67 protein-coding genes are annotated in these 89,894 nt (G+C 69.1%); 50 read left to right on the top strand and 17 right to left on the bottom strand.

The features are described from left to right. Window positions 1-46: 46 nt before the first annotated feature. The 4 genes from AC1U7O_RS04315 to AC1U7O_RS04300 all read right to left on the bottom strand — a co-directional run bounded on the left by AC1U7O_RS04315 (window position 47) and on the right by AC1U7O_RS04300 (window position 3,713). Entirely contained in the window at window positions 47-514 is a 468-nt protein-coding gene (locus tag AC1U7O_RS04315) for a hypothetical protein (protein WP_479893345.1), read from the bottom strand. A gap of 62 nt (window positions 515-576) precedes the next feature. Next, the gene (locus AC1U7O_RS04310) at window positions 577-1,167 is read right to left on the bottom strand and encodes an excalibur calcium-binding domain-containing protein (protein ID WP_479893344.1); all 591 of its coding nucleotides are present in this window, start codon (window positions 1,165-1,167) and stop codon (window positions 577-579) included. Next, window positions 1,164-1,775 (bottom strand): phospholipase D family nuclease, encoded by a 612-nt coding sequence (locus tag AC1U7O_RS04305; protein ID WP_479893343.1) that lies wholly within the window; start codon window positions 1,773-1,775, stop codon window positions 1,164-1,166. Before AC1U7O_RS04305 ends, AC1U7O_RS04310 begins: the two co-directional genes overlap by 4 nt. A gap of 210 nt (window positions 1,776-1,985) precedes the next feature. Next, a complete protein-coding gene (locus tag AC1U7O_RS04300) occupies window positions 1,986-3,713 on the bottom strand; it encodes a hypothetical protein (protein WP_479893342.1) in 1,728 nt (575 codons plus the stop codon). 347 nt (window positions 3,714-4,060) lie between these two features. Here AC1U7O_RS04300 and AC1U7O_RS04295 point away from each other — a divergent pair, with 347 nt between their 5' ends. Both AC1U7O_RS04295 and AC1U7O_RS04290 read left to right on the top strand, forming a co-directional pair. Next, window positions 4,061-6,532, top strand: a complete 2,472-nt coding sequence (locus tag AC1U7O_RS04295; protein ID WP_479893341.1) for a heavy metal translocating P-type ATPase — start codon at window positions 4,061-4,063, stop codon at window positions 6,530-6,532. A gap of 45 nt (window positions 6,533-6,577) precedes the next feature. Then, window positions 6,578-6,928: a metal-sensitive transcriptional regulator gene (locus AC1U7O_RS04290; protein WP_479893340.1), complete on the top strand. Its 351-nt coding sequence runs from the start codon at window positions 6,578-6,580 to the stop codon at window positions 6,926-6,928. An 11-nt stretch (window positions 6,929-6,939) separates the two neighbouring features. Here the strand turns inward: AC1U7O_RS04290 and AC1U7O_RS04285 are convergent, their stop codons facing one another. The 4 genes from AC1U7O_RS04285 to AC1U7O_RS04270 form a co-directional block, all read right to left on the bottom strand. Further along, the gene (locus AC1U7O_RS04285) at window positions 6,940-8,340 is read right to left on the bottom strand and encodes a sigma-54-dependent transcriptional regulator (RefSeq protein ID WP_479893339.1); all 1,401 of its coding nucleotides are present in this window, start codon (window positions 8,338-8,340) and stop codon (window positions 6,940-6,942) included. A 155-nt stretch (window positions 8,341-8,495) separates the two neighbouring features. Further along, entirely contained in the window at window positions 8,496-9,815 is a 1,320-nt protein-coding gene (locus AC1U7O_RS04280) for a DUF1015 domain-containing protein (protein ID WP_479893338.1), read from the bottom strand. 27 nt (window positions 9,816-9,842) lie between these two features. Continuing rightward, window positions 9,843-10,364: an AmmeMemoRadiSam system protein A gene (amrA, locus tag AC1U7O_RS04275; protein WP_479893337.1), complete on the bottom strand. Its 522-nt coding sequence runs from the start codon at window positions 10,362-10,364 to the stop codon at window positions 9,843-9,845. A gap of 46 nt (window positions 10,365-10,410) precedes the next feature. Beyond that, window positions 10,411-11,379: a polyprenyl synthetase family protein gene (locus AC1U7O_RS04270; RefSeq protein WP_479893336.1), complete on the bottom strand. Its 969-nt coding sequence runs from the start codon at window positions 11,377-11,379 to the stop codon at window positions 10,411-10,413. Window positions 11,380-11,718: 339 nt separating this feature from the next. Here AC1U7O_RS04270 and gltB point away from each other — a divergent pair, with 339 nt between their 5' ends. From gltB to AC1U7O_RS04235, 7 genes are all read left to right on the top strand, one after another. Continuing rightward, window positions 11,719-16,263: a glutamate synthase large subunit gene (gene gltB, locus AC1U7O_RS04265; protein WP_479893335.1), complete on the top strand. Its 4,545-nt coding sequence runs from the start codon at window positions 11,719-11,721 to the stop codon at window positions 16,261-16,263. Then, window positions 16,256-17,683 (top strand): glutamate synthase subunit beta, encoded by a 1,428-nt coding sequence (locus AC1U7O_RS04260; protein ID WP_479893334.1) that lies wholly within the window; start codon window positions 16,256-16,258, stop codon window positions 17,681-17,683. The genes gltB and AC1U7O_RS04260 overlap by 8 nt, the downstream gene beginning before the upstream one ends. 1,260 nt (window positions 17,684-18,943) lie before the next feature. Beyond that, a complete protein-coding gene (locus tag AC1U7O_RS04255) occupies window positions 18,944-21,697 on the top strand; it encodes an ATP-dependent helicase (RefSeq protein ID WP_479893333.1) in 2,754 nt (917 codons plus the stop codon). Further along, on the top strand, window positions 21,694-24,840 hold the full coding sequence (locus tag AC1U7O_RS04250; protein ID WP_479893332.1) for an AAA domain-containing protein: 3,147 nt from the start codon (window positions 21,694-21,696) through the stop codon (window positions 24,838-24,840). The genes AC1U7O_RS04255 and AC1U7O_RS04250 overlap by 4 nt, the downstream gene beginning before the upstream one ends. After that, a complete protein-coding gene (locus AC1U7O_RS04245; RefSeq protein ID WP_479893331.1) occupies window positions 24,840-27,380 on the top strand; it encodes a site-specific DNA-methyltransferase in 2,541 nt (846 codons plus the stop codon). The genes AC1U7O_RS04250 and AC1U7O_RS04245 overlap by 1 nt, the downstream gene beginning before the upstream one ends. 48 nt (window positions 27,381-27,428) lie before the next feature. Further along, the gene (locus AC1U7O_RS04240) at window positions 27,429-29,126 is read left to right on the top strand and encodes an ATP-binding protein (protein WP_479893330.1); all 1,698 of its coding nucleotides are present in this window, start codon (window positions 27,429-27,431) and stop codon (window positions 29,124-29,126) included. A 308-nt stretch (window positions 29,127-29,434) separates the two neighbouring features. Next, window positions 29,435-32,755, top strand: coding sequence for a DEAD/DEAH box helicase family protein (locus tag AC1U7O_RS04235; protein ID WP_479893329.1), 3,321 nt, complete (start codon window positions 29,435-29,437; stop codon window positions 32,753-32,755). A gap of 86 nt (window positions 32,756-32,841) precedes the next feature. Here AC1U7O_RS04235 and AC1U7O_RS04230 read toward each other — a convergent pair whose 3' ends face one another. Then, window positions 32,842-33,036, bottom strand: a complete 195-nt coding sequence (locus AC1U7O_RS04230; RefSeq protein ID WP_479893328.1) for a hypothetical protein — start codon at window positions 33,034-33,036, stop codon at window positions 32,842-32,844. Between the two features lie 125 nt (window positions 33,037-33,161). After that, window positions 33,162-33,692 carry a CHRD domain-containing protein gene (locus AC1U7O_RS04225; RefSeq protein WP_479893327.1) on the bottom strand — a complete coding sequence of 177 codons (531 nt, stop codon included), beginning with the start codon at window positions 33,690-33,692 and terminating at the stop codon, window positions 33,162-33,164. Between the two features lie 703 nt (window positions 33,693-34,395). Here AC1U7O_RS04225 and AC1U7O_RS04220 point away from each other — a divergent pair. From AC1U7O_RS04220 to AC1U7O_RS04195, 6 genes are all read left to right on the top strand, one after another. After that, entirely contained in the window at window positions 34,396-34,968 is a 573-nt protein-coding gene (locus tag AC1U7O_RS04220) for a hypothetical protein (protein ID WP_479893326.1), read from the top strand. A gap of 148 nt (window positions 34,969-35,116) precedes the next feature. After that, window positions 35,117-36,016 carry a hypothetical protein gene (locus AC1U7O_RS04215; protein WP_479893325.1) on the top strand — a complete coding sequence of 300 codons (900 nt, stop codon included), beginning with the start codon at window positions 35,117-35,119 and terminating at the stop codon, window positions 36,014-36,016. 6 nt (window positions 36,017-36,022) lie between these two features. Further along, complete coding sequence (locus AC1U7O_RS04210) at window positions 36,023-36,988, top strand: hypothetical protein (RefSeq protein ID WP_479893324.1); 966 nt, start codon at window positions 36,023-36,025, stop codon at window positions 36,986-36,988. A gap of 58 nt (window positions 36,989-37,046) precedes the next feature. Next, window positions 37,047-37,598 carry a hypothetical protein gene (locus tag AC1U7O_RS04205; protein WP_479893323.1) on the top strand — a complete coding sequence of 184 codons (552 nt, stop codon included), beginning with the start codon at window positions 37,047-37,049 and terminating at the stop codon, window positions 37,596-37,598. A 184-nt stretch (window positions 37,599-37,782) separates the two neighbouring features. Continuing rightward, window positions 37,783-39,120: a hypothetical protein gene (locus AC1U7O_RS04200; RefSeq protein WP_479893322.1), complete on the top strand. Its 1,338-nt coding sequence runs from the start codon at window positions 37,783-37,785 to the stop codon at window positions 39,118-39,120. Then, a complete protein-coding gene (locus AC1U7O_RS04195) occupies window positions 39,117-40,190 on the top strand; it encodes a cytochrome-c peroxidase (RefSeq protein ID WP_479893321.1) in 1,074 nt (357 codons plus the stop codon). The genes AC1U7O_RS04200 and AC1U7O_RS04195 overlap by 4 nt, the downstream gene beginning before the upstream one ends. Window positions 40,191-40,228: 38 nt before the next feature. Here the strand turns inward: AC1U7O_RS04195 and AC1U7O_RS04190 are convergent, their stop codons facing one another. After that, complete coding sequence (locus AC1U7O_RS04190) at window positions 40,229-40,987, bottom strand: hypothetical protein (protein ID WP_479893320.1); 759 nt, start codon at window positions 40,985-40,987, stop codon at window positions 40,229-40,231. A gap of 54 nt (window positions 40,988-41,041) precedes the next feature. On the opposite strand from AC1U7O_RS04190, the gene AC1U7O_RS04185 reads away from it, so the two are divergent. From AC1U7O_RS04185 to AC1U7O_RS04090, 20 genes are all read left to right on the top strand, one after another. Beyond that, entirely contained in the window at window positions 41,042-41,761 is a 720-nt protein-coding gene (locus AC1U7O_RS04185; RefSeq protein WP_479893319.1) for a hypothetical protein, read from the top strand. 103 nt (window positions 41,762-41,864) lie between these two features. Next, window positions 41,865-42,311 carry a protein-tyrosine phosphatase family protein gene (locus tag AC1U7O_RS04180; RefSeq protein WP_479893318.1) on the top strand — a complete coding sequence of 149 codons (447 nt, stop codon included), beginning with the start codon at window positions 41,865-41,867 and terminating at the stop codon, window positions 42,309-42,311. A 122-nt stretch (window positions 42,312-42,433) separates the two neighbouring features. Further along, window positions 42,434-43,276 (top strand): bifunctional DNA-formamidopyrimidine glycosylase/DNA-(apurinic or apyrimidinic site) lyase, encoded by an 843-nt coding sequence (gene mutM, locus AC1U7O_RS04175; protein ID WP_479893317.1) that lies wholly within the window; start codon window positions 42,434-42,436, stop codon window positions 43,274-43,276. Further along, on the top strand, window positions 43,273-43,986 hold the full coding sequence (locus AC1U7O_RS04170) for a hypothetical protein (RefSeq protein WP_479893316.1): 714 nt from the start codon (window positions 43,273-43,275) through the stop codon (window positions 43,984-43,986). Before mutM ends, AC1U7O_RS04170 begins: the two co-directional genes overlap by 4 nt. A 247-nt stretch (window positions 43,987-44,233) precedes the next feature. Continuing rightward, a complete protein-coding gene (locus tag AC1U7O_RS04165) occupies window positions 44,234-45,550 on the top strand; it encodes a sigma 54-interacting transcriptional regulator (protein WP_479893315.1) in 1,317 nt (438 codons plus the stop codon). Beyond that, window positions 45,547-46,362, top strand: a complete 816-nt coding sequence (locus AC1U7O_RS04160; protein WP_479893314.1) for a Hint domain-containing protein — start codon at window positions 45,547-45,549, stop codon at window positions 46,360-46,362. Before AC1U7O_RS04165 ends, AC1U7O_RS04160 begins: the two co-directional genes overlap by 4 nt. A 137-nt stretch (window positions 46,363-46,499) precedes the next feature. Beyond that, window positions 46,500-46,994, top strand: a complete 495-nt coding sequence (locus AC1U7O_RS04155) for a hypothetical protein (protein ID WP_479893313.1) — start codon at window positions 46,500-46,502, stop codon at window positions 46,992-46,994. Further along, entirely contained in the window at window positions 46,978-47,250 is a 273-nt protein-coding gene (locus AC1U7O_RS04150) for a hypothetical protein (RefSeq protein WP_479893312.1), read from the top strand. The genes AC1U7O_RS04155 and AC1U7O_RS04150 overlap by 17 nt, the downstream gene beginning before the upstream one ends. Before the next feature lie 38 nt (window positions 47,251-47,288). After that, window positions 47,289-48,044, top strand: coding sequence for a hypothetical protein (locus AC1U7O_RS04145; protein ID WP_479893311.1), 756 nt, complete (start codon window positions 47,289-47,291; stop codon window positions 48,042-48,044). Window positions 48,045-48,118: 74 nt separating this feature from the next. Continuing rightward, a complete protein-coding gene (locus AC1U7O_RS04140) occupies window positions 48,119-49,147 on the top strand; it encodes a peptidoglycan-binding domain-containing protein (RefSeq protein ID WP_479893310.1) in 1,029 nt (342 codons plus the stop codon). A gap of 209 nt (window positions 49,148-49,356) precedes the next feature. Further along, window positions 49,357-50,556: an ATP citrate lyase citrate-binding domain-containing protein gene (locus AC1U7O_RS04135; protein ID WP_479893309.1), complete on the top strand. Its 1,200-nt coding sequence runs from the start codon at window positions 49,357-49,359 to the stop codon at window positions 50,554-50,556. 113 nt (window positions 50,557-50,669) lie between these two features. Continuing rightward, window positions 50,670-52,496: a citrate/2-methylcitrate synthase gene (locus AC1U7O_RS04130; protein ID WP_479893308.1), complete on the top strand. Its 1,827-nt coding sequence runs from the start codon at window positions 50,670-50,672 to the stop codon at window positions 52,494-52,496. A 61-nt stretch (window positions 52,497-52,557) separates the two neighbouring features. After that, window positions 52,558-54,804 (top strand): aconitate hydratase, encoded by a 2,247-nt coding sequence (locus AC1U7O_RS04125; protein WP_479893307.1) that lies wholly within the window; start codon window positions 52,558-52,560, stop codon window positions 54,802-54,804. A 26-nt stretch (window positions 54,805-54,830) separates the two neighbouring features. After that, window positions 54,831-57,062 carry an NADP-dependent isocitrate dehydrogenase gene (locus AC1U7O_RS04120; protein ID WP_479893306.1) on the top strand — a complete coding sequence of 744 codons (2,232 nt, stop codon included), beginning with the start codon at window positions 54,831-54,833 and terminating at the stop codon, window positions 57,060-57,062. A gap of 90 nt (window positions 57,063-57,152) precedes the next feature. After that, entirely contained in the window at window positions 57,153-57,866 is a 714-nt protein-coding gene (locus tag AC1U7O_RS04115; protein ID WP_479893305.1) for a 2Fe-2S iron-sulfur cluster-binding protein, read from the top strand. Window positions 57,867-57,960: 94 nt separating this feature from the next. Then, window positions 57,961-59,541 (top strand): FAD-dependent oxidoreductase, encoded by a 1,581-nt coding sequence (locus tag AC1U7O_RS04110; RefSeq protein WP_479893304.1) that lies wholly within the window; start codon window positions 57,961-57,963, stop codon window positions 59,539-59,541. A 76-nt stretch (window positions 59,542-59,617) separates the two neighbouring features. Next, on the top strand, window positions 59,618-60,817 hold the full coding sequence (sucC, locus tag AC1U7O_RS04105; protein ID WP_479893303.1) for an ADP-forming succinate--CoA ligase subunit beta: 1,200 nt from the start codon (window positions 59,618-59,620) through the stop codon (window positions 60,815-60,817). A 39-nt stretch (window positions 60,818-60,856) separates the two neighbouring features. After that, window positions 60,857-61,063 (top strand): hypothetical protein, encoded by a 207-nt coding sequence (locus tag AC1U7O_RS04100; RefSeq protein WP_479893302.1) that lies wholly within the window; start codon window positions 60,857-60,859, stop codon window positions 61,061-61,063. A gap of 276 nt (window positions 61,064-61,339) precedes the next feature. Continuing rightward, window positions 61,340-62,212, top strand: coding sequence for a succinate--CoA ligase subunit alpha (gene sucD / locus AC1U7O_RS04095; protein ID WP_479893301.1), 873 nt, complete (start codon window positions 61,340-61,342; stop codon window positions 62,210-62,212). 323 nt (window positions 62,213-62,535) lie between these two features. Next, on the top strand, window positions 62,536-64,170 hold the full coding sequence (locus AC1U7O_RS04090) for a B12-binding domain-containing radical SAM protein (protein WP_479893300.1): 1,635 nt from the start codon (window positions 62,536-62,538) through the stop codon (window positions 64,168-64,170). A gap of 81 nt (window positions 64,171-64,251) precedes the next feature. Here AC1U7O_RS04090 and AC1U7O_RS04085 read toward each other — a convergent pair whose 3' ends face one another. Beyond that, complete coding sequence (locus AC1U7O_RS04085; RefSeq protein ID WP_479893346.1) at window positions 64,252-65,478, bottom strand: FAD-dependent oxidoreductase; 1,227 nt, start codon at window positions 65,476-65,478, stop codon at window positions 64,252-64,254. Window positions 65,479-65,616: 138 nt separating this feature from the next. On the opposite strand from AC1U7O_RS04085, the gene AC1U7O_RS04080 reads away from it, so the two are divergent. The 6 genes from AC1U7O_RS04080 to AC1U7O_RS04055 all read left to right on the top strand — a co-directional run bounded on the left by AC1U7O_RS04080 (window position 65,617) and on the right by AC1U7O_RS04055 (window position 74,133). Further along, window positions 65,617-65,835 carry a hypothetical protein gene (locus AC1U7O_RS04080; RefSeq protein WP_479893299.1) on the top strand — a complete coding sequence of 73 codons (219 nt, stop codon included), beginning with the start codon at window positions 65,617-65,619 and terminating at the stop codon, window positions 65,833-65,835. Further along, window positions 65,832-67,511, top strand: a complete 1,680-nt coding sequence (locus tag AC1U7O_RS04075) for a PAS domain-containing sensor histidine kinase (RefSeq protein WP_479893298.1) — start codon at window positions 65,832-65,834, stop codon at window positions 67,509-67,511. The genes AC1U7O_RS04080 and AC1U7O_RS04075 overlap by 4 nt, the downstream gene beginning before the upstream one ends. Continuing rightward, window positions 67,508-68,944: a sigma-54-dependent transcriptional regulator gene (locus AC1U7O_RS04070; protein ID WP_479893297.1), complete on the top strand. Its 1,437-nt coding sequence runs from the start codon at window positions 67,508-67,510 to the stop codon at window positions 68,942-68,944. Before AC1U7O_RS04075 ends, AC1U7O_RS04070 begins: the two co-directional genes overlap by 4 nt. 368 nt (window positions 68,945-69,312) lie before the next feature. Beyond that, the gene (locus AC1U7O_RS04065) at window positions 69,313-70,140 is read left to right on the top strand and encodes a sigma-54-dependent transcriptional regulator (RefSeq protein WP_479893296.1); all 828 of its coding nucleotides are present in this window, start codon (window positions 69,313-69,315) and stop codon (window positions 70,138-70,140) included. Next, the gene (locus AC1U7O_RS04060) at window positions 70,137-73,217 is read left to right on the top strand and encodes an ATP-binding protein (protein WP_479893295.1); all 3,081 of its coding nucleotides are present in this window, start codon (window positions 70,137-70,139) and stop codon (window positions 73,215-73,217) included. The genes AC1U7O_RS04065 and AC1U7O_RS04060 overlap by 4 nt, the downstream gene beginning before the upstream one ends. A gap of 127 nt (window positions 73,218-73,344) precedes the next feature. Then, window positions 73,345-74,133 carry a response regulator gene (locus tag AC1U7O_RS04055; RefSeq protein WP_479893294.1) on the top strand — a complete coding sequence of 263 codons (789 nt, stop codon included), beginning with the start codon at window positions 73,345-73,347 and terminating at the stop codon, window positions 74,131-74,133. A gap of 123 nt (window positions 74,134-74,256) precedes the next feature. Here AC1U7O_RS04055 and ahcY read toward each other — a convergent pair whose 3' ends face one another. Together ahcY and metK are read right to left on the bottom strand one after the other, a co-directional pair. Then, entirely contained in the window at window positions 74,257-75,513 is a 1,257-nt protein-coding gene (gene ahcY, locus AC1U7O_RS04050) for an adenosylhomocysteinase (RefSeq protein ID WP_479893293.1), read from the bottom strand. A gap of 104 nt (window positions 75,514-75,617) precedes the next feature. Then, window positions 75,618-76,766 (bottom strand): methionine adenosyltransferase, encoded by a 1,149-nt coding sequence (gene metK / locus AC1U7O_RS04045; protein WP_479893292.1) that lies wholly within the window; start codon window positions 76,764-76,766, stop codon window positions 75,618-75,620. A gap of 420 nt (window positions 76,767-77,186) precedes the next feature. Between metK and resB the strand changes: the two genes are divergently transcribed. The 6 genes from resB to AC1U7O_RS04015 all read left to right on the top strand — a co-directional run bounded on the left by resB (window position 77,187) and on the right by AC1U7O_RS04015 (window position 82,743). Next, window positions 77,187-78,620, top strand: a complete 1,434-nt coding sequence (resB, locus tag AC1U7O_RS04040; protein ID WP_479893291.1) for a cytochrome c biogenesis protein ResB — start codon at window positions 77,187-77,189, stop codon at window positions 78,618-78,620. Between the two features lie 81 nt (window positions 78,621-78,701). After that, window positions 78,702-79,613 carry a c-type cytochrome biogenesis protein CcsB gene (gene ccsB / locus AC1U7O_RS04035; protein ID WP_479893290.1) on the top strand — a complete coding sequence of 304 codons (912 nt, stop codon included), beginning with the start codon at window positions 78,702-78,704 and terminating at the stop codon, window positions 79,611-79,613. Window positions 79,614-79,643: 30 nt separating this feature from the next. Beyond that, a complete protein-coding gene (locus AC1U7O_RS04030; protein ID WP_479893289.1) occupies window positions 79,644-80,255 on the top strand; it encodes a TlpA disulfide reductase family protein in 612 nt (203 codons plus the stop codon). Between the two features lie 9 nt (window positions 80,256-80,264). Further along, window positions 80,265-80,825: a peroxiredoxin family protein gene (locus AC1U7O_RS04025; protein WP_479893288.1), complete on the top strand. Its 561-nt coding sequence runs from the start codon at window positions 80,265-80,267 to the stop codon at window positions 80,823-80,825. A gap of 2 nt (window positions 80,826-80,827) precedes the next feature. Beyond that, complete coding sequence (locus tag AC1U7O_RS04020; protein WP_479893287.1) at window positions 80,828-81,574, top strand: cytochrome c biogenesis CcdA family protein; 747 nt, start codon at window positions 80,828-80,830, stop codon at window positions 81,572-81,574. Window positions 81,575-81,672: 98 nt separating this feature from the next. After that, on the top strand, window positions 81,673-82,743 hold the full coding sequence (locus tag AC1U7O_RS04015; RefSeq protein ID WP_479893286.1) for an NAD(P)/FAD-dependent oxidoreductase: 1,071 nt from the start codon (window positions 81,673-81,675) through the stop codon (window positions 82,741-82,743). 76 nt (window positions 82,744-82,819) lie between these two features. On the opposite strand, the gene AC1U7O_RS04010 is transcribed toward AC1U7O_RS04015, so the two are convergent. Next, the gene (locus AC1U7O_RS04010; RefSeq protein WP_479893285.1) at window positions 82,820-84,235 is read right to left on the bottom strand and encodes an outer membrane protein assembly factor BamD; all 1,416 of its coding nucleotides are present in this window, start codon (window positions 84,233-84,235) and stop codon (window positions 82,820-82,822) included. 217 nt (window positions 84,236-84,452) lie between these two features. Between AC1U7O_RS04010 and AC1U7O_RS04005 the strand changes: the two genes are divergently transcribed. From AC1U7O_RS04005 to AC1U7O_RS03995, 3 genes are all read left to right on the top strand, one after another. Then, complete coding sequence (locus AC1U7O_RS04005; protein WP_479893284.1) at window positions 84,453-85,445, top strand: 3-oxoacyl-ACP synthase III family protein; 993 nt, start codon at window positions 84,453-84,455, stop codon at window positions 85,443-85,445. A 33-nt stretch (window positions 85,446-85,478) separates the two neighbouring features. After that, on the top strand, window positions 85,479-86,096 hold the full coding sequence (locus AC1U7O_RS04000; protein WP_479893283.1) for a DUF47 domain-containing protein: 618 nt from the start codon (window positions 85,479-85,481) through the stop codon (window positions 86,094-86,096). A 116-nt stretch (window positions 86,097-86,212) separates the two neighbouring features. Next, window positions 86,213-87,208 (top strand): inorganic phosphate transporter, encoded by a 996-nt coding sequence (locus AC1U7O_RS03995; protein WP_479893282.1) that lies wholly within the window; start codon window positions 86,213-86,215, stop codon window positions 87,206-87,208. On the opposite strand, the gene pnpS is transcribed toward AC1U7O_RS03995, so the two are convergent. Together pnpS and AC1U7O_RS03985 are read right to left on the bottom strand one after the other, a co-directional pair. Beyond that, window positions 87,205-89,031 carry a two-component system histidine kinase PnpS gene (pnpS, locus tag AC1U7O_RS03990; protein ID WP_479893281.1) on the bottom strand — a complete coding sequence of 609 codons (1,827 nt, stop codon included), beginning with the start codon at window positions 89,029-89,031 and terminating at the stop codon, window positions 87,205-87,207. The two genes, AC1U7O_RS03995 and pnpS, sit on opposite strands and share 4 nt — an antisense overlap. A 67-nt stretch (window positions 89,032-89,098) precedes the next feature. Continuing rightward, a complete protein-coding gene (locus tag AC1U7O_RS03985; protein ID WP_479893280.1) occupies window positions 89,099-89,797 on the bottom strand; it encodes a response regulator transcription factor in 699 nt (232 codons plus the stop codon). Window positions 89,798-89,894: the final 97 nt, after the last annotated feature.

Genomic DNA, 89,894 nt, shown 5'->3' with positions numbered 1-89,894 from the left:
GGAGAGGGGTCAATTTCACATGATGACAGGGGTCAATTTGGCATGATTACTGACACGCGCCAGCGCGCACCGAGTTGTTGACGAAGGTGCTGAGCATTTCCGCCAGGGCTTCTTCGTTCGCGGCCGTGGCGATCGTATTGTCGATGTAGACGAATTCCACGCCGAGAAAGTTTTTGACCTCCGTGGCGAGCTCCTTGTTGCAGCCCTCCGGGACCAGCGAGTCGGCCCAGTCGCTCCAGTCCAGCGAGCCGACGAGGACGCTGCCGAACACGCCGAAGCGCTCGCCCTTGACCGTCCGGGCTTCCATGGAGCTCAGGACCACGAAGAAGCCGTCCCTGGTCCCGCTCTTGACCTGGTAGCCCTCCGCGCGCAGGTGCCGCTTGAGGGCGGCTTCCACCAGCAGGGAGGTGTTGTCATTGCCCTGGTTGTAGATGGAGACCAGTTGAGCTTCCGCCACGGGGGCCGCCCCGAGCAGGACCGCAATGAGCGTCAGGGACTGGATCCACACCATCATGGGAGCACCCCCTCGTTCAGGATGAACCGCCACAGCCTCGCCCCGCTCCACCCTGCGTGGTCCTACCGTCCGCTTCTTCTGGGGGCCGGCGCCCGGTCGTAGGGGCCCGGCAGGCTCTCGCAGGCGATCCCGTTGCGGTCCCGGTCCAGCCGGTTCGGGTCCGACGGGTCCTTGCGCAGCTCGGCCTGGGCGGCGGCCTGGCTGGGAAAGTCCTTGCAGTCCAGGTCGCCTGGCGTGCCGTCCCGTCTCACGGAAGAATCCCGCTGCAGTCTCCGCTGCTCCGCGAGTGCTTGGATCTCCCTCGGGATCACGTAGCCCGTCACCCTGACTCGGATCCTGTGCCCGTCCACCTGCTCCGTGAACTTTGGCTGGTGGAGGAGGCCGCCGGCGACCGTCCGCACGACGTCGTCGGTGAGCAGAAAATTCCGGACCGTCGAGGCGGTGCTCAGCGTGAGCTGGTAGGACTCCAGCGCCTGGCGGACCGCCAGGCTCCTCGCCGTCTCCTTGGCGGCGACGAGGCTCTCGCCGTCGCCGTAGGTGTAGTCGTACTCGCCGATCACCTCCACGCGATCGGGGCCGGGCCCGGCCCAGGCCCAGGCGGCGAGCGCCCAGGCGAGCAGCGCCGGCGCCGGCATGAGGCGCCCGCGGCTCACGGGATTGCGCCCTTTGCGACGTAAGGCTCGGAATGGTCCGCGTGGGCCTGCCAGTGCTCGACGTACCGGTCCGCCAGCGCTTTGTCTCGGATGACCAGCAGGTTCTCCGCGTTCGAGTCCTCGGCGGCCTTGGTGAAATTGAAGGAGCCGGTGATGACGGTCAGCCCGTCCACGACCATGATCTTGTTGTGGGCCTTGCCGTGCGCGGCGTCGATGTAGGTGGGCACGCCGGCGTGGGCGAGGAAGTCGGCCACGGTGTACTGGTCCCGCCGCTGGCTCTTGTCCAGCAGGACCTCGACGGCGACGCCGCGCGTGTGGGCGTCCACGAGGGCCTTGGCGATGGGGGCCGAGGTGAAGGAGTAGGCCTGGACGAGGACGCTGTCCCGCGCCGCGTCGAGCGCGGCGACGATGGCTTTTGTGCAGTCTTCGGGCGGGGTGAAGCAGACCGTCCAGCGCGGGCCGGTGGGCTCGATGCCGTTCGTCTGGGCGTAGAGCGGGGCGGGGACGGCGGCCAGGCAGAGGCCGGCGAGGAGCGGGCTGAGGGCGGCCGCCGCGCGGCGGACCAGGGTCGGGATGGGTCGTCGCGTCGCAGTGGACGGGCGTCGCATGCCGCCTCCCGGTCGGGGAGCGCACTCCTCAAGGCGCCGGCAAACCTAGCAAATGACTCTAATATAAAAGTGGGGGTGACACAAGGGGGGCGACGCGTAAGCTGCGCCGGGGGCCGGCGACGCCGAGCGTGGGCGGGGAGGACGATGAAGCGGCAGGGGGCGGGGGAGCGGGACGGCCCGCTCCCCCCGGATCGGTCGGCGCGGGAAAACTTAGTCGTCGCTGTGGGCCTGGTGGTTGCCGCCCTTGAGGCTGCCTGACACGGAGAGGACGACGGTGTTGCTCGCGTCCTTCACCTCGATCGTCGCCGTGTCGTTCTTGCCCGGCTCGCCGGCGTCGGTGAAGGTCCACTTGGCCGTCGCGCCCGAGATGCCGTTGTACCGGCCCGTGCCCTCGCCCTTGTGGGTGTCCAGCGGCGCGGCCGGCGGGGTGGGCGTGATGGCCGGATCGTCGCTGCAGGAGGCCGTGGTCAGGCTCTCCAGGTGGAACTTGTTGCCCTTCCCCCAGTTAATTTGCAGGTTGTTGGGGCCCTTGGTCGCGTCGCAGTGCAGCTCGAACCCGTGGGTGACCCGGCCGGCGGCGGCGTCCATGAGGTTCCCGCCACCGGTCATGCGGCCCTTCGCCTCGCCGGGCGGCGGCGCCACGATCACCTCGCTCTTGAACTCGAAGAGGGTGTGGCTGCCGTGCATCGAGCCGTACACGGTGTTCGGGAAGGCGACCCGTGTCATGCCGGTCGGGTCCACGGTGCCCGGTGGGATGGGGAAGCGGTCGATGCCGCTCGGGTCGGTGCTGCTGACCGGCGTGACGACCGGCGTCACCGTGGCCTCGATGACCGTCGGCGTGAAGTCCACGGGCGACGCGGTCGTCGTGGTAGGCGTCACCGTCTCCGTGGTCGGAGGCACGGTGGCGCTGATCGGGCTCGCCGCGCTGACCGTCAGCACGCTCACCTTGTCCGCCATGGCCTCCGTGAAGTAGCTCTGCAGGGTCGGGCCGGAGCCCGAGGTCGCGATGGCGTGGGGTTTGTCGATCCCCGCCTTCGAGAACTCGTCGATCACATCGTCGGCCGTCCCCAGCGTCCCGTCCGCGCCGGCCCGCAGGCGGCCGACGAGGTTCGCCATGGTCACGGTGAACCAGATGCTGCCCGCCGCGTCCTTGGCGATGCTGTTGGGCATGCCGAAGCCGCCCGTCGCGAAGCCGGGCGTCGGGAGCGTCCAGCGCTTCAGCTCGCCCGTCGCGGTGTTGAGGCGGAGAATCTGGTCCGGCTTGCCGCCCCCGGTGAACGCGGTGGCGAACACCACGCCCCCCTCCACGACGAGGAAATAGGGGTTGTTCATGACATCCCATTTCCTCACCGTCCCGCTCACCGGGTCGAGCTCGATGATCTGGCCGGGGAAGGTGTTCCCGAAGTACACCTTGCCGCTGGATTGATCCACCCGGATGCCGGTCGCCTGGAAGGCCCCGACGTCCCACCGGCGGAAACTCCCGCTCCCGGCGAAGTTCATGTAGGGGCTGAAGGCCGGGTTGCCCTGGACCGTGGCCCAGGCGTCGCCCCCGCCGAAGGTCAGGGGAGCCCCGGAGGCGGCCCGGCGGTCGATATCGAGCGAGAACTGAAAGCCGCCGGTCACGCAGTAGGTCTTGAACGCGTTCGTCACCGGGTTCCAGAACATCAGGCCGCAGAAGCCCCCGCAGGTGTTCTCCATGGACGTGACCATCGCCGGGGCGCCCACGTGCGCGGTCAGGCCGGTCACATCATCCGTGGTTTCATGGGGGTCGAAGCCGTTCAGCGGGGGAACGCCGACGGCCCAGGTCTTGAACGTGCCGGAGTGTGGTCCTCCGTCGAAACCGTAGGCCGGCTCCCAGGCCGATCCCGTCAACAGGAGGGTCAGGACAGCCGCTCCGCGGACCATCCCGGCTAAGCCTTGCACTGCCGTGCTGCGCATGGTGGCCTCCTTCCGTGGTGAGGGCGGATCCGTCGCCGGCCCGTCAGCGATGCGGAGAATCCCGCAAGGTCAAGGGCGGCGGCGTACTCCTACTCCTACGTACGAAGGGCGGGTAGTGTCATTTGTCCCGAACCGGCTCGGTTTTTTGTCCCGGTTCAATAGTGGGCCCTGGTCGCGTGGCGTTGGTGTGATGGGGGCGACCGGCTCGCGGGGGCGCGCTCGGCCGACGGGCCGACGTTCGCGGACAGGCTTGACATAGGGGGAGGGGGTATTATAGGGTTCGCATGAATACCGGGGATGGGTATCAGGCATTTTCCCCGGAGCTTGGCGCAAACGGAGGTGTGGTCATGAGCAAGAGGGCGATTCCCATGCTTCAGGTGAGCCCCCCTCCGCCGCCCGCCGGGGCGGCGTTGGATCCGGTCTGCGGGATGACCGTGGACCCGCGGCGGGCCGCGGGCTCCCACGTGCACGCGGGGACGACCTACTACTTCTGCAGCGAGCACTGCGTCCACGCGTTCAAGGCCGACCCGGCCCGGTTCCTCGGCCCAAGGCCCGCCCGCCAGCCCATGGCGGCGGCCGCTCCCGCCGACAAGGAGCGGGACTACACCTGTCCGATGGACCCCGAGGTGCGGCAGAAGGGCCCCGGCGCCTGCCCCAAGTGCGGGATGGCATTGGAGCCGGCCGAGGTGACAGCGCCGGCCACCCGCACCGACTACGTCTGCCCGATGCACCCGGAGGTCGTCCGGTCCGAGCCCAGCGTCTGCCCGATCTGCGGGATGGCGCTCGAACCGCGCACCGTGACGGTCGAGGAGACGAACCCGGAGCTGGCGGACATGAACCGCCGCTTCCGGGTCGGCCTCGCGCTCAGCGCGCCGATCGTCGCGTTCATGGTGTCGGAGATGCTGCCTGGCCGCCCGCTGCAGCAACTCCTCTCCGGCGGCGCGCTCGCCCGGCTGCAGTTCCTGCTGGCGACGCCGGTGGTCCTGTGGGCGGGCCGGCCGCTGTTCGAGCGGGCCTGGGCCTCGGTGGTGAACCGCCACCTCAACATGTTCACCTTGATCGGGCTCGGCACGGGGGCGGCCTACCTCTATAGCGTGGCCGCGACCCTGTTCCCCGGCCTGTTCCCCGAGTCGTTCCGCGGCCGCGGCGGCGAGATCGCGGTCTACTTCGAGCCGGCGGCCGTCATCGTCACCCTGGTGCTGCTCGGGCAGGTGCTGGAGCTGCGGGCCAGGAGCAAGACGAGCGGCGCGATCAAGGCGCTGCTGGGGCTCGCGCCGCCGACGGCGCGGCTGGTCCGGGACGACGGCCGCGAGGAGGACGTGCCGCTGGAACGGGTGCAGGTGGGGGACCGCCTGCGCGTGCGGCCGGGCGAAAAGGTGCCCGTGGACGGCGTCGTGCTGGAGGGCGCCAGTGCGGTGGACGAGTCCATGATCACGGGCGAGGCGACCCCGGTGGAGAAGCGGGCCGGCGACCGGGTCGTGGGGGCGACGATCAACGGCACGGGGAGCCTGGTGATCCGGGCCGAGCGGGTGGGGCGCGACACCCTGCTGGCCCACATCGTCCGCATGGTCGGCGAGGCCCAGCGGACGCGGGCGCCGATCCAGCGCGTCGCGGACGCGGCCGCCGCCTGGTTCGTGCCGCTCGTCATCCTGGTGGCCGGCGTCACCTTCGCGGTCTGGGCCCTGGTCGGGCCGGAGCCGCGCATGGCCTACGCGCTGCTCAACGCGGTGGCGGTCCTGATCATCGCCTGCCCCTGCGCGCTGGGATTGGCGACGCCCATGTCCATCATGGTGGGCACGGGACGGGGCGCGACGGCCGGCGTCCTCGTGCGGGACGCCGAGGCGCTGGAGGTGCTGGGCAAGGTGGACACGCTGGTCGTGGACAAGACCGGCACGCTGACGGAGGGCAAGCCCCGGCTCGTGACGATCCTGCCGGTTGCGGGGCAGGGCGAGGCCGACCTGCTCAGGCTGGCGGCGAGCCTCGAGCGGGGGAGCGAGCATCCCCTGGCGGCCTCCATCGTGGCCGGGGCGCGGGAGCGGGGGATCGCGCCGGTCGAGGCGCAGGAGTTCCGGTCCGCGACCGGCCAGGGCGTGGCGGGGCGGGTCGACGGCCGCACGGTGGCGATCGGGACGGCTCGTTTTCTTAAAGAGCAGGGCGCGGACCCGTCGCCGCTCGCGGAGGAAGCCGAGCGGCTGCGGCGGGACGGGCAGACCGCCCTCTTCGTCGCGATCGACGGGAAGGCCGCGGGGCTGCTGGGCGTGGCCGACCCGATCAAGCCCTCGGCGATGGAGGCGATCGAGGCGCTGCGCCGGGAGGGAGTCCGCGTCGTGATGGTCACCGGCGACAACCGGACCACGGCGGAGCAGGTGGCGCGCCGCGTCGGCATCGAGGAGGTCCGGGCGGAGGTGCTGCCGGACCGGAAGGCGGCGATCGTCGCGGAGTTGCAGGCCCAGGGCCGCGTGGTCGCGATGGCCGGCGACGGCATCAACGACGCGCCGGCGCTGGCGCAGGCCCAGGTGGGGATCGCGATGGGCAGCGGGACCGACGTGGCGATGGAGAGCGCGGGCGTGACGCTGCTCAAGGGCGACCTGCGCGGGATCGTGCGGGCGCGACGGCTGAGCCGGGGCACGATGCGAAACATCCGGCAGAACCTCTTCTTCGCCTTCGTCTACAACCTGCTCGGGGTGCCGATCGCGGCCGGCGTGCTCTACCCCGTCTTCGGCGTGCTGCTGAGCCCGATGATCGCGAGCGCCGCCATGACCTTCAGCTCGGTGTCCGTCATCGTCAACGCGCTGCGCCTCCGCAAGCTGCCGCTGTAGCGACGGCGGGCGCACTGCAGTCATCGAGACGTGGAGGGACGAACCATGGCGAAACGGATGGAGACCCGGCTCGGCGCCTGCGGCTGCGACGCCCAGGGTAACGGCCGCCGGGCCGCGGCGGTGGACCCCGAGATCAAGGCGTCCAACCTCAGGCGGCTGCGGCGGATCGAGGGACAGGTCCGCGGGCTGCAGAAGATGGTGGAGGAGGACCGCTACTGCGCGGACATCATGGTCCAGATCGCGTCGGTGCAGGAGGCGCTGCGGGCGGTCGGCCGCGCGTTGTTGCGCAACCATCTGCGGCATTGCGCCGCGGAGGCCATCGGCAAGGGGTCGCCGGAAGAGGCGGAGGCGATGTACGACGAGCTGCTGGAGCTGATCTACCGGCATTCGCGGTAGGCCGTGTCGCGTCAGCCGTCCCGCCGGTCCCCCTCTCCGCGGATCTGCTTCTGCCGGATCAGCCGCGCCAGGTAGGTGCGCTGCAGCTTGAGCAGCGCGGCCGCCTTCGTCTGACTGCCCCGGCTCTGCTCCAGCGCGTGCTGGATGAGGCGCCGGCTGTGCCGCTCCAGGGACTCGTGGTAGGGGAGGGCGAGGAGCGGGTCGGCCGCGCTCGCGGCCCGGTCCCGGCCGGCGTCTCCGGTGAGGCCCAGTTCCTCCGGCCCGATCGCGTCGGTCGGGCTCAGCACCACGGCGCGGGCGATGGCGTTGTCCAGCTCCCGGATGTTGCCCGGCCAGGGATAGGCCTGGAGCGCGGCCAGCGCCGCCCGCGTGAGATGGGTCTGGGGGCGTTTCGCGTCGCGCGCGTGGCGGCGCAGGAAGTGCTCCGCCAGGGGGATGATGTCCTCGATCCGCTCGCGCAGCGGCGGGAGCGTCAGCGTCACCACGTGGAGCCGGAAGAACAGGTCCTCGCGGAACGTCCCCGCCCGGACCGCCTGCTTGAGGTCCTTGTTCGTCGCCGCGATCACCCGGATGTTGACCCGGATGAGCCGGCTTCCGCCCACCCGCTGGAACTCGTGGTCCTGGAGCACCCGCAGCAGCTTGGCCTGCAGGGGCGGCGGCATGTCGCCGATCTCGTCGAGGAAGACCGTGCCCCCGTCGGCCAGCTCGATCTTGCCCTTCTGCAGCCGATCGGCGCCCGTGAAGGCGCCCTTCTCGTGGCCGAACAGCTCGTTCTCCAGCAGCGAGTCGGACAGGGCCACGCAGTTGATGACGACGAAGGGCAGGGCGCGGCGCGGGCTCCACCGGTGGAGGGAGCGGGCGAACAGCTCCTTGCCGGTGCCGCTCTCCCCGAGCAGCAGCACGCTCGCGTCGGAAGCGGCGGCCCGCTTGGCCAGGGCGAGGACCGACTGCAGGGTCGGGCTGTCGCCGACGATGTCCGCGTAGCGGGCGGCGACCTCGGAGCGGAGGCAGTCCACCTGGCGCCGGAGCGCCTCGCGCTCCATGGCCTTGCGGACCACGATCGCGAGGTGGTCCACGTCGAAGGGCTTGGTGACGAAGTCGTAGGCGCCCTCCTTCATCGCCTCGACGGCCCGCGAGATGGTCCCGTAGGCGGTCATGACGATGACGGGCAGGTCGTGGCCGTCGAGGCCCGCCGCGCGGCCCGCTGCGAGCCGCTTGAGCAGCTCCAGGCCGGTGAGCTTGGGCATCTCCAGGTCGAGCAGGAGCAGGCTCGGCTGGTGCTCCTCGATCAGCTCCAGGGCGCGGGCGCCATCGCCCGCCGCGAGGGTGGCGTAGCCGAGGGCGTCGAGGCGGTCGCGCAGGACCGTCACGATGTCGGGATCGTCGTCGGCGACGAGGATGGTGCCCTTCATCACGCTCGCCCCGCGGGCCGGGGGGATCGGACCGGGCCGGCCGTGCGCCGCGGGCCGGGCCGCGTGCGGCGTACGATAGGCCAACGGCCGCGGGATTCTCAGTCCCTAAATGGAGGGGGCAAAGGCGAAGGGAGCGGGGCGAGCCCGCCTGCGGGCTATTCCATTACATTGAGCACGAGGCCCGTGAGCGGCTTCGGGAAGAAGTAGGTGGACTTGTGCGGCATCCGGTCCCCGGCCGCCGCGACCTCGCGGACCTCGGCGACCTTGGTCGGGTTGAGGAGGACGGCGGCCCCGACCTCCCCGCGCCGCACGAGGTCGAGCGCTTCCTGCTCGCTCTTGGTGTAGACGACGTCCGCCTCCTCGATCGCCTTCACGCCGAGCGCCGGCAACGCGAGGCCGTGGAGGACGGAGACGTCCAGCCGATCCTTCGCCGAGGCGCCGGCCGGCTGCGCACCGGGCTTGAGCGTCAGCAGCGCGTAGGCGCCGGCGCCCTCCAGCGCGAGGCCGAAGGCCCGGCCGGTCTCGCCCGCCAGACGCAGGGCGCCGAGGAACCGCTCGCGCACGGCGGCCTCCGTGGCCGGCGTGAACGGCAGGAGCTCGACGGCGAAGGAATGCTCCAGCCGCGCCAGACAGTCCGGGAGCGCGGGAAGGCGGAGCCGGAGCGCGCGGTGCGTCGGCAGGACGGTGAGCCCCGGGTCTTCCAGGCAGGCGCAGAGCATCAGCACGTGGTCGTAGGGCCGATCGGCCCCCTCCGGCGGCAGCCCCTCCGCCCGCCGCCGCTGCCGGCGGTAGGCGAGCGCCGTCTCGTAGCGATGGTGGCCGTCCGCGATGAACAGCGGCTTCGGCTGGAGCAGCGCCGAGACCTCGCGCAGGACGGTGCGGTCGGAGACGGCCCAGAGCCGCTGCCGGAAGCCCTCGTCGTCCCGGAAGTCCGCGCGCGGCCGGTCCGCGTCGACGGACTTGTCGATCAGCCGCAGGACGTCGCCCTCGGGGTCGGAGAACAGGGAGAAGATCGGGCTGAAGTTCGCCCGGCAGGCCTCCATCAGCCGGAGCCGGTCCGCCTTGGCCGCCGACCTCGTGTTCTCGTGGGGGTAGATCCGGCCCTCGCCGAATTCCTCAAGCGCCACGGTGGCGAGGAAGCCCTTGAGCAGCCGCGTCTCGCCCGGCCCGCCGCCGGGCACGCGGTACTCGATCGTGTAGGGGTAGACGGCCGGCGCCGGGTCGCGCGCGAGCGCCCCGGAGGCCAGCCACGCGCGGAGCGCGGTCGCGGCCCGCTGGTACTTGTTCCGCGCCGCGTCGTCGCCCGGCTCGTCCAGGCCCAGCTCCAGCCGGACGACGTTGTTGGGATGCCGCGCGTACAGCGCCCGCTGGGCCCGTGCATCGATCACGTCGTAGGGCGGCGCGACGACCTGGGCCACGTCGCCGACGACCGCCGGGTTGTAGAGCACGCCTCGAAAGGGAAGGATCGTCGCCATGGTTCTCCCGCCGGGTTCTTCGCCCCGTCACTCGTACTTCGTCGCGTCGAATCGGAACAGCTCGACCGGCTCCCGGGGGCCGATGCCCGCCTTCGCCCTGGCCGTCTCGATCTGTTGCGCCGCCGTGGTGATCCCCTCGACGTCCGGCAGCAGCACGCCCCGTCGCGCTCCGGCGCGGACGATCAGGCCGTAGCGCGACGGGTCCAGCTCCTCGGGACCGCTCACGCGCTCATGCGGCCCGAGCACGTGGATCGAGATGACCAGCTCGGGCAGCTCCTCCGGCCGCACCGGCGGAAAGCGCGGGTCACGGGTGGCCGCGCCGACCGCGTTCTCGATCACCTCCGCGGCCAGGCTGTCCCGCGACGGCTCGATCGTGCCGATGCAGCCGCGCAGATCCCCCCGCCGCTTCAAACAGACGAACAGGCCCGCCGGCTTCAGGGACCACGGACTGTCGTCCCCCGGCGCCTCCGGCCGCTCGATCGGCCCCCGTCCCGACAGGTGCGCCGCGATGGCCTCGGCCGCGAGCCGGATCAAGGGATGGGGCGACACGGGGTGACTCGGTCCGCGGGCCGGGAGCCGGACCGGGGAGTGTGACTCAACGATCGCGGTTGACCATATAGTCGGACACGACGGCGAGCGCGCGCTTGGCCGGAGAGTCCTCGAAGGCGGACAGGTCCTCGACGGCGGCGGCCACGAAGGTCCGTGCCCGGTCCACGGCGTAGCGGATGGAGCCGTACTCCCGCATGAGCGAGATGATCCGGACGAGGTCGTCGTCCGTGAGGGTCCTCGTCTCCATGCGGTCCTTGATCATCTGCCGGTCGTCCTCCCGGCACTGCTGGAGGAGGTGCAGGAGCGGGAGCGTGGCCTTGCCCTGGCGCAAGTCCTGGCCGAGGGTCTTCCCGAGCCGCTCGCCGTCCGCGGCATAGTCCAGCGTGTCGTCGGAGATTTGGAAGGCGATGCCCAGGTGCCGGCCGAAGCGGAAGAGCATGGCCTCCTGCTCCGGGGACGCGCCCCCCACGATCGCGCCCATGCGGCAGGAGGCGGCGATCAGGCTGGCGGTCTTGTACTCGACGATGCGGAGGTATTCGGCCTCGGTGATCGCCGGGTTGCCGTTGTAGTAGAGCTGCAGGACCTCGCCCTCCGCCATCTTGCGGCAGGCCTCCGACAGGACTTCGTTGATCGACTGGTTCCGGAACCCGACGATGTGGCAGATGGCCTTGGAATAGAGGTAGTCGCCGACGAGGATGCTGACCTGGTTGCCCCAGACCTTCCGGGCGGCCCGGCGGCCCCGGCGGACGTCGGCGTCGTCCACGACGTCGTCGTGCAGGAGCGTGGCGGTGTGGATGTACTCGACCAGGCTCCCGAGGAGCAGGTCGTCCTTGGCCGTGTAGCCGCAGAGGCGGGCGGACAGGAGCAGGAGCAGCGGCCGGATGCGCTTGCCGCCGCTAGAGAGGATGTGCGCGGCGACCGTGTTGACCAGGGCGACCGACGAGTCGAGGTTTCTTCGGACCTGGTCCTCGACCCCGTCCAGTTCCTCCCGATAGGCCTCCCAAATGTCGGCCATGGTTTGGAGGGGCGATGTGGCGGGGCCGTTCGGCATGGCGCGATAGTAGGTCCGGGGCTCCGGCGTTGTCAAGCCGAATTGCCGCGGCGAATCGGCGCGCCGCGCCGCGAATCGCGAGCCCGGCCGGCGCGTCATCGCCTTGACAGATCGCGGCGCATTCCAGTAAGGTGGCGCCATATTTTTCAGCCGGTTCACGGCTTGGTTGCGCCACGACCACCACATCGGGCCAGCCTCTCAACTCCGGATTATTCCTGGCAGTTTGTCGCGTCCATGCAAGGCGGGCGGCCGGTCGGGCCGCCGAGGGGACCAGTCTCCACCATCACACGGGACCACGCGATCATGACCGTTCCCGGGTTGCCTCCGGCGCAGGGCCTCTACGATCCGCGGCAGGAAAAGGACGGCTGCGGCATCGGCTTCGTCGTCCACATCAAGGGCCACAAATCCCACGACATCGTCCGCAAGGGCCTCCAGGTTCTCCAGAACCTCACGCACCGCGGCGCCCAGGGCTGCGATCCCTGCACGGGCGACGGCGCGGGCATCCTCCTGCAGGTGCCCCACGACTTTTTGAAGGCGGCGGCCGCCGAGGCCAAGGTCAAGCTGCCCGGCGCGGGCGAGTACGGCGTGGGCATGGTCTTCCTCCCGCCCGATGCAACCCAGCGCAGGCAGTGCGAGGCGCTGGTGGAGCGGGTGGTCGCGGAGGAGGGGGTGCGGCTCCTCGGCTGGCGCGACGTGCCGGTGGACCATGACGCGATCGGGGTGCAGGCCCGTCGTACCGAGCCCGTCGTCCGGCAGGTCTTCATCGCACGCGACATCCTCAACGAGGCCCAATTCGAGCGCAAGCTCTACGTCGTCCGCAAGCGCGTCGAGCACGCGATCCGCGGGTCGGCGATCGAGGGCCGCGAGTATTTCTACGTCGCCAGTCTTTCGGCCGGCACGATCGTCTACAAGGGCCTCCTGCTCCCGAACCAGATGGACCGCTACTACAAGGACCTGGCCGAGGCGAGCGTGGTGTCGGCGCTGGCCCTGATCCACTCGCGCTTCAGCACGAACACCTTCCCGACCTGGCCGCTCGCGCACCCGTACCGCTACATCTGCCACAACGGCGAGATCAACACGCTCAAGGGCAACGTGAACTGGATGCGGGCCCGGCAGGGCCGGCTGCAGTCCGAGCTGTTCGGGCCGGACATCCCCAAGCTGTTCCCGATCGTCTACGAGCACCAGAGCGACAGCGCTTGCCTCGACAACGCACTCGAGTTCCTCGTCATGGGCGGCCGCTCGCTGCCGCACGCCATGATGATGCTGATCCCGGAGCCCTGGGTCGGCAACCCGCAGATGGACCTGGAGCGCCGCGGCTTCTACGAGTACCACGCGGCCATGATGGAGCCCTGGGACGGTCCCGCGGCCGTCTGCTTCACCGACGGCAAGCTCATCGGCGCGACGCTGGACCGCAACGGGCTGCGGCCCTGCCGGTACCAGGTGACCAACGACGACCTCGTCGTCCTGGCCTCGGAGGCGGGCGTGCTCCCCGCCGAGGCGAAGGACATCCGGTTGAAGGGGCGGCTGCAGCCCGGCCGCATGTTCCTCGTGGACACCGTCCAGGGCCGGATCATCGACGACGAGGAGATCAAGGCGGACATCGTCGGCCAGAAGCCCTACCGTGCCTGGGTGACGCAGTACCGCGTCTCGCTGGACGAGCTGCCCGAGCCGCTCAACGTCCCGCAGCCCGACCATCCGACGATCCGGCAGCGGCAGCAGGCCTTCGGCTACACCGTCGAGGAGCTCAAGATGGTGCTCACGCCCATGGTGGTCACGGGCGAGGAGCCGGTGTCCTCGATGGGCACGGACACGCCGCTCGCGGTGCTGTCGGAGCGGCCGCAGCTCCTGTTCAAGTATTTCAAGCAGCTCTTCGCGCAGGTGACCAACCCGCCGATCGACCCGATCCGCGAGGAGCTGGTCATGTCGCTCGTGACCAACATCGGGCCGAAGCCGAACGTCATGGCCGAGACGCCCGAGGCCTGCCGGCGCATCCGGGTCAAGCAGCCGATCCTGACCAACGCCGACCTGCAGAAGATCCGCGAGATCGCCGACCCCCATTTCAAAAGCCAGACGTTGCGGATGCTGTTCCGCGTCGCCGACGGGCCGGACGGGCTGGCCGTGGCCGTCGAGGACCTCTGCCGGCAGGCGTCGCAGGCGATCCGCGAGGGGTACAAGTTCCTGATCCTGAGCGACCGGGGCGTGGACGAGGAGTGGGCGCCGATCCCGAGCCTGCTCGGGGTCTCCGCCGTCCACCACCACCTCGTGCGGGAGTGTACGCGGACGGAGGTCGGACTGATTCTGGAGACCGGCGAGCCGCGCGACGTGCACCACTTCGCCACGCTGATCGGCTACGGCGCGGGCACGGTGAACCCCTACCTGGTGTTCGAGACGCTCGTGGACATGGAACGCGAGGGCTTCCTGCCCGAGGGCATCGACGCGGCGACGGCCGAGCAGAAATTCATCAAGGCCATCAACAAGGGGCTGCTCAAGATCTTCTCCAAGATGGGCATCTCCACCGTCCAGTCCTACTGCGGCGCGCAGATCTTCGAGGCGATCGGGCTGAACCGCGAGACGGTGGACCGCTACTTCACGGGCACCGCCTCGCGCGTGGAGGGCATCGGCGTCCGGGAGATCGGCGAGGAGACGCTGCGCCGCCACCGCCAGGCCTACGAGCCGGCGCCCATCCGCCAGCTCGACTTCGGCGGCGAGATCCACTACCGCGTCCAGGGCGAACACCACAACTGGAACCCGGAGACGATCTACAAACTCCAGCACGCGACCAAGTCCAACGACCCGAAGACCTTCAAGGAGTTCTCGGCGCTGGTGAACGACGAGAGCCGGCGGCGGTCCACGCTCCGCGGGCTGCTCGACTTCGACTTCGCGCCCGCGCCCATCCCCCTCGACGAGGTGGAGCCGGCGAAGGAGATCGTCAAGCGGTTCACGACCGGGGCCATGTCCTTCGGCGCGATCAGCAAGGAGGCGCACGAAACGCTCGCGATCGCGATGAACCGGATCGGCGCCAAGAGCAACACGGGGGAGGGCGGGGAGGACCCGGAGCGCTTCGTCCCGCTCCCCAACGGCGACTCGAAGAACTCCTACATCAAGCAGGTGGCCTCGGCCCGGTTCGGCGTGACCTCGCACTACCTGGTCAACGCGAAGGAGCTGCAGATCAAGATGGCCCAGGGCGCCAAGCCCGGCGAGGGCGGCCAGCTTCCCGGCCACAAGGTGGACGAGGTCATCGCGAAGCTCCGGTATTCGACGCCGGGCGTCCAGCTCATCTCGCCGCCGCCGCACCACGACATCTATTCCATCGAGGACCTGGCGCAGCTCATCTTCGACCTGAAGAACTCCAACCCCGAGGCGGACGTCTCGGTCAAGCTCGTGGCGGAGGTCGGGGTCGGGACCGTGGCGGCCGGCGTGGCCAAGGCCAAGGCCGACAAGGTGCTCATCAGCGGGGACAGCGGGGGCACGGGCGCCTCGCCCCTTTCCTCTATTAAATACGCCGGCATCCCCTGGGAGCTGGGCCTGGCCGAGACCCACCAGACGCTGGTCCTGAACGACCTGCGCGGCCGGATCCGCGTGGAGACCGACGGGCAGATGAAGACGGGCCGCGACGTGGTCATCGCCGCCCTGCTCGGCGCGGAGGAGTTCGGTTTCTCGACGGCGCCGCTGATCGTCGAGGGCTGCATCATGATGAGGAAGTGCCACCTCAACACCTGCCCGGTGGGGGTGGCGACCCAGGACCCCGTGCTGCGCAAGCGGTTCACCGGCCAGCCGGAGCACGTCGTCAACTACTTCTTCTTCGTGGCGGAGGAGGTCCGCGAGCTGATGGCCAAGCTGGGCTTCCGCACGGTGGCCGAGATGGTCGGGCGCGTGGACAAGCTCAAGGCCCAGCGGGCGGTGGATCATTGGAAGGCGAAGGGCCTGGACCTCTCGCCGCTGCTCCACCTGCCGAAGGTCAGCGCGGACATCGCCCGGCACTGCGTCCAGAAGCAGGACCACGGGATCGCCGACATCCTCGACAACCGGCTCGTCGAGCTCTGCCGTCCGGCGATCGAGCGGGGCGAGCCGGTCCGGCTGGACCTGCCGATCCGCAACGTCAACCGGACCACGGGCACGCTGCTGTCCAGCCACGTCGCCCGCAAGTACGGGCTGGAGGGCCTGCCGCCCGACACGATCACGATCAGGTTCACGGGCTCCGCGGGCCAGTCGTTCGGCGCCTTCCTCAGCCGCGGCATCACGCTGATCCTGGAGGGCGAGTCGAACGACTACCTGGGCAAGGGGCTCTCCGGCGGCAAGATCATCGTCGTGCCGCCGAAGGGCGCGCGGTTCACGCCGGAGGAGACGATCCTCATCGGCAACACCTCGCTCTACGGCGCCACGCAGGGCGAGTGCTACTTCTACGGCACGGCGGGCGAGCGGTTCGCGGTGCGCAACAGCGGCGTGCGCGCGGTCATCGAGGGGACCGGCGACCACGGCTGCGAGTACATGACGGGCGGCGTGGTGGTCGTGCTCGGCCGCACGGGACGGAACTTCGCCGCCGGCATGTCCGGGGGCGTCGCCTTCGTCCTGAACGAGGACGGCAAGTTCGAATCGCGCTGCAACCTGGGCATGGTGGAGCTGGAGCCGGTGACGGCCGCCGAGGACAGGCAGGTCCTGCGGGAGATGATCGAGGCGCACCATCGGCACACCGGCAGCCGGAAGGCCAAGGCGGTGCTCGACGCCTGGGCGGCGATGCTGCCGAAGTTCGTCAAGGTCATGCCGATCGACTACAAGCGGGTGCTGGCGGAGCGCCGCGCGGCCGCGGCCAAGGAGCAGGCGCAGAAAGAGAAGGTGGCCCATGGCTGACCCGCGGGGCTTCCTCAAGTATCGCCGCGAGGGCCCCCAGCGCCGCCCCGTGGAGCTGCGCGTCCTGGACTGGAAGGAGCTCTACCTGCCCTTCCCCGAGGACAAGCTCAAGGCCCAGGGCGCCCGCTGCATGGATTGCGGCGTGCCCTTCTGCCAGAGCACGAACGGCTGCCCGGTGGTCAACCTGATTCCCGAGTGGAACGACCTCGTCCACCGCGGCCGCTGGAAGGACGCGCTCAAGGCGCTCCACACGACGAACAACTTCCCCGAATTCACGGGGCGCCTCTGTCCGGCCCCCTGCGAATCCGCCTGCGTCCTCGGCATCAACGACGACCCGGTGTCCATCCGCGTCATCGAATGGAACATCGTGGACCGGGGCTTCGACGAGGGGTGGGTCGAGCCGGTTCTGCCGGTCGTGCGGACGGGGAAGACCGTGGCCGTCGTCGGCTCGGGGCCGGCCGGCCTGGCCTGCGCCCAGCAGCTCGCACGCGCGGGGCACGGCGTGACGGTCTTCGAGAAGGCCGACCGGATCGGCGGGCTGCTGCGTTACGGCATCCCCGACTTCAAGATGGAGAAGTGGGTGCTCGACCGGCGGTTGGAGCAGATGAAGGCCGAGGGCGTCGAGTTCAAGCCCGGCGTCACCGTCGGCGTGGACCTCGCGGCGGACGAGCTGCGGCGCCGCTACGACGCGGTCTGCCTCGCGATGGGGGCCGAGCAGGCCCGCGAGCTGCCCGTGCCCGGGCGCGAGCTGAAGGGAATCCACCTCGCGATGGAGTACCTGACGCAGCAGAACAAGCGCAACGCCGGGGACGTGATCGCGGCGGAGCCGATCACCGCCAAGGGCAAGCGCGTCGTCATCATCGGGGGCGGGGACACGGGCTCGGACTGCCTGGGCACCGCGCACCGGCAGGGTTGCGTCGAGGTCCACCAGTTCGAGCTGCTGCCCGAGCCGCCGCCGCAGCGCGCGCCCCAGACGCCCTGGCCGCTCTGGCCGATGCAGCTTCGGACCTCCCACGCCCACGAGGAGGGCTGCGACCGGCAGTGGAGCGTCTCCACGACGGCCTTCAGCGGGCGCAACGGCCACGTGACCAAGCTGCACGCGCAGCGCGTGTCCTTCGAGCACGGCACGTTCATCCCGATCCCCCACAGCGACTTCGAGATGGACGTGGACCTCGTGCTGCTGGCGATGGGATTCACCGGGCCCGTCAAGAACGGCCTGCTGGACGGCCTGGGCGTCCGGTACGACGCGCGCGGCAACGTGGCGGTGGACGAGCGCTTCATGACGAGCGTCGAGGGCGTCTTCGCCGGCGGCGACGTCAAGCGCGGCGCCTCGCTGATCGTCTGGGCCATCGCCGAGGGCCGCAAGATGGCCGCGGGGGTGGACGCCTGGCTGCGGTCGGGGAAGTCGGGCAAGGCGTGACGGGTCCCATGCTGACCCAGAAGGACGCCAGGGCCTACCAGCGGCGCTGGCGCCTCATAACTGAGACGCTCGCCGAAGAGCCGCGGCGGACACCCATTGAGGTTAGCCCGCATAATTCATGAACGCTTCTACCTATCGCATGGCCGTTGGCCTGGGGTTTCTCCCGCGAATGAAAGCCGAAAAGCGTAAAACCGACAACGAGGTGAGACGCCGGTGGCTTCGTCTGAAAGCGGTCACCCCATAGGGCCTTCGCGCTAGTTTCCCTCGCTCCTGCCCCCTGGTCCAAGCTTCCCCAATTCCCGGCATGATCATCGGTGCGGTTGCAGCCAGCCTGCGCGGCCGGGCTCGTGCGACCGAAGATGGATGTGGCGGTGGTCATCGAGGAGGGCGGACTCGATCACTTCCTCGACGTGGCTCGCGCCGAAGGGATGCGCCCGCGAATCTCCGACGTCCGTGACTATGCCAAGAGGAACGCCGTTCTCCGCTGAGTCACGAGCCGAGCAGGGTTGGCGTGGATGTCACGATCGGGCTGCTTCCCTTCGAACGGGAGGCCGTGGCCAGGGCTCAAGAGGCGATCATCCAGTGCATGCGGATTCCCGTCGCGACGCCGAAGACCTGATCATCATGAAGGTCGTCGCCCATCGTCCCCACGACCTTGAGGATATCCGAGCCATCGTCACAGCCAGCCCGCGCCTTGCGTCGCACGGGTAGGTGCGACGGTGCGGGAATGCACCAAGGCGACGGCCATGCCGGAACTCTGGACGGATGTTGAGCCGCTGCACCAGGGGCAACAAAGCCCCGCAAGCCAGTACGCCGAAAGAAGAAGAAAGAACGCTCTGCAGAAAAGGAGGGCGGGCTCCCCGGAAAGAACAAAACGCGCGGAGCCCGGCGGATGGGCTGATGCGGGGACGCAGCCCTTCGTAGCTACAGGTGGAACTAGGCCGGTCCGTATCACGCGCGGCAGGGGTGCCGGGGAGAGCGTTGACAGGTGGTTGAATGTGGGCAACAATCACGCCCGGTTTGCGCCCTGTGCGGACGTGCCATGCCGGCCGGTATACTCAATGGATGCGCCGACGCGAGCGGCCTTCGGCTCGCTCGCCTGTCGGCGCATCAGAGCGGTGTCTACCGCTGCATGCTGTGACCGCTCGCGCGGGCCCATCACGCGGCTGGCCCCGACACGCGCTCCGGCAAGCACGCTCGCCCGCGCGCCTGCCGCTCAGCCGACGCCCCGTTAGCCGGCGTTGCGACCCGAGTAGATTGATGACTCTCACCGAATCTCAGCGTCGCGCGGTTGAACATGACGGCCGCAACCTTCAGCTCATTGCCTGCGCAGGCTCGGGCAAGACCGAGGTCGTTGCCCGGCGGGTCGTGCATCTGCTCACCCCGGGGAGGCCCGACTCCCTGCTGCCCCGCAACATCATCGCCTTCACCTTCACCGACAAGGCGGCCGCCGAGCTGAAGGAGCGGATTGTCACACGAACCCGCCAGGCTCTGCGAGAGGTCCCTGGGATGGCCGAGATGTTCGTCGGGACCATCCACGCGTTCTGCCTGGAGCTCTTGAAGTCCGAGTCGCCGAAGCACCTGAAGTTCGAGGTCCTGAATGAGGTCCAGCAAGGGCTCTTCGTCGATCGGAACAGCAGTAAGAGCGGGCTCACCACCTCCACCGATCTCAACGGCGGTGCACTGAGGCGTTATCGCGACACAGTGCACTATGTCACCGCGCTGTCGATCCTGCGCGAAGCGGAGCGTGACGATGTACACCTCGACGGCTGCTCGCTGCTCGACGGGCTCACGGCCTACCAGAGCCTGCTCGATGAGAAGAGCTACCTCGATTACTCCGCGATCCTCGAAGAAGCCGTGGCTCTCCTGACGAACGACGATGGCGTCCGAAGGCGCCTCGCCGAGCGCGTGAAGTACGTGATCGTGGACGAGTACCAGGACGTCAACCCGGTGCAGGAGGCGATCGTCTGGTCGCTGCACGGGCTGGGTGCGCGGATCTGCGTCGTCGGGGACGACGACCAGACCATCTACCAGTGGCGCGGGAGCGACGTCGGCAACATCCTCACCTTTGACCAGCGCTACCCCGAGGTCGAGCAGATCCCACTCGAGGAGAACTTCCGCTCGAGCGAGGGTGTGGTGGAGACGGCGCGGGCCTTCATCGAGCAGAACGGCGCGCGACTCGCGAAGGCGATGAAGCCAACCGGCGCGCAGTCGTTCGAGAGCGGCGACATCGTCGCGCTGTCGTTCCCCGATCCCGATGCCGAGGCCCGCCACATCGCCGAGACGATTCAGGCGCTCCGCGGCGTCGCGTTCAAAGAGGACGAGGTCGGGCGCGGGCTGTCGTGGTCGGACATGGCAATCCTCCTGCGCAGTGTGAAGGCGAACGCCGAACCGATCACGCGGGCGCTACAGGCGGCCGAGGTGCCGTTCGTCGTCACCGGCATGACGAACCTGTTCGGCACCGCCGAGGCGGAAGCGGCCCGGCAGCTCTTCTACTTCATCGCCGATCGCCCCGACGTGGACGCGGCCGCCCTGAAGACCGCGTGGGAGGCTGCGCGTCTGGGTCTCGATCCAGTGGCGCTCGATCAGGCGATCGCGGGCGCCGCCGCGGCCAAGGCCGCGCTGACCGATCCCGAGCAGAGGCGCTGGGGGCAATACTCGATCCAGCGCGTCTTCCTCAACTTCCTGGACCAGGCCGGCGTGCGCGAGGAGCGGGTCCCGGGCGGCCGCGGCGAGGTGGTGTTCTACAACCTCGGCAAGTTCAGCCAGGTCATCTCGGACTTCGAGACGATCCACTACCACTCCAAACCGGTCGAGAAGTACGGCTCCTTCGCCGACTTCCTCCAGTACCGCGCCGAGGATGCCTACCCCGAGGGCTGGCAGGACAACCAGTACGCGAACCCCGACGCCGTGCGGATCATGACCATCCACCAGGCCAAGGGGATGCAGTGGCCGGTGGTATTCGTGCCCGCGCTGCTGAAGAACCGGTTCCCGGCGAAGAAGCCGGGGGGACGCAACGTCTGGCACCTCCTGCCCCGGGCTGGCATCCGCGGGCAGGCGCGCTTCGAGGGCACGGTCGAAGACGAGCGGCGGCTCTTCTACGTCGCCATGACGCGCAGTCAGAAGTTCCTGCACCTGACATGGGCGCCAATCCCCGGCAACCAGCTCTTCCAGAAGCGTTCCCAGTTCTGGGACGACGTCCTCGCCTCGAGGTACGTGAAGCGCCGCGCGCCCGACTACTCCACGCGCAAGCGCCTCCCCCCGCGCCCGCGGGCCGGCGTCGCGAACGTCGTCTTCTCGTTCTCGGACCTCAAGTACTTCTTCGAGTGCCCGTACCAGTTCAAGCTGCGCATCCTCTATGGCTTCAACGCGCCGATTCACGAGGCCCTCGGGTACGGTCGCTCGCTGCACAACGCGCTCGCTGAGGTTCACGCCCGTGCCACCAGAGGTGACCACGCGTCCGAAGGGGAAGCACGCGATCTCGTGGAGACTCACTTACATACACCCTACGCGTACCCGGCTCTCAAGGAGAAACTGGAAGCCGCCGCTGAGAAGGTCTTGCGTGACTACATCCGCGATAACAAGGACGAGTTTGACAACATTGAATTCTCAGAGAAGCAGATCGAGGTCAGCCTCGGCGACGGCGTCAGCATGGTCGGACGCATCGACCTGGTGCGCCGGATCGACACCGGCGAGACGACGATCGTCGATCTCAAGTCGACCGACCGCGCCCAGCCCGAGGACGTCACCGAGGCGCAGCTCCACGTCTACGCGCTGGGCTACCAGGACTTGACCGGCCGGCGGCCTGACTACGTCGAGATCTACGAGCTGGACGAGCGCAAGCGCAAGCCGCGCTCGGTGGACGACGACTTCATTGCCGACGTGAAGTCGAAGGTCCGCGACGCCGCCGAGGCGCTGCGCACCGCGACGCTGCCCACCGTGCCGGCCCCGAAGAAGTGCGGGGCCTGCGACTATCGCGGCATGTGCACGGCCGGGAGGGCCGCGACCTCGTGAGCGACGCCCTCGCCCCGATGATCGAGGCGCTCGGCCTCGAGGCCGCCGCCATCCGCAAGAAGGGCGGCGGTGCCCAGGTTGAGCTGCGCGGCGGGGAGCGCGTCGGCCAAGCGGAAGGGTCGTGGCTCTACCGCTTCGTTGTCGCCGAGGACCTGAACCTCCGCGACGACACGCCGGTCCGTGTCGCCGCCGGCCAGGCGGACGTCCCGGGCGTGATCGTCTCCTTCCGGGATGGCGTGCTCCTCGTTGCGCTCGAGCAAGACCTCGGGCTGAAGATCCCGGCCGCCCGGCTGATCGCCAACGACGCATTCCTGATCGAGCGGCTCAAGGAACGTCTGGAAAAGGTCCGCAGCGGCGAGGCGAAGCTCTGCCGGCCGGCAGCGGAGCGCGCGATCGGGCAGGCCCCACCGAAGACGGCCGACGCAGAGCCGGACCCCGGCGTGACGGGCGACGGCGCCCTGAACGCCGATCAGGTGAGCGCCCTGCGCCGCTCGCTCGGCAGCGACACCGTTTTCGTGTGGGGCCCTCCAGGCACCGGCAAGACGACGACACTCGCGCGCATCGTCGAGGCACACTACCGCGCCGGCCGCTCGGTGCTGCTTGTCTCCAACACGAACATCGCCGTCGACACCGCGCTCGAGCGCGTGGCCGAGCGCCTGAAGGGCGAGCCCGATTTCCACCAGGGGCTCGTGATCCGCCAGGGGCCGGTGGTCAAGGAGGAGTTGCGCCGGCGCTTCGGCCCGCAGGTGATCCTGGAGGAGATCGTGGCTCGGCTCGGTGAGGGGCTTCGGCGAGAGAAGGTCACGCTCTCCCGCGAGGCCGCGCCGCTCGAGCAGGAGGAACGCTCGCTCCTCGCGGCGCTGCGAGACATCGAGCGCCTCGCCGCCGCGCGCAAGACGCTCGGTGCCCGCGAGCAGGCGCGGACCCAGGCGCAGTCCGCCATCGAAGCGCGCGAGCGCGAATCTGCCCAGCACCGCGACCGCGCCGCGAAGCTCGCCGCCGACTTCGAGCGGGCGCGGACGATGGGCGCCATCCGCCGCTTCTTCTCCGGGCTCGATCCCGAGCGGCTCGATCAAGAGCGGGGGACCGCCGAGCGGCAGGCCCAGGCCTCCGCCCAAGCAGCACGCGTGCTCGCGGCGGATCTCCCGAAGCTTGACGCAGAGCTGTCGACACTCCGGCGCGAGGTGGAGAACCTGGCCGCAGAGACCCGGCGGCACCCTCCGGAAGCCGAGATCCAATCCCGCCTCACAAAGCTGCGCACTCGGCTCGGGCAGATCCGAGAGCGCATCACCGCCATTGACCAGGAGCTCGCGACGCTCGAACAGGAAGTGCTCGGCCGCTGCCGGATCCTCGCGACGACGGTGTACCGCACCTACCTCGGGAAGGCACCCGCGCGGCAGTTCGACGCGGTGGTGATCGACGAGGCCTCGATGCTGATGCCGCCGCTCGTCTACTACGCTGCGGGACTCGCGACCGCGGCCGTCACCATCGCGGGCGACTTTCGCCAGCTCCCGCCCATCGTGATGTCGGACGAGGACCTGGCCGCCGAGTGGCTCAAGTACGACGTATTCGAGAAGGCCGGCATCCCGGAACGCCTCGCGAGGCGCCAGCCGACGCCGCACCTCGTGGCGCTCGGCACGCAGTACCGGATGCGCGAGCCGATCTGCGCGGTGATCAACGAGCTCTTCTATTCCGACCACCCACTGCGCACCGACCCAGGCGTGAGCCGCAACACCAGCAGCTTTCCCCTCAGCACCTCACCGCTGCTCTACGTCGACACGGCTCCCTTCCACCCCTGGACCGCGCTGCGCGCCGGGACCTACTCGCGCTACAACCTCTTCCACGCCCTGCTCGTCCGGAACATCGTCCTGCACCTCGCCGAGAGGGGCTTCCTCCCACCCGAGGGCGAGCCAAACGACACCGTGGGCGCCGTCGCGCCTTACGCCTCGCAGGCGCGGCTGATTCAAGCCCTGCTCGACGATCGTCTCGGCGCGCGCGCCGCGGGCATCGGCGCCACGGTCCATCGCTTCCAGGGGAACGAGAAGCACGTGATGCTCCTCGACCTGACCGATTCGCTCGGAGCGAAGCTGGGGCGTTTCCTCCAGGCGACGCGACTCGAGGAGGACGGTGCGCGGCTTCTCAACGTGGCGGCGAGCCGCGCCCGGCACCACGTCGTGCTCCTCGGCAACTTCGAGTACCTGCGCGAGAAGGCGCCGCGCGACGGCTTCGTGCGCCGCCTCGTCGATCATTTCGAGGAGCACGGCGAGGCGCTCGAGCTCGAGACGCTGCTCCCGCTCGCCGAGCGCGACTGGATCGACGGCCTCCACCGCGTGCTGCCCGCGGGCTTCGACCTGCCGGAGAATGCGGCCGGCGCCTTCACGGAGGGGACCTTCTACCCCGCCTTCGCGCGCGACCTCGCCCGCGCCCGCGAGTCGATTCTGATCCTCTCGCCCTTCGCGACCGGCCCCGGCAGCGCCCGCTGGGCCGACGCCTTGCGCGCGGCAGTCGGGCGCGGCGTGCGCGTGCGCGTCGTCACGCGACCCGCCGAGGAGTTCGGGGGGGGCGGCACCGAGGAGGTGACGGAGCTTGTGCGGGGGCTGCGCCGGATCGGCGTCGCCGTGGACCTGCGCGCGCGGATGCACGAGAAGGCGGCCATCCTCGACGGCCGCATCCTCTGGCACGGCTCGCTCAACATCCTCTCGCACCGCGACACCTCGGAGAGCATGCTGCGGCTTGAGAGCCCGGCAGCATGCCAGCAGCTTGGCAGGTTTCTGACTCCGCCGGCTGGCCGGCGCGAGGAGGAGACGCCGGCCTTCGACGCAGCGGGGAACCCGCAGTGCCCCACGTGCGGCGGGCCGACGGTGTGGAACGACGGCCGGCAGGGCATCTGGTTCGAGTGCGAGGACGCGGCCTGCGGCGGCAGGGTGGACGCGCGCCGCGGATCGCGGCCTGGAGCGGGAAGAACGAGCGGCGGGCGCACCGGCGCGGGGGCGAAGGCAGGAAGTCCTTGCCCGGAGCCGGGCTGCGGCGGCACACTGCGCGAGCGCAACGGCCGCTTCGGCCCGTTCCTGGGCTGCTCGAACTATCCGGCCTGCCGGTACACGATGAACCTGGATTCGAATCGTAGAGCGAGGAGCCGCTGATGGCGCAGCGCAAGCAGAACACGACCGGCGGGAAGAAGACCGAAAAGAAGGTCACCCGCTACACCTACGACGACATCAAGGAGCCGCGCACGCCCGAGACCGGGCACACGCCGCTCTTGCCGGCCGAGGAGCAGGTGGTGACGCTCCCCATGGACAACGGCTGGAGCCAGGCCATCCACGTCGGCAAGCTCCCGGAGGGCGACGAGCGGCCGGTGGTGGTGGACATGGACCCGGCGGCGGACCCGGTGCTCTTCTGGGCCGGCAAGCGCAACCGGCGCGAGGTGCCGGTGCTGCCGCTGCAGCGCAACGAGATCGTCTCCGAGTCGCGCATCGCGCAGATCATCGAGCGGGCGCGCCGGGCGGCCGAGGAGCAGTCGGGCGCCGCGCGGCAGGGGCACCTCTTCGCCGACCTCGAGAAGACGCTGCGCGAGACCGACCGCAAGAAGCGCGTCGAGTTCTACACCCACGAGGAGGGCTGGAAGAACAAGCTCATCTGCGGCGACTCGCTGCACGTGATGGAGTCGCTGCTCCACTACGAGAACCTGCGCGGTAAGGTGCAGATGATCTACATCGACCCGCCGTACGGCATCAAATACGACTCGAACTTCCAGCAGCGGGTGGATTCGACGAAGAACGACGAGAAGGACGCGGCCGACGACGTGCTGACGATCAAGGCGTTCCGGGACACGTGGGCGCTGGGGATCCACTCGTACCTGTCGTACTTGCAGGAGCGGCTGTACCTGTGCCGGGAGCTGCTGGCGGAGACTGGCTCCGTCTTCGTGCAGATCAATGACGAAAATGTGCACAGCGTGCGGGCGCTGATGGATGAGGCGTTCGGCCGCGGCAACTATGTGGCGCTCATAACCTTCCAGAAGACCGGGAGCCAGGCGGCGACTCTTCTTGGAAACACGGTTGACTACCTCATCTGGTACGCGAAGAGCCGGGAGAGCGTCCGCTACCAGCAGCTCTACCTCAAGCGTCAGGCCGGTGAGCTGTCGCTTGACCGCTACGACCACATCGAGTTGCCGGATGGATCGTCCCGCCGCCTGACGGCAGCAGAAGTCCGGGGCGAGTCTGAGTTGCCGAACGGCCGTCGATTCCGAACAACGTCACTGCTGTCGGACGGTGAGACGAGCACGCCTCAAGAGTTTGAATTTCAGGGACGTGTGTACAAGCCCGGCAGCGGCAACCACTGGAAGACGCCACCGGCCGGTCTGGCCCGACTTGCCGCGAAAGGCCGCATCCTCGTTGAGGGATCGGTTATCACGTACAAGCGGTACGCGGACGATTTCGAGTACGTTCCGATCAACGATCGTTGGGAGAGCATGCAGATCGGGCGTTCCCGCGACTATGTTGTACAAACAGCGGAGTCGGTGGTCGAACGCTGCATCGCCATGACCACCGACCCCGGTGACCTCGTCTTCGACCCCACCTGCGGCTCGGGCACGACGGCCTTCTGCGCCGAACGGCTCGGCCGCCGCTGGATCACCTGCGACACTTCGCGCGTGGCGGTCAACGTCGCCCGCCAGCGGCTGCTCTCGGCCACCTTCGAGCACTACAAGACCCGCAACGGCAAGGTCTCGGGCAACTTCCTCTACAAGACGGTCAACCGCGTCACGCTCAAGAGCCTCGCCTACGACCTCGAGCCCGAGAAGGTCGAGCTGGTGGACCAGCCCGAGGTGGACAAGGACGCGATCCGCGTCTGCGGCCCCTTCGAGGTCATGTCCCTCGGCCGCTACTCGGTCGAGGACTGGAAGGGCTACGTCGTCCGTGAGGCGCCGGCGGCCTACGGCGAGGCGGCGAAGCTCGAGAACTACATCGAGGTGATCTGCCGCCTCTACCGCAAGGATGCGGCGATCCAGGGCGCGAGCGGGCTCGTGCATGCGGTGGCGGAAACGGAGAAGGAGAAGATCGCGATCTCCGTCGGGCCTCTCTCGGGACGCGTCACCGCCAAGCAGATCAACGACGCCGTCCAGGACGCGCTCGCCTCGGGCATCCTCGAGGTGCACGTGCTCGGCTGGGCCTTCGAGGCGAACGTGGGCGAGGTGAAGTCCGCCCTCGAGAAGCGCGGCAAGGTCAAGGTGGAACTCATCATGATCCGCCCGGACACCCTCGCCGAGGGACTCAAGGCGACGCAGCCCGAGATGCTCTTCTCGCCGCTCGCGCTGCCGGACATCGACGTCGAGACCGTGAAGAACGACAAGGAGAAGCAGGTGCGCGTCACGCTCAAGGGTGTGGCGCTGTTCGACCGCAAGCGTCGCACCACCGAGTACAAGCAGGCCGACTCGGGCTACGTCTCGGCCTGGTACCTCGACGAGGACTACGACGGCGACTGCTTCGTGGACTGCCAGATGTTCTTCGACTTCAAGAAGACGCCGAACATCAAGGCTGCGCTCAGGGCCGAGGTGGACCCCGACGAGTACAGACTCAAGCTCACCTCGGAGCCCTTCCCAGTCCGCAACTACAAACGTATCGCGGTCAAGGTCGTGGACGTGTACGGCAACGAGTCGGTGGTTGTGCGGGACTTGGGGGAGACATGAGAGTCTCCCGCGATTTCCAGGGTCTAGCGATCCGGAGCAGAGTCTGAGATGGCGGCGCAGGACAACATTCTTTTCGCCGAGCCCGAGTTGCGAGCACTCCTCGAGCGGGAGGAGGGACAGTTCCTCGAGTTCAAGTCACTCTGGGACCAGTCCGAGGACTCGCGGCGTCCGCTCGCCCGCCGGCGGGCGCGGGATCTCGTGGCGGAATGCGTCGCCGCCTTCGCCAACGCCGACGGCGGCACGCTCCTGCTCGGGGTCGAGGACGACGGCACTCCGACGGGGCATGGTTACCCGGAAGAGGCGGTCGCCGAACTGTTGGCCGTGCCGGAGCGAAGGCTGCGGCCCGCCGTCAGCTGCCGCTCGCAGCGCACCTATCTCGATGGCAGCGAGATCCTCGTCCTGCAGGTGCCCATCGCGCCCGAGGCCGTGATGGTGGAGGCCAACGGCTTCCCCTGCCGCGTGGGCGACCGTGTGATGCGCGAGCCTCAGGAAGTCATCAACACGCGCAAGGAAGCCTACCGGCGCGTCGGGTACGAGCGGCGGGTCCGCCCCGATGCCACCCTGGAGGATCTGGACCTGGATCTGGCAGCCCGCTTCCTCAGCGCCACGGTCTTTCGTGGCCGCAGCCCCGAGGAACTCCTCGTCCGGTTCGGCCTGGTCCTCCCCCGGCCGGGGGCACCTGCGGTCACGAACGCCGCGCTCCTCCTCTTCGGCAGGATGCCGCTCGCCCGTTGGCATCCCCGCGCGGGCGTGCGCTTCTTTCGGGTGGCGGGCACGGAACGGCGGCACGGCGCCGAGCGCAACGTCACGCAGCTCGGGAGGATCGACTCGCCCATCAGCGCGGCGATTTCCGAGGCGCACCGTCTGGCGAGGGACCAAATCCGCCGCTCGGAGAAACTGCACGATCTCTTCTTCCGGGAGATGCCTGAGTACCCGGAGTTCGCATGGCAGGAGGCGATCGTGAACGCAGTCGCCCACCGGGACTACGAGGACCAGGGACGCGAGATCGAGGTGTGGTTCTACGAGGACCGGATGGAGGTGAAGAGCCCGGGCGATCTCATCCCGCCCGTGACGCTCGACTCCCTGCGCAGCCGGCAGTCCGTGCACGCGAGCCGCAACCCGCTCATCGTTCGTGTGCTGGTGGAGGCGGGTCTCATGCGAGAGGAGGGCGAGGGCATCCCGCGCATGTTCGAGGAGATGGAGCGGTCGCTGCTGCACGTCCCGGAGTTCCGCGTGGAAGCTTCCGAGGTCGTGACCGTCCTGCGAAACGAGCCGATCTTCTCGGGCCCAGGCGCCGAATGGCAGAGGATCGTCCAGGAGTTGAACCTGTCGGTCGCCCAGCGGCGGATTCTGCTCGCCCATCCCCAGGGCTTCACGAACGCGGACTATCAGAAGCTCAATGGCGTCGATCGCGACCAGGCGTATCGGGAAATTCGCGAGATGGTGGATCTCGGCGTCGTGTTGCCAGCGGAAGCGCCAGGCCGAGGCGCCCTGTACCACGTCTCGCCCGACCTTTCCGAGGCGCGCGCGTTTCTGCAAGGGAGGGTTCCCAAGATCCGGCAGTTCCTCCGCGCACATTCCTCCTTGAAGAACGCTGACTACAGGGACCTGTTCGCAGTCACGCGCGCGCAGGCAGTGCGGGAGCTTCGGCGTCTCGTCGAACTCGGCTATCTGCGTCTCGAGGGTGTCCGGCGCGGCGCTCGGTACCTTGCTGGTCCCGTGCTCGGCGCGGACGGCGAGATATGAATCCGGATATGAACGGCGCTAAGTTCCTGTCCTGGAAGGGGAACCGGGGAAATGAACCGGAATTGACGCACGCGCAACCCCGGCTCCGGGAGATCGCGTTGCGCGTGCCCGACTTGCGCCGCGGCAGCCATCCCTTTGCCCGGGATCTCGGTGGAGCTCGCGGCAAGACGCTCGCGGAAGTGTTCCAGGACGTCAAGCCGCAACCTTGCCGTGCAAAGGGCGCACAAAGGGCTCGAACGGCTCATGCGGGACGGAAAACGGCTCGGGCAAGAGGGGCCGCGAAGCGGCCCAAGGCGTCGAGGTAGCCCATGGCCTACGTCGTCGACCGCGTCGTCATCTGCGACGCCTACCAGGAGCCGAACCGGCACTACCAGTTCCTGCCCGGTGGCCGCTCGAAGCGCGTGGAGGGGCGCCGGCCGTCGATGCGCTTCCTCGCGTCCGCCAAGGACGTGAAGGGCGGCATCGGCGGGATCGTCGGCAAGGAGGCAGGGCTCTTCGACGACCTCTCGGCCTCGTCCGCCGAGCTGAACGGGTTCGTCAACCAGCTCCGGGACGAGGTGCGCGCGTGGCGCGACGCGGGCTATCCGGGTACCGCAGTCGTGACCCGGCGGTTGCTCGAATGGTGGTTCGAACGCGACGAGGAGCGCCGCGCGACGGGCAAGCGCTTTTTCTTCTGCCAGCAGGAAGCGGTCGAGACGGTCATCTACCTCTACGAGGTGCAGAACCGGCGCAAGATGCCGGAGACCGGCGATCTCGTGCGCTACGCGCTCAAGCTCGCCACCGGCACCGGCAAGACGGTGGTGATGGCGCTCTTCGTCACCTGGGCGACGCTGCACAAGCGCAAGGTGAGCGGCTCTTCGCTCTCGGCGAACTTCCTGGTGCTGGTGCCGAACCTGACGGTCCGCGACCGGGTGAGCGGCCAGCCGCGCGGCGACGGCCTCGATCCGGCTGGCGAGCACAACCTCTACGACGCCTTCGACATGGTGCCACCCGAGTACCGGGAGGAGTTCCACCCGAACGTGCTCGTGCGCAACTGGCAGGGCATCCCGCTCGAGAACAAGCGCGAGGACTGGATCGGCGGAGGCGATCTCGGGCTCGAGGAGGGGCGTTTTATCCCGCAGGCGGTGCTGCGCGCGATGCAGCGCCGCGCCCGGCAGGACCCGAACGCGCCGATCCGCCGGCTCCTCGGCGGCTGGCGCGACCTCGTCGTGATCAACGACGAGGCGCACCACGTCTACGGCGAGAAGCGCGGCAAGAAGGGCGAGGAGCCCGAGTACATCAAGTGGAGCAAGATCCTCGAGCGCATTGGCAAGGCGGCGCGGGTGAGCCTGGTGATCGATCTCTCGGCCACGCCGTGGTACGGCTCGGGCTCGCCCAAGCCGGAGGGCACGCTCTTCGAGTGGCTGGTCTCGGACTTTTCGGTTTACGACGCCTTTGAGTCGGGACTGGTGAAGGTGGTCCGTCTGCCCGACCCGGACGAGCACGGGAGGGTTTACCTCGACCTGTGGGACCTGGTGAAGGGCGCGAAGACCAAGGAGGAGTACCTTCGCTCCTGCAAGGGCGCGATCGCGAGCATCTACTCGTCGTGGAAGAAGGACTACGACGAGTGGTCAAGTTCGTTCGAGTTTGTGCGCGGGCCGGCGCCGGTGCTGCTGTGCGTGACGAGCGACGCGACGCGCGCCGGTTGGGTGTTCGAGCACCTGACGCGCGAGTACGAGCTGCTGCGCAACCCGGACGATGACGACCGCTCGCGCTGGGTGACGATCCAGATCGACTCGAAGGTCTTCGACGCCGACAGGGGCAACGAGGCCGTGCTGCGTGAGATGGTGAACACCGTCGGCGCGAAGGGCAAGCCCGGCGAGCACGTGCGCGCCATCGTCAGCGTGAACATGCTTTCCGAGGGCTGGGACGTGAAGAGCGTGACGCACATCCTGGGCCTACGCGCCTTCGGTTCGCCGCTGCTGACCGAGCAGATCATCGGCCGTGGCCTGCGCCGCACCAGCTACGACGTGCTGAACCAGCCGCTCGAGGAGCGCCCCGAGGGCAGCGACGAGACCGTGGACGCCTTCGGCATCCCGTTCGTCGGCTTCCCGGTGGAGAAGCGCAAACGTCCGAAGACCGGCGAATGGGGGCAGAAGCCGGTCTGGATCGAGCCGGACGCGAAGAAGGAAAAGTACCGTATCCGGGTCCCGAACGTGCGCTCGTGGGCGGTCGGGGTGACGGAGTCGCTGGCGGACCTGATCCGGGTCGAGGACCTCCCGCAAATCAGGCTCGATCCAAAGCAGACGCCGCCCAACGTGCACGTACGACCCGTGGTCGGCGGCGCGCCCGAGGCGGTGATGACGCTCGAGGAGGTGCGCAAGGAGTGGCCGGTGCTGCGCACGGCGTTCCTGATGGCGGAGGAACTGCACCAGGAGACCAATCCCGGATCGGCCGCCGAACTGGGCATCGGCCCGACCTTCGACGAGTTGCTCGACGTCTCAAGGCGCTACCTCGACTCGCGCGTGGTGCCGCTGGAAGTCGACGGTCTCAAGAGCGATGCGCGCGATGTGGCTATCTACTTCTGGCGACGGCAGGCACTCGATGTGCTCGAGACGGCCATTCGTGGCACAGGCGCGGCTGGCGTCGAGGCGGTGCCGATCCTTGGCTCACCGGAGTGGCTCGATTCGGCGACTCTGCGGCGCTTTCAGTGGACAGGCATCGTCGCCGATGGCAAGCGTTGCCACACGAACAAGGTGCCCTGCCACACCGACCTCGAGAAGCGCTTTGCCGACTTCCTCGACAGCGCGCAGGACGTGGTCCGCTACTTCAAGAACGAGCGCCTCGGCTTCTCGGTGACCTACTACGAGAGCAACCGCCCGCGGCAGTACTACCCGGACTTCATCGTCGCGGCGCGCGACGCAGACGGGCATGAGGTGATATGGCTGGCCGAGACCAAGGGCGAAGTGCGACCCAACACCGCGCTCAAAAGCGAAGCGGCGCGCCTGTGGTGCGAGAAGATGAGCGGCAGCAAGTACGGACAATGGCGCTACCTGTTCGTCCAGCAGCGCAAACTGGACGCGGCACTGGCGGCGGGTGTCCGGTCGATCTCGGAGCTATCCGAGGCCCTGATTCGCGCGCGCCCCGAGCCGCAGCTTCGGTTGATCTCTCTCGAGGACGAGCGCGTGAAGCGCGAGGCGTTCAAGACCTTGCTTCCTCTCTACACGCTGAAGGCCGCCGCCGGCTACTTCGGAAGCGGCGAGGCTGTGGAGCCCGAAGGCTGGGTAGAGGCCGACAACGTCGGGCGGCTCGACGAGCGAATGTTCGTCTGTCGGGCTGTGGGCCGCTCCATGGAGCCGACCATCCGAGATGGGGACTACCTCGTCTTCCGCGCCAATCCTGCGGGCACGCGGCAGGGGAAGATCGTGCTCGCGCAGTATCGAGGACCCGCGGACCCCGACACGGGCGGCGCATTCACCGTGAAGCGCTACTCATCCGAGAAGGAGGGCGACGACGAAGGCGGCTGGCGGCACACCAAGGTGACGCTGTTCCCCACGAACGCGGAGTACTCTCCGATCGTCCTCGGTAGGCGCGACGCGGAATCCGTGCAGGTCGTCGCCGAATTTGTGACAGTGCTGCGGGCCATGTGATCCGCTTCCGGTAGGCAGCGTCCCGCCATCGCGCTCCGCGGATGGAAAATGTACGGGAGTCTTTTCAGACCTCTGAAACCGGCTGCTCAGCCTGAGCGGTGATCCGACGGCTCGAAGGTGGGCAGCGGATCCTGGCGGAAACGGGGGAAAGCGACAAGTGGCCTGTCGGGTGCCGCTGAGGTACAATCGGCGGCAGCGAGGAGGGAGATTTCGTGGGCGCCAAACAAACCGTGAGGGAGTTGCTGGATCGTCTGCCTGACGTAGATGATGTCCTCGATCATCTGTATGTCGTTCAGAAAATTGAGACGGGCCGTGCGGAGATCGCCGCGGGAACAGGCGTCACGCATGAGCAGGTTTCCGCAGCTCTCCGGCGGAATGGCAACTCGGCGCCGACGCATAATTTAGGCTACGGTCCGACGCGGCGGCTGCCCTTGACCTGGCCCCGGATCTCGCCGCCCGGGAACAGGTTCGAGTGCACGTTCGCATAGGTCGCGCCGGCTCGGATGGCGGCGATCAACTCCGCGAATTCCCCGGCGGCGATGCCTTGGGCGGCGGGGCCGATGACGTTGGCGGCGGTCACGGTGCCGGTCACCGTGCCGTCCTGGGGGCAGGTCGGCGCCAGGCCGGTGGGGTCGGGGAAGGCGGCGGTCTGGCAGAGGAACACGATGATGCCGCCGTTGACCCCCGGCTGGGCGAGATGGATGTGGGCGAAGCGCACCGGCGCCTGGAGCCCGGCGTAGCTCAGCTCGTAGCTCAGGGACATCTCATCGGGTCCGATCTTCCCCTTCAGATCGCCGGTCGCGGGCGTCGAGACGGACGGCACCTCGTCGTAGCCGGACAGCGATGCGTGGATGCGTTCGTCGGCCAGGGCCGCCGTGCCGCCGCCGAGCACGAACAGACACAGCGCCAGGCCGGACACTCCGATCGTCGGCTTCATGGTCTCCCCTCCTGGTGTCCCCGCAGGCTTGCTGCGGGATGGTGGATCGAACCGCGGGCTGGGGTGCCATTCTAGGGCCGATGGGGGCTCCGGCAAGCCGCCAACTTAGCCCCCCGGATTCGCATGCCTCCAGGTCGGTCCTTCACTTGTGACTGCCACCCTCAGCCTCTGTTCTGACGCAGGTGATGTTGGAGATGCCGGCCGTTCCGCCAGGGCCGGCCGTGACCTTGTCATTCACCGGCTGACACGAGCCGGCCAGCCTGTGGCCTCGCCACGACTCCTCACCGCTTTCACATCGGCCTGCTCATCCGCTCTGGCTGGTCATCCAGCGCGCACCAGCAGCGCGCACCAGGATTGTGCTACGTATCGAATCATCTTCACCCTGGGGGGTAGGCTCTTTTTCCGGCTTGTTCCGCCAGGCGATTCGGTCAATAAAGCGGGCCGTCCTGCGTGAACCGAAGCGGCGCTCCGTGCATCGGGTGCCTCAGTTGAACCAAGGAGGGCGCTATGCGATGGCTCTTGACCCTCATGCTCGGCAGCGTGGCTGTCCTGGCTGGGCTCGTGTGGCTAAACCTGCCAGCCGGGCGGCGGGGGGCACCTTCACCCAGCCGGTGGTCGTGACGGGGGAAGACACGGCGGAGCCGGGCATTGACGTCGGCCCCGGCGGCGTCCGGTTCTCCTTCGCGCGGGAGCGGCGCGGGCGGTGGATGGGGACTTGGAGGCGCGCTCGTTGGCCTTGCTGGAGCGGTCGGCCAGTGAGCTCCGGACGCGGGTTCAAGCGCAACATGAGCCCGGCGGACTGGCGCTCAGCATCCTCCAGTTCTACCGGGGCCTGTTCTTTCCCGAGTTCTTTGCCATCCTGCGCGAGGAAATCGGTACGCTGCCGCCCGATCGGTCGGGCGGCGTGGTTCTGCCGCCCGTCCTGAATTTCGCCGAGACCCGGACGGTCGGGGCTCTGGAGCAGCTCCGGCAGGTGATCGAGGCGGCGCGCGGCCAGCACAAGCGGTCTGCGTTCGACCAGGCGGTGGTGGACGTCGGACTGCTGGTGACTGTCGAGGTGATCGAGGTGGATCTGCCGGCCGTCCGAGAGGCGACGGCCGCGAACCTGGCGGGGACCGGCGACTGGAAGTGGGACCTGCTGGTGCTGGTCATCGCGATCATCGAAATCCTGCTGGACGAGTTCGGGAAGAACATCCCGGACAGTCTGAAGAATTTGTTCAAGCAGGTGATCGGCATCGCCAAGAAGGTCCACGACAAGGTGCACAAGGAGAAGTAGAGCAAGCCCGCCCCTGCCAGGAGCAAACGGGGACCTGTGCAGTCCATGCGCCAGGGAGCGGACCCCACCGTGACTCCAACCAAGAAGGGGGAGACGGACGATGCGACACCTGGAGCCTATCACTCGCCTGTTGGTATTGGGAGGTCTCGTGGGCCTGGTCCTCAGCCTCGCCTTGACGCCGCAGCCTGCGGCGGCCGGCGGGGAGCTACGGTTCCTGGCGAGTGCTGCGACCAGCGCGGCAGCAAGCGCGCCGGCCGCGCTCTCGCCGATCTGCTCGAGCACCTTCTTCTGCGTGCAACCGAGCGTCACGACGAGCACGATCGGCGCGGGTGCAAAGAAGGTCTCGATCTTCGTTGCGTGCTTCGACCTGGCCACGGGCTCGGTGATCCCGAACTGTACGATCAGCTTCACGCTGAAACCGGAACCGAATACGGGCGGCCACGCGCACGATGATCCTTCTCGGCCGACGGGGACGGTGAGCCCCAATCCTGGGAACTCAGGAGCCAGCGGGGTGCTGGAGGCGGTCTACACCGCGCCCGAGATCTCCGGGGTGGTGGCCATTACTGCGCAGGGTGTGACGCCGGATGGCGAGGTCCTGCCGTCGGCCACCGCCACCATCGGGGTCGAGCTCAGCGGACTGGTCGCGGTGGCGGTATCCGGCGCCGGATTTCAGGTGCTCCCCTCGGCGTTGCATGACCTCAACAACCTGTATGCCACGCCGACCGTGAAGGCCAAGCTCGAGGCGCTGCCGGTCAAATTCGCCGGCACGCTCGCCAAACAGGGGATTCCCGCGGATCAAGTCCCCACGCTGTCCTACACCAGCATCAGCCTGGTGGCCGGCGGGCTCTTCGACATCAACGGCACCTGGATGCCACCCCATGTCTCCCATCGCTTTGGCCTAGATGCGGATCTCCGGATCAAGAATGTCCCACAACGGTTCAGGGACGAGCTGCGCGAGGTCATTCTCAAATCCGGCTTCTTCTTTCCCGTAAAGGACGAATCGCCGGACGATCCGACTGCGACGCACTGGCACGTGCGGAGCAAATGAGGCAGCGTGGAAAAGGAGGGCCCGACGATGCGAATCTGTCAACTTCAGACGCGTGGCTGGCTGCTGACGCTCGTGATCGCGTCCTGTCTGGCCGTGGATGAGGGCAAGGCGCTCACCACCTGTCCCGATCCTCCCAACAGGGTGTCGGTGACGGTCATGGCCACCGTCACCTTCGATCCGGCGACTCAGTTGCACCTGTATCAGTATGAAGTGGCGAGCGATGCGGCCAGCGCGCAGCCCATCGACCGCACGGCCCTCGACTTCGAGCCGCCGATTCAGGACATCATGAGCCCGCGTGGGTGGACGGCCGGGCCCTTCGATGATCGGAACACCCTCGGCTGGCATGCGTTCGAGAACGTCGAGCCGGCCCCAGGCGACCCCGATACTGGAGACGTACTGCCCCCGCTCTTCCCGATCACGCCCGGCACGGCGATGACCGGTTTTGCCTTCAAGAGCCCGAACCCCCCAGGAACCGTAAAGTTTTACGCCACCGGATTCACCCCGCTCCCCTCGGCGCCGGGTGAGATGGAAGTCGAGCAGCAACTGGAAGCCTGTCCGTCGATTGCCGGCAGCTTCTTCGACCTGGCGGTCTCCGGCACCACCCAAGGCCCCGTCAAGGCCCCCAGCGTCGTGGCCATCGCCATCGACATCAAGCCGGGGAGTGCGCCGAACAGCATCAATCCGGCCAGCAAGGGCGTCCTGCCGGTGGCGATTCTCACGACATCATCCTTCGACGCGGCCAGCGTCGATCTCGGCACAGTCCGCTTTGGACCGGGGCAGGCACAAGAGGCGCATGGGACCGAGCACAGCGAGGATGTGGACGGCGACGGGGACACGGACCTGGTCCTTCACTTCGCCACCCAGGACACCGGCATCCATTGCGGGGACACGGAGGCCACCTTGACAGGCAGGACGATCAGCGGTCAACCTATCCAAGGGACTGACGCGATTGCAACCGTGAGCTGCAAGTAGGCCTGTGCCGAGGGGGGCCTTCGTGTCCGGTGGGAGCGTGGCTTCCCAGGCGAAGGTTGTGATCGTGCTGGGGGGCCTGGCGTTGGTGCTGTCGGTTGCGCCGGGACCCGGCGTCCTTGGGGGGCAGCGTGAACGCTCACCCGAACCAACGGACCCCCTCCCGCCCGCGCTCGTGCGAGACCTGCGCGAGCAGTTCCCCCATCTGGCGATTCCGAAGTCGGACGAGCTCTATCGCCCGCCAGGCGAAGAGCCGACTCCGGGGGCCAGCCCTCCCTTTCCCTTCGCATGCAGGGGCGACTTCAACGGGGACGCGCTACAGGATGTCGCCCTGTTGCTGAGAGACCGGGCGAAGGAGAAACTGGCCCTGATGGCCTTTCATCAGGATCGCACGGGCGGCTACAGTCCCGTCGTCGTTGCAATGCTCCCTCTGCCGCTCGGGGAAAAGCTGTACTCCTCGATCTCCTGCCGGAAGCCCGGCACAGTGGGCGAGATCGAGGGCTCGACCCATCGGGTGAGAAACGACAGCATCATCTTGTACAACGTCGAAGGGGCTACGGAGCTGTACTTCTTCGAGAAGACCCGATACCGGCGCCTCATCACCGGCGATTAGGGCCGCGATGACCGCGTGACGACCCATCACGTATCGGTTCGTGCCCACCTCCTCGTGCTAGTGTCTTTCTCCGGCTTGTGGGATTTCCCCTGCTTTCGTAGAACGGGCTCACCTGATCGGGATCGCATCCACCGTCCCCGGTGATCCGACCCGGCCTCGCCGCGTCGGAGGAAAGGAGCCCGCCATGCCGACCCAACCGTGCAGACAGCGCGGGGAGCTTTGCTTCCGGCTTCTGGCCGTGATCCTCCTGACGGTCTGGGCGGGGCCCGCCGCACAGGCGGAGCCGCCGGCCCAGCCCCGCAAGCCGCCGGCGCAGCTCGCCCAGTTTCCCGGCGGCGTGTGTCTGGAGGTCCCTGGCCGCCCGGACATGGTCTGCGACAGCAAACTGATGCCCGAGCCGATCGAGCGTCCGCGGGCGGCGATCCCCGGCGTGGACCTCGGCATCGGCGACGACCGGCTCTACGGCAGGCCCGTCTCCTGGTCGCAGCGGGCGCCCCTGCCGCGCGAGGGCATGCTCGCGACGATCGTCGAAAGCCGCCCCGGCGTCTTCATCGCCTGGCGCAACACCAACTTGGTCGAGGAGGTGGAGGTCCGGGTGCGGAACCGCGGCACGCAGGAGGGGCGCGGCCGGGTCTTCGTGGACATCCTGGACGAGGAGGGCAAGCTGCTCCTGCACTTAGAGCCGCCGCCGGAGAGCGCGATCGTGACCGTGCCGCCGAAGGATCGGGGCGGGGAAGAGGGCAAGATCGTCAAGATGATGGCCGACCGCCGGCTCAACCGGCTGATCGACCTCTACGACCGCACCCGCACGCGGTACGACGTGATGGCCGTCGTGCAGACGCTGGACGTGCGGGATGCCAACCCGGCCGACAACGCGAAGGTCAAGGCCTACAACATCCCCTTCCGGGCCGTGCCCGGCTTCCGCCATACGCTGAACAACGTCTTCGCCAATTTCTCGGACAAGTCGCGGGAGGTGCGGTGGAAGCTGGAGTCCACCAAGATGCCGGACGGCTGGCAGTTGAGCGGCAGCGCCCTGGTCCGGCACCCCTTCTCCTTCGAGCCGGGAGAAAAGCTCAACGTGTTTCTCACCATGGACATCCCCATGACCGTCCCGGAGGGGGCGCTGGTGGAACTGCGGCTCAGCCTGCTGGACGCCCATACCCACGAAGTCCTCCAGCAGCACGAATGGTTCCTCGTCCACGACACGCAGCCCCCCTTCATCACCAACGTGAGGGTCGCCCCCCAGGACACGGGGCATATCCAGATGGAAGAAATGGTGTCCGATCCGGGGTCCGGCGTGCTCGAAGCCAGCGGCGTCTGGAGCGAATACTCCACGGACGACGGCCGGACCTTCTCGCAGCGGACCCATAACTACACGGTCGGCAACTTCGTGGATCCGACCACCTTTCAGACGTCGATCGGTCCCTTCCGCTCCGGCACCCAGGTGATGCTGTTCCTCAACGCCTCGGACACGGCCGGCAACGTCCAGCGGATCGGGCCCCAGACCGTCGTGGTGCCGTGAGCGGCGGTCGCGGAGGAGGCGAGACGGGCCGGGCCGCACGCGGGCTCCCGCGGGCGGCCGCCCGCGCCCTCTTCGCCCTCTGGCTGGTCGGGGCGGGCGTGGTGGAGGAACCGCCGCTCGGGCTGCTGCCCCCGCCGACCGCATCGGACAATCCGACCACGCCCGAGAAAGTCGCGCTCGGCAAGCAACTCTTCTTCGACCCCCGCCTCAGCGGGGACGGGAAGCGGAGCTGCGGGACCTGCCACATGCCGGAGCGGGCCTTCACCGAGCCCCTCGCCGTGACCACCGACCCGGCCGGCAAGCCCCTCACGCGCAACACCCCGACCGTGCTCAACGCGGCCTATGCGCCGCTCTTCCTCTGGGACGGGCGGGCGCGCACGCTGGAGGAGCAGGCGCTCCAGCCTATCCTCGACGAGAAGGAGATGAACGCGAGCGTCGAGCACGTGCTCCGCGTCGTGGAAACGGACGCGCAGTATGTCCGGCGGTTCGAGGGGGCCTTCGGGGGCGCGCCGTCGAAGCGGGACCTGGCCGCCGCGCTGGCCGCCTACCAGCGCTCGCTCGTGAGCGCCGGCGCGCCCTTCGACCGCTGGCTGTTCGACGGGCAGAAGGACGCGCTCACTCCGGCCCAGGAGCGCGGCTTCCGCGTCTACCTGAAGGCGAACTGCATCCTGTGCCACGAGTTCTTCCACCCGGCGGTCCATCCCCTGGGCGGGCGGGAGGGGCTGTTCACCGACTTCCGGTTCCACAACCTGGGTGTCGGCTGGAAGGACGGGATCATGACGGACATCGGGCGCTTTCAGGTCACCCAGGACCCGCAGGATTTCGGCGCGTTCAAGACGCCGACCCTGCGCAACGTGGCCCTGACCGCACCCTACATGCACGACGGCAGCCTGCCGACGCTCAAGGACGTCGTTCGCTTCTACAACCGGGGTGGGATCCCGAACCCGAACCTGGACCCGGCCATCGGAGCGCTGGGCCTGACCGAGCGGGAGGAGGACGACCTCGTGGAGTTCCTGAAGGCCCTCACGTCTCCGGAATACGAAGCGGTGGCCGGCGCCGGCGCCCGGTAGGCGACGGCGGCGCCGGAGGGAGGGGCCGCCGGCGCGACTCAGGTCTTTCCGGCGGGGCCGAGGGCCTTGACGATCTCGGCGATCAGCCGCCGCTCGACCTCGGTGGTTTCCTCGCCGCCGGCCGGCCGGGCGCCGTCCGGCGTGATCTTCTCGAACTCGGCCTTGACGATCAGTCGCGTGCCGCGGGAAGGCAGGCTCCGGAGGGAGAGCAGGTACTGGTTCCGCAGGCCCGGCACTTCCAGCGAGGCGGGCGCCGTCATCTTCCGCTCCGTCACGAACACCGCCCGCTGCTCGGTGTTCACCGAGACCTTCACCGAGTAGCCGTGCCTGGCCAGCACCTCCGCGGCCGCCTTGCTCACCGCGGCGAGCGGCCGGGGGATCTCCTCCACCTGTCCGCCCTTCTCCTCCACGTGAAGGCTCTGCTCCGCCCTGGCCCGCCGGTCGGCGGCCAGCTTCGCGTCGGCGGCCAGCCTGCGGTTCTCCGTCGCCTGCGCGGCCAGCCGCTCCGCCAGCGCCGTTCGCGCCGCCTCCGCGCGCTCGGTTGCCTGCCTGGCCTCCCGCAGCTCCCGGTTCAGCAGGTCGATCTGCTGCTGCATCACCTTGGTGCCCTCCTGCAGCGAAGTGATGAGCGATTCCTGCCTGGCGAGCTGTTTGCGGAGAGAGTCGAGCTCGGTTCGGAGGGGCTGATCGTCGGGGCCGCAGGCGGCGAGCAGGGCGAGGGCCCACAGGATGCCGCCGAGGGGGCTCGGGCGGCGGGGCGCGGGACCGTCGGACGGCGGTTCGGGGATTCGATCCATGATGCGGGGCCTCCTCGCGTTCTGCGGGCGGATTCTAGGCGGGATCGGACGGCAATGCAAACCGCATCGGCCGCAGGACCGTTGACGCTCGATCGCCGGCCGTCTATCCTCGGCGCCATGGGACTCCGGCGGAATGGATGGTGGGCGAGGCACGGCCAGGGAGCGGCCCTGCTGGTGGGCCTGGCCGTGCTCCTGTCGGCGGCGGCGCCCGAGCCTCGGACGCCCGACCCCGTCCCGCCGGAGGACTATCCGGTCTACGACGCGCTCGTCGTGCAGAAGTTCCTGACCTCGCGGAGCCGGCTGGTGGTGATCCACCGCGACACCGTCGGGCGGCTTGTGCCGGGCGCGCGGCCGGCCGACCCGGCGTTTTTCCACGACGGAGCCTTCTTCGACGGACGCCTCGGCGAGGACCTGATCCGGGACTTCGTCCTCAAGGCAGGCAGGCCCTACCGGCTGGAGAGACGGTTCGACTTCGGCGTGCCCTATCGGCTCGTGTCCGGCGAGGAGCCGAGCGGCCCGGAGGTGTCGCTGGCGCCGATTCCCGCCCGCCTCGCCCTGGCGCCTCCCGCGACCGTCGGGGTGCTGGAGTTCTCGCGCGTGGCCTTCAGCGCCAAGGGCGACCGAGCCCTGGTCTATGTCGCGGACAACCGGCCGGACGGCGGCGGGGCCGGCCTCCTGGCCCTGCTCCGCCGGGCCGAGGGGGGCTGGACGGTCGCGGACACGGAGGTGCTCTGGGTAGCCCGCTTGGAGCAGGCGCCGCCGCCGGAGGAGTAGGGGCGGGGATGCCACCGACGCGGTGACGGGGGCGGCCTTACGTAGAGAACCCCCTTCGAGAAAGCTAGTGACCGTCGGCCCGGCGATTGGGTATAATCCCCGCATGCATTTCGTGACCGAATCCCTCATGGTCGGCAACGTGGACGACGCGCAGAAGCCGCCGCCCTACGTGAACGCCGTGCTCTTCGTCGCGCAGGAGTTCACCATCAAGGCACCCAAGGGCGTCGCCTATGAGTTCATCCCCCTCAAGGAGTTCGGGGAAGCGGCGCCGAACGACGTGAAGCGGGCGGTGGACTGGATGGAGCAGCAGCCCCCGACGAGCCGCATGATGGTGTGCTGTCGGGCCGGGATGGGACGGTCGGTGTCCATGGTCATCGCCTACCTGGTGTGCGTCAAGGGGATGAAGTACGACGAGGCGTGCCAACTCCTGAAAGCCAGACGTCCCGGCGCGACGCCGCTCCCGAACCTGGAGCAGACGATCGCCAAGGTCCAGCAGATGAGGCAGGGCCATGGGACGATGCCGGGCCGCGCGCACGGCCAGAACGCCTGACGAGCCCCTCCTTCTCTTTCGGACATCTTCCGCCTGCGTTTCCGCCCGCGCCATGCTTCCGCCCGCGCCGACGGGGTGTCCCTGTGTCCGACCGGTCCGCTGGTCCGGCGGAGGGCGGGGCCGTGCCTGAGCTGCCCGAGGCCGAGGTCGTCGCCCGCCAGCTCCGCGCGCGGCTGTCCGGCGCGGTGCTGAAGGACTGTTGGGTGGGCCGGTCCGACATCGTGCGGGAGGGGCTCGACCGCCTGGACTGGTACCGAGGCGCGAGGCTGGCGGAGGTCAGCCGGCACGGCAAGAGCGTGGCCCTGGCCTTCGAGCGGGGCGTGGAGCGGCGCTACCTGGTCGCCGAGCTCGGCATGACCGGCCTGCTCCTGTTCCGCGCCCCGTCGGCGGCCTACGAGAAGCACACCCACCTCATCCTGTCGTTCGAAGGGGCCTGCGAGCCGGAGGCGCGGTACTGGAACCCCCGGCGGTTCGGTCGGGTCCATCTGCTGGATCGGCCGGGCCTCGACCGATTCCTGGCGCGGCGGTTCGGGGCCGACCCCCTGACCATCGCCTGGCCGGCCTTCCGGGACCTGGTACGGGCGCGGCGCGGCCGGCTCAAGGCGCTGCTCATGCACCAGCAGGTCCTCGCCGGCATCGGGAACATCTACGCGAACGAGATCCTCTACCGCGCCCGCCTCCATCCCTACCGCCGGGCCTCCAGCCTCCGCGCGGAGACGATCCGGCGGCTCTACGACACCATGCGGACCGTCCTCGGCGAGGCGATCGCCGCGGGAGGCTCCAGCGTGCGGGACTTCCTGGCGCCGGACGGGAGCCGCGGGCGCTACCAGGAGCAGCACCTGGTCTACGACCGCGAAGGCCGGCCCTGTCCGGTGCGGTGCGGCCGGACCATCCGCCGGCTGCCGGGCGAGCGCAGCTCCTTCTATTGTCCGGCCTGTCAGCCGCGGGGCAGGAGCGGGCGATGAAGCGCTTCCGGGCCGGGTGCCTGACCGGCGCCGTCGCGGTCATCGGAGCCGTCCTCCTGATCGGCCAGCTTCCCGTGACGAGCCGCGAAGGGGTCGGGGAGATCGTCAAGGAGCACCGCCTCCCGCTGTGGGAGAAGGCCGCGCGGTTTCTCGTGCGGGATGCGGAGTTCCGGCGCATGGCCGAGGAGGCGGCCGGCGGGGAGGCCGACCCGGAGCGCCGGGTGGTGCGGCTGCTGGAGTGGACGAGGGCGCAGGTCCGCCTCCAGCCCGAGGGGCTGCCCTTCATCGACGACCATATCTCCCACATCGTCCTGCGCCACTACGGCAACGCGGGGCAGATGGCCGAGGTCTTCACCGCGCTCACGACCTACACGGGCAACGAGGGACGCTGGGAGTGGTCGAAGCCGCCGGGGCGGGGCGTGGGACTCGTGCTCGCCTTCGTTCGGTCGAGCCGGGGCTGGTGGGTGTTCGACGTGGCCAATGGCATCTGGTTCGAGCGGCCGGACGGGGGCATCGCCGTCATCGAGGATTTTCAGGACATGGCCCGGCTGACGATGCGCGGTCGCGCGCCAGACTCCCGCGATGGGCGACCCTATCGAGACTTCTACAGCAACCTTGAGGCGGTGTGGCGGGTGAGCTTCTCCCGCGCCTACGAGCAGATGCCCTGGCATCGCCTGCGCGCGATCTTGGGCCTCGCCCCGGCCTCCTGACGATTCTCCCCCATCCAACTTTTACCGCCCCTATCCGATCGTTGACGGCGAGGGGCACACCGGCAGCCGGAGGTCCGGATGCGACTGGCCGGGTAACCGTCGGGTTTTACTGATCATCATCCTCCTCTCCCCTGTCGGACGTTCCCGCGCGCGAATTTTGCAGGGCGAGGCGGCGCGTCCCCCCACAAAAGGGATGGCACTGGTTCTGCGTCTCGGGTAAGCAGGGTTCCGGCGGGAGGGGTGTACGGTGCATCGGGCGCACGTGCTCATCGTTGACCTGGCCCAGACCCCCTGCTCCCTCTCGCCCTGCCGCCGCCTTCCCGACCTCATCCAGGACGTCGTGCCGACCGGAGCCGTCACGCGCCACACGAGCGTCGCCGCCGTGGAGGCGGAAAGCCTGCCGGAGCCTCAGCTCATCGTCTTCCGGCCGAGTCGCGCGACCGCGATTCCGGGGATGCTGCGGGCCTGGCGCCGCCGTTGGGCCGGCGTGGCGATCGTCGGCCTGTTCTGCGACCAGCGACGGTCCTCCCACGAACTGCTCGAGTCGCTCATGAACGGCATGGACGATTTCTTGTCCTGTCCCTTCGAAGAGCGGGAACTGGCGGCGAGGGTCGGACGGTTGTTGCACGGGCCGGCCGGCCCGTGCCGAGGAGAGGAGCCGGGCGAGCGCCGGGCCGGCCCGCTCGTCGGCCGCAGCGAGCGGTTCGTCCGGATGTTGCGCAAGCTCCCCCTGCTGGCCCGCTCCGACGGCACCGTCCTGATCGCCGGCGAGACCGGCACGGGCAAGGACCTGGTCGCCCGCGCCATCCACTATCAAAGCCCGAGGCTGGGCAAGCCCTTCATCCCCGTGAACTGCGGGGCGCTTCCCGATCATCTCTGCGAGAACGAGCTCTTCGGCCATGTCCGGGGGGCCTACACCGACGCCTCCTCCTCGGAGCGGGGGCTCGTGGCGGAAGCGGAGGGCGGCACCCTCTTTCTCGACGAGGTCGACACGTTGAGCCTCTCGGCGCAGGCCAAGCTGCTCAGGTTCCTCCAGGACCGGGAGTACCGCCCGCTGGGCTCCCCGCGAGTCCTCGTCGCCGACGTCCGGATCCTCGCCGCGACGAACCGGGATTTGCGCCGGCGGGTCGAGGACCGCCAGTTCCGCGAGGACCTCTACTACCGGCTCAACGTCCTTCCGCTGGAGGTGCCGCCGCTGCGCGAGCGACTGGACGACCTGCCGCAGTTGGTGGAGTGTTTCCTTTCGCGGTACCAGTCGGCCGACGTCCGCGAGCGCGTGACCCTGTCCCCCGCCGCCCTCCGCAAGCTGATGGCCTACCCCTGGCCCGGCAACGTGCGGGAGCTTGAGGGCATCATCCAGCGGGCGCTGGTGCTCCGCGGCGCCAGCGTCCTCGAACCAGAGGACCTGGACTTCCCCGGCGCGGAGTCGGCGGGGGCGGAAGAGCCTCCGTCGTTCCGCGACGCCAAGAGCAGGACGATCGGCCAGTTCGAACGCGCCTACCTCGTGAACCTCCTCCGCAGCCATCGCGGCAACGTGAGCCAGGCCGCCAGGGTGGCCGCGTGACGAACATCCGCCCGAATCCGACGAGCGGGCTCGGGCGCTCGGTCGGCTACCTGCGCTGGGGCGGCCGCGCCCTGATCGTGGTGGGGATCGGCGTCACGGCCTACCGTCTTGAGACGGCGACGGAGGAGGAGTTGCCCCGCGTCATCGGCGAGGAGGCCGGCGGCTGGGCCGGCTGGTTCGCGGGCGCGGCGCTGGCCGGCGCGGGCTGCGTCGCGCTCGGGGTCGCCACCGGCGGCATCGCCCTGCTCCTGTGCGGCCTGGCGGGCGGCATCGCGGGCGGAATCGGCGGGTCGGCCCTCGGGGGTGCGATCGGCGAGGACATCGGGCGCGGCGGCGGCTCGACCACTCTGCGCGGCTTCGACTCGCCGATGTTCAACTGTTTCACCGCCGATATGCCGGTGCTCCTGGCGGATCGAACGAGGAAACCGATCGGCGAGGTCGCGGTCGGTGACCGGATCCTGTCCTGGCACGAGGAGTCGGAACAGGTTAGGGAGGGGACCGTCGCGAGGGTCTTCGCCCGTCCGTCGCAGCCGTTCCTGGACATCGAGCTGGAGGAGGGCCCGCCGATCTCGGTGACCGCCTACCATCACCTGTGGGTGAGCAGCCTCGGGCGGGAGGGCTGGATGGAGGCCGGGGCGCTTCGGCCGGGCGACGAGCTGTTTGCGCCGGTCGGGGCGCCGGCGCGGCTCGTCCCGCGCAAGGTCCGCCGAATCACCGCCCGGCCGGCCGGCCCCGCGGTCTACGATCTCTCGGTCGAGCCGACGCACACCTACTTCGCCGGGGGCATCCTGGCCCACAACAAGCTGCCGTGAGGGGCGTGCATGGCGCGGGGAGGAGGCAGAGCGTCGTCGGCACCGCACCCTCGCCCGACAGTCCGAAGCTCTGGGGCGCGGCGTGCGGCCGACAACAAGGCGAACGGGACGACGGACAAGATCAGCGACACGATTCCATGAGCGACGAATCGGCAGACCGCGTGCGGGTCGTGATCGTCGGGCTGGACGAGGCGCACGACCGCGTCGCGACGATCCTGACCTACGAGGTCGTCAACGGTCTGGCCGGCCCGATCTGGCTCGTGGCGGACGACTGGATCGTCTGGAGGCAGGAGGGGGAGGACATCGAGATCGGGCTGGCGCGCGTGCCGCTGCGGCCGGGCGTACAGGTCTTCGGCTACTTCCCGCCCACGGTGGTCGAGGTGGCAGCGGGTCGCTCGCTCCCGAGGGCCCTGTTGCTGGGCTGGCCCCTCTCGTTGAGCGGCATCTGGAACGCCACCCGTCGGGTCGAGCGACCCCACAGGCCATGCCGCATCCGCGTCCGCGTCGGCTACGGCGTCAGGCCGGCTCCCGAAGACCCGGCGCCGGGGGAGCCGGTGGACGCGCCGGTGTTCCGGTGGCAGCGGGAGGCGGTGAGTCAGCCGGTCGAGTACACCTTTGATCGGGCGCCATGACACCCTCACCAGCCAGCGGGTGTACCTCCCCAGCCTCTACGTCTTCGGCGGCGGGATCACGGGCGAGCTCACGCCCACGCCCTTCGAGAAGCCGGGCCAGCAATTCGGCGCCGGCCTGCCCAGCGGCGTCGGGCTGATGTACCGGGTCGACGAGCTGGGGATGGTCGGCGTGGAGTACAACTTGGTGAAGGACTTCGTGCAGGACGATCCCGCGCTCAACCGCCTCATGCGCAGCGCCGGGATCCGGCTGTGGTAGGGGACGGCGCGCTCGGGGACAACCAGGGAGGGGACACCATGATCATCTCCGTCATCAACCATACGAACGGGAAGCTCGCGGACGAGCAAGTGCACGAGGCGATCCGGGCGATCAACCGGCAGATCCGCGAGGACTTCGAGCCCTACTGGAGCCTGGGCGCGGAGCTCCGGCTGGAGGGAAGGAGCACGACCAAGCCGGAGAAGCAGACCCTCGCCGACATGCGCGGCGACGCGGTGCTCTACCTCTGGGACAAGGCGGACGTGGACGGCGCGCTCGGGTACCACGACGCCAACCATCGCGGGATTCCCTTCGGCTTCGTGTTCACCGAGATGTCCAAGGCGCTGGGGGAGAGCTGGACGGTGACCCTCTCGCACGAGGCGCTGGAGCTGGTCGGTGATCCGGAGGTGAACCTCCTCGTCCAGGGCCCGCATCCGTCCAAGCCGGGCCGGTACGTCTTCCACTGGTACGAGATGTGCGACGCGGTCCAGGCCGAGACCTACGAGATCGACGGCGTGGACGTGTCGAACTTCGTCCTGCCCCTCTATTTCACGGGCGGGGAGGAGCGGGGCGGGCGGAACGATTTTCTCGGCCGCGCCTCCCAGGGCGCGACGCTGCGGTCGTTCGGCGTGAACCCCGGCGGCTACATCGGGTTCTTCAACCCCGAGAGCGGCCGGCACGAGACCTTCAGCCGGAAGGGCGACAAGCTGGCGGCGCGGCGGCTGGCGGTCAAGATGAAGGCGAAGGGGGCGCGGCGAAGCGTGCGGTATGCGAGGTTCATCGAGGGTGAAACGTGAACGGTGAAGCGGGACAGGGAACAGGGAAGACGTGCAATGGCGGGGGAGGGGCTGACGATTGACGGAGGGATGCCATGCCTGCCTATCGGTTGGGGGCGAAGGGGCCGGAGGTTGCACGGCTCCAGGAGCGGTTGCGCGCGCTCGGCCACTATGCGGGGCCGGTGGACGGCCTGTTCGGTGGGGGCACGGAGGCGGCGGTCCGGGCCTTCCAGCGGGCAGAGCGACTCGAAGCGGATGGGGTCGTCGGGCCCAGGACCTGGGCCCGACTCTTCGACGGGGAGGCGGTCCCGGCGCCGGCGATCGCGGCCGAGCCGCTGGACTCTCGCTGCCTGGCGCTGACCGGCTCCTTCGAGACCGGCGAGGCCCCGCCCGACTGCTTCGCCGGCCTGAGCGGCGACTTCGACGGCCAGGGGCTGAGCTTCGGGGCCCTGCAGTGGAACCTCGGGCAGGGCACGCTTCAGCCCCTGCTCGTGGCGATGGACCGGACCTACCCCACGGTCATGGAGGCCGTCTTCGGCGACCGGTGCGACACGCTGCGGGCGGTGCTCGCGGCCGAGCGGGCGGAGCAACTGGCCTGGGCCCGGTCCGTCCAGGACCCGGTCCGGTTCCGGGTCTCCGAGCCCTGGCGCGGACTGCTCCGCGCCCTGGGGCGGCGGGAGGAGTTCCGGGCGATCCAGCTCAAGGCGGCGGCCGCGCTGGCCGAGCGGGCGGCGGCGCTCCGGGGGACGTTCGGGGTCCGGTCGGAGCGGGCGCAGGCGCTGCTCTTCGACATCCTGGTCCAGAACGGCGGGATCGGGCCGGTGGTCCGCGCGCAGATCGAGGAGGACTTCGGCCGGCTCGATCCAGGTGAAGGGCCCGACCGGCTCGAGGTGGCCCGCCTGCGGATCATCGCGAACCGGCGCGCGGAGGCGGCGAATCCCCGCTGGGTCGAGGACGTGCGGACCAGGAAGCTGGCGATCGCCGACGGCGTCGGAACGGTCCACGGCCAGCCCTACGACCTGGAAGAACAGTACGGGATTACGCTCAAGCCCGCGCCGGCCCGGGTGCGCGGGAAGCGGGCGGCCGGCGCCGCCGGCCGGCCCCGCCGACGACTTTCTCCTTGACCGGCCCGCGCCGCCCTCCTTAGACTACCCCCTGGCCGAACCGGCACAGTCAGTCCCTTCGCACCAGGAATCCGGACGCGCCGGGTAGGGCTTTTGTTCCCTCCGTTTGGGCCATCAGGGACATTGAGTTAACCGCGGGATTCCGCTAGGCTTGGCGGCTCTCCGACCAGGAAACTCACCCGTTTCTTAAACGTAAGGAGCGGCAGGTCATGGCGAAGGTGCTGGAAGGCCCCGGGATGGGGCTCATGAAGAAATGGGGCATCACGGTGCCCCACTACGTCGTGGTGACCTCGGCCGACGAGCTGGCGAAGCTGGGCGCGGCCAACGACTGGCTGAAGCAGGCCAGGCTGGTCGTCAAGGCCCACGAGGCGCTGGGCTCCCGCTTCAAGCTCGGGCTGGTGAAGGTGGGGTTGGACCTCGCGGGCGCGGTCGCGGCGGCCAAGGAGATGCTCGGCCGACAGGTGGGGAGCATCACGGTCTCCCAGGTGATCGTCTCCGAGATGGTGCCGCATAAGGAGGAGTACTACGCGGCGGTCAAGTCCACCCGCGAGGGCTCGGAGATCCTGCTCGCCAACTGCGGCGGCGTCGAGGTGGAGTCGAACTGGGAGCGCGTCAAGCGCCTGGGCGTGGAGATCGGCGGCGCCCCGACGGCCGACGGCCTGGTGAAGCTGGCGAAGGACGCCGGGTTCGGCGGGCCGCTCGCCGAGCGGGTCGCGGCGTTCGCGCAGAAGCTGTTCACCTGCTTCGACAACGAGGACGCGCAATACCTGGAGGTGAACCCGGTGGTGGCCCGCGAGGGCGACGGCGAGCTGGTCGCGCTGGACGCGGTGACGCTCCTGGACGGCGACGCCAAGTTCCGCCATCCCGACTGGACCTTCCCCTTCGCGGCCGAGTTCGGCCGCGCCTATACCAAGGACGAGCTCGAGGTCATGGCGGTGGACTCCAAGATCAAGGGGTCCGTCAAGTTCATCGAGATTCCGGGCGGCGACACGGCCATGCTCCCGGCGGGCGGTGGCGCGAGCGTCTACTATTCCGACGCGGTCGTGGCGCTGGGCGGCAAGCTCGCGAACTACGCCGAGTATTCCGGCGATCCTCCGGACTGGGCCGTGGAGGTCTTGACCGAGAAGGTCTGCTCCCTGCCCGGCATCAAGAACATCATCGTCGGCGGCGCGATCGCCAATTTCACGGACGTCAAGAAGACCTTCGGCGGCATCATCGCCGGCTTCCGCAAGGCCAAGGCGCAGGGCAAGCTCGACGGCGTCAAGATCTGGGTGCGCCGCGGTGGACCCCGCGAGAAGGAGGGCCTGGAGGCCATGCGGGCGCTCAAGGACGAGGGCTTCGACATCCAGGTCTTCGACCGCCATACGCCGCTCACCGACATCGTGGACATGGCGCTGCACAAGAAATGACGATGGGGTGATTGAAAGATTGAGGGAGTGAGGGATCGAAGGATTGGGGCGGCCCCCTGACGCCGCCGCTCGTGCAACCTCTACCATCACCGCCTTCTTCGAAGGGGAGTCCGATGAGCATTCTCGCGAACAAGGATACGCGGGTCGTCATCCAGGGTGGGGCGGCCGGGCTGAACGCCGCGCGGCGCATGGCGGAGTTCTGCTACATGATCAAGCGGCCGCTGAACGTGGAGGCCTTCGTCTATCCGCCCGACGCGGGCAAGACGAACGAGGTGCCCTACGGGAGCGGGCTGCTCACGATCCCGGTGTACAAGAGCGTCGCCGAGGCCACGGCCAACCATCCGCAGATCAACACGAGCCTCGTGTACATCGGCGCGGACCGGGCCTTCGCCGGGGGCATGGAGGCGCTGAACGACCCCAAGATCCAGCTCGTGTCCATGATCACCGAGGGCGTGCCGGAGAAGGACGCGAAGCTGCTCGGCGCCCACGCGCGCAAGCTGGGCAAGGTGTTCAACGGGCCCTCGTCCATCGGCATCATTTCCGCGGGCTCCTGCCGGCTGGGCGTCATCGGCGGCGCCTTCGACAACCTCGTCGCGTGCAAGCTCTACCGCGAGGGCTCCTTCGGCGTCATCACCAAGTCGGGCGGCCTGTCCAACGAGATCATCTGGATCTGCTCGCAGTTCGCCGACGGCATCACGACGGCGATCGGCATCGGGGGCGACGCCTACCCCGGCACGGACTACGTGAGCTACCTGGAGATGTTCGAGCAGGACCCCCAGACCAAGGCGGTCGTGATCGTCGGGGAGATGGGCGGCGACCTGGAGGAGCGCGCGGCCGAGTGGTACGGGGCGAAGAAACGGCGCATCAAGCTGCTCGCGGTCGTCTCGGGCTTCTGCCAAGAGAGCCTGCCCAAGGGGATGAAGTTCGGCCACGCCGGCGCCAAGGAGGGCGCGAAGGGCGAGGGCTCGGCCCGCGCCAAGTCCGACGCGCTCAGGAAGGCCGGGGCGCTCGTGCCGGAGACGTTCGGCGCGCTGGGCCCGGCGATCCGGGCGACCTATGAGGAGCTGGTGAAGAGCGGCCGGGTCGTGCCGATCCCCGACCTGCGGCCGGAGGACCTGCCGAAGCTGCCCAAGACCGTCGAGGAGGGCATGAAGGCGGGGGAGGTCACGGTCGCCCCGCTCATCAAGACGACGATCAGCGACGACCGCGGCGACGAGCCCTGCTACGACGGCTACCCCGCCTCCGAGCTCATCAACAAGGGCTACGAGATCCCCCACGTCATCGGCCTGCTCTGGGACAAGCGGCTCATCTCCCGGCAGGAGGCCGAGATCATCAAGCGCATCATCATGCTCTCCGCCGACCACGGCCCCTGCGTGAGCGGCGCGCTTGCGACGATCATCGCCGCCTGCGCCGGCATCGGCATGTCCCAGGCGGTGGCGGCGGGCCTGATCATGATCGGGCCGCGGTTCGGCGGCGCGGTCACCGACGCGGGCCGCTGGTTCAAGCACGCGGTGGACAACAAGATGACGGTGGATCAGTTCCTGGCCTTCATGAAGAAGGAAGTGGGGCCGGTGCCGGGCATCGGCCACCGGGTCAAGAGCGTCCGCAACCCCGACAAGCGGGTGAAGGAGCTCGTCGGGTACGTCAAGAGCCTGGGCATCAAGACGCCGTGCCTCGACTTCGCGCTGGAGGTCGAGAAGGTGACCTCGGCCAAGAAGGAGAACCTGATCCTGAACGTGGACGGGACGATGGCCGCGGTGCTGGTGGACCTCGGGTTCCCGGTGGACAGCCTCAACGGGTTCTTCATCCTCTCGCGGACGATCGGCTTGATCGGCCACTGGGTGGACCAGAAGCGCCAGGAGAGCCGCCTGATCCGGCTGTTCGACTATCTCGTGAACTACGCTGCCCCGAAACGGCGGGAGGTCCCGCCTCTGACCTAGTCATCGGCGATCGGTCTTCGGTTCTCGGATTCGAGCTGAGAACCCTGTGAGGGGGAATACCATGTCCGTGGAAATGGTCAAAGCGCTCTACGCCAGGATGCCCGGGGTCGTCGAGAAGGCCCGGAAGAAGTTCGGTCGCCCGCTGACGCTGGCCGAGAAGATCCTGGTCGCCCACGCCGACGACTTCGACAGCCAGATCTGGGAGCGGGGCAAGGCCATGCTGGCCCTCCGCCCCGACCGGGTCGCGATGCAGGACGCGACGGCCCAGATGGCCATCCTGCAGTTCATGCAGGCGGGCAAGAAGAAGGTGGCCGTCCCCAGCACGATCCACTGCGACCACCTCATCCGCGCGGAGATGGGCTCGGAGAAGGACCTGCTGCGCGCGATGGACGAGAACCGGGAGGTGTACAACTTCCTGGCCTCCGCGGCGAAGAAGTACGGGATCGGGTTCTGGAAACCGGGCGCGGGCATCATCCACCAGGTGGTGCTCGAGAACTACGCCTTCCCCGGCGGGCTGATCATCGGCACCGACTCGCACACGCCCAACGGCGGCGGGCTGGGGATGCTCGCCATCGGCGTCGGCGGGGCCGACGCGGGCGAGGTGATGGCCGGCCTGCCCTGGGAGGTGCTGCATCCGAAGCTGATCGGCGTCAAGCTGACCGGCAAGCTGAGCGGCTGGGCCTCGCCCAAGGACGTGATCCTCTACCTCTGCGGGCTGCTCACCGTGAAGGGCGGCACGAACAAGATCCTGGAATACTTCGGCCCCGGCGCCGAGACGATCAGCGCCACGGGCAAGGGCACGATCACGAACATGGGCGCGGAGCTCGGCGCGACGACCTCCGTCTTCCAGTTCGATCAGAAGATGGTGGACTACCTCAGGATCACGGACCGGGCCGAGATCGCGCAGCTCGCCCTGGCGAACCGGGCGCTGCTCACGGCCGACCCCGAGGTGCTCCAGGCTCCGGAGCGGTACTACGACCAGGTCGTGGAGATCGACCTCTCCCGGCTCGAGCCCCACGTCGTCGGGCCGCACACGCCGGACCTGGCCCGGCCCATCTCCAAGATGGCGGCCGAGGCCAAGGAGAAGGGCTACCCGGTCGAGCTCAAGGCGGCGCTGATCGGGAGCTGCACCAACTCCTCCTACGAGGACATCAGCCGGTCGGCCCACATCGCCCGGCAGGGGCTGAAGGCGGGGCTCAAGGCCAGGACCGCGTTCCTCGTGTCGCCCGGCTCGGAGCGGATCTACCACACGATGAAGCGGGACGGGTTCATGGAGGCCTTCGAGCGGATGGGGGCCACGGTCCTGTCCAACTCCTGCGGTCCCTGCATCGGCCAGTGGAAGCGGGCCGACGCGGTGAAGGGCCGGGCGGACTCCATCGTCAGCTCCTTCAACCGCAACTTCCCCGGGCGCAACGACGGCGTCAACGAGACGCTCTCCTTCCTCGCCAGCCCGGAGATCGTCACCGCCTACGCCTTCGCCGGCGACCTGACCTTCGACCCGGTGACGATGACGCTCACGGGGGCGGACGGCAAGGAGTTCAAGTTCGAGCCGCCGCAGGGGGAGGAGCTGCCGGCCAAGGGCTTCGCCAAGGGCGAGGAGGGGTTCGTGCCCCCCGCCGAGGACGGCGAGGGCCTGACGGTGGACATTCCGCCGACCAGCGAGCGGCTCCAGGTGCTCCAGCCCTTCCCGCGGTGGGACGGCCGGGACTTCGAGAAGCTGCCGATCCTGATCAAGACCAAGGGCAAGACCACGACCGACCACATCTCCCCGGCCGGTCCCTGGCTCAAGTACCGCGGCCACCTCGACAAGATCAGCGACAACATGTTCCTGGGCGCCACCAACGCGTTCCACCCCGAGCTCGGCAAGGGCACCAACGTGCTCACCGGCGAGACGGGCCTGCCCATCGCCCAGATCGCCCGTGCCTACAAGGCGCAGGGCATCGGCTCGGTGGTGGTCGGCGACGAGAACTACGGCGAGGGGAGCAGCCGCGAGCACGCGGCCATGTCCCCGCGGTTCCTGAACGTGAAGGTGGTGCTGGTCAAGAGCTTCGCGCGCATCCATGAGACCAACCTCAAGAAACAGGGGATCTTGGCGTTGACCTTCGCTGACCCGAAGGATTACGAGAAGATCGAGCAGCAAGACCGCATCAGTGTGACCGGGCTAAGCGCATTGGCTCCGGGCAAGCCGGTGTCGGTGACGATCCACAAGGCGGATGGCCACGCGCTCACCATCCAGGCGAACCACAGCATGACGCAGCAGCAGATTGCGTGGTTCAAGGCGGGCTCGGCGCTGAACGCGCTGAACTAACACCAAGCGATGGAAGAGGATAAGCCATGACGACCACAGCCTCCAAGATCATCTATACGAAAACCGACGAAGCCCCGATGCTGGCGACCTATTCGTTCCTGCCGATCATCAACGCCTTCACCAAGGCGGCCGGCGTGACCGTCGAGCTGCGGGACATCTCGCTCGCGGGCCGCATCCTGGCGGTGTTTCCGGAATACCTGACGCCGGAACAGAAGCAGCCGGACGCGCTGGCCGAGCTGGGCGAGCTCGCCAAGACGCCGGAAGCCAACATCATCAAGCTGCCCAACATCAGCGCCTCGGTGCCGCAGCTCAAGGCGGCCATCAAGGAGCTGCAGAGCCAGGGCTACCGGATCCCCGACTACCCCGAGAATCCGAAGGACGACAAGGAACGGGAGATCAAGGCGCGGTACGACAGGGTGAAGGGCAGCGCCGTCAACCCCGTGCTGCGCGAGGGCAACTCGGACCGCCGGGCGCCGCTCTCCGTGAAGCAGCACGCGAGGAAGCACCCGCACAAGATGGGGGCGTGGACCCCGGACTCCAAGACCCACGTCGCCCACATGGCGAGGGGGGATTTCCGTTCCAACGAGCAGTCCATGACGGTCGCCGAGGCGACCGAGGCGCGTATCGAGTTCGTCGGCCGGGACGGCACGACGACGGTCCTCAAGCCCAAGGTCGCGCTGCAGGCCGGCGAGGTCATCGACGCCACCTTCATGAGCGCCCGCGCGCTGCGCGAGTTCATCGAGGAGCAGATCGAGGACGCCAAACGACAGGGCGTCCTGTTTTCCGTGCACCTCAAGGCGACGATGATGAAGGTCTCCGACCCGAAGATCTTCGGCCACGTCGTCTCGGTCTACTTCAAGGACGTCTTCGAGAAGCACAAGGACACGTTCAAGAAGCTGGGGGTGGACCCGGACAACGGGCTGGGCGACCTCTACGAGAAGATCAAGGCGCTGCCGGACGACCAGCGCAAGGCCATCGAGGCGGACATCCAGGCCGTGTACCAGAAGCGGCCGCCGCTGGCGATGGTCAACTCCGACAAGGGAATCACCAACCTGCACGTCCCCAGTGACGTGATCATCGACGCCTCCATGCCGCCGGTCATCCGCGACTCCGGCAAGATGTGGGGGCCGGACGGGAAGCTGCAGGACACCAAGTGCGTCATCCCCGACGGCAGTTACGCGCCGATCTACCAGGAGATGATCCAGTTCTGCAAGCAGCACGGCGCCTTCGACCCCAGGACCATGGGCAGCGTGCCCAACGTCGGCCTCATGGCGCAGGCGGCCGAGGAGTACGGCTCGCACGACAAGACCTTCAAGGCGCCGGGCGACGGCACGATCCGCGTGGTGGACGCCTCCGGCAGGACGCTGCTGGAGCACAGGGTCGAGGCGGGCGATATCTGGCGCATGTGCCAGGTCAAGGACGCCGCGATCCAGGATTGGGTGAAGCTCGCCGTCAACCGCGCCAAGGCCACGGGCGCGCCCGCGGTCTTCTGGCTGAACAAGAACCGGGCACACGACGCCGAGCTGATCAAGAAGGTCGAGCGGTACCTGAAGAACCACGACACGACGGGCCTCGACATCCGGATCATGCCCCCGGCGGAGGCGATGCGGTTCTCCCTGCAGCGGATGAAGGAAGGGAAGGACACGATCTCCGTCACCGGGAACGTGCTCCGTGATTACCTCACGGACCTGTTCCCGATCCTGGAAATCGGCACCAGCGCGAAGATGCTCTCGATCGTGCCCCTGCTGAACGGCGGCGGCCTGTTCGAGACCGGCGCCGGCGGCTCGGCGCCCAAGCACGTGCAGCAGTTCCAGGAGGAGGGCTATCTGCGCTGGGACTCGCTGGGCGAGTTCCTGGCGCTGGCCGCCTCCCTGGAGCACCTGGCCAAGGTGGCCGGCAACAAGACCGCGAAGATCCTGGCCGACACGCTGGACAAGGCCAACGCGAAGTTCCTGGAGAGCAACAAGTCCCCCGCCCGCAAGGTGGGCGAGATCGACAACCGCGGCAGCCATTTCTACCTGGCCATGTACTGGGCGCAGGCGCTGGCCGAGCAGACCGAGGACCCGGCCCTGGCGGCGAAATTCGCCAAGGTGGCCAAGCAGTTCGAGGAGAACGAGGCCAAGATCAACGCCGAGCTGCTCGCCGCCCAGGGTAAGCCGGTGGACCTGGGCGGGTACTACCATCCCGACGACGAGAAGGCGTCGAAGGCGATGCGGCCCAGCCCGACGTTGAACGCGATCGTGGGGGCGATCGCCTGACCCGACCGGGCCGCGGGAGGATGAAAAACGAGGAGTGAGGGGAGTATGATGGTCCCCTCGCTCCTCGTGCGTCCCTGAAGGCCGTCTCACATGCCGGACATCGACAAGGACAACGTCATCGATCAGGAGGAGGTCCTCCGGCCGCGGATGGTCGCGGTGGAGATCGCCGGCAAGAGGTACGAGGTGCCGGAGGGGATCACCGTCATCAAGGCCCTCTGGTACGCCGGGCAGGAGGTCATCCGTGGGATCGGCTGCCTGGGCGGCTTCTGCGGGGCCTGCGCGACCTACTACCGGACGAAGGACGACCCCAAAGTGAAGACCTGCTTGGCCTGCCAGACGGCGGTGCAGGACGGCATGTCCTTCTCGATGGTGCCGCCCTTCCCGGCCCGCAAGGCCGTCTACAACATCGGCGAGCTGAAGGATCCCAAGCAGGACCTGTTCAATCTCTACCCGGAGGCCCCGCTCTGCCGCAATTGCAACGCCTGCACCGAGGCCTGTCCGCAGAAGATCGACGTGCGGGAGGGCGTGTGGAAAGCGGTCTTCGGCGACTTCAAGAGCGTCTCCGAGATGTTCATGGACTGCGTCATGTGCGGGCTCTGCGCGCCGGTCTGCATCGCGGACATCGCGCCCAACCTCGTCGCGCTCTACGCCAGCCGCGCCCAGGGCGCGCATTTCACGGAAAAGCCCGAGCGGCTGGAACACCGCATCAAGGAGATCGCCGATGGTCGGTACAAGGAGGAGTGGGACCGCGTCCTCAAGATGAACGAGCAGGAGCTCGCGAAGGCCTGCGCCGACCTCAAGTGAAGAGACCGATGAGCCCGTCGGCGAGTGACAACTCGGCCTCGCGAGGAGCGCGTTTTGCCGCTCGTACGGTTGCCCGCCTTCCCCCTGTGATCTGATGGACATTCACAAACTCCAAGAGATCGTCCACCGGACCCGCGACGCGCGCCGCAAGCAGACGCTCCCCAAGTACGCGCCGGCCGAGCGCGACACGCTGATCAAGAAGTACCATCCCGATTACCGCGAGAGCGCCTACCGGCCGATCAGGTTCGGCCCGAACGCCGGCGAGAAGACCGTCCGGGAGCTGGCGGCGCTGCTGGAAGGCGACAGTCCCGTGCCGCCGGACCTGGACCTGACGCCCCACCACGCTTGCGACGTGCTGGTGGTGGGCGGCGGGGGGGCCGGCTGCGCGGCCGCGCTCCACGCCCATGCGCAGGGCGCCAAGGTCATCCTGGCCACCAAGCTGCGGCTGGGCGACTCCAACACCGTCATGGCGCAGGGCGGCATGCAGATCGCGGTGACGCACGAGGACTCGCCGATCACGCACTTCCTCGACACCCTCAAGGGCGGCCACATGAAGAACGACCATCAGCTCCTCAAGGTGATGGTCGAGGAGGGGCCGTCCATCGCCAAGTGGCTGCTGGAGCTGGGCGTGCTCTTCGATCGGGACCCGGACGGCAACCTGCACGTCAAGAAGGGCGGCGGCAGCTCCAAGCCGCGGCTGCTGACGGCGTCGGACTACACCGGGCTGGAGATCATGCGGGTGCTCAAGGACGAGGTGCTCAACCAGAAGGTCCAGTTGCTGGAGTTCTCCGCCGCGGTCGAGCTGCTGAGCGACGGCCACGGCGCGTGCACCGGGGCGGTGCTGCGCGACCTGGACAACAAGCGGTTCGTCGTCGTCGCGGCCAAGGCCGTGATCCTCGCCACCGGCGGCATCGGCCGGCTCCACATCCAGGGGTTCCCGACCAGCAACCATTTCGGCGCGACGGGCGACGGCCTGGCGATGGCCTATCGCATGGGCGCGAGGCTCATGCACGTGGACACCTTCCAGTACCACCCCTCGGGGGCGGTCTATCCCGAGCAGTTGATCGGCGCGCTGGTCACCGAGGGCATCCGCTCCGAGGGCGGGCACCTGGTCAACGCCAGGGGCGAGCGGTTCGTCAACGAGCTGGACACGCGCGACGTCGTCTCGTCCTCGATCATCCGCGAGTGCGAGGAGGGCCGCGGCATCCGCACGATGTCGGGCCGGGTCGGCGTGTGGCTCGACACGCCGCTGCTCGAAGTCGAGCAGGGGCCCGGCACGCTGGAGAAGCATTTCCCCGCGATGGTGCGCCAGTATCAGCGGTTCGGCATCGACATCGCCAAGGACCCGGTGCTGATCTATCCGACGCTGCACTACCAGAACGGCGGCGTGAAGATCGACGTGAACGGGGAGTCCGACGTCAAAAACCTCTTCGTGGCCGGCGAGGCGTCCGGCGGGCTGCACGGCCGCAACCGACTGATGGGCAACTCGCTGCTGGACCTGATGGTGTACGGCAAGCGGTCGGGGCTCACGGCGGCGGCCCGGGCCAAGTCGGGATCGCAGGGCAGGCTGACGCTGGACCACGTGAAGAAGTTCCGGGACGAAGCCAGGAAGCACAACGTGACCCCCGATGTCGTCTCGCCGATGCTGTTCCCCGCCTATGCCAAGAAAGAATAGCGTCAGGGGTAAGGGGTGAGGCGTAGGGGGCCCCGACAGCCGCTCTCCTCATGCTTCACGCCATCGAAGGAGAACCATGAACATCCATGAATTCCAGGCCAAGTCCTTGTTCGCCCAGTTCGGCGTGCCGGTGCCGACGGGTCGGGAGGTCCGGACGCCGCTCGCCGCGGAGAAGTGGGTCGCGAAGCTGAACAGCCCCGTGTACGTGGTGAAGGCGCAGATCCATGCGGGCGGGCGCGGCAAGGCCGGCGGCGTGAAGATCACGAAGAACAAGGCCGAGGTACCGCTTCTGGCGAAGGAGCTGCTCGGCAAGACGCTCGTCACGCACCAGACCGGCCCGAAGGGCCGCAAGGTCCGCCGCCTCCTCATCGAGGAAGGCGCCGGGATCGCCAAGGAGCTGTACCTCAGCCTGCTCGTGGACCGCGACAGCGGCTGGCCGGTCTTCATCGCCAGCACCGAGGGGGGCATGGAGATCGAGGAGGTGGCCGCGCGCACGCCGGAGAAGATCATCAAGGAGGCGATCGACCCGGCCGTCGGGTTCCAGGGCTACAACGGCCGCAACGTCGCCTTCGCGCTCGGGCTGAATGCCATCGAGCCGGCCGTCATCAACCCCTTCGTGCAGATGCTCGGCAACCTGTACCGATTGTTCATGGACAAGAACGCGGCGCTCGTCGAGATCAACCCGCTGGTCGTCACGACGGACAAGAAGCTCGTCGCGCTCGACGGCAAGGTGTCCTTCGACGACAACGGCCTGTTCAAGCACGCGGACGTCCAGGCGATGCGGGACCTGCACGAGGAGGACCCGCTGGAGATCGAGGCCACGGCGAACAACCTCAACTACGTCAAGCTGGACGGCAACATCGGCTGCATGGTCAACGGCGCGGGCCTGGCCATGGCGACGATGGACGTCATCAAGCTGGCGGGGAGCGAGCCGGCCAACTTCCTGGACGTGGGCGGCGGGGCGACCAAGGAGACCGTGGCCGCCGGCTTCCGCATCCTGCTCAGGGACCGGAACGTGAAGGGCATCTTCATCAACATCTTCGGCGGGATCGTCCGCTGCGAGCGGATCGCCCACGGCGTGATCGACGCGGCCAAGGAAGTCAACCTCCGGGTGCCGCTCGTGGTCCGGCTGCAGGGGACCAACGCCGAGGAGGGGCGGGCGCTGCTGAAGGACTCCGGTCTGACCGTGGACGTGGCCGACGACCTCTGGGAAGCGGCGCAGAAGATCGTGGCGATGACGGGGCGAAAACGGAGGAAGGTGGAGGCGGTCGGGTGAGGAGAGGAAAGCAGGACGGTGCGCGGAGACGTTCAAAACGTGGCCGACCGGCTCTGCCAGATGTTCTGTGGCGGTAAGACCCTCACCAGACTGGGTCCGGGCACGGTAGACGTCGATGTGTTGACCGAACGCTGCCGGTTCAACGGCCACCCGATCGGTTCGCCGGACATCACCGGCGAACTGGCGAGCTGGTTTCGGCAGGAGTTAGCCCTCATCCGAAACTACATGGAACGTGGAACTGCCTAAGAGGGAGCGGGTGGCGTGGCGAGCGGGTCCCCCCTCGCCCGCCGCGGAAGGGGCGAAGGGCCAATGGGTTGCCCAACCAGCACGGTCACACAGCGCCCGTACCACGCCAAACGCCGGAGCGCCCCCCACGGGGAGGGGTGGAGCGAGGACGACGGGGGTGATCGCCACGACAGGACCCGCTAGAGTTGCTGAAGGAAGATACGCATCCGGCGCCAGCGGCTTCCACCCCGAACTCACGGACGAAGAAGCGGGTCGCTAACAACGGGAACGAGGGTCATGAGCATTCTGGTCAATAAGCAGACGCGGGTGGTGGTGCAGGGGATCACGGGCAAGGAAGGCTCCTTCCACGCGACCCAGTGCAAGGCCTACGGCACGCGGGTGGTCGCCGGCGTCACGCCGGGCAAGGCCGGGCAGGAGGTCGAGGGCATCCCGGTCTTCAACACGGTCCGGGACGCGGTGAAGAAGACCCAGTGCGACACCTCGCTGATCTTCGTCCCGCCGCCCTTCGCGGCGGATGCGATCCTGGAAGCCGCCGACGCCGGGGTCCGCCTGATCGTCTGCATCACGGAGGGCATTCCCGTCAACGACATGGTGCGGGTGAAGCGGGCGCTGCGCGGCCGCGAGGTGCGGCTGATCGGCCCGAACTGTCCCGGCGTCATCACCGTGGACGAGTGCAAGATCGGCATCATGCCCGGCTTCATCCACAAGCGCGGCGTCGTGGGCGTCGTCTCCCGCAGCGGCACCCTGACCTACGAGGCGGTCCACCAGCTCTCCACCCTGGGTCTCGGGGAGACGACCTGCGTGGGCATCGGCGGCGATCCCGTCAACGGGACCAACTTCGTGGACGTGCTCGCCCTCTTCGAGCAGGACCCGGAGACCAAGGCCGTCGTGATGATCGGCGAGATCGGCGGGGACGCGGAGGAGAAGGCCGCCGAGTTCATCAAGAAGAACGTCCGTAAGCCGGTCGTCGGGTTCATCGCCGGGATCACTGCGCCGCCCGGCCGCCGCATGGGCCATGCCGGCGCGATCATCTCGGGCGGCAAGGGCACGGCGTCGGAGAAGATGAAGGCGCTCGAGGCGGCCGGCGTGCGGGTCGTGAAGAACCCGGCGGAGATCGGCGCCACGGTCAAGTCCATCCTGGGCGCCTGAGCCGGCCCGGGGGATCCTGACGCCCTCGCCCCACGCGCCGCCGGACCGTCCGCCGCCGTATTTCCTATCCCTGCTGCCCCCGCCCGTGGTAGGCTTCCCTCGTCGCTAGCCCGTCCCTTCCCCCGATCCGCGGGCGACGCCCGACGGATCGGATGGCGGTGACTCCCGCTCCCCCCAGCCGACGAAGCCGAAGAGCCGAGCTGTCCGGACAAGATCACGACCGGGGCGCGGCGGACGCCTCCCGGCGCACGACCGATCGTCGGGCGTCCGGGGCCCGCGCGCGTCACCCTGCTCGACGAACCCTGTGGCGCCTGGAGGTTCCGATGCGCGTGTTCCTGATCCACGTGCGCGACCCGCAGTTCTACGCTCTGCCGGCCAAGACCCGCGCCAAGAACGGGCGGATCAGGGTGATGGGGTTTCCCCCCATCGGGATCATGTCGCTCTCGGCCGTGCTCAAGGGCGCGGGCCACGAGTGCGTCATGTTCGACCAGGCCAATCCGGACACGCCGGACGAGGCGATCGTCGAGGAGATCCGACGTCGGCGCCCGGCCCTCGTCGGCCTGAGCTTTCTGAGCACCACCAGCTACCCCTACGCGAAGCTCCTCGCGCGGCGGATCCGCGCCCGCGATCCCGAGGTCAAGCTGGCCTTCGGCGGCGTCTTCGCCAGCCTGAACGCTCCGCTCGTCAAGCGGCAATGTCCGGAGGTGGACTTCGTCTGCCGCGGAGACGGCGAGCAGCTCCTCCTCGACCTCGTCGAGCGCCTGGACGATCCCGGGACCGTCGGCGGGCTGACCTGGGCGAAGGACGGCCATGTGCGGGACAACCCCGGCCGCCCCATGGAGCGCCACCTCGATCAGTGGCCCTTCCCCGACCGCGAGAGCCTGCCGCTGGATTTCGTCGAATCCATGCCGCTCGACGTGCCGGCGGTGCTCTCCATGGAGCGGTTCACCACGATGCAGACCTCGCGCGGCTGTCCCTGGCCCTGCGTGTTTTGCGACATCCCGATCTTCAACGAGGGGAAGTGGCGCGCCCGCAGCCCGCAGCACGTCGTGGCGGAGTTCGAGCACTTGCAGGCGCTGGGCTACGGCTCCGTCTATTTCGTGGACGACCACTTCCTCCTCCAGCCCAAGCGCATCGAGGCCATCTGTCGCGGCATCCAGGACCGCGGCGTCACCATCCAGTGGGGCTGCGAGGGGCGGGTGGACTCGGTCGCGCAGCACCTGTTCCCCGCCATGGCGAAGGCCCGCTGCCGCACGCTCATGTTCGGGATCGAGAGCGGGAGCCAGAAGGTCCTGGATCGGCTGAAGAAGGAGCAGACGCTGGCCGAGGTGACCACGGCCGTGACGAACGCCAAGCAGGCGGGCATCGAGATCGTGCACGGGTTCTTCACGGTCGGTAATCCGGACGAGACCGTCGAGGACATGCGGGCGACCTTCGCCCTGGCGTCCACGCTCCCGCTCGATACGTTCGGCTTCAACCGGCTCTGCGTCTATCGCGGGACGCCGCTGTGGCAGGAGTACGTCAGGCGGGGGCTGGTCAGCGAAGGGGCCGACTGGTACAAGTATTTCAAGTGTTCGGCCATCGACCCGACCTGCCTCCCGGGCGAGGTGATCAACGACGAGAGGCGCGCGGGGCTCAGGCGGCTGTTTCTCCACAAGCTGCTGCACTATCCCCTGCAGACGTTCCGCCTCCTGCGTCGGTTCCTGCGGTACATGCCGGTGCGCGACGTCGTCTACCTCATCATCAAGCCGTTCCTGGGGCAGAAGAAGGGCGCGACGAAGGCCGAAGTGCTGTCCCGCGCCGTCGAGCACGGCGCGCTGAAGGAGGAGGCGGCGAACCTGACGCAGCTCGCCGACGACGTGCTCGCCCGGGTGCTGCTGGAATCGAGGGAGGAACGCCGCAGGATCGACCGAGAGGCCGGGCGCCCCCGGGAGCTCCCGATGGTGTCGTCCCGGTGAGGGGCCGGAGGCGGCGCGCGCGTCGCGGCGCAGGGCGCTGATCCGGGCCCGCCGCCCCCCGCTGTCTATCGAGGCTCGCGATCAGGCGCCGGAGTCGGGAGCGATCGCCGGGGTCCGCACATGCTCGGGGCGGACGCCCAGGCCGATCAGCCGCGCGGGGATTCGGCGCAGAAGCGGAAAACGGCCGAGCAGCCGGACCGCCAGGGGCGGCTGCGGCCGGCGCGCGCCGCCCAGGACCCGCTGGATGACCCGCCGCTGGACCAGCACCTGCATCCCCTGGATCACGCGCGTCGGGAAGAGGCGGCGTCGCTGGACGCGCTGCAGATGGCCGGTCGTGAGCCGGCCCTCGCGCAGCGGCGCGGCGAGCAGGTTGGCGGCGGCGACCCCATCCTGGATGGCGAGGTTGATGCCGACGCCGCCGACCGGGGACATGGCATGGGCGGCGTCGCCGATGCACAGCAGCCCGGGCCGGTACCACCGGAGCAGGCGGTCCACGCGGACGGTCAGCAGCTTCACGTCGTCCCACCCTCCGATCTCGCCCACACGGTCGGCGGCGAAGGGGGCGAGCTTGGCCACGGCCTCGCGGAAGGCCTCGATGCCGCGCCCCCGGAGGTCCTCCAGCGACCCCTTCGCGATGACATAGCCGCACTGCCAGTGCGAGCCGCGGTTGATTTGCACGAAGATACGCCCGAGGTCGAAGCGCCCCATCGTCGCCTCCGGGTCGCCGGCGCAGCGGGAGAGGCGGAACCAGAGCACGTCCATCGGCGCGCCGAGTTCCTGGACGCGCAGGCCGGCCCGCTCCCGCACGACGGAATGCCGGCCGTCGGCGCCGACCACCAGGTCGGCCCGGATCGCCAGCTCGCCCTCCGGTGCGATCGCGCGGACGCCGACCACGCGCTCGGCCTCCTCGATCAGCCCGACCGCCTCCGTCCGCTGCCGGAGGTGGAAGGTGGGGTAACGGGCGCCCCGCTCCGCCAGGAAGTTCAGGAAGTCCCACTGGGGCATGAAGACGACGAACTTGCACCGGGTCGGCAGGCGCGTGAAGTCGGCGACGGGCAGGGCGACGTCGCCGATCTGCCCGCGGAGCTCCGACACCTGCTGGTGCGGCAGTTTCAGGAAGTCGTCCAACAGCCCGAGCTCGTGCATGAGCTCGAGCGTGGAGGGATGGATCGTGTCGCCGCGGAAATCCCGGAGGAAGTCCGCGTGCTTCTCCAGGACGACGACCTCCACGCCGGCGCGCGCCAGGAGCAGCCCCAGCATCATCCCCGCCGGGCCGCCGCCGACCACGCAGCACTGAGTCGCGATCATCGCCACGGACCGCCTCCGATGACCCCGGCACTATGCCACCAGCGCGGGGACCCGTGTCAAGGTCTTCTTCTCAGGGCCCGCGTTCCTGTGTATAATCCCGCCCCATGGCTCGCCGAGCAGAAGATCGAGGAGGCCCGGATGGATGACGCCGGAGGAAAGACTCCGGCTCGCGCGGGAGCCGTCCGACGTCCGCCGGGAGCGTGGACGCGGCGGTCGTTCCGCACGGTCGAGGCGCTCCGCCGGGCGCTCCCGGCCCGGCCGATCACGGACAACGAGCCGGGGCCGGGGGAGCGCCGCTGCGTGCGCTCGCCGGCCCCGGTGCCCCGCGGGCTCCTCGCCGCGCAGGAGGCGGCGTGAAGACCCCCGCCCCCAGGCCCGAGCGATCGGAGGCGGGAGAGGCGGCCCTCGTCGGGGTGGATCACGAGGGCTCGATCCGCTTCGCGAACGCCGCGTTCCGCGAGTTGGTCCAGCGCGCCGACGCGGAGGTGATCGGCCGGCCGATCGAGGCGGTCCTTCCGGTGGAGGGAGTGGGGGCCCTCTTGCGTCGGTCCCACGCGGAGGGGCGGGTGATGGAACGGGCAGTGACCTGCTCCTCGCCCCTGTCTGCCCGGCGTATGTTGCGGCTGACCGTGACGAGTCTGCCTCCTGCCGCTGCCGACTCGATCCTGATCATCGAAGACATCACGGAGGCCGAGGAGGCGGAAGCGGCGCTGCGGCACAAGACGGAACAGCTCCAGGCAATCGCCGAGGCGGCGACGATGTTCGTCTCGACGGGGAACTGGCGCGCCGCCAGCGCGAGATTGCTGCGGACGGCCATCGGCTTGACCGGCAGCGAGTATGGGTTCATCGGTGTCGTCGTGGCCGGGCCCGTCCTCCGGATTTTAGCCCATGAAGGAATCGTGTGGGACAGCGAGATCAACCGGCCGTTCTACGAGAAGGCGCTCCGCACCTGTGACGAAGTCGGCTACCTCGAGTTCAGGGACTTCGAGAACCTGTTCGGCCGGGTGATCACGACGGGCCAAGTGGTGCTGGCGAACGATCCCGACCATGACCCACGCCGGGGCGGGGTTCCGCCGGGGCACCCGCGGTTGCGGAGTTTCCTGGGGGTGCCCATCTTGAAGGGGACGCAGGTCGTGGGCATGGTCGGGATCGCCAACCGGCCCGGCGGCTACGGGGGGGAGGAACAACGGCAACTGGAGCTTATGATGCAGGCGGCCAGCACCCTCTACGACGGGTACGGCCGACACGAGCGGGAGGCGGCTCTGGAGCGGCACCTTCGACAGGCGGAGAAGCTCGCCGCGCTGGGGACCTTGCTGGGGGGTATGGCGCATGAGTTGAATAACCCGCTGTTTGCGATCAGTGGGCGAGCCGAGCTGGCGCAAGAGAAGGTGGCGGCGGGGGAGCCGGGGGAGGCGCTGGCCGAGGACCTCGCGGCGATCCAGGAGGCCGCCGAGCGGGCCACAGGGGTGATTCAGCGTGTTCTGGGCGCCGCCCGTTCGATGCCGGAGCGGCGCGAGCCCTGCGCCGTCAACGCCATCGTCGAGCGGGCGCTCGAGCTCGTGGCCAACGATTGCGCGATCCACCGCATTGCGGTGCGGCGCGACCTCCAGCCCGACCTTCCCGCTGTGCTGGCGGACCCGGAGGAGGTCATCCAGGTGTTGCTGAATTTGTTCACCAACGCGCGGCAGGCGATGGCGCAGGCCTATGGACAGGGGACCCTGACAGTCACGACCGCCTGCGTACCCGGCGCGTTCCCCCCTCTTCCCGTCTCCCAGTCTCCTCCGGAAGGGAGCTGGATTGAAGTCAGAATCCAGGACGACGGCCCGGGTATTGCGCCGGAACACCTCCCTCGGATCTTCGAGCCGTTCTTTTCGACCAAGCCGGTCGGCCGGGGGACCGGGCTGGGGCTGTGGGTCAGTCATCGGATCGTCACCGCGTTGGGCGGGACGCTGACGTGCCAGAGTTCCGTCGGACAGGGGGCGACGTTCCTGATCCGGCTGCCGGACATCGGGCGGGAGAGGACGCCGGCGTGACACAGGAGACGACGGCCGAAGCCCGCATCCTCGTCGTGGACGATGATCCCCAGGTGCGGAGCATGCTCGCAGAGTTTCTGGCCAGGCAGCGGTATGTGCCGCTGACGGCGTCCTGCGCCGGGGAAGCGGTGGAGGTGCTCGGGCGCGACCGCCCCGACCTCGTGCTGCTCGACGTGCGGCTGCCGGACGCGGACGGGATCGAGCTGCTGCGCGAGCGGATCCAGCCCGCGTTGGGGCGCGACCGCGTGATCGTCATGACCGGCTACGGGACCAGGGAGGACGCGCACCGCGCCGTGCTGCACGGGGCGTACGACTATGTGATGAAGCCCATCGCGTTGCCCAAGCTGGGCATCGCCATCCGCAACTGTCTTCGACTCCAGGAATTGGCCCGGGAGGTGGCCGAGCTCTCGCGCGAGCCCCCTGGGGCGGTGTCGCTGCAGGACCTCGTGGGGGCCAGCCCCCAGATGACCGCGCTGGTGGAACGGATCAAGCAGGTCGCGGCCTTCGATGTGCCGGTGCTGATCCAGGGCGAGAACGGGACGGGCAAGGAGTTGGTGGCCAGGGCCATCCACGCGCTCGGCTCGCGCCGCAAGGGCCCGTTCGTCGCGGTGGATTGCGGCGCCTTGCCGGAGACCCTGGTGGAGGGCGAGCTGTTCGGCTACGAGCGCGGGGCCTTCTCCGGCGCCGTCCGGGCGAAGCCGGGCAAGATCGAGCAAGCCGGCGGCGGGACCCTCCTGCTGGACGAGATCGGGAACATCCCGCTCTCGATCCAGCCGAAGCTGCTCCGGGCCCTGCAATCCATGAAGGTGGAGCGGTTGGGCGGGCGTGAGCCGGTCTCGGTGGACGTCCGGCTCCTCTCCGCCACGAACGCCGACGTGGAACGGATGATCGAGGAGGGAACCTTTCGACGGGACCTCTACCACCGCCTCAACACCGTCGTCCTGACGATCCCGCCGCTCCGTGAGCGGGTCGGCGATATCCCCCTCCTGGCTCGCTACGCCCTGCTGACCGCCTCGCGCGCGTACAAGAAGTCGGTCGTCGGGATCAGTCCCGAGGCCATGGCCCTGTTGGAGCGGTACCCCTGGCCGGGCAACGTGCGCGAGCTGGAGAACTGCCTCCGGTCCGCCGTCATCATGGCGGACCGCCTCGTGGAGCCGGCGCACCTGCCGGAGGCGGTCCGCACGCTCCAGGGGAAGACGGCCGGGCCCTTGCCCCCGGAGAGGCGAAGCGGCGAGTCGCTCAGCCAGCTCCGGCGGCGGGCGGCTGATGAGGCCGAGCGGGCGGCCCTTCTCCGGACGCTTGAGGCGACCGGTTGGAACAAGGCGGAAGCCGCCCGGCGCCTCGGGGTGGATTACAAGACGCTGTACACCAGGCTCCGCTATCACCGCCTGCACGCTCCCCGGCCGCCCGGGCCCTCGCCCGCCGAGCGATGACGCTCGCCCCCGGCCCCTGATCCAGCCTCCGGTCACGTTCACCGTCTCAATTTCCACCATGGTCTATCCGACCATAGGGTCTGGGCTCCCCCGGAGGCGCTCTCGGCAATCCGACGGCGGAGGGCTCCGGACAGAGGCGGAACTCCGACGAGATATTCAGTGCTTCGGCGATCGGGGTGGAAGAAGGCCGAGGGGACGAGGAGGATGGCGCAACCTTTGCTCGGATCACGCGCGAGCCGAACGCCCGAGTCGCGTGATCGGCCGAATGGGAGCAAGGCTAAAGGGGCGAGCGGACTGTAGCCATGCGCGTCGGACATCCGCGAGTCGGAAGGGAGCCGGTCCTGCCGTCGTCCGTCGGCCCTGAGCTGGTGGGGATTCGGTGGGCGCCCCCCCTGCGCCGGGACATCCGGGACCTGATCGGCGTATCGCCCGCGATGGCGGCGGTGCGGGCCCTCATTCGACGGGTCGCGCCCCATGACCTGCCGATCCTCATCGAGGGGGAGCGGGGGACCGGCAAGCGACTCGTGGCCGAAATCATCCATAGCCTGAGCCCCTTCCGGGAGGGTGGGCTGGCCGTCGTGGAGTGCGCGGCGCTGGCCGACGAGCTCCTGGGGCTCGCACTGTTCGGGGCCGCGCCCGGCCTCTGCGCCCGATGCCCGCAGGGGTTGTCCGGGATTTTGGAGCGGGCGGCCGGGGGCACCCTGTTCCTGAGGGGGGGCGAGTCCATGCCCGCGTGGATGGTCCACCGCCTGGTCCAGACGGTGGAGCGCCGCGCCCTCGAGCGGCTGGGCGAGAGCATGGCGCGGCCGCTCCGCGCCCGTCTCCTGGTTGCGCGGACCCTGGCAAGGGGGCCCGCCCGGGCGGGGGAGGAGGTTTCCGGCGCGCGCCTGGACCGGCTGAGCGGCGGCTTCCCCCTGACGCTCCCCCCGTTACGCGAGCGGCGGGAGGATGTCGGCCCGCTGAGCTGGCATTTCCTCGACGGCGTCAACCGGGAGTGCGGCACGCGCGTGCGGGGCTTCAGCGCGCCGGCGCTGGCCCGGCTGGCGGCCTACGACTGGCCCGGGAACCTGCGGGAGCTGCGGGGGGTCGTCCGGCTGGCGGCGCAGCGCGCCGGCCGCGTGATCCTCCCCGAGCACCTGCCCGCGCGCCTCCGTGGCCCGGTCCAGGCGCGCCGGGGCGAGGAGCCGCGCCGATGACAGACGAGCGGACGGCGACCCTCCACGCGCGGCTCCGCTGGCTCATCGCGGCCATCACCGCCCTCGCGCTCGCGGCCGGGGGCGGGGCCCTGTGGTATCTCGAATCGCACCTCCTCGCCCGAGCGGGGAGGGACCAGGCGCGGCTGGCGGCGAGCGCGGCGGCGGCCCTGGATGCGGTGCTGTTCGAGCGGTACGGCGACATCCAGGTCCTGGCCCGGAGGCTGAGCGCCGCGCCCCGCAGCCCGGAGGCGTGGACGCGGGACCTCGACATGATCAAGGAAACCTATCTCTATTACCGCTGGCTGGGCGTCACGGATGCGGCGGGCCGGATCGTGGCGGCGACCGACCCCGGGACGGTGGGGATGGACCGGAGCGGGACCTCGTGGTTTCGGGCGGTGCGCACAAGCGGCGCGATCCAGGTCGAGGGCGTCGGGCCGTCGGTCAGCACCCCGGCATCCCCGGTCGTCACCTTCGCGGCGCCGCTCCGCGGGCCGGGCGGCGACCCGCTCGGCGTCGTGGCGGCGGAGGTGGCGCTCACGGAGCTGGAGGACCTGCTCGTCCGATCGCTGGCCGTGTCCCTGGGCGACCGGGCCGAGGCGGCGCATCTCGAGTGGCAGATCCTGCGCGACGACGGCGAGGTGCTCGCCGATTCCCTCCTGCGCGAGGAGGGCGGGCGGGTGAACCTCCTCCGATTGGATCTCCCCTCGGCGCGGGCGCTGCGCGAGGCCGAGGCGCCCGGGTTCGTGCTCGAACGGCATGCTCGCCGGGACCTCACGGTCGTGACCGGCTACGCGAGGACGCAGGGCTATGGCGAGTTCGAGGGCCTCGGCTGGGGCGTGCTGGTGCGCCGCGACCGGGACGAGGTGCTGGCGCCGATCCGGAGCCTCCTTGGCGCCCTGGCGCTCCTGGCGATGGCCGGCTATGTCCCCCTCCTCGCCCTGCTCCTGTGGACCACCGGCCGCATCCAGGCCGCCTGGGACGACGCGCGACGGGAGCTGCTCCGGCTGAAGGGCCTGGCCCGCGTGAGCCACGCCCTGCACGAGGCCCCTGACGCGACGGCCGCCGAGTTCCAGGTGGATGAGTGTCTGCGCCTGGCCCTCGAGACGGCCGTGTCGGTCACCGGGGCGCGCTATGGCGCCGTGGGCCTCTTCGATGAGGCCGGCAAGCACCTGATCCGCTTTCTTCCCGTCGGCCTGGACGAGGAGACCGGCCGGCGGATCGGCGCGTCTCCGACCGGACGAGGGCTGCTGGGGTTTCTCGACCAGGAGCCGGACGTGCTGCGGCTCAAGGACCTGACGCGCCATCCCGCCTTCACCGGCTTTCCGCCCCACCATCCCGCCATGCGCTCGTTCTTAGGCGTCGCGATCCGCGTCCGCGGCCGGGTCTTCGGCCGGTTCTACCTCACCGAGAAGCAGGGGGCCGAAGAATTCTCTGACCTCGACGAGCAGGTGATGAGCAGCCTGGCCGCGCAGGTCGGCGTGGCCGTCGAGCGCGGCTCTGTCTTAACCCGCCTCCTGGTCTCCGAGGCGCTCTACCGCTCCACGGTCGATGCGCTCCCCCTCTCGATCGTCCGGCTGGATCAGGACTGGACGGTCCGGTTCGTCAACCGGTCGTTCTGCGAGCTGACTGGGCGGAGCGAGGGGGAGCTGATCGGCCTGCCCCTGGAGACAGTGCTGGCCTGCGGGCTGCCGCGCCCGGGGCCGGGCGCGGCGGCGGTCTGGGAGCAGGCCTGGAGGTCGCCGGCCGGCGAGCCGCGGGTCTTGAGGATCCACGCGACGGGCATCAATCCAGCAGCAGCAGCAGCAGCAGCAGCAGCAGCAGCGCTCATCCTCGTCATCGAGGACATCACGGAGCGCAAGCGGGCGGAGGAACGGCAGGCGCACTTGGAAGGCCAACTGCACCAGGCGCAGAAGATGGAGGCCGTCGGCCGGCTGGCCGGCGGCATCGCCCATGACTTCAACAACCTGCTGACGGTCATCAACGGCTATTGCGACCTGCTCCGGGAGAGCCTGGAGCAGGATTCCCCGCTGCGCGGGCCGATCGAGCAGATCGCGCAAGCCGGCGAGCGGGCCGCCGCCCTCACCGGCCAGTTGCTGGCGTTCAGCCGGAAGCAAGCCGTCCGGCCGCAACGGGTGGACCTCCATGCCGCCCTCCTCAAGGTCCAGCCGATGCTTGCCCGGATCCTCGGCGAGGACGTGGTCGTGACGCTCGCGCTGGCGACCGAGCGGGCCGTGATTTGGATCGATCCGGCCCGGCTCGATCAGGTGATCATGAACCTGGCCGTCAACGCGCGGGACGCCATGCCCCGCGGCGGCGCGCTGCGGGTGGAGACGCGCCTCGTCGAGGGGGCGCCGGAGGCGCTCCCGGGGCCGGGCCAGGAGCCCGCCGGCCCGCAGCCCGGCCGGCCCGCCCGCCGCGCGGTCCGGATGACGGTGTCCGACACGGGCTGCGGCATGGATGCAGAGACGCAAGCCCGCATCTTCGAGCCGTTTTTCACGACCAAGGAACAGGGGAAGGGGACGGGGCTCGGGCTGGCCACGGTGTACGGCATCGTCACGCAAGCCGGCGGCGTCATCACGGTCGCCAGCGAACCGGGGCGGGGCACCTGCTTTACCATCGAGTTCCCCTGCGTGGAGGCGGGGGAGGAACCCGCGCCGCCGGCGCGCGCGGGCGGGGCGGCCGGCGGCGACGCCACCCTCCTCGTGGTCGAGGATGAGCCCCAGGTGCGTCGGCTGATCGTGGGGATGTTGACCCATCTGGGCTACCGGGTGCTGGAGGCCGAGTCCGGGCCGGCCGCGCTGGCGCTGGCCGCCCGGCACGCGGGCGAGCTGACGCTCCTCGTGACGGACGTGGTCATGCCCGGCATGAGCGGCCCGGAGCTGGCGCAGCGCCTGCTCGCCCGCGATCCCACGCTGAAGGTGCTCTATCTCTCGGGCTATCCGGGCGAGGCGCTCGCGTCGCGCGGATGGGCCGACTCCGGGGGCGTCGTGTTGCCCAAGCCCTTCACGCAGGAGGCCCTGGCGCAGGCCGTGCGGCGGGCGCTCGGGTTGACCGCCGATGGCGGGGAGGGGGCCTGAGGCCGCCCGCAGCGAAGACCGCGATCGGGGGCGTGGACGAGGCGGAGCCCGCACGTCGCCGGCCTGGCGCCGTGCGGCGGGCGCGCGGCGAGGCGGGCGCCGGGGCGGTTCATCGCGAGGGATGACGATGGCGACGATTCTGGTGATTGGTGCGGAGCGGGTGCCGGGCGATCGGCTCCGCGCGACCCTCGGCCGAGAGGGGCATGACGTCATCGTCGCGACGAGCGGCCGCGACGGGCTGGAGCGGTTCCGGCAGCACCGGCCACACGTCACGCTGTTGGACCGGCACTTGCCGGACCTCGACGGGATCGAGGTGCTCAAGGCGATCCGCGCACGCGAGCCGCAGGCCGCCGTGATCCTGCTGACGGGCGGAGGGACCGAGACGCCGGAGGATCAGGCGCGGGCGCTCGGCGTGACGGATTGCTTGAGCACAGGGCTGTCCGTGGAAGGCCTGGCCGGGGCCGTGGCGCGGGTCCTGCCGCGGCCGGCGGCCCCCGGTCCGCCCCTCCAGCGGGGCGCCACGGAGAGCGTGGCCGACGCTCCGCGCCCGACCTCCCTCCTCGTCGTGGATGACGAAGCCATGATCCGCACCTTGCTCGCGCAGTTCTTGACCCGGCGGGGCTACCGGGTCCGCACGGCGGCGAACGGGCCCGAGGCGCTGGCCCTGGTAGAGCAGGAGCTCCCGCAGGTGATCGTCTTGGACATGCACATGCCCGGCATGAACGGGCTGGCGGTGCTGCAGGCGCTCCGCGCTCGGCAGTACCGGCTCGGGGTCATCGCGTTGACCGCCAGCCCAGACGACCGACTCCTCAAGGCGGTCTTGGACCTGGGGGCCGTGGAGGTCATGGGGAAGCCGGTGAAGCTGGACCGGCTGGCGCTGGCCATCGAGGCGGGGGTGGCGCTCTCCGCCCGGTGAAGCTCGACGAGGCTCCGACGCCGTGAGGGCTGGACCCGCCTCCGGCAAGCGGCCGGCGGGAGCGGGGCGGCGAGGGCCGGCGCCGCCCGGTGGGTCGCGCCGGCCCTCGCTGGCTCGGTTTCCTTACGTCCCCATCTCCCAGGAAGCCAGGTACTTCGCCTGCTCCTTCGTCAGCTTGTCGATCCGCACGCCCATGCCGGCCAGCTTCAGCCGCGCGATCTCCTTGTCGATCGCCGGCGGCACGGGGTAGACCTTCTTCTCGAGCTTCTTGTAGTGCTTGACGAGGTACTCCGCGCCCAGCGCCTGGTTGGCGAAGCTCATGTCCATCACGCTCGAGGGGTGGCCTTCCGCCAGCGCCAGGTTCACCAGCCGCCCCTCGCCCAGCAGGCAGACGCGGTTGCCGTTGCGCAGCGTGAACTCCTCGACGCCCGGCCGGACCGTGCGCCGCTTCCGGCTCAGCTTCTCCAGCGCCGGGATGTCCAGCTCCACGTTGAAGTGGCCGGAGTTCGACACGATCGCGCCGTCCTTCATCGCGGCGAAGTGCTCCCCGCGGATGACCTTCAGGTTGCCGGTCACCGTCACGAAGAAGTCGCCCACCGGCGCCGCCTCCTCCATGGGCATCACGCGGAAGCCGTCCATCACGGCCTCGATCGCCTTGACCGGGTCCACCTCGGTGACGATCACGTCGGCGCCGAGCCCCTTCGCCCGCATGGCGACCCCGCGGCCACACCAGCCGTACCCGGCCACGACGACGGTCGAGCCGCAGACCAGCCGGTTCGTGCCGCGGATGATGCCGTCCAGCGTGGACTGGCCCGTGCCGTAGCGGTTGTCGAAGAGGTGCTTGGTGTCGGCGTCGTTCACGGAGATGACCGGGAACTTGAGCACGCCGCGGTCGGCCATGCTCCGCAGCCGGATCACGCCGGTCGTCGTCTCCTCGGTGCCGCCGATGACGTGCTTGAGCAGGTCCTTGCGCTTCGAGTGGATCGTGGAGACCACGTCCGCGCCGTCGTCCATCGTGACCTGCGGCTGGTGCGCGATCGCCTGCTCGATGTGGCGGTAGTAGGTCTTGTTGTCCTCGCCCTTGACGGCGAAGACGGCGATGCCGTCGTGCTGGACGAGCGAGGCGGCCACGTCGTCCTGGGTGCTCAGGGGGTTGGACGCGCAGAGCCGCACCTCGGCGCCGCCGGCCTGGAGCGTCTTCATCAGGTTGGCCGTCTCGGTCGTGACGTGCAGGCAGGCGGTCACGCGGACGCCGGCCAGCGGCCGCTCCTTCTTGAAGCGCTTCTTGATCAGGCGCAGCACCGGCATGCTCATCTCGGCCCATTCGATCTTGAGCTTGCCCTGGCCGGCCAGGGCGATGTCTTTCACGTCGTAGTCCACGCGTGCCTCCGGGGATCGGTGATCGGTGGTGGCGGTTGCTGTTCAGGAACAGGGGGGGCGGACCGCCGGCCCGTCCCCCCTGTCGGTGATCGGAGATCGGCCGGTTACTTGCCGGCGTCCTTGCGCAGGACCTTCGCCTTGTCGGTCCGCTCCCAGGTGAACTCCGGCTCGGAGCGGCCGAAGTGGCCGTAGGCCGCGGTCTTCTTGTAGATGGGGCGGCGCAGCTTCAGGTGCTCGATGATCCCGCGCGGGGTCATCGGGAAGTGCTTCCGCACGAGCTTGTCGAGGATGTCGACGTTGACCTTCTCGGTGTTCTTGGTGTCCACGAGGATGGAGACGGGGTCCGGCACGCCGATCGCGTAGGCGAGCTGGACCTCGCACTTGTCGCAGAGGCCGGCCGCGACGAGGTTCTTGGCGATGTAGCGGGCCATGTAGGAGGCGGAGCGGTCCACCTTGCTCGGGTCCTTGCCGGAGAAGGCGCCGCCGCCGTGGCTGCCGTGGCCGCCGTAGGTGTCCACGATGATCTTGCGTCCGGTCAGCCCGGTGTCGCCCATCGGGCCGCCCGTGACGAACCGGCCCGTGGGGTTGATGTAGTACTTCGTGCTCACCGGGTCGAAGATATCCTTGGGCATGACCGGCTTGATGACCTGCTCGATGATGTCCCGCTCGATCTTCTTGCTGGTGACGTCCGGGCTGTGCTGGGAGGAGACGACGATCGTGTCGATCCGGACCGGCTTGCCGTTGCGGTACTCCACCGTCACCTGGGACTTGCCGTCCGGGCGCACCCAGGGCAGGATCCCCTTCTTGCGGACCTCGGCCAGCCGGCGGGTGAGCCGGTGGGCGAGCACGATGGGCATGGGCATGAGCTCGGCGGTCTCGTTCGTGGCGTAGCCGAACATGAGGCCCTGGTCGCCGGCGCCGCCGGTGTCCACGCCCATGGCGATGTCGCCGGACTGCTGGTGGATGGAGGTCAACACCGAGCAGGTGTGGTAGTCGAAGCCCCAGGAGGCGTCCGTGTAGCCGACGTCCTTGATGACGTCCCGGATGATGTCGGGAATCTCGACGTAGGCCTTGGTGGAGATCTCGCCGGCGACGAACGCGATGCCCGTCGTGAGGATGGTCTCGCAGGCCACGCGGCAGTGCTTGTCCTGCGCGATGATGGCGTCCAGGATGCCGTCCGAGATCTGGTCGGCGATCTTGTCCGGATGCCCCTCGGTGACGGACTCGGAGGTAAAGAGGTAGTTGTTTCGCATGAGGCTCCTCTTGAGTTAACCGGCCAGCCCGTTGTGGGGGAAGGAAGTCTGTCCTCTGCCGGTCCGGCGACCCGGGATCACGCGTTGGACGATGGTGGAGGCGGCGGGCCGGCCGCTGGTTGCGTGTCGGCCGTACCTTTTAACCCAGAAGCCCCGGTTTGTCAACGACAAATCCGCGGCATCCCCGGCGGACCGGCCGTCGGGCCGGCTTGACACTCTTCGCGCCCGGTCTGTAAGATACGCCCCATCCGCTACAGCCGACGCCGGTCCCCCGCCCGAGCCTGGGGCCCGGAGGGAAGGCGTGTGGGACTCCAGGTCGGTCTCCGAGGAATTTCAGCGAGTTAAAGAAATTCCCTAGAGGCGACCCCTAGGCTCAAGGCGCCGCGCCCCGGGTCCATCCTAAGGAGCAATCAGAGGCCTATGAACGGAAAGCCGCCGGTGCTGGCGGAGGGTGGGACGGCGCGCCGTCCGGCGCCCGGCCTCGGGTGGGCCGAGGTGTCGGCCGAGCTGGTCGAGTTCTTCGCCTCGATCAAGCTGGCCATGTTCCTGTTCCTCTTCCTGGCCATGACCGCCACGATCGGGACCGTGATCCAGCAGGGGGAGCGCCCCGAGGTCTACGTCAAGGAGTACGGCGAGGAGGCGTACCGCTGGTTCGTCCGCCTCGGCTTCATCGACGTTTATCATACCTGGTGGTTCACGAGCCTGCTGGCCCTCCTCTGCGTCAACTCCCTGACCTGCTTCCACAAGCGGTTTCCGGCGATCTGGCGCTCCATGAAGCAGGACCAGGTGAACGTCGCCCTCCCGTTCATCAAGAACCTCAAGCAGACCGCCGAGGTGCCGGTCGCCGCGCCCAAGGACCGGGTGGCCGAGGGGATCGTGCAGGCCCTCGCCGAGCGGGGGTATCGGGTGCTGGCCCGGAACGACCCGCAGGAGGCGACGCTCTACGCGACGAAGGGGATCATGGGGCGCGTCGGCGCCCACATGGCGCACCTCAGCGCGACGGTGATCGTGCTGGGCGGCCTCATCGGGAGCTTCTGGGGGTTCCAGGAGTTCGGGGTCTGCCTCGAGGGCCAGACCTACCACATCCCGAAGGGCAACTTCGACCTGCGCGTCGACAAGTTCTGGATCGACTACCACGAGAACGGCGCGGTCAAGTCCTACAACAGCACGCTGACGGTGCTCGATCAGGGCAAGGAAGCCGTGACGAAGACCATCACCGTGAACGACCCGCTGGTCTACAAGGGCATCTGGTTCTACCAGTCGAGCTACGGGGACGCCTGGGACCGGGTCGAGGTCGCGCGCCTCAACGTCAAGGACAAGGCGACGGACAAGGTCCTGGCCACGGTGGACCTGGACTGGCAGAAGGAGACGGCCGTGGACGGCCTGCCGCTCAAGCTGACACTGACGGACTTCGTGGCCGACTTCAGCTTCAACTCGGCCGAGAAGAAGGTCTTCTCCAAGTCGGTCCAACACGACAACCCGGCGGTCCGCCTGGCCATCCTGGAGCGCGACTCGCTCAACGCGACGCCCTGGGTCTTCTACCATTACCCGGACCTCTTCGAGATCCAGGGCTCGCGGTACAAGTTCGAGCTCGTGGGCTACCAGCCGAAGAAGTTCACGGGGCTCCAGATCACCAAGGACCCCGGCGTGAACATCGTCTGGATCGGCTCCACGATGATCGTGGTCGGCATCACCCTGTCCTCCTTCATCTACCACCGGCGGCTCTGGGCCAAGGTGATCCCCGCGGAGGGCGGCGTGGTGGTGCACATCGGCGGCAACACGCACAAGAGCCAGATCGATTTTCAGAAGGAGTTTCGCAAGCTCACGGAGCGGATCAAGACGTTGCAGGCATGAGTGGACCGCCGTCGGTTTTCAGCGGTCGGTCCGACCGCCTGAGAGCTGACGGCGTTGAGCTCGTGGCTCGGGAGGCCGCATATGCTGAAGTCGCTGTTCCTCTTCGACCTGACCTTCTGGCTGTACCTGGCGGCGCTGGCCCTCTATGTCACCTATGTCTTCCTCCGCAAGCCGGCGATGCAGCTCGCGCCGGCCGGCTATCCCGTCTCGGGCGCGGGCGGCGACACGGGCTGGGCCGCGCAGATCGGCCAGGTGGCCACGATCGTGACCTTCTTCGGCTGGATCGTGAACAGCCTCGCGCTCGGCACGCGGGCCTACGAGCGCATGCAGCTCTCCGGCACCTTCGCGCCCTGGTCCAACCAGTTCGAGGCCATGGCCTACGTCGCCTGGGCGATCATCCTGGGGTACATGCTGCTGGAGTTCCGGTACCGCATCAAGACGATCGGCGCGTTCGTGGTCGGCATCGGCTTCATCGCCATGGGGGCGGCCTCGCTGTTGCCGTACCGCTACCAGACGGCGGAGCCGCTGGTGCCGGCGCTGAACAGCTACTGGATCTACATCCACGTCTCCGTCACGCTGACCAGCTACGCCGCCTTCGCGCTGGCGGGCGGGCTGGGCCTGATGTACCTGGTCAAGGAGCGCGGCGAGCTGCGGGGGAGCCGCTCCCGCGTGCTGGCGGCGTTCCCGGACCTGGAGACCATCGACGAGCTGGGGTACAAGGCGATCATGGTCGGCTTCCCGCTGCTGGCCTTCGGCATCATCCTGGGCGCCATGTGGGCGAACTATGCCTGGGGCGGCTACTGGAGCTGGGATCCCAAGGAGACCTGGTCGCTGATCGTCTGGCTGATCTACGGCGCCTACATCCACGCCCGCATGACGCGGGGCTGGGAAGGCCGCCGCGCCGCGGTGTTCGCGGTGGTGGGGTTCCTGATGGTCGTGTTCTGTTTCTGGGGCGTCAACTTCCTGCTCTCCGGGCTGCACGCGTACGCCTAACGGGCGGTGAGTCGTCGGAGCCGAGTCGTTATGGCCGACGAGATCGTCACAAGCGCCGAGCCGACTCAAGAGAGCGAGCCGCCGCGGGCGAGCAAGGCGGTGATCGCCGCCGCGTCCCTGCTGATCGTGGGGCTCGCCTTCCTGGTCGTCTGGACCCAGAGCGCCAAGTACGAGCCGTTGACGGTGGGCAAGGTCGCGCCGGACTTCGAGCTGCCGGACCTCGACGAGAAGCCGGTCCGGCTCTCCGACTATCGCGGCAAGGTGGTGTTCCTGAACTTCTGGGCCACCTGGTGCAAGCCCTGCAAGGAAGAGATGCCCTCCATGGAGGTGCTGTACAAGACCTTCGAGAAGGACGGGCTCGTCATCCTGGCCGTCAGCATCGACCGCGTCACGACCAAGAAAGACATTCCCCCCTTCGTGAGGGCCCTGGGCCTCTCCTTCCCCGTGTTGGTGGACTCGTGGGGCCAGACCGACAAGCGCTATAAGTTGATGGGCGTCCCGGAGACCTACATCATCGGCCGGGACGGCGTCCTGCGGGAGAAGGTCATCGGGCCGCGGGACTGGACCCTGTTGAGCAACCTCGAGGTGCTCAGGCAACTGCTCAAGGCCGACGGCGGCGCCGCCCCGGCCACCGCCCTGTAACCTCCGGCCATGACCACCGGACGCCGGCTCTGCGCCTCTGTCCTCTGCCTGCCGGTCCTGGTCTGTTCCTGGCCTTGGGGGGAGGGGGCCGCGGCGGTCGCGCACGCGGCGGAATCGGTCCAGCGGCCCGCCCTTCCCACCGTCGGCGCGCCGGCCCCGCCGTTCCAACTCTGGGACCTCGACGGCAAGGCCGTGTCCCTCGCCGCCTACAGGGGGAAGGTCGTCCTCATTAACTTTTGGGCCACCTGGTGCGGCCCCTGTCGCGTGGAGATGCCGGGCATGGAGCTGCTGTACCGCCAGCTCAAGGGGAAGGGGTTCGAGATCCTGGCCGTATCCACCGATCGGCAGGGGGCGGCCGTCACGAGACCCTTCCGAGAGGCGCTCGGCCTGACCTTCCCGATCCTGCACGATTCCGACTTCCGGGTCGGGCAGTCCTACGGCGTCGTGAGCCTGCCGATGAGCTTCATCGTGGACCGGAAGGGCGTGGTCACCCATCGAATCCCCGGCGCGCGCAACTGGCAGGCCCCGGGGACCGCCGAATCCATCCAGAAACTGCTGCAGACCCGCTGACCATGACGGACTCCATCGGTCAGATCTCGCTCTTCGCGGCCTTCATGGCCGGGCTGCTCTCCTTCGTGTCGCCCTGCGTGCTGCCGCTCGTCCCCTCCTACATCTCCTACATCACCGGGCTCTCGGTGGAGCAACTGGCCGACGCCTCCGAGCGGCAGCGGAGCCGCAAGACCATCGTCGCCAACGCGCTGATCTTCATCGCCGGGTTCTCCTGCGTCTTCATCGCCTTCGGCGCCTCCGCTAGCCTGATCGGCCAGATGCTCATCGCCTACCAGGAGTACCTGCGCAAGCTCGGCGGTCTCCTGATCATCGTGTTCGGGCTCTACCTGCTGGGGATTTTGAACCTCGGGTTTCTCAAGACGGAAAAACGCTTCCAGTTCCGCAGCCGGCCAGCCGGCTACGCCGGCTCCTTCCTGATCGGGGTGGCCTTCGCCGCCGGGTGGACCCCCTGCGTCGGCCCGGTGCTGGGGACCATTCTCCTCTACGCCAGCACGACCGAGGCCCTGACGGACGGGGTGACGTTGCTCGCCAGTTATTCGCTGGGGCTGGGTCTGCCGCTCTTCGCCGCGGCCGTCGGCGTGGACCGCTTTCTCGCCTACTTCAAGCAGGTTCGCGCCTATCTGTGGGGGGTGTCGGCCGTGAGCGGGGCCCTGCTGATCGTGGTCGGCGTGATGATCTACGCCAACTCCCTCACCATGATCACCAGTTTCCTCGAGCGCTACGGCATCGGCTGGTACGTGGGCCAGTGACTCCCCGGCTTCCGGCGGCTCGGCTCCCGCCGCCAGGGCCTTCCCCTAGGTCAATTCTTGCTTCCTTCGCGTCCCTGATTCTGGTAGCGTAGCCGCCGATGACGCGATCAGCGACCGTCACCATCGCGGGAGCGGGCCCGGCCGGCCTCACGGCGGCCATCAACCTCGCCAACTCCGGCTTCCGGGTCGTGGTCCACGAGCAGCGCGAAGACGTCGGGATGCGGTTTCACGACGACTTCCAGGGGCTGGAGAACTGGAGCCGCGACGACGACGTGCTCGATTCCCTGCGGGAGATGGGGGTCAAGCCGGACTTCTACTGCCGCCCCTTCCATTCCGGCACGATCTACGGTCCCACCTCCGAGGCCAGGATCAAATCGCCCAACCCCCTGTTCTACCTCGTGCGCCGGGGGCGGAACCGGGACTCCCTCGACGACTCGCTCAAGCAGCAGGCCTTGAACGCCGGCGTCCGGATCAAGTTCAACAGCGCCGTGGATCACCGCGAGGCCGACATCGTGGCGACGGGCCCGCGGCGTCCTTGGGCCGTGGCCGTCGGGTTGTTGTTCGAGACGAACCTTCCGGACACCGCGGCGGTCCTCCTGAACAACGCGCTGGCGCCGAAGGGGTATTCGTACCTGCTGGTCGCGGACGGACGGGCCACGCTCGCCACCACGCTCTTCGAGCGGTTTGCGCTCGGCAAGGAATGTCTGGCGCGGACGCTCCAGCGGTTCCAGGAGCTCCTCGGGCTGGAGGTCCGGAACGCGCGGACCTTCGGCGGCTATGCAGAGTTCAACCTGCCGAAGTCGGCCACGCGGGACGGACGGCGGTACACGGGGGAAGCGGCGGGGTTCCAGGACGGCCTGTTCGGCTTCGGCATCCGCTACGCGATGACGTCGGGCTATCTCGCCGCCCGCAGCATCATCGAGAGCGCGGACTACAACCAGCTCTGGCGGACGCGGTTCGGCCACCAGCTCCGGACCTCGGTCGTCAACCGCTTCTGGTACGAGCTGTTCGGCCACACGGGCTACGACCTGCTGGTGCGACGGAGCGGCGGCAGCGATAATCCCGGCCGATTTTGGACCAGGGTCTACAACATGTCCTTCTGCCGGATGATGCTCTATCCCGTCGCCCTGCTCGTGTCGCGGCTGCGCGGCCGATCCTCACGGCCCTGACCATCCACACAGCGTTCCCCGGGCCCCGCGCGAGGCAGTCGCGCGGCGGATGAGCCTGTTTCGGCGGACAGGAAGATCAGCAGCGGACGCCGATGCGGCAGACGGCTCCGGAGGCTCCGGACGCCGCGTCGGCCGAGGCGCCGCTGGTCGAGTGGCCGTCGGCGGAGTGCCCGTTGACGGCGGAGCCGTTGAGGGAGACACCGTTCGGGGAGGCGCCGGCGGGCAGCGGGGAGGCGCCGGCGGGCAGCGGGGAGGCGCCGACGGGCAGCGGGGAGGCGCCGACGGGCAGCGGGGAGGCGCCGACGGGCAGATTGACCGGTGTGACCACCGGCATGACCGCCGGTGCGGGGGCGGCCTGGCCGTTGGCGCCGCCGGAAGGGGCGCCGGCCGGGACGACGGCTGGGGGCTCGGGATCGCTGCAGCGGACGCCCAGGCGGCAGAGGGTGACCCCGGAGCCCGCGGCCGCGCCGGACGAAGCGCCGTTGGCCGGATGGCCGTTGACGGACGATCCGTTGGCCGGGGTCCCGTTGGCCAGGCTGACCGGGACGACGGCCGGCGTGACCGGCGTGGGGGCGGCCTGGCCGTTGGCGCCGCCGGAAGGGGCGCCGGCCGGGACGACGGCCGGGGGCTCGGGATCGCTGCAGCGGACGCCCAGGCGGCAGAGGGTGACCGGGACACCGGCGGGTGCGGATGAGCCGTCGGCCTCGACGGCGGCCAGGCCGGCCACCTGCGGGCCGGCGGCTTCGTGGTGGCGGCGTTCCGCGACCGGGGGGGGCGGCGCGTTGGAGAGCTTCGCGAGCAGGCGCTGCGCCTCCGCCTGGTGCTTGTTGTTGGGATACCGCTCGGCCAGCGCGACCAGCTTTTCCTTGGCCCAATCGTAAGCCCGCAGCTCGTGGTAGACCAGGGCCAGATGGTAGAGGGCGTCGGAGGCGACGTTCATCTCGGGATACGTGGTGACGACGTACTCGAACCGGTGCGCCGCCGCCAGCCAGGCCTCCTGCCGCTGGTAGAATTCCCCCACCATGAAGGAAATCTGCGCGAGGAGATCGTGGCCGTCCCGGATCCGCTGCGTCGCGTCGTGCTCGTAGCGGCTGCCCGGATAGGCCTTGAGCAATTTCTCGTAATGCTCGATCGCCTTGTAGATCGGCTCGGGGTCCCGGTCGATGGTCTTGAACATCTTGAAGTGGCTCTCGGCGAGCTTGTACTGCGCGTAGGGCGCCAGCGTGTGCACGCGGTGGAGGTCCAGGAAGTGCTGGTATTCGATGATGGCCTCGGCGTACTCCTCCTTGTCGAAGAAGGCCTCCGCCCGCTTCATGATCACGTTGGCGTCGTAGTTCTTCTCGATCGTGTCGCCGATGAAGATCTGCTCGTCGGTGCCGCGCACCGCCGCGTTGGGGTCTGCGGGTTTGTGCTTGTTGCAGGCGGCGAGGGCTCCGCCCAGCAGCGCCAGGCAGGCGACCACGCACGTTGATCTACCGAGGTAGGACACCATCCGAGGGTTCCACCTGAGGCGGTCGAGCGCTCGAAAACGCCACACGCTAGCAAAGTACCCCGGGAAAAGCAATCCGGATTGACGAGGGGGAGGGGGCGACCTATAATCCCGCCGGAACGTCGACGTACTGACGCCCTCACCTCCGCGTCACATCCGTTGGCCATGCGTCGGCGCGCTCGTCCGCCGACGAGCGCGTGTTCAGGAAGCCCGGAGCATCGTGGGACTGAGCAGGATCGTCGGGACCGGCTCCTATGCGCCGGCCAGGGCCGTGGGCAACGCCGAGGTCGGGGGGCCGCTCGGCCTGGACGATCGGGCCGTTCGGCGGTTGACGGGCATCGCGGCCAGGCGATGGGCGGCCGACGGGGAGGCGGCGTCGGACTTGGCCGCGGCGGCCGCGCGCCGGGCGCTGGAGGCGGCGGGAATCGGGCCGTCGGCGGTCGACGCGGTGCTGGTGTCCACCACCTCGCCGGACACGACGTTTCCTTCGACGGCCTGCCATCTGCTCCGACACCTGGGCGTGGAGGGGGCCGCGGCCTTCGACCTGGCCGCGTCCTGCTCGGGCTTCCTCTACGGCCTGTCCATGGCGGACGCGCTGATTCGGAGCGGCCAGGCGCGGCGCTGCCTGGTCGTGGCGGCCGAGGTCAAGTCACGCTACCTCGACCCGGAGGACGCGGCGACGGCGGTGCTCTTCGGGGACGGGGCCGGGGCCGCCGTGCTCGTCCAGGACGGGGGGGACGGCCCGGACGCGCGCGGCCTCCTCGGCCTGCGCCTGTACGCGGACGGCTCGCGGCACGGCCTGATCCGGGTGCCGGCCGGCGGGTCGCGGCGGCCGGCGAGCGCCGAGACCCTCCGCGCGCGGGAGCATACCCTCCGGATGGAGGGGCGGCCCCTGTTCCGGGTCGCGGTGAGCCGCCTGACCGTCGCGGTGTCCGAGCTGCTCAAGGAGTTCGGCGTCGGGGTGGAGCAGGTGGCGCAGGCGGTGTTTCACCAGGCCAACCGCCGTCTGCTCGATGCGGTCTGCCGGCGGCTGGCGCTCCCGGCCGACCGGGTCTCTTCGGTCATCGAACGATTCGGCAACACCTCGTCGGCGTCGCTCCCGATCGCGTTGGACGAGGCGGTCCGCGGGGGCCGGATCGCGGCGGGGGACGTCGTCCTGCTCGGGGCCTTCGGCGGGGGGCTGACCTGGGCGACGGGGCTCCTGCGTTGGTAGGCGGGGCCGGGCGACAGGGGGAAAGGGCACGCGATGTTCAATCTGATTCCACGCGAGGTCGCCTTCTTCGAGCTCTTCCGCAAGGCCGCGTACAACATGATCGAGGGCAGCCGGTTGCTCAAGGACATGATGGAGGAGTTCAAGGACCCGGTCGAGCAGGCGCGCCTCATCAAGGACGTCGAGCACGTCGGCGACGGCATCACCCACGACATCGCCCGGCGGCTCAACCAGACCTTCATCACGCCCATCGACCGCGAGGACATCCACGCCCTGGCGAGCGCCCTGGACGACGTGCTCGACCTGGTCGAAGCCGTGGCGGACCGGTTCGTCGTGTTCCGGATCACGGAACCCTCCGAGACCGCCATCAAGCTGGCGAACATCCTCTACCAGGCCGCCGGCGCCGTCGGGGCGGGCATCGACCGGCTGGGCCAGCCGCACGCCGACCTCAACGAGTGCTGCATCCGGGTGAACAGCCTGGAGAACGAGGCCGACCGGATCACGCGGGACGCGATCTCCCGCCTGTTCGAGGAGGAAAAGGACCCGATCGCCGTCATCAAGTGGAAGGAGATCTACGAGAATTTCGAGGAAGGCACCGACCGGTGCGAGGACGTCGCCAACATCCTCGAACGCATCGCGTTGAAGCACATCTGACGAAGACGTGAAACGCGGAACGTTGCGCGTGAGACGTCGATTTTCCCCCGGCACGTTCCGCGCCGGTCGTTCCACCGACACGCCTCACGCCTGACCCCTCACCCCTCACGGAGACCATGCTAGACCTGAGCGGAATGCTCCTGCTCGTCGTCGTGCTCGCCCTCCTGTTCGACTTTTCGAACGGCTGGCACGACAGCGCGAACGCCATCGCCACCGTGGTCTCGACGCGGGTGCTGAGCCCGGTGGTCGCCGTGATCATGGCCGGGATCCTCAACATCGCCGGCGCGTTCATGTCCACGGCGGTGGCGAAGATGGTCGGCGCCGGCATCGTGGACCCGGCGACGGTCACCCAGGCCGTCGTCGCCTCGGCCCTCGCCGGCGCGATCGCGTGGAACCTGATCACGCTCATTCTCGGCCTGCCGACCAGCTCCTCCCACGCGTTGATCGGCGGCCTGGTCGGCGCGGGGGTGGCGCACGGCGGGATGGCGGTGGTGAAGCTCGCGGGCCTGCGGTCGGTCCTGGAGGCGATGGTCCTCTCGCCCTTCTTCGGGTTCCTGATCGGCCTGCTGGTCATGGTCGGGATCAGTTGGCTGTTCTTCCGCACGTCGCGGATGTTCGCGACGCGGCTGTTCAGCCGGCTGCAGCTCGTCTCGGCCGGCTTCATGGCCTTCAGCCACGGGGCGAACGACGCGCAGAAGGCGATGGGGATCATCACGCTCGCGCTGCTCTCGGCGGGACAGATCGCGAGCCCGGAGGTCCCCACCTGGGTCATCGTGGCCTGCGCGCTGGCCATGGGGCTGGGGACGGCGGCGGGGGGCTGGCGGATCGTCCGGACGCTGGGGATGCGGATCCTGACGCTGGAGCCGGTGCACGGGTTCGCGGCCGAGACGAGCGCGGCGGCGGTCCTGCTGGCCACGGCGCACATCGGCCTGCCGGTGAGCACGACCCACACGATCACGACCTCCGTGATGGGGGTCGGGGTGGTCAAGCGGTTCTCCGCCGTGCGGTGGGGGGTGACGGCCCGGATCATCTCCGCCTGGATCTTCACCCTGCCGGGCTCGGCGGTGCTCGGGGCCCTGATCTACGGGGGCTTCGCCGTCGTCCTGCGCTAACCCGCCCCCTCGGGCTCGCCCGCGGCGGGGAGCCGCACGACGAAGCGGCTGCCGGCCGGCTCGTTGGCCTCCGCCCAGACGCGGCCGCCGTGCGCCTCGACGATGTGCCTGACGATGGCGAGGCCCAGGCCCGTGCCCCCCAGCTCCCGCGAGCGCGCCTTGTCCACGCGGTAGAACCGCTCGAACACCCGCGGCCGGTCCGTCTCCGGAATCCCGATCCCGCTGTCGCTCACCCGCAGCTCCACCCAGGCGCCCGGTTCACGATCCCCGCCGCCGGCCGTCCGGGCGTCCACGAGGATCGTCCCGTTGGGGGGGGTGTACTTCACGGCGTTGTCCAGCAGGTTGGTCAGGACCTGCGCCAGCCGGTCCTCGTCCCCGTGGACCGCCGGGAGGTCGGAGGGAATCGCGACGGTCAGCCGGTGCCCCTTCTTCTCCGCCATGGGCGTGATGAGGGCCACCGTGCGCTCCACCACGTCCCGCAGCCGGACGGGATCGCGCTTGAAGAGCACCAGCCCCGACTCGATCTGGGAGAGCTGGAGCAGGTCCTCCAGGATCAGGTTCAGCCGGTCGGTCTGCTTGAGAATGATCGCGAGGAACCGCGCCGCCGTCTCCGGGTCGTCCTTCGCGCCGTCGAGGAGCGCCTCGACGTAGCCCTTGATCGAGGTGAGCGGCGTGCGCAGCTCGTGGGAGACGTTGGCGACGAAGTCCTTGCGGACGGTCTCCAGCCGGCGCAGCGCGGTGACGTCGTGGAACACCAGGACGGCGAAGGGCTCGTGCTCGTCGCGGAAGCCCGCGACCGACGCCTGGACCCGGAGCGTGCGGCCGCTGGGCGCGAGCGCGATCTCGCCGCTCTGGTGGCGCTGCGTCTCGAGGACCCGGGCCACCAGCTCGTTCAGCTCGGCGTGACGGATGACCTCCTGGTGGGGGCGCCCCTTGGCGTCCGAGCCCCGGAGCCCGAACATGCGCTCGAGCGCGGGGTTGACCTGCAGGACGCGCCCGCCGTAGTCGAGCACCATGATGCCCTCCACCATCGCGGTCAGCATGGCCAGGAGCTGGGAGCGGTCCTCCGACACCTCGCGGATCTTCGCCTCGAGCTGCTCGGCCATCCGGTTGAGCGTGGCGGCCAGCACGCCGACCTCGTCTCCGGCGTCGGCGCGGAGGCGGCGGCTCAGGTCGCCGGCGGCGAGATGGCGGGCGGCCTCGGCGATATCGGAGAGGGAGCGCGTGAGGCGCCGGGCCAGCAGGACGCTCACGGCGAGCGAGAGGGCGAAGGCCGCGCCGAGGGCGATGCCCAGCGCCTGGCGGAACTCGCTGATGCGCGCCTCCAGCGTGGTGAGCGGCACCGCCAGCCGCACGATGCCCAGGAGCCCGCCCCCCGGGCCGCGGACGGCCTGCGCGAGGTAGAACATCCGGCGGCCGGTCGTCTGGCTGAGGCGCAGATCGGTGCCCCGGCCGGTCGCGAGGGCCTCCTGCACCTCGGGGCGCCGCAGGTGGTTGTCCAGCCGCCCCAGGGCCTCGTCGGGCGTCCCGCTGTCGGCGAGGACGACGCCGTTCGGTCCGATGACCGTGACGCGGGCCAGCGCGGCCTCGCCCAGCGCGCGGGCCGCCTGCCGGAGGGACGGGACGTCGCCGGCCGGCTGCGCGAGGGCCGGCTGGATCGCATGGATGGCGAGCGCGGCCTGCGCGGAGAGCGCCTCGGTGAGGCGGGTCAATTCGAGGCGTTCGATGGAGCGGACGGCGAGCCCGCCGGCGATCGCCAGGCTCAGCGTGGAAGCGACCAGCGTGCCGAGGGCGACCTTCCGGCGGATCGAGAGGGTCATCATGCCGTGAGGCGCGGGGCGTGAAGCGTGAGGGGTGGCGCCAGACGCCCCCGCCGACGCCCGGCGCCCATCATGCGTCGCGTTCCTTCAGCTTGTACCCCAGGGATTTCACCGCGACGATGGCCTCGTTCAGGAGGGGCATCTTCTGCTTGAGCCGGCGGACGTGCACGTCCACCGTGCGGGTCGTGCCGTAGTAGTCGTAGCCCCAGACCGCGTTCATCAGCACCTCGCGGGTCAGCACCCGGCCGGGATGGCGCAGCAGGTGCTCCAGCAGGCCGAATTCCTTCGCCGTGAGCGGCACCTCCCGGCCGTCCACCCGCACCTCGTGGCGCGCGAGGTCCATCACGAGGGGGCCGTAGGCGTAGCGGGCCGGCTCGTCGCCCTTCCGTTCCAGCCGGCGGAACAGAGCCTTCACGCGGGCCATGAGCGCCTTGGGGCTGAAGGGCTTGGTCACGTAGTCGTCGGCGCCGAGCTCGAGGCCGACGATCGTATCGGCCTCCTCGGCCTTCGCGGTGAGCATGATGATCGGCAGCAGCGCGGTGGCGGGGTCGGCCCGGAGCCGCTTGCAGACCTCGATGCCGTCGAGGCCGGGAAGCATGAGGTCCAGGACGACGAGGTCCGGCCGCTCGGCCTTCACCTGCTTGAGCGCGTCCTGGCCCGTCACGGCCGTACAGACGCGGTAGCCCTCCTTCTCCAGGTACAGCCGGACGAGGTCCAGGATGTCCTGCTCGTCCTCGACGACGAGGATCTTCTTGGGGGCGGCCGCCATGGTCCCGCTCAGCGTAAAGGGGCGGCGCCGGACTGTCAAGCGAGCGTATTGAGTCATCTAAAATCTTACCGAGAGACAGATCGTTGCGTCATTTGTA

This window comes from Candidatus Nitrospira neuquenensis, from assembly GCF_979578155.1.
Note: the sequence above shows the minus strand (reverse complement) of the source record. Positions and strands in the feature narration are given on the sequence as shown.

What these genes read in the sequence shown, in the direction of transcription:
- AC1U7O_RS04125 (WP_479893307.1), top strand. Translation starts at nt 52,558, where the DNA reads ATGTCCGTGGAAATGGTCAAAGCGCTCTACGCCAGGATGCCCGGGGTC.
- AC1U7O_RS04055 (WP_479893294.1), top strand. Translation starts at nt 73,345, where the DNA reads ATGGCGACGATTCTGGTGATTGGTGCGGAGCGGGTGCCGGGCGATCGG.
- AC1U7O_RS04225 (WP_479893327.1), bottom strand. Translation starts at nt 33,692, where the DNA reads ATGAAGCCGACGATCGGAGTGTCCGGCCTGGCGCTGTGTCTGTTCGTG.
- ccsB (WP_479893290.1), top strand. Translation starts at nt 78,702, where the DNA reads ATGCTGAAGTCGCTGTTCCTCTTCGACCTGACCTTCTGGCTGTACCTG.
- metK (WP_479893292.1), bottom strand. Translation starts at nt 76,766, where the DNA reads ATGCGAAACAACTACCTCTTTACCTCCGAGTCCGTCACCGAGGGGCAT.
- AC1U7O_RS04180 (WP_479893318.1), top strand. Translation starts at nt 41,865, where the DNA reads ATGCATTTCGTGACCGAATCCCTCATGGTCGGCAACGTGGACGACGCG.
- AC1U7O_RS04120 (WP_479893306.1), top strand. Translation starts at nt 54,831, where the DNA reads ATGACGACCACAGCCTCCAAGATCATCTATACGAAAACCGACGAAGCC.
- AC1U7O_RS04030 (WP_479893289.1), top strand. Translation starts at nt 79,644, where the DNA reads ATGGCCGACGAGATCGTCACAAGCGCCGAGCCGACTCAAGAGAGCGAG.
- AC1U7O_RS04300 (WP_479893342.1), bottom strand. Translation starts at nt 3,713, where the DNA reads ATGCGCAGCACGGCAGTGCAAGGCTTAGCCGGGATGGTCCGCGGAGCG.
- AC1U7O_RS04020 (WP_479893287.1), top strand. Translation starts at nt 80,828, where the DNA reads ATGACGGACTCCATCGGTCAGATCTCGCTCTTCGCGGCCTTCATGGCC.
- pnpS (WP_479893281.1), bottom strand. Translation starts at nt 89,031, where the DNA reads ATGATGACCCTCTCGATCCGCCGGAAGGTCGCCCTCGGCACGCTGGTC.
- AC1U7O_RS04270 (WP_479893336.1), bottom strand. Translation starts at nt 11,379, where the DNA reads ATGGCCGACATTTGGGAGGCCTATCGGGAGGAACTGGACGGGGTCGAG.
- AC1U7O_RS04280 (WP_479893338.1), bottom strand. Translation starts at nt 9,815, where the DNA reads ATGGCGACGATCCTTCCCTTTCGAGGCGTGCTCTACAACCCGGCGGTC.
- AC1U7O_RS04110 (WP_479893304.1), top strand. Translation starts at nt 57,961, where the DNA reads ATGGACATTCACAAACTCCAAGAGATCGTCCACCGGACCCGCGACGCG.
- AC1U7O_RS04060 (WP_479893295.1), top strand. Translation starts at nt 70,137, where the DNA reads ATGACAGACGAGCGGACGGCGACCCTCCACGCGCGGCTCCGCTGGCTC.
- AC1U7O_RS04235 (WP_479893329.1), top strand. Translation starts at nt 29,435, where the DNA reads ATGGCCTACGTCGTCGACCGCGTCGTCATCTGCGACGCCTACCAGGAG.
- AC1U7O_RS04170 (WP_479893316.1), top strand. Translation starts at nt 43,273, where the DNA reads ATGAAGCGCTTCCGGGCCGGGTGCCTGACCGGCGCCGTCGCGGTCATC.
- AC1U7O_RS04315 (WP_479893345.1), bottom strand. Translation starts at nt 514, where the DNA reads ATGATGGTGTGGATCCAGTCCCTGACGCTCATTGCGGTCCTGCTCGGG.
- AC1U7O_RS04140 (WP_479893310.1), top strand. Translation starts at nt 48,119, where the DNA reads ATGCCTGCCTATCGGTTGGGGGCGAAGGGGCCGGAGGTTGCACGGCTC.
- AC1U7O_RS04135 (WP_479893309.1), top strand. Translation starts at nt 49,357, where the DNA reads ATGGCGAAGGTGCTGGAAGGCCCCGGGATGGGGCTCATGAAGAAATGG.
- AC1U7O_RS04185 (WP_479893319.1), top strand. Translation starts at nt 41,042, where the DNA reads ATGCAAACCGCATCGGCCGCAGGACCGTTGACGCTCGATCGCCGGCCG.
- AC1U7O_RS04245 (WP_479893331.1), top strand. Translation starts at nt 24,840, where the DNA reads ATGGCGCAGCGCAAGCAGAACACGACCGGCGGGAAGAAGACCGAAAAG.
- AC1U7O_RS04285 (WP_479893339.1), bottom strand. Translation starts at nt 8,340, where the DNA reads ATGAAGGGCACCATCCTCGTCGCCGACGACGATCCCGACATCGTGACG.
- AC1U7O_RS04240 (WP_479893330.1), top strand. Translation starts at nt 27,429, where the DNA reads ATGGCGGCGCAGGACAACATTCTTTTCGCCGAGCCCGAGTTGCGAGCA.
- AC1U7O_RS04080 (WP_479893299.1), top strand. Translation starts at nt 65,617, where the DNA reads ATGGATGACGCCGGAGGAAAGACTCCGGCTCGCGCGGGAGCCGTCCGA.
- AC1U7O_RS03995 (WP_479893282.1), top strand. Translation starts at nt 86,213, where the DNA reads ATGCTAGACCTGAGCGGAATGCTCCTGCTCGTCGTCGTGCTCGCCCTC.
- sucC (WP_479893303.1), top strand. Translation starts at nt 59,618, where the DNA reads ATGAACATCCATGAATTCCAGGCCAAGTCCTTGTTCGCCCAGTTCGGC.
- gltB (WP_479893335.1), top strand. Translation starts at nt 11,719, where the DNA reads ATGACCGTTCCCGGGTTGCCTCCGGCGCAGGGCCTCTACGATCCGCGG.
- AC1U7O_RS04190 (WP_479893320.1), bottom strand. Translation starts at nt 40,987, where the DNA reads ATGGATCGAATCCCCGAACCGCCGTCCGACGGTCCCGCGCCCCGCCGC.
- AC1U7O_RS04015 (WP_479893286.1), top strand. Translation starts at nt 81,673, where the DNA reads ATGACGCGATCAGCGACCGTCACCATCGCGGGAGCGGGCCCGGCCGGC.
- AC1U7O_RS04085 (WP_479893346.1), bottom strand. Translation starts at nt 65,478, where the DNA reads ATGATCGCGACTCAGTGCTGCGTGGTCGGCGGCGGCCCGGCGGGGATG.
- AC1U7O_RS04260 (WP_479893334.1), top strand. Translation starts at nt 16,256, where the DNA reads ATGGCTGACCCGCGGGGCTTCCTCAAGTATCGCCGCGAGGGCCCCCAG.
- AC1U7O_RS04255 (WP_479893333.1), top strand. Translation starts at nt 18,944, where the DNA reads ATGACTCTCACCGAATCTCAGCGTCGCGCGGTTGAACATGACGGCCGC.
- AC1U7O_RS04305 (WP_479893343.1), bottom strand. Translation starts at nt 1,775, where the DNA reads ATGCGACGCCCGTCCACTGCGACGCGACGACCCATCCCGACCCTGGTC.
- AC1U7O_RS03985 (WP_479893280.1), bottom strand. Translation starts at nt 89,797, where the DNA reads ATGGCGGCCGCCCCCAAGAAGATCCTCGTCGTCGAGGACGAGCAGGAC.
- AC1U7O_RS04010 (WP_479893285.1), bottom strand. Translation starts at nt 84,235, where the DNA reads ATGGTGTCCTACCTCGGTAGATCAACGTGCGTGGTCGCCTGCCTGGCG.
- sucD (WP_479893301.1), top strand. Translation starts at nt 61,340, where the DNA reads ATGAGCATTCTGGTCAATAAGCAGACGCGGGTGGTGGTGCAGGGGATC.
- AC1U7O_RS04155 (WP_479893313.1), top strand. Translation starts at nt 46,500, where the DNA reads ATGAGCGACGAATCGGCAGACCGCGTGCGGGTCGTGATCGTCGGGCTG.
- AC1U7O_RS04295 (WP_479893341.1), top strand. Translation starts at nt 4,061, where the DNA reads ATGAGCAAGAGGGCGATTCCCATGCTTCAGGTGAGCCCCCCTCCGCCG.
- AC1U7O_RS04145 (WP_479893311.1), top strand. Translation starts at nt 47,289, where the DNA reads ATGATCATCTCCGTCATCAACCATACGAACGGGAAGCTCGCGGACGAG.
- AC1U7O_RS04000 (WP_479893283.1), top strand. Translation starts at nt 85,479, where the DNA reads ATGTTCAATCTGATTCCACGCGAGGTCGCCTTCTTCGAGCTCTTCCGC.
- AC1U7O_RS04130 (WP_479893308.1), top strand. Translation starts at nt 50,670, where the DNA reads ATGAGCATTCTCGCGAACAAGGATACGCGGGTCGTCATCCAGGGTGGG.
- AC1U7O_RS04290 (WP_479893340.1), top strand. Translation starts at nt 6,578, where the DNA reads ATGGCGAAACGGATGGAGACCCGGCTCGGCGCCTGCGGCTGCGACGCC.
- AC1U7O_RS04115 (WP_479893305.1), top strand. Translation starts at nt 57,153, where the DNA reads ATGCCGGACATCGACAAGGACAACGTCATCGATCAGGAGGAGGTCCTC.
- AC1U7O_RS04025 (WP_479893288.1), top strand. Translation starts at nt 80,265, where the DNA reads ATGACCACCGGACGCCGGCTCTGCGCCTCTGTCCTCTGCCTGCCGGTC.
- AC1U7O_RS04200 (WP_479893322.1), top strand. Translation starts at nt 37,783, where the DNA reads ATGCCGACCCAACCGTGCAGACAGCGCGGGGAGCTTTGCTTCCGGCTT.
- AC1U7O_RS04230 (WP_479893328.1), bottom strand. Translation starts at nt 33,036, where the DNA reads ATGATCGAGGACATCATCTACGTCAGGCAGACGATCCAGCAACTCCCT.
- resB (WP_479893291.1), top strand. Translation starts at nt 77,187, where the DNA reads ATGAACGGAAAGCCGCCGGTGCTGGCGGAGGGTGGGACGGCGCGCCGT.
- AC1U7O_RS04090 (WP_479893300.1), top strand. Translation starts at nt 62,536, where the DNA reads ATGCGCGTGTTCCTGATCCACGTGCGCGACCCGCAGTTCTACGCTCTG.